Annotated in this window: 90 protein-coding genes (2 of these 90 only partly in view); 31 read left to right on the top strand and 59 right to left on the bottom strand. The window is 71.1% G+C overall.

What is annotated here, in order from left to right:
• A protein-coding gene (gene hemG / locus ACFY01_RS11585) for a protoporphyrinogen oxidase (RefSeq protein ID WP_390735494.1) crosses the window boundary here: on the bottom strand, positions 1-1435 show its 5' portion. The gene continues 20 nt to the left of window position 1, outside the view; 1435 of the gene's 1455 nt are visible here — the first part of the coding sequence; its start codon is at positions 1433-1435; its stop codon lies beyond the left edge, outside the window.
• A 162-nt stretch (positions 1436-1597) separates the two neighbouring features.
• Between hemG and ACFY01_RS11580 the strand changes: the two genes are divergently transcribed.
• From ACFY01_RS11580 to ACFY01_RS11570, 3 genes are read left to right on the top strand one after another with little or no spacing between them, the layout of a single operon-like run.
• A complete protein-coding gene (locus ACFY01_RS11580) occupies positions 1598-2590 on the top strand; it encodes a DUF4349 domain-containing protein (RefSeq protein WP_390735493.1) in 993 nt (330 codons plus the stop codon).
• Between the two features lie 18 nt (positions 2591-2608).
• Positions 2609-2791 (top strand): hypothetical protein, encoded by a 183-nt coding sequence (locus ACFY01_RS11575; protein WP_390735492.1) that lies wholly within the window; start codon positions 2609-2611, stop codon positions 2789-2791.
• Positions 2792-2828: 37 nt separating this feature from the next.
• Entirely contained in the window at positions 2829-4229 is a 1401-nt protein-coding gene (locus ACFY01_RS11570) for an FAD-dependent oxidoreductase (protein WP_390735491.1), read from the top strand.
• On the opposite strand, the gene ACFY01_RS11565 is transcribed toward ACFY01_RS11570, so the two are convergent.
• Entirely contained in the window at positions 4226-4510 is a 285-nt protein-coding gene (locus tag ACFY01_RS11565; protein WP_390735490.1) for a hypothetical protein, read from the bottom strand. The two genes, ACFY01_RS11570 and ACFY01_RS11565, sit on opposite strands and share 4 nt — an antisense overlap.
• Positions 4511-4602: 92 nt before the next feature.
• On the opposite strand from ACFY01_RS11565, the gene ACFY01_RS11560 reads away from it, so the two are divergent.
• Positions 4603-5436 (top strand): rhomboid family intramembrane serine protease, encoded by an 834-nt coding sequence (locus tag ACFY01_RS11560; RefSeq protein ID WP_390735489.1) that lies wholly within the window; start codon positions 4603-4605, stop codon positions 5434-5436.
• A gap of 1 nt (position 5437) precedes the next feature.
• On the opposite strand, the gene hemE is transcribed toward ACFY01_RS11560, so the two are convergent.
• Positions 5438-6526: a uroporphyrinogen decarboxylase gene (hemE, locus tag ACFY01_RS11555; protein WP_390735488.1), complete on the bottom strand. Its 1089-nt coding sequence runs from the start codon at positions 6524-6526 to the stop codon at positions 5438-5440.
• Positions 6527-6633: 107 nt separating this feature from the next.
• Here hemE and ACFY01_RS11550 point away from each other — a divergent pair, with 107 nt between their 5' ends.
• The 3 genes from ACFY01_RS11550 (at position 6634) to ACFY01_RS11540 (ending at position 9732) form a co-directional block, all read left to right on the top strand.
• Positions 6634-7311, top strand: coding sequence for a DUF3000 domain-containing protein (locus ACFY01_RS11550; RefSeq protein ID WP_390735487.1), 678 nt, complete (start codon positions 6634-6636; stop codon positions 7309-7311).
• 322 nt (positions 7312-7633) lie between these two features.
• Positions 7634-8293: a LuxR C-terminal-related transcriptional regulator gene (locus ACFY01_RS11545; RefSeq protein ID WP_390735486.1), complete on the top strand. Its 660-nt coding sequence runs from the start codon at positions 7634-7636 to the stop codon at positions 8291-8293.
• A 149-nt stretch (positions 8294-8442) separates the two neighbouring features.
• Entirely contained in the window at positions 8443-9732 is a 1290-nt protein-coding gene (locus ACFY01_RS11540; RefSeq protein ID WP_390735485.1) for a ribonuclease D, read from the top strand.
• Between the two features lie 82 nt (positions 9733-9814).
• On the opposite strand, the gene ACFY01_RS11535 is transcribed toward ACFY01_RS11540, so the two are convergent.
• The 3 genes from ACFY01_RS11535 to ACFY01_RS11525 are packed head-to-tail and all read right to left on the bottom strand — an operon-like array spanning position 9815 to position 12926.
• A complete protein-coding gene (locus ACFY01_RS11535) occupies positions 9815-10645 on the bottom strand; it encodes a carbohydrate ABC transporter permease (RefSeq protein WP_390735484.1) in 831 nt (276 codons plus the stop codon).
• Positions 10642-11595: a carbohydrate ABC transporter permease gene (locus tag ACFY01_RS11530; RefSeq protein WP_390735483.1), complete on the bottom strand. Its 954-nt coding sequence runs from the start codon at positions 11593-11595 to the stop codon at positions 10642-10644. Before ACFY01_RS11530 ends, ACFY01_RS11535 begins: the two co-directional genes overlap by 4 nt.
• The gene (locus ACFY01_RS11525) at positions 11595-12926 is read right to left on the bottom strand and encodes an extracellular solute-binding protein (protein ID WP_390735482.1); all 1332 of its coding nucleotides are present in this window, start codon (positions 12924-12926) and stop codon (positions 11595-11597) included. Before ACFY01_RS11525 ends, ACFY01_RS11530 begins: the two co-directional genes overlap by 1 nt.
• A 152-nt stretch (positions 12927-13078) precedes the next feature.
• Here ACFY01_RS11525 and ACFY01_RS11520 point away from each other — a divergent pair, with 152 nt between their 5' ends.
• From ACFY01_RS11520 to ACFY01_RS11505, 4 genes are all read left to right on the top strand, one after another.
• Positions 13079-15445, top strand: coding sequence for a glycoside hydrolase family 2 protein (locus ACFY01_RS11520; protein ID WP_390735481.1), 2367 nt, complete (start codon positions 13079-13081; stop codon positions 15443-15445).
• Positions 15445-16506 (top strand): LacI family DNA-binding transcriptional regulator, encoded by a 1062-nt coding sequence (locus ACFY01_RS11515; protein WP_390735480.1) that lies wholly within the window; start codon positions 15445-15447, stop codon positions 16504-16506. Before ACFY01_RS11520 ends, ACFY01_RS11515 begins: the two co-directional genes overlap by 1 nt.
• A 118-nt stretch (positions 16507-16624) precedes the next feature.
• Positions 16625-17845, top strand: coding sequence for a thiolase family protein (locus ACFY01_RS11510; RefSeq protein WP_390735479.1), 1221 nt, complete (start codon positions 16625-16627; stop codon positions 17843-17845).
• Positions 17842-19971, top strand: a complete 2130-nt coding sequence (locus tag ACFY01_RS11505) for a 3-hydroxyacyl-CoA dehydrogenase NAD-binding domain-containing protein (RefSeq protein WP_390735478.1) — start codon at positions 17842-17844, stop codon at positions 19969-19971. The genes ACFY01_RS11510 and ACFY01_RS11505 overlap by 4 nt, the downstream gene beginning before the upstream one ends.
• Positions 19972-20037: 66 nt before the next feature.
• Here ACFY01_RS11505 and ACFY01_RS11500 read toward each other — a convergent pair whose 3' ends face one another.
• From ACFY01_RS11500 to ACFY01_RS11480, 5 genes are all read right to left on the bottom strand, one after another.
• The gene (locus ACFY01_RS11500) at positions 20038-21093 is read right to left on the bottom strand and encodes an NlpC/P60 family protein (RefSeq protein WP_390735477.1); all 1056 of its coding nucleotides are present in this window, start codon (positions 21091-21093) and stop codon (positions 20038-20040) included.
• A 37-nt stretch (positions 21094-21130) separates the two neighbouring features.
• Positions 21131-21613 (bottom strand): poly-gamma-glutamate biosynthesis protein PgsC/CapC, encoded by a 483-nt coding sequence (locus tag ACFY01_RS11495; RefSeq protein ID WP_361440002.1) that lies wholly within the window; start codon positions 21611-21613, stop codon positions 21131-21133.
• Complete coding sequence (gene pgsB, locus ACFY01_RS11490; protein ID WP_390735476.1) at positions 21610-23217, bottom strand: poly-gamma-glutamate synthase PgsB; 1608 nt, start codon at positions 23215-23217, stop codon at positions 21610-21612. The genes ACFY01_RS11495 and pgsB overlap by 4 nt, the downstream gene beginning before the upstream one ends.
• Before the next feature lie 6 nt (positions 23218-23223).
• Complete coding sequence (locus tag ACFY01_RS11485; protein WP_390735475.1) at positions 23224-25482, bottom strand: HAMP domain-containing protein; 2259 nt, start codon at positions 25480-25482, stop codon at positions 23224-23226.
• 296 nt (positions 25483-25778) lie between these two features.
• Positions 25779-27005: a CapA family protein gene (locus ACFY01_RS11480; RefSeq protein ID WP_390735474.1), complete on the bottom strand. Its 1227-nt coding sequence runs from the start codon at positions 27003-27005 to the stop codon at positions 25779-25781.
• Between the two features lie 20 nt (positions 27006-27025).
• Here ACFY01_RS11480 and ACFY01_RS11475 point away from each other — a divergent pair, with 20 nt between their 5' ends.
• Positions 27026-27991 carry a hypothetical protein gene (locus ACFY01_RS11475; protein WP_390735473.1) on the top strand — a complete coding sequence of 322 codons (966 nt, stop codon included), beginning with the start codon at positions 27026-27028 and terminating at the stop codon, positions 27989-27991.
• 114 nt (positions 27992-28105) lie between these two features.
• Here the strand turns inward: ACFY01_RS11475 and ACFY01_RS11470 are convergent, their stop codons facing one another.
• The 6 genes from ACFY01_RS11470 to ACFY01_RS11445 form a co-directional block, all read right to left on the bottom strand.
• A complete protein-coding gene (locus ACFY01_RS11470) occupies positions 28106-28384 on the bottom strand; it encodes a hypothetical protein (protein ID WP_390735472.1) in 279 nt (92 codons plus the stop codon).
• Between the two features lie 102 nt (positions 28385-28486).
• Positions 28487-28876, bottom strand: a complete 390-nt coding sequence (locus tag ACFY01_RS11465; RefSeq protein ID WP_390735471.1) for a hypothetical protein — start codon at positions 28874-28876, stop codon at positions 28487-28489.
• 65 nt (positions 28877-28941) lie between these two features.
• Complete coding sequence (locus ACFY01_RS11460) at positions 28942-30993, bottom strand: PIG-L family deacetylase (RefSeq protein ID WP_390735470.1); 2052 nt, start codon at positions 30991-30993, stop codon at positions 28942-28944.
• Positions 30981-33851: a stealth conserved region 3 domain-containing protein gene (locus tag ACFY01_RS11455; protein ID WP_390735469.1), complete on the bottom strand. Its 2871-nt coding sequence runs from the start codon at positions 33849-33851 to the stop codon at positions 30981-30983. The genes ACFY01_RS11460 and ACFY01_RS11455 overlap by 13 nt, the downstream gene beginning before the upstream one ends.
• Before the next feature lie 10 nt (positions 33852-33861).
• On the bottom strand, positions 33862-34815 hold the full coding sequence (locus ACFY01_RS11450) for a hypothetical protein (RefSeq protein ID WP_390735468.1): 954 nt from the start codon (positions 34813-34815) through the stop codon (positions 33862-33864).
• Complete coding sequence (locus ACFY01_RS11445; protein WP_390735749.1) at positions 34812-36503, bottom strand: stealth family protein; 1692 nt, start codon at positions 36501-36503, stop codon at positions 34812-34814. Before ACFY01_RS11445 ends, ACFY01_RS11450 begins: the two co-directional genes overlap by 4 nt.
• 542 nt (positions 36504-37045) lie before the next feature.
• On the opposite strand from ACFY01_RS11445, the gene ACFY01_RS11440 reads away from it, so the two are divergent.
• Positions 37046-38158 (top strand): LCP family protein, encoded by a 1113-nt coding sequence (locus tag ACFY01_RS11440; protein WP_390735467.1) that lies wholly within the window; start codon positions 37046-37048, stop codon positions 38156-38158.
• 139 nt (positions 38159-38297) lie between these two features.
• Here the strand turns inward: ACFY01_RS11440 and ACFY01_RS11435 are convergent, their stop codons facing one another.
• Positions 38298-39314, bottom strand: a complete 1017-nt coding sequence (locus ACFY01_RS11435; RefSeq protein ID WP_390735466.1) for a hypothetical protein — start codon at positions 39312-39314, stop codon at positions 38298-38300.
• Positions 39315-39391: 77 nt separating this feature from the next.
• On the opposite strand from ACFY01_RS11435, the gene ACFY01_RS11430 reads away from it, so the two are divergent.
• Entirely contained in the window at positions 39392-39772 is a 381-nt protein-coding gene (locus ACFY01_RS11430) for an NTP pyrophosphohydrolase (protein ID WP_390735465.1), read from the top strand.
• A gap of 340 nt (positions 39773-40112) precedes the next feature.
• Here ACFY01_RS11430 and ACFY01_RS11425 read toward each other — a convergent pair whose 3' ends face one another.
• The 10 genes from ACFY01_RS11425 to ngcE all read right to left on the bottom strand — a co-directional run bounded on the left by ACFY01_RS11425 (position 40113) and on the right by ngcE (position 54536).
• Positions 40113-41561 (bottom strand): ArnT family glycosyltransferase, encoded by a 1449-nt coding sequence (locus ACFY01_RS11425; RefSeq protein ID WP_390735464.1) that lies wholly within the window; start codon positions 41559-41561, stop codon positions 40113-40115.
• An 82-nt stretch (positions 41562-41643) separates the two neighbouring features.
• Positions 41644-43164: an amino acid permease gene (locus ACFY01_RS11420; RefSeq protein WP_390735463.1), complete on the bottom strand. Its 1521-nt coding sequence runs from the start codon at positions 43162-43164 to the stop codon at positions 41644-41646.
• Between the two features lie 150 nt (positions 43165-43314).
• Positions 43315-45243, bottom strand: coding sequence for a 1-deoxy-D-xylulose-5-phosphate synthase (dxs, locus tag ACFY01_RS11415; protein ID WP_390735462.1), 1929 nt, complete (start codon positions 45241-45243; stop codon positions 43315-43317).
• Positions 45244-45560: 317 nt separating this feature from the next.
• On the bottom strand, positions 45561-46886 hold the full coding sequence (locus ACFY01_RS11410) for a sugar ABC transporter permease (protein WP_390735461.1): 1326 nt from the start codon (positions 46884-46886) through the stop codon (positions 45561-45563).
• Positions 46883-47674, bottom strand: a complete 792-nt coding sequence (locus tag ACFY01_RS11405; RefSeq protein ID WP_390735748.1) for an ATP-binding cassette domain-containing protein — start codon at positions 47672-47674, stop codon at positions 46883-46885. Before ACFY01_RS11405 ends, ACFY01_RS11410 begins: the two co-directional genes overlap by 4 nt.
• Positions 47675-47927: 253 nt before the next feature.
• A complete protein-coding gene (locus tag ACFY01_RS11400; RefSeq protein ID WP_390735460.1) occupies positions 47928-49028 on the bottom strand; it encodes a sugar ABC transporter substrate-binding protein in 1101 nt (366 codons plus the stop codon).
• A 122-nt stretch (positions 49029-49150) separates the two neighbouring features.
• Entirely contained in the window at positions 49151-50350 is a 1200-nt protein-coding gene (locus ACFY01_RS11395) for an ROK family transcriptional regulator (RefSeq protein WP_390735459.1), read from the bottom strand.
• Positions 50351-51172: 822 nt separating this feature from the next.
• Entirely contained in the window at positions 51173-52114 is a 942-nt protein-coding gene (locus ACFY01_RS11390; RefSeq protein ID WP_390735458.1) for a carbohydrate ABC transporter permease, read from the bottom strand.
• Between the two features lie 4 nt (positions 52115-52118).
• Positions 52119-53045, bottom strand: coding sequence for a carbohydrate ABC transporter permease (locus tag ACFY01_RS11385; protein WP_390735457.1), 927 nt, complete (start codon positions 53043-53045; stop codon positions 52119-52121).
• Positions 53046-53084: 39 nt separating this feature from the next.
• Positions 53085-54536, bottom strand: coding sequence for an N-acetylglucosamine/diacetylchitobiose ABC transporter substrate-binding protein (gene ngcE, locus ACFY01_RS11380; RefSeq protein WP_390735456.1), 1452 nt, complete (start codon positions 54534-54536; stop codon positions 53085-53087).
• A gap of 360 nt (positions 54537-54896) precedes the next feature.
• On the opposite strand from ngcE, the gene ACFY01_RS11375 reads away from it, so the two are divergent.
• Entirely contained in the window at positions 54897-58700 is a 3804-nt protein-coding gene (locus tag ACFY01_RS11375; protein WP_390735455.1) for a GH92 family glycosyl hydrolase, read from the top strand.
• A 69-nt stretch (positions 58701-58769) separates the two neighbouring features.
• Here ACFY01_RS11375 and ACFY01_RS11370 read toward each other — a convergent pair whose 3' ends face one another.
• From ACFY01_RS11370 to ACFY01_RS11350, 5 genes are all read right to left on the bottom strand, one after another.
• Positions 58770-61451 (bottom strand): tetratricopeptide repeat protein, encoded by a 2682-nt coding sequence (locus tag ACFY01_RS11370; protein WP_390735454.1) that lies wholly within the window; start codon positions 61449-61451, stop codon positions 58770-58772.
• A 22-nt stretch (positions 61452-61473) separates the two neighbouring features.
• Positions 61474-61776 (bottom strand): trypco2 family protein, encoded by a 303-nt coding sequence (locus ACFY01_RS11365; protein WP_390735453.1) that lies wholly within the window; start codon positions 61774-61776, stop codon positions 61474-61476.
• Positions 61777-61938: 162 nt separating this feature from the next.
• Positions 61939-65205, bottom strand: a complete 3267-nt coding sequence (locus ACFY01_RS11360; RefSeq protein ID WP_390735452.1) for a GH92 family glycosyl hydrolase — start codon at positions 65203-65205, stop codon at positions 61939-61941.
• Between the two features lie 325 nt (positions 65206-65530).
• The gene (locus ACFY01_RS11355) at positions 65531-66622 is read right to left on the bottom strand and encodes a lytic polysaccharide monooxygenase (protein ID WP_390735747.1); all 1092 of its coding nucleotides are present in this window, start codon (positions 66620-66622) and stop codon (positions 65531-65533) included.
• Between the two features lie 198 nt (positions 66623-66820).
• Positions 66821-67309, bottom strand: a complete 489-nt coding sequence (locus ACFY01_RS11350) for a GNAT family N-acetyltransferase (protein ID WP_390735451.1) — start codon at positions 67307-67309, stop codon at positions 66821-66823.
• Between the two features lie 59 nt (positions 67310-67368).
• On the opposite strand from ACFY01_RS11350, the gene ACFY01_RS11345 reads away from it, so the two are divergent.
• Positions 67369-67596: a hypothetical protein gene (locus ACFY01_RS11345; protein ID WP_390735450.1), complete on the top strand. Its 228-nt coding sequence runs from the start codon at positions 67369-67371 to the stop codon at positions 67594-67596.
• A 28-nt stretch (positions 67597-67624) separates the two neighbouring features.
• On the opposite strand, the gene ACFY01_RS11340 is transcribed toward ACFY01_RS11345, so the two are convergent.
• The 5 genes from ACFY01_RS11340 to ACFY01_RS11320 form a co-directional block, all read right to left on the bottom strand.
• A complete protein-coding gene (locus tag ACFY01_RS11340; RefSeq protein ID WP_390735449.1) occupies positions 67625-68899 on the bottom strand; it encodes a serine hydrolase domain-containing protein in 1275 nt (424 codons plus the stop codon).
• Positions 68900-69066: 167 nt separating this feature from the next.
• On the bottom strand, positions 69067-69843 hold the full coding sequence (locus tag ACFY01_RS11335; protein ID WP_390735448.1) for a DUF2182 domain-containing protein: 777 nt from the start codon (positions 69841-69843) through the stop codon (positions 69067-69069).
• Positions 69840-70454, bottom strand: a complete 615-nt coding sequence (locus ACFY01_RS11330) for a DUF1326 domain-containing protein (RefSeq protein ID WP_390735447.1) — start codon at positions 70452-70454, stop codon at positions 69840-69842. Before ACFY01_RS11330 ends, ACFY01_RS11335 begins: the two co-directional genes overlap by 4 nt.
• Positions 70455-70673: 219 nt before the next feature.
• Positions 70674-72182, bottom strand: coding sequence for an ATP-binding protein (locus ACFY01_RS11325; protein WP_390735446.1), 1509 nt, complete (start codon positions 72180-72182; stop codon positions 70674-70676).
• The gene (locus ACFY01_RS11320) at positions 72179-72508 is read right to left on the bottom strand and encodes a hypothetical protein (protein ID WP_390735445.1); all 330 of its coding nucleotides are present in this window, start codon (positions 72506-72508) and stop codon (positions 72179-72181) included. Before ACFY01_RS11320 ends, ACFY01_RS11325 begins: the two co-directional genes overlap by 4 nt.
• A 246-nt stretch (positions 72509-72754) precedes the next feature.
• Here ACFY01_RS11320 and ACFY01_RS11315 point away from each other — a divergent pair, with 246 nt between their 5' ends.
• Both ACFY01_RS11315 and ACFY01_RS11310 read left to right on the top strand, forming a co-directional pair.
• Complete coding sequence (locus ACFY01_RS11315; RefSeq protein ID WP_390735444.1) at positions 72755-76435, top strand: S8 family serine peptidase; 3681 nt, start codon at positions 72755-72757, stop codon at positions 76433-76435.
• A 90-nt stretch (positions 76436-76525) separates the two neighbouring features.
• Positions 76526-77527, top strand: a complete 1002-nt coding sequence (locus ACFY01_RS11310; protein WP_390735443.1) for a response regulator transcription factor — start codon at positions 76526-76528, stop codon at positions 77525-77527.
• 67 nt (positions 77528-77594) lie between these two features.
• Here ACFY01_RS11310 and acnA read toward each other — a convergent pair whose 3' ends face one another.
• The gene (gene acnA, locus ACFY01_RS11305; RefSeq protein ID WP_390735442.1) at positions 77595-80312 is read right to left on the bottom strand and encodes an aconitate hydratase AcnA; all 2718 of its coding nucleotides are present in this window, start codon (positions 80310-80312) and stop codon (positions 77595-77597) included.
• A gap of 244 nt (positions 80313-80556) precedes the next feature.
• On the opposite strand from acnA, the gene ACFY01_RS11300 reads away from it, so the two are divergent.
• Both ACFY01_RS11300 and ACFY01_RS11295 read left to right on the top strand, forming a co-directional pair.
• Positions 80557-80754, top strand: coding sequence for a DUF4236 domain-containing protein (locus ACFY01_RS11300; RefSeq protein ID WP_390735441.1), 198 nt, complete (start codon positions 80557-80559; stop codon positions 80752-80754).
• 64 nt (positions 80755-80818) lie between these two features.
• On the top strand, positions 80819-82348 hold the full coding sequence (locus ACFY01_RS11295; RefSeq protein ID WP_390735440.1) for a helix-turn-helix domain-containing protein: 1530 nt from the start codon (positions 80819-80821) through the stop codon (positions 82346-82348).
• A gap of 52 nt (positions 82349-82400) precedes the next feature.
• Here ACFY01_RS11295 and ACFY01_RS11290 read toward each other — a convergent pair whose 3' ends face one another.
• Both ACFY01_RS11290 and ACFY01_RS11285 read right to left on the bottom strand, forming a co-directional pair.
• Positions 82401-82592, bottom strand: a complete 192-nt coding sequence (locus ACFY01_RS11290) for a DUF397 domain-containing protein (protein WP_390735439.1) — start codon at positions 82590-82592, stop codon at positions 82401-82403.
• Complete coding sequence (locus tag ACFY01_RS11285) at positions 82589-83470, bottom strand: Scr1 family TA system antitoxin-like transcriptional regulator (protein WP_390735438.1); 882 nt, start codon at positions 83468-83470, stop codon at positions 82589-82591. The genes ACFY01_RS11290 and ACFY01_RS11285 overlap by 4 nt, the downstream gene beginning before the upstream one ends.
• 174 nt (positions 83471-83644) lie before the next feature.
• On the opposite strand from ACFY01_RS11285, the gene ACFY01_RS11280 reads away from it, so the two are divergent.
• Positions 83645-84085 (top strand): ATP-binding protein, encoded by a 441-nt coding sequence (locus ACFY01_RS11280; protein WP_390735437.1) that lies wholly within the window; start codon positions 83645-83647, stop codon positions 84083-84085.
• Between the two features lie 461 nt (positions 84086-84546).
• Positions 84547-84783 (top strand): VOC family protein, encoded by a 237-nt coding sequence (locus tag ACFY01_RS11275; RefSeq protein ID WP_390735436.1) that lies wholly within the window; start codon positions 84547-84549, stop codon positions 84781-84783.
• Between the two features lie 151 nt (positions 84784-84934).
• Here ACFY01_RS11275 and ACFY01_RS11270 read toward each other — a convergent pair whose 3' ends face one another.
• Together ACFY01_RS11270 and ACFY01_RS11265 are read right to left on the bottom strand one after the other, a co-directional pair.
• Positions 84935-86275, bottom strand: a complete 1341-nt coding sequence (locus tag ACFY01_RS11270) for a hypothetical protein (protein ID WP_390735435.1) — start codon at positions 86273-86275, stop codon at positions 84935-84937.
• A gap of 165 nt (positions 86276-86440) precedes the next feature.
• Positions 86441-87031, bottom strand: a complete 591-nt coding sequence (locus tag ACFY01_RS11265) for a TetR/AcrR family transcriptional regulator (RefSeq protein WP_390735434.1) — start codon at positions 87029-87031, stop codon at positions 86441-86443.
• A gap of 226 nt (positions 87032-87257) precedes the next feature.
• Here ACFY01_RS11265 and ACFY01_RS11260 point away from each other — a divergent pair, with 226 nt between their 5' ends.
• Both ACFY01_RS11260 and ACFY01_RS11255 read left to right on the top strand, forming a co-directional pair.
• The gene (locus tag ACFY01_RS11260) at positions 87258-88592 is read left to right on the top strand and encodes a PP2C family protein-serine/threonine phosphatase (protein WP_390735433.1); all 1335 of its coding nucleotides are present in this window, start codon (positions 87258-87260) and stop codon (positions 88590-88592) included.
• Between the two features lie 102 nt (positions 88593-88694).
• On the top strand, positions 88695-89756 hold the full coding sequence (locus ACFY01_RS11255) for an MASE1 domain-containing protein (RefSeq protein ID WP_390735432.1): 1062 nt from the start codon (positions 88695-88697) through the stop codon (positions 89754-89756).
• Positions 89757-89763: 7 nt separating this feature from the next.
• On the opposite strand, the gene ACFY01_RS11250 is transcribed toward ACFY01_RS11255, so the two are convergent.
• A complete protein-coding gene (locus ACFY01_RS11250) occupies positions 89764-90258 on the bottom strand; it encodes a DUF6299 family protein (RefSeq protein ID WP_390735431.1) in 495 nt (164 codons plus the stop codon).
• Positions 90259-90501: 243 nt separating this feature from the next.
• On the opposite strand from ACFY01_RS11250, the gene ACFY01_RS11245 reads away from it, so the two are divergent.
• On the top strand, positions 90502-90690 hold the full coding sequence (locus ACFY01_RS11245) for a DUF5999 family protein (RefSeq protein WP_390735430.1): 189 nt from the start codon (positions 90502-90504) through the stop codon (positions 90688-90690).
• A 14-nt stretch (positions 90691-90704) separates the two neighbouring features.
• Here the strand turns inward: ACFY01_RS11245 and ACFY01_RS11240 are convergent, their stop codons facing one another.
• The gene (locus ACFY01_RS11240; protein ID WP_390735429.1) at positions 90705-91103 is read right to left on the bottom strand and encodes a RidA family protein; all 399 of its coding nucleotides are present in this window, start codon (positions 91101-91103) and stop codon (positions 90705-90707) included.
• A complete protein-coding gene (locus tag ACFY01_RS11235) occupies positions 91100-92227 on the bottom strand; it encodes an acyl-CoA dehydrogenase family protein (protein ID WP_390735428.1) in 1128 nt (375 codons plus the stop codon). The genes ACFY01_RS11240 and ACFY01_RS11235 overlap by 4 nt, the downstream gene beginning before the upstream one ends.
• 161 nt (positions 92228-92388) lie before the next feature.
• Between ACFY01_RS11235 and ACFY01_RS11230 the strand changes: the two genes are divergently transcribed.
• Positions 92389-93981, top strand: a complete 1593-nt coding sequence (locus ACFY01_RS11230; RefSeq protein ID WP_390735427.1) for an AMP-binding protein — start codon at positions 92389-92391, stop codon at positions 93979-93981.
• A 15-nt stretch (positions 93982-93996) separates the two neighbouring features.
• Positions 93997-94809: a PaaX family transcriptional regulator C-terminal domain-containing protein gene (locus ACFY01_RS11225; RefSeq protein ID WP_390735426.1), complete on the top strand. Its 813-nt coding sequence runs from the start codon at positions 93997-93999 to the stop codon at positions 94807-94809.
• 21 nt (positions 94810-94830) lie between these two features.
• On the opposite strand, the gene ACFY01_RS11220 is transcribed toward ACFY01_RS11225, so the two are convergent.
• A complete protein-coding gene (locus ACFY01_RS11220; RefSeq protein WP_390735425.1) occupies positions 94831-97152 on the bottom strand; it encodes a bifunctional salicylyl-CoA 5-hydroxylase/oxidoreductase in 2322 nt (773 codons plus the stop codon).
• Between the two features lies 1 nt (position 97153).
• The gene (locus tag ACFY01_RS11215; protein WP_390735424.1) at positions 97154-97981 is read right to left on the bottom strand and encodes an enoyl-CoA hydratase family protein; all 828 of its coding nucleotides are present in this window, start codon (positions 97979-97981) and stop codon (positions 97154-97156) included.
• Between the two features lie 329 nt (positions 97982-98310).
• Here ACFY01_RS11215 and ACFY01_RS11210 point away from each other — a divergent pair, with 329 nt between their 5' ends.
• Positions 98311-98763 (top strand): ATP-binding protein, encoded by a 453-nt coding sequence (locus ACFY01_RS11210; protein ID WP_390735423.1) that lies wholly within the window; start codon positions 98311-98313, stop codon positions 98761-98763.
• Here ACFY01_RS11210 and ACFY01_RS11205 read toward each other — a convergent pair.
• From ACFY01_RS11205 to ACFY01_RS11195, 3 genes are all read right to left on the bottom strand, one after another.
• The gene (locus tag ACFY01_RS11205; protein WP_390735422.1) at positions 98723-100174 is read right to left on the bottom strand and encodes an amino acid permease; all 1452 of its coding nucleotides are present in this window, start codon (positions 100172-100174) and stop codon (positions 98723-98725) included. The two genes, ACFY01_RS11210 and ACFY01_RS11205, sit on opposite strands and share 41 nt — an antisense overlap.
• Before the next feature lie 134 nt (positions 100175-100308).
• Positions 100309-101316 carry an ornithine carbamoyltransferase gene (gene argF / locus ACFY01_RS11200; protein ID WP_390735421.1) on the bottom strand — a complete coding sequence of 336 codons (1008 nt, stop codon included), beginning with the start codon at positions 101314-101316 and terminating at the stop codon, positions 100309-100311.
• 96 nt (positions 101317-101412) lie between these two features.
• Entirely contained in the window at positions 101413-102636 is a 1224-nt protein-coding gene (locus ACFY01_RS11195) for an arginine deiminase (protein WP_390735420.1), read from the bottom strand.
• A gap of 124 nt (positions 102637-102760) precedes the next feature.
• Here ACFY01_RS11195 and ACFY01_RS11190 point away from each other — a divergent pair, with 124 nt between their 5' ends.
• Together ACFY01_RS11190 and ACFY01_RS11185 are read left to right on the top strand one after the other, a co-directional pair.
• Positions 102761-103798: an SPFH domain-containing protein gene (locus ACFY01_RS11190; protein WP_390735419.1), complete on the top strand. Its 1038-nt coding sequence runs from the start codon at positions 102761-102763 to the stop codon at positions 103796-103798.
• Positions 103795-104694: a hypothetical protein gene (locus ACFY01_RS11185; protein WP_390735418.1), complete on the top strand. Its 900-nt coding sequence runs from the start codon at positions 103795-103797 to the stop codon at positions 104692-104694. The genes ACFY01_RS11190 and ACFY01_RS11185 overlap by 4 nt, the downstream gene beginning before the upstream one ends.
• 9 nt (positions 104695-104703) lie before the next feature.
• Here ACFY01_RS11185 and ACFY01_RS11180 read toward each other — a convergent pair whose 3' ends face one another.
• The 5 genes from ACFY01_RS11180 to ACFY01_RS11160 all read right to left on the bottom strand — a co-directional run bounded on the left by ACFY01_RS11180 (position 104704) and on the right by ACFY01_RS11160 (position 112358).
• The gene (locus tag ACFY01_RS11180; RefSeq protein ID WP_390735417.1) at positions 104704-105246 is read right to left on the bottom strand and encodes a DUF5825 family protein; all 543 of its coding nucleotides are present in this window, start codon (positions 105244-105246) and stop codon (positions 104704-104706) included.
• Entirely contained in the window at positions 105243-107108 is a 1866-nt protein-coding gene (locus ACFY01_RS11175; RefSeq protein WP_390735416.1) for a RiPP maturation radical SAM C-methyltransferase, read from the bottom strand. The genes ACFY01_RS11180 and ACFY01_RS11175 overlap by 4 nt, the downstream gene beginning before the upstream one ends.
• A gap of 216 nt (positions 107109-107324) precedes the next feature.
• Positions 107325-109889 carry a polynucleotide kinase-phosphatase gene (locus ACFY01_RS11170; protein ID WP_390735415.1) on the bottom strand — a complete coding sequence of 855 codons (2565 nt, stop codon included), beginning with the start codon at positions 109887-109889 and terminating at the stop codon, positions 107325-107327.
• Positions 109886-111352, bottom strand: coding sequence for a 3' terminal RNA ribose 2'-O-methyltransferase Hen1 (locus tag ACFY01_RS11165; protein WP_390735414.1), 1467 nt, complete (start codon positions 111350-111352; stop codon positions 109886-109888). The genes ACFY01_RS11170 and ACFY01_RS11165 overlap by 4 nt, the downstream gene beginning before the upstream one ends.
• Before the next feature lie 61 nt (positions 111353-111413).
• Positions 111414-112358, bottom strand: coding sequence for a hypothetical protein (locus ACFY01_RS11160; RefSeq protein WP_390735413.1), 945 nt, complete (start codon positions 112356-112358; stop codon positions 111414-111416).
• A 161-nt stretch (positions 112359-112519) separates the two neighbouring features.
• Here ACFY01_RS11160 and ACFY01_RS11155 point away from each other — a divergent pair, with 161 nt between their 5' ends.
• On the top strand, positions 112520-113473 hold the full coding sequence (locus ACFY01_RS11155) for a D-alanyl-D-alanine carboxypeptidase family protein (protein ID WP_390735412.1): 954 nt from the start codon (positions 112520-112522) through the stop codon (positions 113471-113473).
• A gap of 38 nt (positions 113474-113511) precedes the next feature.
• Here the strand turns inward: ACFY01_RS11155 and ACFY01_RS11150 are convergent, their stop codons facing one another.
• From ACFY01_RS11150 to ACFY01_RS11140, 3 genes are all read right to left on the bottom strand, one after another.
• The gene (locus tag ACFY01_RS11150) at positions 113512-114039 is read right to left on the bottom strand and encodes a hypothetical protein (protein WP_390735411.1); all 528 of its coding nucleotides are present in this window, start codon (positions 114037-114039) and stop codon (positions 113512-113514) included.
• A gap of 132 nt (positions 114040-114171) precedes the next feature.
• The gene (locus tag ACFY01_RS11145) at positions 114172-115095 is read right to left on the bottom strand and encodes an LLM class F420-dependent oxidoreductase (RefSeq protein WP_390735410.1); all 924 of its coding nucleotides are present in this window, start codon (positions 115093-115095) and stop codon (positions 114172-114174) included.
• Positions 115096-115158: 63 nt separating this feature from the next.
• Positions 115159-115343: the end of a DUF6099 family protein gene (locus ACFY01_RS11140; RefSeq protein ID WP_390735409.1), read on the bottom strand. The gene runs 286 nt beyond the window's last position; the window shows 185 of its 471 coding nt (coding positions 287-471); its start codon lies off the right edge, out of view — the gene reads right to left on this strand; it ends in the stop codon at positions 115159-115161.

Below are 115343 nucleotides of genomic sequence, written 5' to 3'. Positions count from 1 at the left end.
GCAGGCTCTGCACCGGGTTGGCGGTGAGCTCCTGCACACCGCCGAGGTCCCCGCCCAGCTGGTCCACGGCCGCGTACGCGCTGGCGATGCACGCCGGGATGCCGACACCGTCGTACTGCGCGCCGCACACGGCGAGGCCCGGCAGCTTGGCGACGTGCTCGCGGACGCGGGCCACGCGCGCGTGGTGGCCGACGGGGTACTGGGGCAGGCCGTCGGTCCAGCGGATGACCCGGGTTTCCAGGGGAGTGGCGTCCAGGCCGGTGGCCTCGCGCAGGTCGCGGCGGGAGACCTCCACCAGGTCGGTGTCCTCGCGGCGGAGGATCTCCGTCTCGCCGTACCGCCCGACGGAGGTGCGCAGCACGATCACGTCCGGGTCCTCGTCGGCGATCCAGCCCCACTTCCGGGAGGCGAAGGTGGAGGCCTTGATGGTGCGCCCGTCGACGGGCGGGACGAGGAAGCCGCTGCCGTCCGGCAGGGCGGCCTCGGCGCGGCGGTAGGCGAGGGTGACCAGGGCCATGGAGGCGTACTCGACGGTGCGCAGCTCGGCGGCGGCCTCCGGGGACTCGGCGGCCAGCAGCCCGGCGGCGGCCGGGGCGGGGACGGCGACGACCACGGCGTCGGCGCGCAGCACACGGTCGCCGGCCGCCACCCGCCAGCCGCCGCCGGGTTCCCGGCGCAGTTCGCCCACCGGGGCCCCCGTGACGATCTCACCGCCCCGCCGGCGCACCGACTCCGCGACCGCGAGCGGCAGTTGGCCCACGCCGCCCTCGATGCCCATGAACACCGGGCCCGTCTGCCGACCGGCGACGGCCTTCGCCTGGATCTCGCGGACCGCCTCCGTCAGGGAGGTGTGGGTGCGGGCGGCCTGGAAGAGCTGGGGGACGGCCGAGCGGAGCGAGATGCGGTACGCGTCGCCCGCGTAGACCCCGCCCAGGAGCGGCTCGACCAGGCGGTCGACGACCTCTCGGCCCAGCCGCGCCGCCACGTACTCCCCCACGGCCACGTCCTCGCCGACCTCCGTGCGGGGCAGGTCGGCGTCGCGCTCGATGCGGGCGAGGCCCTCGTCGGACAGGACGCCGGTCAGGGCGGCGGCGGTGCCGGGGACGCCCATGACGTGGCCCTTGGGCATGGGGCGCAGGGCGCCCCGGGTCCAGATCGAGGCCGTCGCGGTGGCCGGCGGCTGGAGGCGGTCGGCCAGTCCGACCTCGCGCGCGAGGTCCACCGCCTCGGGGCGGCGCGCGAGCATCGACTCGGCGCCCAGGTCGACGCGCACGCCCGCGATCTCGCCGGGCAGCAGCTTGCCGCCGACCCGGTCGGAGGCCTCCAGCACGGTCACCCGGGTCCCGCGCTGAAGCAGCCGGTGCGCGGCGGCCAGCCCGGCGACGCCCGCTCCGATGACGACGACGTGACCTGGGCCCGTACGTGATCCGCTCATGGCTCCACCTTCTCAGACGCCACTGACAGCGGCGCCAGGGCCTTGTGGCCCCGGCGCGATGTGACCGTGACCTCATCGGAACCGTCCACCCCCCAACGCGCAGCGCCGTCCGGGCGTCGAAGGAACGTCAGTCGTCACGAACCCTCGGGGGGTACCGCCAGCATGCGCACACCACGATCCCTACGGCCCGTCCAGGCCCTGGCCGCCGTCCTGCTCGCCGCGTCCCTCGCCCTCGCCGGATGCAGCGGCGCGGACGACTCCGGCGGCGGCTCCGCCGGGGACAAGGCCGACTCCGGCAGCGTCGCCCAGGGCGGCGCCTCCGGCGGCAAGGCGCGCGACGCGGAGGCCACCACCAAGGCGCCCAGGCTCACCGCGAGCAGCATCATCCGCACCGCGTCCCTCACCGTGCAGGTCAAGGACGTGCCCGAGGCGCTGGACGAGGCCCGCGCCACCGCCGAGAACGCGGGCGGCTACGTCGGCGACGAGACCACCAGCCGGGACTCCGCGGGCCACGAGCGGACCCGGGTCGTACTGCGCGTGCCCACGGACAGGTACGACGCGGTCCTCACCGACCTGGAGGGCTCGGGCAGGCTGATCCACCGCACAGCCAAGGCACGGGACGTCACCGACCAGGTGGTGGACGTCGACAGCCGGATCAAGTCGCAGCGGGCCAGCGTGGCCCGGATCCGGGAGCTGATGGGCCGGGCCACCAAGCTCGGTGACGTGGTGACCCTCGAAGGGGAGTTGAGCAGCCGCGAGGCGGACCTGGAGGCGCTGCTCGCCCGGCAGGCGTCCCTGAAGGACCGCACGAGCCTGGCCACCATCACCCTGTCGCTGTCGCGGACACCGGCGAAGCAGGCCGCCGGGGACGACTCCCCCGGTTTCACGGACGCCCTGGCGGGCGGCTGGCACGCGTTCGTCACGCTGCTGCGCTGGTTCGCCCTGGCCATCGGCGCGGCGCTGCCGTTCGCGGCCCTGGCCGCGCTGCTGACGCTGCTGTGGCTGCGGGTGGTACGCCCCCGGCTGCCGCGCACCGCCGCCGCGCCGGCGACGACCGCCCTGGGCCCGCTGCCGACCGCCCGCCCGGCACCGCAGCCCGCGGCACCACAGCCGACAGCGCCCCACCCCACGGCCGAGCCGGACGACAAGGACTGAGCGAACCCGAAATCCGGCGTGCCCGTAGCGTGGCTGACGCTGCTGTGGCTGCGGGTCGTACGCCCCCGGCTGCCCCGCGCCGCCGCCGCGCCGGCGACGACCGCCCTGGGCCCGCTGCCGACAGCCCGCCCGGCACCGCAGCCCGCGGCACCACAGCCGACAGCGCCCCAGCCCACGGCCGAGCCCAACAACAAGGGCTGAGCGGGCCCGAAATCCGGCGTGCCCGTAGCGTGTTCGCATGAGCATGAACGGTGTGCGGGGCGGGACGGAACGACTGGTCGTGATCGGCGGCGACGCCGCGGGGATGTCCGCGGCGTCGCAGGCACGCCGGCTGCGGGGCCCGGAGGAGCTGGAGATCGTGGCCTTCGAGCGCGGCCACTTCACGTCCTACTCGGCGTGCGGGATCCCGTACTGGGTGGGTGGTGCCGTGCCCGAACGCGACCAGCTGATCGCCCGCACTCCCGAGGAGCACCGCGCGCGCGGGATCGACCTGCGCATGCGCACCGAGGTCGTGGAGGTCGACGTGGCCGGGCAGCGGGTACGCGCGCGTGACGTCGATTCCGGCGCCGAGTCCTGGACGTCGTACGACAAGCTCGTCATAGCCACGGGGGCCCGCCCGGTCCGCCCCGACATGCCGGGCGTGGACGCCCCCGGTGTGCACGGCGTGCAGACCCTGGACGACGGTCAGGCCCTCCTCGACACGCTGGCGGGCACGCGTGGCCGCCGTGCGGTGGTGGTGGGTGCCGGTTACATCGGTGTGGAGATGGCCGAGGCGATGATCGACCGCGGCTTCGAGGTGACGGTCGTCAACCGCGGCACGGAGCCCATGTCGACCCTGGACCCGGACATGGGCCGCCTGGTGCACCGGGCGATGGAGGGCCTCGGCATCACCATGGTCAACGACGCCGCGGTGACGAAGCTGCTCACCGGTGCGGACGGCCGGGTCCGCGCGGTGGCCACGGAGCAGGCCGAACACCCCGCCGACATCGTGGTCCTGGGCATCGGCGTCCGCCCGGAGACCACGCTCGCCGCCGCGGCGGGGCTCCCCCTCGGCGCCCGTGGCGGCCTGCTCACCGACCTCGCCATGCGCGTGCGCGGCCACGAGAACATCTGGGCCGGCGGTGACTGCGTCGAGGTGCTGAACCTGGTCTCCGGCCGGGAGCAGTACGTCCCGCTCGGCACCCACGCCAACAAGCACGGCCAGGTCATCGGCACCAACGCGGGCGGCGGCTACGCCACCTTCCCGGGCGTGGTCGGCACGGCCGTCAGCAAGGTCTGCGATCTGGAGATCGCCCGCACCGGTCTGCGTGAGAAGGACGCCCGCCGGGTCGGCCTGCGGTTCGAGACGGTCACCATCGAGTCGACCAGCCGCGCGGGCTACTACCCCGGTGCCTCCCCCATGACGGTCAAGATGCTCGCCGAGCACCGCACGGGGCGGCTGCTCGGCGTGCAGATCGTCGGCAGGGAGGGCGCGGGCAAGCGGGTCGACATCGCCGCGGTGGCCCTCACGGCGGGCATGACGGTGGAGCAGATGACGGCCCTGGACCTGGGCTACGCCCCGCCGTTCTCACCGGTGTGGGACCCGGTACTGGTGGCGGCGAGAAAGGCGGCGGCGAAGGTGCGCGCGAGCGCGGACTAGGCAGTGCCGCTGATCCTCGGGAGCGAGGTCACCGAGGTGTTGGACGTCACGGCCGCGGGCTGCTCGCCCGCCGGCTTGGCATGGGCCGCGGACGCCCTCGTGGACCGCAGCCGATGGCTGACCGCCTCGTCCAGCGTCACCGGCCGCTGCAACTGCGAGGCCAGCCGGCCCGCCTCCTGGCCGAGCCGTGCGACGTCCTCCCAGGGGAGCCGCACCACGAGGGAGATCTCCGCCTCGCCGTCGGGCGTGGCGTGCATCGGAGGGGTGATTCGGTCGTTCATCGCCTGATCCTCACGTCGGTTGAGGAGAGATACGCACACCCGCGGGGCGGCGTTCACCGATTCGTCCGGCGCATCGCGGGCAGTACTTTTGTGTGGTCATCCCCGTGCATGACGTGAACCCGGTGCGCCGTACCCCCTGGGTGACATACGCGCTCATCGCCGCGAACGTCCTCGTGTTCCTGTCCACGCCCGGCATAGCCGGCTCCGTGGCCGGGGGCAGCGATCTGGCCCAGCTGTGCCACCTCCAGGCCTTCACGGAGCACTACGCGGCCGTCCCCAGGGAGCTGATCCACCATCAGCTGCCGAGCATGGTCCCGACGGGGCGCGTGGGCGTGGGCCCGCACGGCCCGGGCTGCGTGGTGGGGGCGCCGGGTTACGACAAGTCGCCGCCGCTGTCGGTGTTCACCGCGATGTTCCTGCACGGCAGCTGGCTGCACCTGCTGGGCAACATGCTGTTCCTGCTGATCTTCGGCAACAACGTCGAGGACCGGATGGGCCACGTCCGGTACTTCCTCTTCTACGTCGTCTGCGGCTACGCGGCCGGGTACGGCTTCGCGCTGCTCAACGCCGACAGCGGCGACCCGCTGATCGGCGCGTCCGGGGCGATCGCCGGGGTGCTGGGCGCCTATCTGGTGCTGTACCCGAAGGCCCGGGTGTGGGTGCTGGTGCCGTTCCTGATCTTCCTGCCGCTGCGGCTGCCCGCCTGGCTGGTGCTGGGCTTCTGGTTCGGGCTACAGGCGGTGTACTCCTCCGGGCACGGCGTGTCCGGCGCCGGCACGGTGGCCTACTCGGCGCACGTCGTCGGCTTCCTCGCGGGCATGCTGCTCGCCTGGCCGCTCAAGCCCGGCACCCCGCCCCCGCCGGAGCCGGGCGGCCTGCTGTTCGGCAGGCGGGCCCGGCCCCGGCAGGCCTGGCAGACCTGGTAGGTCAGCGGGCGGTCCGCGTGTGCACGTACTCCACGAGCCGGGTCAGCGCGTCCGGGTCGGTGGACGGCATGACTCCGTGGCCGAGGTTGAAGACGTGGCCCTCCAGCTTCGCGGCCGTGTCGAGGACCTCGCGGGTCTTGGCCTCGACGGCCTCGGTGCCGGCGAACAGGACGGTCGGGTCGAGGTTGCCCTGGAGCGCCTTGCCGGGGCCGACCCGGCGGGCGGCCTCGTCCAGCGGGACGCGCCAGTCGACGCCGACGACGTCCGCGCCGGCCTCGCCCATGAGCCCCAGCAGCTCGCCGGTGCCGACGCCGAAGTGGATGCGCGGGACGCCGTACCCGGCGACGGCCTCGAAAACCTTCGCGGAGGCGGGCATCGCCGAGTGGCGGTAGTCGGCGGGGGCCAGCGCTCCGGCCCAGGAGTCGAACAGCTGCACCGCGGAGGCGCCCGCCTCGATCTGCACCTTCAGGAACGCGGCGGTGATGTCCGCGAGGCGGTCCAGCAGGTCGGCCCACAGCTCCGGGTCGCCGTACATCATCGCCTTGGCGTTCTCGAACGTACGGGACGGGCCGCCCTCGACGAGATAGCTGGCGAGGGTGAAGGGAGCGCCCGCGAAGCCGATGAGGGGCGTGCTGCCGAGCTCGCGGGTGAGCAGGCCGATCGCCTCGGTGACGTAGGAGACGTCCTCGGGGGTGAGGTCGCGCAGCCGGGCGAGGTCGGCGCGGGTGCGGATCGGCTGCTCGACGACCGGGCCGACGCCGGGCTTGATGTCGAGGTCGAGACCGATGGCCTTCAGCGGTACGACGATGTCGCTGAAGTAGATCGCCGCGTCCACGCCGTGCCGGCGCACCGGCTGGAGCGTGATCTCCGCGACCAGCTCGGGTCGCGTGCAGGACTCCAGCATCCCGATGCCCTCACGCACCTTGTGGTACTCCGGCAGGGAGCGCCCGGCCTGCCGCATGAACCACACGGGCGTGTGCGGCACGGGTTCGCGCCTGCACGCCTTGAGGAAGGCGGAGTCGTACGTCGCGGACGGCCGCGTCGGCTGCTGGCCCGCGGAAGTCCCGTGGGCGGTGTCGTTGGCACTCACGGGGAAAGTCTCGCACGGCGGTGACGGGAGCCCTGCCGGGGTCTGGCGACCGGCGGCGCGGGGTGTCTGCCCGGCACGACGGCCCGCTTCCCCTTACTCTTCCCCGCATGGCTGCGGCTCAGGGACGACTGTCGGACGGCGCTGGCGGGATGGACGACGAGAAGGAGACGGGGGAGGCGGACCGGCATGCCGGCAGTGCGGCTCCGCCGGTGTTCCGGGCCGCGGTGGAGGCGCTGCGGGCCGCCCGGCTGCGGCCGCAGATCGAGGTGGAGCCGACGCCCGCCCCACAGCGGCTGGCCCCCTTCGCGTACGCCGTGGAGGCCGCGGTCGTCGACGGCGACCAGGACCTCGCCGACGGCCGTCTGGTGCTGCTGCACGACCCGGCCGGGCACGACGCCTGGCGGGGTACCTTCCGGCTGGTGACGCTGGTGCGGGCCGAGCTGGAGCCGGAGATGGCCGCCGATCCGCTGCTGCCCGAGGTGTGCTGGTCGTGGCTGACCGGGGCACTCCAGGCGCGCGGGCTCGCGTACGGCGACCCGAGCGGCACCGTCACGCGGGCGAGCTCGCACTACTTCGGCGGGCTGTCCGAGCGGCCCGCCGCCTCGCAGATCGAGATCCGCGCCTCCTGGACGCCCCGCGAGGGTCTGGGCGGGGTCCCGGACACCGCCGCCCATCTGGCCTCCTGGTGCGATCTGCTGGCCCAGGTCGCGGGCCTGCCGCCGGCCGCCCCCGGTGACGCCTCCGTGGTGACCCTGCCGCAGCGCAGGGGGCCGCAGTCCCGCTGACCCCCGCAGCCCGCTTCCTCCGCCCCGCCGGCATCGCCGGCGGGGCGTTCTCGTCCACCGGCAGTCGCGCGACTCACCCTTCATTGACCATCTCTTTGTCGATACGGCCACTTCTGGAACCCGAATCGCACCCGCTCGAACCCACCCGATCTCCGAATGATCGACCGCGTGTCCGAATTGCACGGATTGTTACTCACCGGATCGTGATCATTCCCTAAAGGCGGACGGGTTTGGTGCCGAAGACGACTGTGACCTTGAAATCACGGTTCGTCCCGGCTTCATCCCCAGGAGCCGGCCCCGTCCCCGCACCCCAGGAGGCCTGGTGTCCGTTCTCCTCGAGCAGCCCGCAAGCCTGGTCGCCTACCGCCCGAACAAGCCGACCGCCATGGTGGTCGTGGCCGACCCGCGCGTCCGCTCCACCGTCACCCGCCACCTGTGGGCGCTCGGTGTGCGCGACGTCATCGAGGCCTCGTCCATCGCGGAGGCTCGTCCCCGCATCGGCAACCCCCGCGACATCTGCGTCGCCGACGTCCACCTTCCCGACGGCTCCGGCCTGACCCTGCTGTCCGAGACCCGCGCCGCGGGCTGGCCCAACGGCCTGGCGCTGTCCGCCGCCGACGACATCGGCGCCGTACGCAACGCCCTGGCCGGCGGGGTCAAGGGCTACGTCGTCACCGGCACCCGGACCAACATCGGGCTCCCCGCCCGACCGGGCGCCGCCCCCATCGGCGCCGCCTCCCGTATGCACCGCCGCCCCCCGGGTGCCCCGAGCCACCCGGGCGGCTACCGTGAGCTGTCCGGCCGCGAGGTCGAGGTGCTGCGCCTGGTCGCCGAGGGCCAGTCCAACAAGGCGATCGGCGTCTCGATGGGCCTGTCCGCCCTCACCGTCAAGAGCCACCTCGCCCGCATCGCCCGCAAGCTCGGCACCGGCGACCGGGCCGGAATGGTGGCGGTGGCCCTGCGCACCGGGATCATCCACTGACCGTCATCCACTGACCTCATAACGGTTCGCCCATGTGAACCAGGCATTTCACCCGCCTGACCGATTCCTGACTGGTTTACGACCCTCCGACGCCCGTCGACGGAACGTTCCGTCGACGGGCTCTGTCCACACACAGATACCCTTGACAGGTGACCGACGCCCAAGAGACCGCAGCAGACATGCCACTGCGCACCACCGGAGGAACCCCTCCGGATGACGGCGGATCTTCCGAGACGGCGGCGCCGGTCCCCTTGCTCGAGCCCCGCGAGGGCATTCCCCCGGTGATCGCCGACGAGGCCGCGCTCGCCGAGGTGGTCGTCGCCTTCGCCGCGGGCCGCGGCCCCGTCGCCGTCGACGCCGAGCGCGCCTCCGGCTACCGGTACGGACAGCGCGCCTACCTGGTGCAGCTGCGCCGCGAGGGGGCCGGGACCGCGCTGATCGACCCCGTCGCCTGCCCCGACCTGTCGGGCCTCGGTGAGGCGCTGTCCGGCACCGAGTGGGTGCTCCACGCGGCCACCCAGGACCTGCCCTGCCTGCGTGAGATAGGCATGGTCCCCAGCCGCCTGTTCGACACCGAGCTGGCCGGCCGGCTCGCCGGGTTCCCGCGGGTCGGCCTCGGCGCGATGGTCGAGGGCGTCCTGGGCTTCGTACTGGAGAAGGGCCACTCCGCCGTCGACTGGTCGACCCGGCCGCTGCCCGAGCCGTGGCTGAGGTACGCCGCGCTGGACGTCGAGCTGCTCGTCGACCTGCGCGACTCGCTGGAGAAGGAGCTCGACCGGCAGGGCAAGCTGGAGTGGGCCCGGCAGGAGTTCGACGCCATCGCGTCGGCGCCGCCCGCCGAGCCGCGCAAGGACCCCTGGCGCCGTACGTCGGGCATGCACAAGGTGCGGCGGCGCCGGCAGCTCGCCGTCGTGCGCGAGCTGTGGCAGACACGGGACCGCATCGCCCAGCGGCGGGACGTCTCGCCGGGCAAGGTGCTCAGCGACTCCGCCATCGTGGAGGCGGCGCTCTCCGTGCCGGCCAATGTGCACGCCCTGGCCGGGCTGAACGGTTTCGGTCACCGGATGGGGCGGCGGCAGCTGGAGCAGTGGCAGGCCGCGGTGGACCGCGCCAAGGCGCTCACCGAGGCGCAGCTGCCGCAGCCGGGGCAGCCGGTCGCGGGGCCGCCGCCGCCTCGGGCCTGGGCGGACAAGGACCCGTCCGCCGCGGCGCGCCTCTCGGCGGCTCGGGCGGGCGTCTCCTCGCTGGCCGAACGGCTCAACATGCCTCAGGAGAACCTGATCACGCCCGACACGGTACGGCGGCTCTGCTGGGAGCCGCCGAAGAGTGTGGACGAGGAGTCCGTGGGAGCCGCGCTGGCCGGGTACGGGGCGCGGGCTTGGCAGGTGGAGCTGGTGACGCCGGTGCTTGTCGCTGCGCTGGCTTCGGCGGGGAGCTAGTCGCCGTTGGCGGGGCTGTTGTGCGGTGGCTGCGGGTTATTCGTGGTTGCTCGCGCAGTTCCCCGCGCCCCTTCAGGGCGCGTCAGCGTGTCGCCCCTTTCATGAAGCCGTTGTAGATGAACCCTTGCAGGCACAGGAAGACGATCAGGGTCGGCAGGATCACCAGGACCGCTCCGGCCGAGATCGTCTCCCAGTGGGCGCCGAAGGGGCCGCGGAAGCGGAAGAGGGACGTCGAGATCACGCCAAGATCCTGGGACGGCATGTAGAGGAAGGGGATGTAGAAGTCGTTGTAGACGGTGATCCCCTTCACGATCACCACGGTCGCCGTCGCGGGTTTCAGCAGCGGGAAGATGATCTTGCGGTAGATCGTGAAGGCGTTGGCGCCGTCCAGGCGGGCGGCCTCGTCGAGGGAGACCGGGATCGACCGCACGAACTGCAGGAAGACGTAGATCGACACGATGTCCGTGCCCATGTAGAGCAGGATCGGGGCCCAGCGGGTGTCGAAGAGGCCGAAGCTGTTGACGATCTGGAAGGTGGCCACCTGGGTGGTCACGCCGGGGACCAGCGCGGCCAGCAGGAACAGCGCCACCACCGCCTTCTTGAAGCGGAAGGTGAAGCGGTCGATGGCGTACGCCGTCATCGAGCCGATCAGGACGGTGCCGCCGATGGCGAAGAGCAGGATGAAGGCCGTGTTGCCGAAGGCCTGGAGCATCCGGCCGTCCTGGAACGCGGTCACGTAGTTGTGGACGTTGAGCGGGTCGTGGGGTGCGGTGAGGGCGCCGCTGTCGTCCGCCATCTCGTCCGGGGTCTTCAGGGACGTCAGGAGGACGGCGCCCAGCGGGAGCAGGACGACCACCGTCGCGGTGATCAGCGACAGGTACACCAGGGTGCGGGCGACGATACGGCGTGTCATACGAGGTCCACCTTGTCGTCGGGCACGAGTCGCCGTTGCAGCCAGGTCACCGCCAGCACGATCAGCAGCAGGACGACCGCGGCCGCCGAGGCGAGCCCGGTCTTGTTGAACTGGAAGGCCAGCTTCACGGTCTGGATCACGAAGGTCTCGGTGCCGGTCGCGCCGCCGGTCATGATGTACGGGATGTCGAAGGCGGACAGCGAGCCGGACACCGAGAGGATCACGGTCAGGGTCACCACCGGCTTGATGCCGGGCGCGATGATGTGGCGGAACTGCTGCCAGCGGTTCGCGCCGTCCAGCTCGGCCGCCTCGTACAGCTCCCCCGGGACGGACTGGATCGCGCCGAGGAAGAGGACGAAGTTCAGGCCGAGGTAGCGCCAGACGGAGACGCCCGCGAGGGAGAGGTTCGCCGAGACGGGCGTGCCCAGCCAGGCGTGGTGGGAGTGCACGCCGAACAGGCGCAGCACCGAGTCCAGGGTGCCGCCGTCCTGGAAGAAGTAGAGGAACACGAAGCCGATGGCCACCCCGTTGATCAGGTACGGGAAGAAGAGCACGCCCTTGAAGAAGTTCCGGAAGCGGACGTCGAAGCTCAGGACGGTCGCGAAGTAGAGGGCGGCGACGATCTGCACGGCGGAGGCGGCCAGGTAGTAGCCGCTGACGAAGAAGACCTCGAAGAGGTCCGGGCGGGTGAAGAGTTCGGTGTAGTTCCCGGTGCCCGTGTAGTGCAGTTCGGGACTGACGCCGTCCCAGTCGGTGAAGCTGTACGCGACCATGTTGGCGATCGGCGCGTAGGTGAAGGTGATCAGGAGGCCGAGCGGGGCGAGCAGGAACAGCCAGGGGGTCGCCACCCGTGTGAGCCGTACCCGGCGCGGTGCGGGTTCCGGGGCGGGGGCCGGGCCGGCCGCGGCGGTGGTCTCCCGGTGGGCCGCCTTCCGCGTGGTGTCCGTCATCAGGACCCCGACCCCACGGTCTTCTGTGCGTCGGTCCACTTCTTGGCGAGGCCGTCCAGGAAGTCGTCGAGGTTGCCGCTCTTCGCGCCGCGGGCGAGGTCGACCAGGTCCTGGCGGTAGTCGGGTTTGTTGATGCCGACCTCGGACTGGTCGTCGATCAGCTTGACCTTGGCGCCCGCGGAGTCGTCCAGTTCGATCAGCTTCACGCCCGCGTCCTCGTACGGCTTCAGGACGGTGGGCAGGGGCGCGTCCTTCAGCGGGGAGATGGCCAGGTTGTCCTTGTCGTAGCCGGACTTGTCGGTGAACCAGTCGATCCAGGCGCGGGCCGCCTCCTTGTGCGCGGAGTGCACGTTGACGGCCTGGTTGTAGTCGGGGCCGACGACCGCGCAGAACTTGCCGCCCACCTGGGCGGGGAAGGGCATGAAGCCGATGTCGTCGGGGTTCACCCGGGCTTTGCGGGCCGCGTCCTGGAACTGGATGACCGCCCAGGTGCCGAGCCACTGCGTGGCGATCTTTCCCTTGGCCAACTGGGCTTTGGAGGCCTCCCAGTTGGTGGTGGTCGGGTCCTTCTCGGCGAGCCCGTCGTGCACGATGTCGTACAGGAGCTGGTCGCCGACGCGCAGGTCGGCGCCCTCGGCCCAGGGGTTGCCCTCGGCGATCTTGGTGGTCGCCCCGGTGTCGCAGTGCACCGAGCCGTTGACGAACGTCCAGGAGGTCAGCGGCCATTGGGCGGCGAAGTTGGTGTAGTACGGGGTCGCGCCGGTCTTCGACTTGATGGCCTTCAGGTCGTCGAGGAACTCGGCCGGGGTGGTGGGCCACCGGGTGACGCCGGCCTCCTTCCAGATCCGCTTGTTGTAGACGAAGCCGGGGGTCACGCCGATCGGGCTCTGGCCGTAGACCTTGCCGTCGACGGTGGTGAAGTCGGTGAACCGGTACTTCTTGGCACGCTCCGCCCGGGTGCCGAGCGAGGCGAAGAACTTCGGGTAGTCGCTCTTCTTGATCACCCCGGGGATCATCAGGACGTCGCCGTAGTTCTCCGTGTTCATACGGATCTTGACTTCGGACTCGTAGTCGGTGAGGGCCTGGAACTTGACGTTCACCTTCGGATACGTCCTGTTGAACTCGGCGGCGTACTTCTTCATCGTGCCGTCCTGCACGAGGTCGGTCCGCTGGGTGAGGACCGTGATGGTCCCGCTCACCTTCGACGGGTCGTCGGGCGCCTTGGCGTCGGCGCCCTTGGTCGAGCCTCCCGTGCCGGTGCAGCCCGCGAGCAGCAGGGCGGCTCCCGCGGCCGCGGCGAGGATGGGGCTTCGGTGCGTACGGCGGTTCATGTGCGTCAACTCCGTTCTCGGGACGGAAGAGCACGTGCGAGTTGGCTGATTCGGCACTCTGACAGCGCTTTCCTCAACCGGTAAAGTCCCAATCCCGCCAAGGATGCAGAAGTACGTCCAATCCCGCGTGTAGACCGGTTTAGGGAGTGCGCATGCTGGAGGCCACACCGCTCACCGAGGGCTGGATCCTGCGGCACGGAGGGGAGGCGCTGCCGGCCCGGGTGCCGGGGTGCGTGCACTCCGATCTGCTCGCGGCAGGGGTGATCCCGGACCCGTTCCTCGGGCGGAACGAGGTGGAGGTGGCCTGGGTCGGGCGGCGGGAGTGGACGTACGAGAGGGAGCTGCGGGAGGCGTCCGCGCACGAGCAGACCGATCTCGTCTTCGACGGCCTCGACACCGCCGCCGAGATCACCCTCGCCGGACAACTCCTCGGTCGAATAAGGAACATGCACCGCTCCTACCGCTTCGACGTCACGGGGGCGGCGGGTTTGCTGGTGGTGCGTTTCGCCTCCGCCCACACCGAGGCCGAGGCCGTCCGCGAGCGGCTGGGCGAGCGGCCCGCCGCCTATGCCGAGCCGTACCAGTACATCCGCAAGATGGCCTGCTCCTTCGGCTGGGACTGGGGGCCCACCCTGGTCACGGCGGGCATCTGGCGGCCGGTCCGGCTGGAGCGCTGGTCGACCGCGCGGATCAGCCGGGTGCGGCCCCTGGTGACCGTCGAACAGGGCACGGGCGTCGTCGAGTTGCGGGTGGACGTCGAGCGCACCCGGGTGGAGGCACGGCTCGCCGTTCAGGCCCGCGTGGACGGACGGACGGAGCGCGCCGAGGTCGACGGGGCGAGCGGGGTCGTACGGCTCCGGGTGCCGGGGGCGCGGCTGTGGTGGCCTCGGGGGTACGGGGAACAGCCGCTGTACGACCTGGAGTTGACGCTGACGCACAATGACGAGGTGCTCGACGCCTGGCACCGCCGGATCGGCTTCCGCACGGTCGGGCTGGACCGCCGGCCCGACGCCCACGGCACCGGCTTCACCCTCGTCGTCAACGGGGAGCGGCTGTTCGCACGCGGCGTGAACTGGATCCCGGACGACGCCCTCCCCTCCCGCGTCACCCGCGAGCGCTACCGGGAGCGGCTCGGGCAGGCCGCCGCGGCGGGCGTGGACCTGGTGCGGGTGTGGGGCGGCGGGATCTACGAGAGCGAGGACTTCTACGACGCCTGCGACGAGCTGGGCCTCATGGTCTGGCAGGACTTCCCGTTCGCCTGCGCGGCCTATCCGGAGGAGCAGCCGCTGCGCGGGGAGGTGGAGGCGGAGGCCCGGGAGAACGTCGTACGGCTGATGCCGCACCCCTCGCTGCTGCTGTGGAACGGCAACAACGAGAACCTGTGGGGCTTCCGGGACTGGGGCTGGGAGCGGCGGCTGGCCGGGGACTCCTGGGGCGAGGGGTACTACCTGGGGCTGCTGCCGCGCGTGGTGGCGGAGCTGGATCCGACGCGGCCGTACACGGCGGGCAGCCCGTGGTCGGGGTCCTGGGCGCACCACCCGAACGACCCGGCCCACGGCACGCACCACTCGTGGGAGGTGTGGAACCGGGAGGACTACGCGGACTACGGGCTGAGCGTGCCGCGGTTCGTGGCCGAGTTCGGCTGGCAGGCACCGCCCGCGTACGCGACGCTGCGACGCGCGCTGCCCGGTGAGGACCTCGCTCCGGACTCCCCCGGCGTGCTGCACCACCAGAAGGCGGACGACGGCAACGGGAAACTGGCGCGGGGGCTGGCCCGGCACTTCCGTGTGCCCGAGGGGGACTTCGACCGCTGGCACTACCTCACCCAGGTCAACCAGGCGCGTGCGGTGGCCGCCGGGATCGAGCACTGGCGGTCGCACTGGCCGGTGTGCGCGGGCACGGTGGTCTGGCAGCTCAACGACTGCTGGCCGGTGACCTCCTGGGCGGCCGTCGACGGCGACGGGCGGGAGAAGCCGCTCTACCACGAGCTGCGGAGGCTGTACGCCGACCGGCTGCTGACGCTGCGGCCGAGGGCGGACGGGCTGGTGCTGGCCGCCGTCAACCAGGCCGCCGAGGAGTGGACGGGGGCGGTGACGCTGCGCCGGATGACCGTCGACGGCGTGGTGGTCGGCGGGGCGAGCATGGCGCTGACGGCCGGGGCGCGGGCGGTGGCGGAGATCGGGGTGCCGAGGGAGCTCAGGCCGGCCGGCCCCAAGGAGTTCCTCGTCGCCGACGCGGCCGGGCTGCGGGCCCTGCACTTCCCGGCACCCGACCGCGAAATCCCGTACCCCCAACCGGAGTTCGAGGTGTCCGTGGCGCCGGGCGAGGTGACGGTGACGGCCCGTACCCTCGTACGGGACCTGCTGCTCCAGGCCGACCGGCTGGACCCGGGAGCGCGGGCGGACCGCGGGCTGGTCACGCTGCTTCCCGGGGAACGGGTCACGATCGGCGTGCGGGGCTGGAAGACTCCTGACGCGGCCGTCGCCCGGGCCGCCCTGTACTGCGTGGAGCCCGCCTGATGACAGCGACGCCGACCCCCCGCGTCACCATCAAGGACGTCGCCGCGCGCGCCGGGGTGTCCAAGGGCGCGGTGTCCCTGGCCTTCAACCACAAGCCGGGGCTGTCGGAGGCGACCCGGGACCGCATCTTCGCGGCCGCCCGGGAACTGGGCTGGGCGCCGAACCTCACCGCCCGGTCGCTCGCCGGGGCCCGGGTGGACGTGGTGGGGCTGGCGATCTGCCGGCCGGCGCAGATGCTGGGCCTCGAGCCCTTCTACATGGAGTTCATCTCGGGCGTGGAGAGCGTGCTGACCGAGCGGTCCTGCTCGCTGCTGCTGAGGCTCGTGCGGAACGTACGGGAGGAGGCCGGACTGCTGGAGTCCTGGTGGAAGGGACGGCAGATCGGCGGGTCGATCCTGGTGGACTTCGGGGCGGACGACCCCAGACCGGCGGTGGCCCAGCGGCTCGGCCTGCCGGTGGTGGCGGTCGGGCACCCGTCGCTGACCGGGGGGCTCACCTCCGTGTGGACGGACGACGCCACCGCCGTCACGGAGGCCGTGCGCTATCTGGCCGCGCTCGGGCACCGGCGGATCGCCCGGGTCGGCGGCGCGGCGGCCCTCGGGCACACGACGATGCGCACGGCCGCCTTCGACGAGGCGGCCCGGTCCCTGGACCTCGCCGGTGCCTGGCAGGTCACCACCGACTACTCGGGCGAGGCCGGTGCCCGGGCGACCCGCTCCCTGCTGACCGCCGCGCCGCCGGACCGGCCGACCGCGATCGTCTACGACAACGACATCATGGCGGTGGCCGGTCTTTCGGTGGCCGCCGAGATGGGCCTGAAGGTACCCGCCGACGTGTCCCTGCTGGCCTGGGACGACTCCCAGCTGTGCCGGCTGACCCACCCCACCCTCTCCGCGATGAGCCATGACGTGCACGGCTTCGGCGCGGAGGCGGCCCGTACGCTGTTCGGGGTGATCACAGGCGAGGGCCCGGAGTCGCATCCGGTCCCCACACCCGTGCTGACGCCGAGGGGGTCGACGGCACCGCCGCGGGCCCTCTTGGGCACCGCGCCGCCGGTGTGACGTTCACCGCTCCCCCCGGCAGGACTGGGCAGCTACGTTACCCATAAGTAGCATGGGTCCTGAGCGCGCGCTCAGCGCAACGCAGCAGTGCCATCCCGCACCCTGGAGGAGAGCCATCGTGCCTCGTACCGTCAGGGACGTCGTCTTCGTAGACGGCGTCCGCACCCCGTTCGGCAAGGCGGGCCCGAAGGGCATCTACCACGAGACCCGCGCCGACGACCTCGTCGTGAAGGCGATCCGGGAGCTGCTGCGCCGCAACCCCGGGCTCGACCCGAAGAAGATCGACGAGGTCGCGATCGCCGCGACCACCCAGATCGGCGACCAGGGCCTGACCCTGGGCCGCACGGCCGGCATCCTCGCCGGTCTGCCCCAGTCGGTCCCCGGCTACTCCATCGACCGCATGTGCGCCGGCGCCCTGACCGCCGTGACCACCACGGCCGGTTCGATCGCGTTCGGCGCGTACGACGCCGTCATCGCCGGTGGTGTCGAGCACATGGGCCGCCACCCGATGGGCGAGGGCGTCGACCCCAACCCGCGCTTCGTGTCGGAGAAGCTGGTCGACGAGTCCGCCCTGTTCATGGGCATGACCGCGGAGAACCTGCACGACCGGTACCCGCAGATCACCAAGCTGCGCGCCGACGAGTACGCCGTGCGCTCCCAGGAGAAGGCCGCCAAGGCGTACGCCAACGGCAAGATCCAGGCCGACCTGGTGCCGATCTCGGTGCGCCGCACCAACCCGGAGGGCGGCGAGACGGGCTGGGGCCTGGTCACCGCCGACGAGCCGATGCGCCCGGGCACGACCCTGGAGAACCTCTCCGGTCTCAAGACCCCGTTCCGCGTCCACGGCCGGGTCACCGCCGGCAACGCGGCCGGCCTGAACGACGGCGCCACCGCCTCGATCATCGCGTCCGAGGACTTCGCCCGCGAGAACGGCCTGCCGGTCAAGATGCGCCTGGTCTCCTACGCCTTCGCGGGCGTGGAGCCGGAGGTCATGGGCTACGGCCCGATCCCCGCCACGGAGAAGGCCCTCGCCAAGGCGGGCCTGTCGATCTCCGACATCGGTCTGTTCGAGATCAACGAGGCCTTCGCCGTCCAGGTCCTGGCCCTCCTCGACCACTACGGCATCGCCGACGACGACTCGCGCGTCAACCAGTACGGCGGCGCCATCGCCTACGGCCACCCGCTGGCCTCCTCCGGCGTCCGCCTGATGACGCAGCTGGCCCGCCAGTTCGAGGAGCAGCCGCACGTCCGCTACGGCCTGACCACCATGTGCGTCGGCTTCGGCATGGGCGCGACGGTCATCTGGGAGAACCCGCACTTCGACGGAGGCGACAAGTGAGCACCACCGCTGAACTCCTGAAGGGCGCGGCCGAGCTGTTCCCGGACGAGGTCGTCACGCAGGCGCACGTACGCCACTTCGACCTCCCCCTGGGCGCCGGGCGCTTCGCCCTCATCACGCTGGACAACGGCTTCGACCACACCAAGCCGACCACCTTCGGCCCGGCCTCGCTCGCGAACCTGGGCACCGCGATCGACCAGGTGGAGAAGGAGGCCGCGGACGGCGAGATCGTCGGCGTCGGCATCACCGGCAAGCCGTTCATCTTCGCCGTCGGCGCCGACCTCAAGGGCGTCGAGCTGCTGAAGGAGCACAAGGACGCGCTGGCCATCGGCAAGGGCGGCCACGAGGTCTTCAAGCGCCTGTCGGGCCTCGCGGTCCCCACCTTCGCCTACTACAACGGCGCGGCGATGGGCGGCGGCGTCGAGGTCGGCCTGCACTGCACCTACCGCACGGTGTCCGCGGCCCTCCCCGCCTTCTCCCTCCCCGAGGTCTTCCTCGGCCTGGTCCCCGGCTGGGGCGGCTGCGCGCTGCTGCCGAACCTGATCGGCGCCGAGAAGGCCGTCTCGGTCATCATCGAGAACAGCCTCAACCAGAACAAGCAGCTCAAGGGCAAGCAGGTCTACGAGCTGGGCATCGCGGACGCGATCTTCGAGGGCGCCGACTTCCTCGAGCAGTCCCTCATCTGGACGGCGACCGTCCTCAAGGGCGAGATCGTCGTCGAGCGCCCGGCGATCGACCGCGGTGAGGCCTGGGACCAGGCCGTCGCCAAGGGCCGCTTCATCGCGGACTCCAAGGTGCACGGCGCGGCCCCGGCCGCCTACCGCGCCCTCGACATCATCGCCGCCGCCAAGAACGGCGACCTCCAGCAGGGCTTCGACGCCGAGGACGTCGCGCTGGCCGACCTCATCATGGGCGGCGAACTGCGCGCGGGCATCTACGCGTTCAACCTCGTGCAGAAGCGCGGCAAGCGCCCGGCGGGCGCCCCGGACAAGAACCTGGCCCGCCCGGTGACGAAGGTCGGCGTGGTCGGCGCGGGCCTGATGGCCTCGCAGCTCGCCCTGCTGTTCCTGCGCCGCCTGGAGGTCCCGGTCGTCCTCACGGACATCGACCAGGAGCGCGTCGACAAGGGTGTGGGCTACGTCCACGCCGAGATCGACAAGCTGCTCGGCAAGGGCCGCGTCAACCAGGACAAGGCCAACCGCCTCAAGGCCCTGGTCACCGGTGTCCTGGACAAGGCCGAGGGCTTCGCCGACGCCGACTTCATCATTGAGGCGGTCTTCGAGGAGATCGGCGTCAAGCAGCAGGTGTTCGCGGAGGTCGAGGCGGTGGCCCCGGCGCACGCGATCTTCGCCACCAACACCTCCTCCCTCTCCGTGACGGAGATGGCGTCGAAGCTGAAGCACCCCGAGCGGGTCGTCGGCTTCCACTTCTTCAACCCGGTGGCCGTCCTCCCGCTCCTGGAGATCGTCCGCGGCGAGAAGACGGACGACGCCTCGCTCGCGACCGCCTTCGCGGTGGCCAAGAAGCTGAAGAAGACCGCGGTACTGGTCAAGGACGCCCCGGCGTTCGTCGTGAACCGCATCCTGACCCGCTTCATGGGCGAGATCCAGAACGTCATCGACGAGGGCACGCCGGTCGAGATCGCGGAGAAGGCGGTGGAGCCCCTCGGCCTGCCGATGTCTCCCCTCGTCCTCCTCGAGCTGGTCGGCCCGGCGATCGGCCTGCACGTCTCGGAGACCCTCAACCGGGCCTTCCCGGACCGCTTCACGGTCTCCGCGAACCTCGCCGCCGTCGTCAAGGCCGGCAAGCGCGGCTTCTACGTCTACGACAGCGGCAAGCCCGAGCTGGACCCGGAGGTCGCCGCGCTGCTCAAGCAGGGCGACACCGTCCTGACCGAGGAGCAGGTCCGCGCCCGCGTCCTCGACGCCGTGGCCCAGGAGATCGGCCTCATGCTCGACGAGGGTGTCGTCGCCGAGGCCCAGGACATCGACCTCTGCCTCATCACCGGCGCCGGCTGGCCCTTCCACCTGGGCGGCATCACGCCGTACCTGGACCGCGAGGGCGTCTCGGAGCGCGTGAACGGCAAGAAGTTCCTGGCGACGGGCGTGGCGAGCGTTCCGGCCTGACCGCCTCCGCGCAAACCCGATGCCCGGCACACCGACTGGTGTGCCGGGCATCGGCGTGTCGCCTGGTCAGAGGCGCTTGGCGCTGCGGAACAGCTGGGCGTAGAAGCCGTTGCCGTCGATGCGGGAGACGCCGCCCGTGTCCCCCATCGTGGGGCCGTTCTGCTCCTTGCGGCTGGAGATGAAGACCTTGTGGCCCTCGGTGTCCAGCCCCAGGTAGAGGGCCACGTGGTCGATGTGGTTGCCGGTGCGGTGGTCCATCTTGAAGAACAGCAGGTCGCCCGGCTGGAGCATGTCCGTGTTCTTCGGCCGGGTGTACCAGGGCGAGGGACCCTGGAGCTTGATGATGTCCACGCCGGCCTTGGAGCGGGCCATACCGTCGGCCGAGCGGGGCAGGCCGTCGCCCGAGGTGTTCGTGGCCATCAGCGGGTAGCGGGCGCGGTAGCCCCACACCATCCGCATGAAGCCGGAGCAGTCCAGCGCGCGGTAGCGCTCCTTGCGCGGATACATCGTGGTGCCGTTGCGGAAGGTGTACGAGATGCCGAGGTAGTCGTAGAAGTCGTTCTGCTCCAGACGGTCCACGCCGTCCGCCTTGTACGGGCCGAACACCGCGTCACCGGCGTACGGCACGCCCGCGGAGTCCTTCTTCACCGGCACGCCCTGCACGTACTGGAAGGCGATCGCGAAGATGTCGTCCTCCTGACTGCCCGAGTACTTCTTGAACCAGTCCTTGAACCACTGCTGGTTCTGGGCGCCCTTGACCCAGGGCTCCGGCATGAGGCGGACCCAGTCGTCGGTGACCACCTTGGTGCTGGTGTTGGCCGGTTCGCCGAAGGTCCGCGAAGGGCCCTTGAGCGTGGCCGTGCGGGCGCCGTCGGTGAAGGTGGCGATGACCGCGCCCTTGCCGTCGCGCAGTACCGAACGCGCCGGGTCGTTCAGCCGCTCCCAGGTCTGCTTGCCGGTCGCCTTGCCGGAGTTCTGCAGGGCGTTGTCGGTGACCGTCTGGGCGGCCGGGACCTTCGCCTGTTCGTCCTTGCGCAGTTCGTAGGTGAAGTACGCGCTGCCCGCGAGCAGCGACAGCACCGTCACCGTGTGGAGGACGGGCCGGCCTTTGCTTTTCGGCATGGTGAGGGCTCCAGGATTACGTCGGTAACGTGCGGGCTCAGGCGGACGGCAGAGCGCCCAGCAGGATGCCGGCGGTCAGCACCACATAGGTGGCGAGGGTGACCGATCCGACGGACAGCAGCGTCGCGCCCTTGGGCTGGCGGACCAGCTGGTAGCCGATCAGGCCCGGGACGATGAACCCGAGCGTCTGGTTGGCGTACAGCAGCGGGAACTCCATCTGCAGCACGATGATCACGGTGGCCTGGATGAGCACACCGCTGAGCACGACGGCCGCGAACAGCCGCTTGCCGTACAGGATCACGAACTTCTGCATCAGCAGCGTGACGAGGTACGTCAGCACGGTCACGCCGACCACCAGGGCGGCCCGCTGGAGGTCCTCGATGAGGGTGAGCGCGAGCCAGCCCGGGGTGATCATGCCGCCCGGCGACAGGTTGGTCGTCAGGTAGCACATCAGGGAGAACATCAGGCCCAGGCCGATGCCGATCGCGGCGATCTCGGGGGTGAGGACGGAGGGGATCAACGCTGTTCTCCTGGGCTGTGCCACTGCTGGCTGTCGTCGGCGGAGGGCTGGGGAGGAATGCGGGGCTCGAACAGCCCGCGCTGCGGGGCCTGACCGCGGTACTGCTGGGTCTGCGTCCAGTCGTCGTCCGGGTACGGCCGGTCGTATCCCGCCTGGCCCGCGGGCTGCTGCTCCGCGTACATGTTCGCGGCGTCCTGGTGCACGGTGTCCTGGTGCACGGGGGGCTGCTGGACGTACGGCTGCTGGACATAGGGTTGCTGAACGTACGGCTGCTGCGCGTAGCGCGACTCGTACGCCTCCGAATACCCCTGGTAGGGGTCGATGCGGGGCGCGTACAGCTGCACGGTCTCGACGTGCTCGACCACGGCGGACTCCGCTCCGGCCCGGCCGGCCGGGGCCACGGCCACCGGCTCGTCGGCGCTTTCGTCCGGGGGGAGTTCGGCCAGGTGCTCCAGCAGGATCTCGCCCTGACCGTGGATGTTGCCGATCGCCACCAGCGAGGAGTCCGGGGGGAGTGTCTCCAGCATCCGGGCCATGAACTCCGCCGGGTCACGTTTGTCGCCGCCGAGGTCGACGGCGCGCGAGCGGAACTCGGTCGGGATGGCGTCGATGGCGGACTTGGCCGGGTGGCCGATGACGAAGACGTGCTCGGGGTCGAGGTCGGGGATGATCTCGCCCATCTGACCGTTGCGTTCGACGCGGTCGGGGCGGCAGTTGATGACCACGTTGAGCGGGCGGTGGATGGCGCCGAGGTCGAGCAGCTGGTTGATGTTCATCAGCGTCGACTCGGGGTCGTTGGCCGCGAAGACGTTGGCGAAACGCAGCTTCTTCCCCTCGGGCGTCAGGTAGCGCTCGACGGAGAGGACACCCGGGTCCGGCGGAGCCTCGTACATGCCCTTCAGAGCCGTCGCCCGGTCGACGCCGAGGAGTTCGGCCACCGTCAGCGCGATGGCGACGTTCTCCTTGAAGGTGAACCAGCTGAAGCCGCGCAGTTCCTCGTCGGTGACCGTCTCCGGGTCGGCGTAGACGAGTCGGCAGTTCCGGGCGTCGGCCTCCTCCTGGAGGATGTGGAAGCGCTCCTTCTCCGCGGTGACGCAGATGCCGTCCTCGGGCATCGAGCGGCACAGCGACCGCGCCACGTCGTCCAGGGTGGGGCCCATCTCGGCGAGGTGGTCCTCGCGCACGTTGCACAGCACGCCGATCGTGGAGCGGATCAGCTTGGACTGGTTGATCTCCTGCAGGGCCGGCATGACGGCCATGCACTCGATGACGAGCGCGTCCGGCTGGTACGCGGCGGCGCGCCGCACGATGCCGATCTGTTCGACGACGTTGGCTATGCCGAACTTGCGGTAGACGGGCTCCTCGGTGGCGTCCGGGTGGATGAACCGGGCCGCGGTGCCGGTCGTCTTGGCTACGGTGGTCAGGCCACCGCCGCGCAGCGCGCCCGCGCACAGCCGGGTGATGGACGACTTGCCGCGAATGCCGTTGATCAGGACCCGGGTGGGTATGTGGTCCAGGTTGGTGAAGTGCCGGCGTTGCTCGACGACGCCCGCGACGACCATGAACGCGCAGCCCACCAGCAGCACGGTGTAGAGGAAGAGCACGAGTGATCAGTTCCTTGTGTACTGCTGCGGCGCGGAGGCCTGGGGCGGGATGCGGCGGGGCGCCTGCCGGCGCTGGTCGTGCAGCTGCTGCCGGATGAGTTCCAGGGAGCGGGTGACGGCGCCGACCTCGTCGTGGTGCTGCGGGAACAGCACGGTCTTGCGGTCGCCGCCGGCCAGCGCCTCGGAACGGCCGGCCAGCGAGCGCAGCGGCCGGGCCACGACGATGTGCAGCCAGCCCAGGCAGGCGACGGCCGCGGCGGTGCCGAGCAGTCCGGCGAGCACGGTGCGGTTCTGGGCGTCGTACTCGGGGATGGCGAGCCGGCTGGCGGGCTGCCAGCTGACCACGCTCCAGCCGAGGGCCTCGGCGGGGCCGCTGCCGGCGAACGGGGCGGCGGCGGCGATCCGTACGCCGTTCTCGCGGTAGAGCACCCCGTTCGCGCGGGCCTTCTTGCCCAGCCGCTGGGCGCTGGCGGCGACCAGGTCCTTCAGGTGGTCGTCGGGCAGCGACTGGAAGGCGAGGAAGCCGGTGTTGCCCGCGACGACCTTGCCGTGGTCGTCGACGAGGCGGACCACGCCCATACCCGGCCGGGTCAGCAGCGCGTTGAAGAACTCGACGCGGAACTCCCCGACGAGCTGGGCGCCGTCGCGTCCGGGGATCTCGGCGTTGGCGACGACGACGGGCTGCTTGCCGCCGCGGCCCAGCAGCCGGATCGCGGTGTCGGAGACCCGGTGGGAGCGGATCACCTTGGGTTCCTTGCCCTCGCGGGCCAGGATCTCGCCGGAGGAGTCGACAACGTAGAGGGAGCGGTAGCGCTGGTTCTCGTCGAGGGTGCGTTGCAGCACCTTCTCCATGGCCTCGGGTTCGGTGCGGTTGCCGATGAGGGAGCCGACCGAGTCCAGGTCCGCGCTGCCCTCGTTGAGCGCGCGGCGTACCCGGTCGCTGAGCGTGTCGGTGCGTTCGCGCTGGTCGCTGACGAGCTGCTGCGGTACGACGGCGGTGCCGTCGGCGCGGTTGATCAGCAGCATCAGCGGCACCGACCAGGCCAGCAGCAGTACCGCGCACACGAGAAGCAGGGCGCGGGTGCCCACCTTGCGCAGTCCGCGCGGGCGCGCGGCCGGGCCGGTGTCTTCGGCGCTCTCGCCGAGCAGCTGGCGGCGCAGCCGTTCCAGGGCGTGGCCGACGCGGTGCGCCTCGCCGTAGCCGGGGACGGTGACGGGCCGGGTCAGGTCGCCGCGGGTGAGCCGGCGGGACTCCAGGAACAGCCGGATCAGCGGGCGCTGCACGGTGCCGAGGAGCACGGCCACGGCGATGGAGCCGACGACGAGGAGCGCGGCGCCCGCCAGCAGGCCGAACACCGGGGAGTGGGCGCGGGCGGGGTCCTCTTGCACCTTGACCATGGCCACCACGGACAGGCCGAGCCCGGAGGCGGTGGTGGTCTCCCCCGGGGAGGGCGAGGCCAGCGTGGCGTATCCGGCGACGGACCGGTCGCTGAGCACCCGGCCGCCGACGGCGCTCCCGCTGACGCCCTGGTAGCCGCCCATCCCGGGTTCCTTGCTGCTGCGCGGGTCCTGCCGGGCCTTGCGGGCGGCGAGCCCGGCGAAGGCCTCCAGCTGCTTGCGGGAGAGCTTGATCTCCTCGCGATCGGTGCTGGTGCGCACCTGCTCGGGCTCGGGGATGCCGTCGCTGCTGAGGATCGTGCCGTCCCGGTCGGCCACGGCGATGGACCGGAACTGGCCGATGCTGATGCCGGGGAACGTCAGATTGCTGGACGCCACGAGCAGCAGCTGCGGTTTGCCCGGCCAGGACAGCAGCGCGAGGGACAGCAGCCGCGTCTCCCCGTTCTTCAGCCGGACCATGCGCGGCGCGAGGCCGCCCTCGTCGCCGAGGGTGGAGGTGTTCACCGAGGTCAGCGGCACGGTCTCACCGCGAGCCGCGACCAGCTTGCCGGTGCGGATCTCGACGACCGCGGTACCCGTCCACTTCTGGTAGGTGCTGCCGAGCTTGTCGAGGACGGCGTCGCCGGTGACCGGCTGGCCGGCGCTGAACAGCGCGGCGGACCGGGTGAGGTCGGTGACGGACTCGTCGATGGAGGCGCGCAGCGCGATGGCGCCGTCCTCCGCGAAGTGCTGCTGCGAGATCAGCACCGCCTTCGGCACCCCGGCGTTGTCGACCCGGCCCAGCACGAGTGCCGTGATGCCGGCGAGCGACAGCAGCAGCACCGAGAGAACCGCGATCGGCGGGCGGATGCCTCCGATCAGCGACATGTCGGCTCGTCGGCGGGCTCGGTGCTGCCGCGACGGGGGCGGTGACGCCAAGGGAGGGTCCTCTCGGGGCGTGCGGCGGTCGGTCCGCACGGAAGCAGTGACGATATTTCGGATGTACGTGCGCGTTTCAGGCACAGCTGTCTCTCAGGTGCACCCGCAGCACTCAGACGGGTAAGAGCCTTACTAAGTTGCACTCTTACTTATGTGAGCTGCACAACATCTGTGCCTATATGATCAAGAATGGGGAAGTACGCACGTCACGCCGCTGGCGGCCACCGGCCGACAGCCGCCGCCCGTCACGGCAGCGGGGTCAGCGGCTTCAGACCGTCCTCGGCCGCGCCGCGGTTGTAGAGAGTGCCCTCGGTGCGTTCGAAAGCGAGCCGCAGCCGTGACTTCTGCCGGTCCGTGAGGCCGTCGTCGTCGCGAAGCGCGGCCGGCACGTCCAGCAGGCGGTAGTCCCGGGCGTCGTCGTCGGTGTAGGTCGCCTTGCCGCCGTCCGTGGCGTTCACCGCGTCCGGCGGGATCTGCAGCATCGTCGGCTCGAAGCTCGGCTGGACGTCCCAGTGGCCCTTGCCTCGCTCGGTGAACTTGAACCAACCGATCACGCCCTCCTCGGTCAGACCCGTCGGCTGCGCGTGCCGGGCGATCTGGTTGCCCATGCCGTACGCGACCCAGAGGCCGTCGACCTTCTCCATCGGTTGCACGACGTGCGCGTGGTGGCCGATGACGAGGTTGATGCCGGTGTGCCGGGCGAGCTGCCGGGCGAAGGAGATCTGCGCGGCGGTGGGGGCCGGCTGGTGCTCGTGACCCCAGTGGATGGAGAGGATCACCACCTCGGCGCCGGCCTTGCGGGCGCGCTGCTCGGCGGCCTTGATCCCGGCGAGACTCTGCTGGCCTGCGACCCAGGGCTTGCCCTTCGGCACCGTGTGCGGCTCGTTGAAGCCGTACGCGAACGAAATCTGCGCGACCTTCACGCCCTTGACGTTCATGATCAGCGGAGTGAGCGATTCCTTCTTGGTACGGAAGGAGCCCGTGTGCTTCACGCCGGCGGCGTCCAGCGCGTCCAGGGTTCGCTTCACGCCCGCGTACCCGTGGTCGAGCGTGTGGTTGGAGGCGGTGGAGCAGGTGTCGTAGCCGAGGTCCTTGATCGTGTTCGCCGTCTGCGGCGGCACCTCGAAGTCCGGGAAGCCCTCGAACGGACCCTCCGCGGTGCCCATCACCGGCTCCTGGTGGCAGATCGCCAGGTCGGCCTTGCTGATCAGCGGCTTGACCCCGGCCATCATCGGCCCGAAGTCCAGCCCGTCCACACCCTTGCCCGTGCGCTTGGCGTCCTTGCGGGACTGGTCGACCAGTTCGGGGTGCATCAGGATGTCCCCGGCCGCCGCGACGGTGAAGGAACGTCCGCCGCCCTGGTCGGCCGCGTCGTCTCCGTCGTCCGAGACGATGCCGCAGCCGGTGACGGCGGCGACGAGGAGGAGCGGGCTCAGCAGGGCCAGCAGGGTGCGGCTACGGCATATTTTCACCGGTATATCTTGATACAACCATGAGAGCCACTCGCTCGCGAAGCATAACGATCGCAACAATTCTGCTGGTCATCGCTGGTCTCGCCGGTGCGCTGACCGCCGTGCTGCACGCCACCCGCGACGGCGGCGGGGATGCCGGCCCCCGCCCCGGCACGGGCGCCCAGCAGGTCGACCTGGCGCGCGAGGTGGCGGACTACACCAGCCGGTTCGGCCCGGACCACGGCTACCGGCAACCCGGCCGGGCGGACCGCACCGCCATCACCCAAGGCGTCGGCCTGCTCCTGGACGGCCACCGGGAACAAGCGGAACACTTGCTTTCCCAACGTGACTTCACGGTACGCACGGTCTTCGACCGGGTCTCCGGACACCGCTACGCCGAAGTGGCCGACCGCACCGACGCCGCCGTGGCACCGCGCGGCTGGGGCCGGGTCTACGTCGATCTGGACCACCCCGCACGCTGGTCGGTCCAGGTCCCGCACCCGGTCGCCGACCTTGGCACCGAGCAGCTGGGCGTGCGGGTCCTACGCGACTCGCCCGGCGGTGTCATGGTGCTCGCAGGCGCACATCGCAAAGCCGGGAGCGGGAATGCCGCGGACGTGGCGCACCGCCGGGACACCGTCTTCTACGCCATCTGCGCCGAGCTGGTCCGCCGTGGGATGCCCGGGGCCCAGCTGCACGGCATGGCCGCCTCCTCGGCCCCGGGCTACGACGTGGTCGCCTCCACCGGTGCCGGATCGGCGGGCCGCGCGGACGGCCGCAGACTGGCCGACGCCCTGGGCACCCACGGCTTCCACGTGTGCCGATCCTGGGTGCGGGACTGCCCGCTGGAGGGCCGGGAGAACATGGAGGGCCGCGCCGCCGACGCCGCGAACGTGCCTTTCCTGCACGTCGAGTTCGCCCCCGAGGCGCGCACCGACGGGGCGCCCGCCGACCGTGCGGCCACCGCGGTCAGCGAGGTCACACGCCGCTGGGCGCGCTCAGGCTGAAGCGGACGGCACGATCACGGTGAGCATCAGCGATGATGCCACGCCGGTGAACCGGGCTGCATGAGACGGAAACTGAGACGGGTGTGCCGTCCAGACGGGCCGGGTGTCGTCGGGCTACAGGCCGCGAAGTGCTTCGTAGAGGTTGCCGTAGACGCTCCAGCAGGTGACGCTGCCGTCGTCGTTCAGGCTGCCCATGTACCAGTCGTCGTCGTTGACGGCTTTCACCAGACAGAGTCCGCGGAAGCCCAGGACGATCTCGGGGTGGAGCCGCTCGCCTTGGGGCGGCCAGCCCGTCACGACGCGGTCGGTACCCAGAGGGGTGGCCTGACGGTCGCCGGAGACCTCACGGATCTCTTCCAGAGTCCAACCTGCCGGTAGCTGCCTGCCTGCCATTCCAAGATGATGACAGCCACCACGCACGCCGAGTGCGCCACCGCTTCTCAAGGCAACCGCTTCAGGAGTCGACGTGCTGGATTCGGCCCAGCGGCACCCGCCTCAGGCGGGCGGAGCGGCCTCCACATGGACGACCCGGAGTTCCGTGCCGTCGCTGTCGCGGCGGGAGCGGCCCAGCATGCCGACGGCCAGGTGCGAGGGGTCCTCCGGGTCGTCCCGCGGGACGAAGGTGACGACGTCCGGGTGGTGGCTCGTCACCAACCAGCCCTCGCCGGTGTTGAGTTCGAGCACACGGAAGTCACCGGCCGAGGTGGCGACCTGTACGGGGCCGAACTCGCGGAGGATGCCGGTGGCCTGCTCGGCGAGGTCACCGCTGGGGTGTTCGAGCACCACGCAGGTGCCGTGCTCGAACAGCACCCATGATTTTCCGGAGCCGGTGAGCAGACGCCGCCAGGCGTCGATGAGTGTCTCGGTGTCCACGATGGTCATCATGGCGCACCGACACCTGTCGCGACGCCCGAGGGCAGCGGTTTCCCTTCCACCCCGGCTCCCCCTTCTCAGCCCACCACCTGCCAGGGGCCGAAGCCGACCGACCCGCGGCCGGCCTGCCGGGCGATCGCCAGCCGGCCGTCCGGGCCGAGTACCGCGATCACGGCGTGGCCGAGAGAGTCGAAGGCCGCGGCGGGGGCGTGGGCCGGGGGGCCGCCGAGGTCGTCGGTGGGGAGTTCCTGCCAGGGGTGGTCGCCGGGGAGGAAGCGGTAGGCGATGCCGCCCGGGTCGCTGAGGGTGGCCACCAGGGTTCCGGTCTCCGGGTCGGGTCCCGGGGCGCAGGCGATGGCGCCGAAGCCGCCGCGGCCGCCGATGGGTACGGCCGGCTTGTTCCACTGACCGCCGGGCGCGTCCTCCTGGGCCATGAGCAGCCGTCCCGTCTCGGGCTGCCGGTAGACCGTCATGACCCGGCCGTTGGGCTGCACGGCGGCCGCGGGGGGTGAGGCGGGGACCGTGAGGCGGAAGCGGGGGCCGCGCCGCGGTGGCCGGTCGTACGAGGCCTGGGACCAGTGGAAGACCCCCTCCCGGCTGGCGGCGAAGACCTCCACCCGGCCGTTCGGTGCGGTCACCGCCGCGAGGCCCTCCTGGAGTTCGTGGCCGCGCAGGTCCGTCCACGCGCCCCAGACACCGTCCGTCTCCTGGACCCGGGTGTGCAGACCCTGCCCCCCGTTGCGCACGAAGAGGTGCGCTCGGCCCAGCGCGTCACGGGCGACGGCCGGCGTGCCCAGATGCCGGTCGCGCCCGGGGTTGCCGGCCGAGGGGTTGCCCAGGATGGTCCACCCGGTGAACCTGCCGTCCCGCTCGGCCTGTTCGAGCACCACGATCTCCCGCCGCTGGGAGTGGTCCGGCCCCAGGTGCGACATGCGCCGGGCGAAGACCTGCCAGCGGCCGTCCGGGGTCAGGCTCGCCGAGAGTCCCGGGGAGAGCGGGCCGCCGCCCAGGAAGAACGGTCCGCGCCACTGGCCGTTTCCGGGCTGGGTCTCCAGCCACACCGCGGCCTGCTGGTTGACCACGGCGAACGCCGTGAGGCGGCCGCGCGCGTCACGGCCCAGCCAGGCCCCGTGCGGATGGCGCGGGGTGGTGCTCTGCACCCAGCCCGTGGTGCGCGCGCTCCAGCCGACCGCGTAGTCGCCGCTGCCGGCGGGGTCCCCGCAGTCGTACCCGTCGGCCGCGCCGTAGACGTTGAGGAAGTACTCCTTGAGCGAGATGGCCCGTGGGCCGAGGATGTGCGGCCACCGCTCGTTGGAGTAGCCGCGGAAGGCCTCGACCACGAAGGTGCGGCCCTCGTCTGGGCCCTGGTAGCGGTCCAGCGCCAGCCACGAGAAGAGAGCGGTCGCGGTGTGGTCGCAGTGGTCCGCCAGATCGCCGAAGTCGTGGTGCTGCGGGAACCGTTCGTCGTGGACCAGGCGGTCCGGGTCCGGGTCCATGGTGCGTACGAGGGTCGGCCCGACGAGGTCGAGGACCTGGACCAGCGTGTCCACCAGTCCGGCGCGCGTGTACCAGTACCGCTCGTTCACCAGGCCGCCGCTCACCGCGAGCGTGGGGACCCGTTCGACCTCCTCCTGCCAGAGCACGTGCAGGCTGCGCGGCGCGCCGTCGGGCGTGCCGTGCTGGCAGATGTTGAGGAAGACCAGCTTCACCCAGGGCGCGTCGGTCAGGGTGTAGACCTCGGCGACGGCACCGCCCGCCGTGGACAGGGTGGACGGGGTCCAGGGCGCGGCGCGGTCACCGAGGGCCATCGCGCCGTACGCGGCCCTGATCCCGTTCTGCCGTGCCTTCGCGTAGGCCTCCCGGTCCTCGGCCGGGGGCGCGATCTGCCAGGGGCGGGGGTTGCGGCCGTCGGCGTCTCCGCTGGTCAGGTAGACCGTCGTGGTGGGCGTTCCCGCCTTGATCGCCTGGAAGGTCGCGGGGTTCATGAAGTACAGGTCGTCGTCCGGGTGGGCGACGATCTGCACGACGGAGGCGGGGCTGGACACGGTGGATCGTCTTTCGTCGCTCTGGTCGGGTTCTTCGGTCCGGTCGGGTTCCTCGGCCCGGTGGAAGTGGGTCACAGCGGCCATCCCGGCAGATAGCCGGCGTGAGCGCGCCGGTTGCGTACGGAGCCCGTCTCGAACTGGCTCGCCACCGGGAAGTAGCTCGGCAGGAAGGCCGCGAGGATGGCGTCCTGCTCCTCCTCCGACACGTCACCGTCGTGGTAGTCGTTGAGGCAGAACACGTCGTGGGGGCGTGCGGTCAGAATCCGGTTCAGCCGCGGACCGTGCTCGGCGAGCCCGACGTTGACGAAGCCGCAGGAGATGCTGCCGGGCACGCTGCGCTGGGTGAAGTAGCCGTAGTAGTGGTGCAGTGACGAGGCGACCGACACGTCGGTGCGACTGCGCAACTGGGCGCGCGACGTGGCCGCCATCTCCTCGGCGTAGTCGCGCTCGATGTCGGCGAGCACGCTGCGGCGCAGTGGGTACGGGGCATGCAGGAACGCGTGTGTCAGCGTGTGTCCGAAGGACCGCTCGATGAGGGCCCGGTTGTTCTTCGCCGCGGTGATGTTGAACTCGTCCTCTTGCGAGATCGGGGACATCGGCACGGCCGTGGGCGACAGGAAGTGTTTGGCCTGCCCGTTGCCCAGGAAGAACATGCCGGGCTGCACGGTCCGCCCGAGGATCATGTCGTCGTTGAAGTAGAGGAAGTGCTCGGCCAGCCCGTCGATGTAGTGCAACTGGCTCTCGATGGCGTGCGAGTTGTACGTGGGCAGCGCTCCGCGGTCGCCGAAGATCTCGGTGTGGTCGACGACGCGCACCCGGGGGTGGGAGACGTCCAGCCAGTGCGGGGTCTGCCGGTCGGTGACGATGTAGATGTTCCGGATCCACGGGGCGTACATGTCGATGGACCGCAGGGAGTAGCGCAGTTCGTCGCGGTCGCGGAAGCGGGCGGCGCTGGTGGCCGAGTCCTGGGTGTCCATGCCCTTGGCGGCCAGGACGGCGTTCTTCCGCTCCAGCCAGTCGATGTCGGCGCCGTTCACCCAGGTGTAGACGGCGTCCACGGGGAAGTCGACGTCGCCGACGATCGTCTGGTTGAAGGACACGAGGGTGGGGTAGCGACGGCCTCCCAGGGTCGTCGTGCTGCGCCGCATGGCGCTGTGCGGGACGCGGTCGCCGATCAGGGTCCGGGTGGGGGACTTGAGGTGGCCCTCGTCCTCCGGCTCGTCCTCCCAGAAGGTGATCGTGCAGCCGTAGACCGCGCCGAGGCGCAGCGTGCGGGACGGGGAGACGAGGCTCTGGTACACGCGGATGCCCGAGCAGGGGGTGCCGGAGTAGTCGCCCAGCAGGGCCACGAGGCCGGTCGCGATGGTCTTCTGGCCCTCGCTGAGCACGGAGGCGTAGACGGGCTCGTCCGCGTAGCGGTCGGCGAGCGTCTTGAAGACGGCCTCGCGGTGGTCCGCGTGCACGGCGACCGTGTGCCGCACCATGCGGTCGCGTACGACCATGTACGGGATGCCCGCGCCTTCAAGGGCGTTCGCGGCCAGTGCGAGGTTCGCCTGGACCACGTCCCACGGGGACTCCCACTCCAGCTGCCGGCACACCTGGCCGCCGTCGTGCACCAGGCCCCGTCGCTCCAGCAGGCGCTGCTCCAGCGCGCGCTGGCCGCCGTTGCGGACCGATCCGGGGGGTGCGGGCGCGGCTTTCGGCAGGGCGCCGTCCGGGCCGCTGAGGTAGACGTGGACCGCCTGGCGTTCCGCCTTCGCCAGGTCGCGCCGCCCGCTCTCCCGCTCCGCCACGAGCTCGTGGAAGAGCCGCTCCCAGTGGGAGGTGACCACGGCGGGCGAGAACCTGCTCGCGGAGGCGAGGGCCGCCGCGCCCATCCGGTGGCGCAGCTCGGAGTCCTCGATCAGCGATACGAGCGCGGAGGCCAGCGCGTCGGTGTCGCCGGCGGGGACCAGGAGGCCGGTGTGGCCGTCGATCACCACTTCCCGCGGGCCGTTGGGCGCGTCGTAGGAGACGACCGGGACGCCCGCCGCCTGCGCCTCCGCGAGCACCAGCCCGAACGCCTCGGTGCGCGAGGTGAGCAGGGCGATGCTGGCCTTGGCCCACTCCTCCGTCAGATAGCGCGAGTTGCTGTTGAGCTGCACGCAGTCGTGCAGGCCGAGCATGTCCATCTGCCGGCGCAGGGCGCCGCTGAGCGGCCCGTCCCCGAAGATGCGCAGCTGCCAGTCGGGGTGCAGCGCAGCCACCTTCGCCCAGGCGGTGAGGGCGTGGTCGATCTGCTTCTCCGCGACGAGCCGGCCGGCGATGACGACGGTGCGGGTCTGAAGGGTCGACCGGGGCCGGAATCCACTGGGCAGGGCGTTGGGTACCACCTCCAGGCGGGGAGCGGTCGCGCCGAGGGTCTCGGCGAACCACTCGCGGGTCCGCTCGCTCAGCACGGCCAGCGCGTCCAGCCGGGCGGCGTACCGCAGCAGCGGTTCACCGGTCGGGCCGCGCAGCTCGGAGACCCGGTGCTCCTGGTGCACGGTGATCACCCGGGCGGGGGTGAGCCGGACCGCCAGCGCCATCAGCGCGGGCGTCGTGGTGATCAGCACGTCGGTGTCGGTCTGCTGGAGGGCGTATTCGAGTTCGCCGTCGCTGAGCCGGCTGAAGACGGGCTCCCAGGACCGGTCGACGATGTCGCTGGGCAGGGCGGCCAGGGCGGACCACACCGTGTCGTCCACGGTGCTGGGCCGCAGCGGCCGGGGCGTGTCCCCGGTGAGGTCGACCAGGTAGTCGACCCGTACCCGTTCGTCCGGCTGGAAGAACTGCTCGGGCTTGCTCTTGAAGACGCTGAGGACGCGGACGTCGTGCCGGGCGGCGAGTTCGGACGCCTGGTTGAACACGGCCCGTTCGGTGCCGCCGACGGCATCGGCCGTGGTCAGCAGGAATGTGATTTTCACTTCTCGGGGTTCAGTCTGCCTCGGGCATGCGCGTGCAGGTGACCCGGAGGTTGCCTGCGGGGGTGTAGCGCGGTTGGACGATCATCGGGGTGCGGCCGGCCGGGGTCATCGCCATGCTGGGCATGGCGAAGACGCGCCGCGGGTTGCGGACGTCGTGGAGCCGTCTGCCGAACCGCAGTGACGGCCCGGTCTCCTGGCACAGCACGACGTCCCAGTGCTCCGGTCTGGAGGAGCGCGGCTCCATCCGGTCCAGCGGCACCTCGGCCCGGTAGGTGTCCGGCCCCAGCGGGTGGACGGGCTGGCGGATCCGGCGCCCGGCGGCGACGAACTCGGCCCACGGGGTGTCCACCCGGGTGCCCAGCACCCGGCAGTCGACGGTGGCCCCGGCGTGCGACATGTGCACCTTGACCACCTCGACGGCCGGCCTCGGTGCCGAGCTGACGATCCGGGCCGCGCCGGTGGCCGTGCGCCCGACGCGGTGGCGTGCGCCGGTGACCGGGGAGGCGTCCATGGGCTTGGTGGGGCCCTCGTACGGCACCGGCGGCTCGAGGAGCAGCAGGGCCACGGACCGCTTGCGTGACCCGGTGTAGGTGCGCAGCCGGAGCTTCCACCGTCCGGGGCCGGCGGGTACGCCGCCGAGTTCCGCCCCCATGAGGATCGCGGCGTCCATGAGGAGTTCGCCGTCCGGGCCCTGGTAGACGTGTGCTTCGACGAGATGCCGTGTGCGGCCGCGGCGCAGTACGACGTCGGCGCGGTCGGGCGGTCGGACGGAGCGGGGCAGCACGGCGTGCAGGTTGACCGTCTGGCCGTCGAGGACGGCCGCGTACCGCAGGCGCGCGGTGCGGCCCTGGCGCAGCGGCACGAACAGGCGCAGCATCAGCCACAGGCGCAGGGCCGCGAGCCGGTTGCGCGGACCGTGCGGCTCGGTGGCAAGGGTGGCGGGGGTCGCCGTGGAGGTGGTCATACCCGGGCACCGTCCAGCTCCGCGGCCGGGGCCACCCGCGGTGCGGGTATTCCGGTGGCGCGCTCGTAGGGGCTCGGTACGGGGAAGTAGGCGTTCAGGAAGTCCGCGACCATGCGGTCCTGGGCCGCCGGGTCGGCGGCCGTCACGGTGTCGTTCATGCAGAAGGTGTCGTAGTTGCGCCTGGCCAGCAGGGTGTTGAGGCGGCGCTGGGCGAGGTCGTCCGCGAGGTCGATGTACTGGTACCGGATGTCCCCGGCCGTCGCGCGTGCCGAGTGGTACGCGTAGTAGTGGTAGAGCGAGGAGACGACGGGTACGTCGCCCGGTGACCGGAAGCGGGAGTGCTGGGTGATCCGGTGCGCCTGGGCGTAGACCTGCTCGATCTCCGTCAGGACGCTGCGGCGCAGGGCGTGCGGGGTGTGCTTCATCTTCTGGGAGATGACGGTGCCGAACTGCTGGGCGATGAGTCCCCGGCTGTTCTTGCCGGCGGCGTTGACCGGCAGGTCCGTGGAGTCGGCGCGGCCCGACGGGATCAGCGCGTTCGACCGGAAGGACTTGGACAGGCCGTTGGGGTGGAAGAACTTGCCGGGCTGTACGGGCCGGCCGAGGAAGACGTCGTCGTTCAGGTAGAGGAAGTGCTCGGAGAGCTCTGGGATGTGGTGCAACTGACTCTCGATGGCGTGGGAGTTGAACGTCGGCAGCGCGGCCGGGTCCGAGAAGATCTCGCTGTGGTCGACGACCCTGATCCCGGGAAAGGCGGTGTCGAGCCAGGAGGGCACCTGCCCCGCGGTGACGAGGAAGATGGTCCGCACCCAGGGTGCGTACTGGTGGATCGACCGCAGCGAGTACCGCAGTTCGTCACGGCTGGTGTAGCGCGAGTCGTTCGCCGCCTGCTCGTGCAGGGTGTCGTCGCCGGTGCCCCGTTCGAGCACCCGCCGGGTCGCCTCCTTGCGGGCGCGCCAGACGGGGTCGGAGTCGTCGACCCAGGTGTAGACGACGTCGATCGGGAAGAGATGGTCGTCGGGCAGGGCGGCGGCGAACTCCGGCAGGGTGCGGGCCTGCCCGGTGGTGTACATGGCCGGCACTGCGCTGAATCGTTTCTGCTCGACCCGGCAGCGCCCCGCGTCCACCGGGACCTCGGCCACCACGCGGTTCGGGCGGGGTGCCACGAGCCGGCCCTCCTGCTCGGCCCAGAACTCGATGTCACAGCCGTACTCACGGCCGAAGACCAGGTTCCCGGTGGGGTCGCAGACGTTCCACGCCATGCGCAGCACGGGCTGCGCGCGCAGGGCACGCCAGCTCGCCGCCGAGGCGCCCGGCCGCACCGGGCCCGGGGAGACGCCACCGACGTAGCCGGGGTGGTGCCCGCAGGCGGTCCGCAGCATGTCCTCCACGTCGGACCGCAGGCGCTCGGGCACCGCCACGCAGGGGCTGGCCGACGCGGTGCCACGCACACAGAAGTAGTCGATCCCGGCCTCTTCCAGCAGGGTGACCAGGATGTGCAGGTTCCGCGCCCGAGCGGCCCAGGCGGTGATCCCGGGGACCTCGACGGCCCAGCGGTGCCTGCCGTCGACGGGTAGGACCCGCTGCGGACCGGCGGGAGTGTGCCGGACGCCGGCGCGGCGCCCGTTGCCGAGCGCCCCTGCCACCAGGGCGGAGCGCGCGGCGTCGGCGGCGGTCAGCGAGCGCATCACCGCGGCGCGCAACGGGCGCGGCACCCGCCGGACGATCTGACGCCGGGCTCCCACCGGCACGAGCGACCGATATGTCGACACGAGCGCGCTCGCCTCGGGATTGTTCCCACTCAACTGACTTCCGCACCATCCACGTCCACGCGGCAGCAGGCTGCCGGACACGGCTGTCGAGCCGCCGCCCGAGGCGCACACGACCACAGCCACCCCCCTTGCTCCTCACCCGTCGAGGACGGGTGAGCCCCCTCGGTCACGCACCCCCCTCGTCCCCAGACCCGGGTTCGCGACCGTCGGAACACTCCGGACGAATCCGGTAGGTTCCGTGCGGCAATAGTTTAATGTTCAAAGCCGCGCATATCTTCACCGTACATTCACTTGGCTGTCAACCGAGCGTCCACATGGCGAAAAACAGACGTTCCGTGGGTCTATAGTTCGGGCACGCCACGGCGTCAGAGCCGCGCAGGCCCGGTCCCTCCCCCACTCGTGCCCTGCCCACGTGCGAACCACGGCATCGAACAGGTGAGTTGAGGAAGGAACCGGTCATGACGCATGCCCCGACGGAGCCGGGCACCAGCAGCGGATCGAGACATGAGCCGGCGGATGCGCCGGCCGGCCCCCCGCCGCCTCGTCGCCGGCGGCGGCGCGTCGCGCGCTGGATCGCGGGCTGTGCCGTGGTACTGATCACAGCCGCGGGCGCGACGGGCTACTGGCTCTACCGCGACCTCGACTCCAACATCAAGGGTGTCGACCTCGACAAGGCCATCGGTGACGACCGGCCGCCGAGGCTGCCGACGTCCGGTCAGAACCTGCTGGTCCTCGGCTCGGACTCGCGGGCCGGCGCCAACGCCGCGCTCGGCACCGGCCATGTCTCCGGGGCGCGTTCGGACACCGCGCTGGTCGTCCACATACCCGAGGGCCGCGAGCGGGCCGTCGCGGTCAGCATTCCCCGCGACACCCTGGTGACCCGGCCCGAGTGCACCGGACGGGACGGGACGAAGCTGGCCGGGGCGAAGCGCGTGATGTTCAACTCCGTCTACTCGCTGGCCGGTCCGGCCTGTGTCGTCAAGACGGTGGAGCAGATGTCCGGGGTGCGGATGGACCACTTCATGGAGATCGACTTCGCGGGCTTCAAGGACCTCGTGGACGCGATAGGCGGCGTGACCGTCACCGTCGGCCAGGACATCCACGACACCTCCAGCGGTCTGGACATCACCGCCGGCACCCACCGGCTGAACGGCACTCAGGCCCTCCAGTTCGTCCGCACCCGGCACGGCATCGGAGACGGCAGCGACCTCGGACGCATCGGGCTCCAGCAGAAGTTCCTCATGGCCCTGCTCACCGAGATCAAGCACCAGGACCTGCTGGGCAGCCCCGCCAAGGCCTACACGATCGCCGACGAACTCACCGCGTCGCTGACCACCGACTCCGGGCTCGCCTCCCTCACCAAACTCGCCGAGTTCGGCCGCAGCGTGAACGGCATCGACCCGGCCGGCATGGAGACGATCATGCTCCCGGTGCGCTACGACACCCAGGACCCCAACCGGGTCGTGGCCGCCCAGCCCCGGGCGGACCAGCTGTGGCGGGCGCTGCGGAAGGACGAGACCATCCCGGCGTCGGCGCGGAAGTCCCCGGCGCGGGGCGGGCGTACGCCCTGAGGGGCGGCGGGCGTGGGGGGCACGCGGACGCGGGTCGTGCGGGCGCTGGCTGTGTCGGCGGCGCGCCGTACGGGCGACGGCCGTGTCAGCGACGCGGGCGCTGGCCGTGCCCACGGCGCGCCGGGCGGGCGGCGGCCGCTCAGATCTCCCGCCACGCCTCCAGCGCCAGCCCCGGCTCGTCCTTGCGGCGGGTGAGGAGGAGTTGGCCGGTGGAGGGGGACAACGTTGCCGCGACCACCCGGTCGTCGGCGTCGACCGCGAGGGACACCAGCGCGTCGACCGGGAGCCGCGGGCCGGACTCCGTCCACCAGGCGCCCGCCGACTCCTCCTGCGTGGGATACGCGGCGAACGCCACCCGACCGCTCGCCGAACGCTGGGCCAGCAGGGTGCAGTCGTGCCCGTCGAGGTCGCAGCGGACCGCGGTGACCGGCCCGGACCCGGCCGACGGCAGCAGGGCGACGGGCTCGCCGCCGGGGCGCCAGGCGCACAGGTCGCCCGCGTCGTCGGTGTAGAAGACCGTGGTGCTCTCGGGGGAGGTGGCCAGCGCGTGGAGGGTGCCGGGCCGGACGGCGGCCTTCACCGTCTCCTCCAGCACCGGCTGTCTCCCGGGCTCCTCCTGGTGCCAGCGCAGGATGCCGCCCGGGACGGCCGCGTACGCCTCCACCCGCCCGGACTCCCCCGTCACCGCCACCGGTCCGCCCTGGACGTCCCGGCCCTCGATGTCGCGCCAGGGCTCCCAGCCGCCCTTCTCCTTCTGGGCGAGCATGCTCACCCCGCCGCCTTTGTTGCGTACGAAGACATGGGCGCGGCCCTGCGCGTCGACGGCGACGGCGGGGGTGCCGGTGCGCTCGCCCTTCTTGTCGGGATGGCCGACGGGGTTCCAGTCCAGGGCGGCCAGGAGCGGGCGGAAGTGCGTGGAGTGCACGAGACCCGACTCGCCGTTGGTGGTGGGCCGCCAGGAGACCAGGTGGGCGTAGCCGTCGGCGCCCTGCCCCACGGCGAGGACGGGGTGCAGCTTCTGGTCGCCGCCCACTTTGCGCGGGGTGCCCCAGGGGCCACCGGGTGCGCGCTCCGCCCGGCACAGGACGGCGTCGCCGGACGGGAGGTAGACGCTGAGGCGGCCGTCCGAGCCGCGTAGGAGCCAGTCGCCGTTCACCGGTTCACTTTAAGCCGGGGCGGTCGGCCGTCGTGGACCGGCCCCTCGCCGGGCGGTGGCCGTGGGACCCTGGTCGCATGGAAGCGGAAGCCCCCGTGCTGGTGATCGTCGACGCCGCGAATGTCGTCGGGTCGGTGCCCGACGGCTGGTGGCGGGACCGGAAGGGGGCCGCCGAACGGCTGCGTGACCGGCTGGCCGAGCAGGGGCTGCCCGGCCGTCCGAGCCCGGTGGAGATCCTGCTGGTGGTCGAGGGGGCGGCCCGTGGTGTGGAGTCCGTGCCCGGTGTACGGGTGGACTCGGCGCCCGGCAGCGGCGACGACCGGATCGTCGAGCTGGTCGCCCAGGACCCGCACCGCCCCAGGCTGGTCGTCACGGCCGACCGGGAACTGAGGGCCCGGGTCACCGAGTTGGGGGCGGAGGTCACGGGCCCGCGGACGGTGCTCGGCGGGCCCGTCTGACGGTCGGGCCCGGCCGGGCCCCGCGCCCCCTGACCCGGGCGTACAGACCGGCTGCGGACAGTTCTCGTGCAGGGCCGCGGTCTGGCGGTTTCCGTCCCCCGCCCGGAGGACGCCCCCGGCGCCCGCCGAGCAGCAGCCCCGCTGCCCCGGGCGTACGAACCGGCCGCGGACGGTGCTCGGCCAGGGCCCCTCTGGCAGTTTCCGTCCTCCGCCCGGAGGACGGCCCCGGCGCCCGCCGAACAGCAGCCCCGCTGCCGCGGGCGTCGCCGGGCCGGTGCGCATCCCGGTCGAAGGCCGGCGGGCTTCGGGCTTGCGCGGCAGACCGCGGCCGGGCCCCGCGCTACTCCCCCGTCACCCTGGCGTACAGCACCGCCCCGTCCACCTTCTGCACCGGCTCGTAGCGGGCCGCGAGCAGTCGTTCGAGGGCCGGTACGCGGTGGGGGGCGTACGGCTTGCCGCGGGAGTCGTCGACCACCAGGGCCGGGGCGTGGGCGGCCAGCTCCGCGCGGAAGACGGGCCAGGCACCCGCGACGGCGTACTTCTCGCCGACCTGGGGGCCGTCCCGGCCGCCGCTGTAGTTGGTGAGGAGGCCCGCGGTGAGGTAGCGGCTGGCGGGGGCGCGGTCGGCGAGCCAGTACGTCTCCGGGTGTATGCCCCACAGCAGGACACGGTCGGCGGGCCCGGTGCGCCGGTCGACGGCGGCGGCGAGACGCTGGGCATGGGCGAGCTCGGGCCGGGGCGCGAGCAGGCCCCAGGTGAGGAACAGGGCGCAGCAGCCGGCCGAGGTGAGGACGGCGGCGGTCAGCCGGGCAGGGGGCAGGTGCCGCAGCGCGGCCGTCGCCGACAGGACGAGCGGCGGGATGAGTTGCAGGTAGTAGTGGCCGAAGAAGTGGAAGCCGAGTACCACCGCCGCCGCCGAGGAGGCCGCCCACAGCCACAGGTCCGCCGGTCCCGTGCGGGCCATGCGCCTCGCCCGCACCACCGGCGGGACCAGGCCCGCGCAGGCGATGCCCAGGATCGCCGTGTTGGTCAGGCCCCGGACGAGGACGTGGAGTTCGGAGCCGGTGAAGGAGGCGTACGCCCCCGAGCCGGTGACCGTCCAGAACAGGAAGCCCGCCGGGTCGGTGACCAGGGCGGCGCCCAGCACCGGCAGGGTCAGCCCGGCGGCGAGTCGTGGCAGCGCGGTGCGCGGGGTGCCGTACCGGTGCAGCAGCCAGGCCACCGGCACCAGCACCGCCCCGCCGGTCTGCTTGGCGAGGAAGGCACAGGCCACGGCCAGCCCGGCGGCGCCCCAGCGGCGGCGGTCCGCGCACCACATGGCGGCGGCCGTGCAGGGCAGCATGAACACCTCGAAGCCGGCGGCCTGCGCGTCCTCGGGGTTGAGCCCGACGGAGACCAGCAGGTACAGCACCCCGGCCGTACGGCCCGCCCGGTCGCCCCAGCGCCGCCGGGCCAGCGAGGCCAGCAGTGCCGCGGTGAGCAGCTGCGCGAGGACCGCGAGCACCCGGACCGGGGTGAGCGTCGCAGAGCCGTGGACCGCGAAGGCGGCCTCGTACAGCCACGGCACGAGCGGCGGCTTGCGGTCCACGACCGTCTCGTACAGCCGGCCGCCGTGCGCCAGTATCCGGGCCTGCACGGCGAGATAGCCCTCGTCCGGGTTCCACAGCGGCCGGGCGAAGGAGGGGACCCTGGTGACGCAGGCCAGCGCGGCCAGCAGGGGCAGCAGCCGCGTCCAGTACCCCGGGCGGGCGACTGCGGACCGTGGCGGGGCGAACGGCGCGGCGACCATGCACGGCACGCTATCCGGAGCCGCGGCCTCCGACAGGGCAGGACATACGGTACGGATCAGGACGAGAGCGGCGAGGTGTCGGTCAGGGCGTGTTCCCGTTCGGGTGCGCCACCTCGTCGGCGGTGGTCTCCGCGCGCCGGCCGAGGCGGCTGTGCGAGCGGCTGTACAGGAAGTACACGACGAAGCCGACCGCCATCCAGATGGCGAACCGGAGCCAGGTCTCGGCCGGCAGGTTCACCATCAGCCACAGCGACGCGCACACCGACAGGATCGGGATGAGGGGCACCAGCGGGGTCCGGAAGGACCTCGGCAGGTCGGGGCGGGTCCGGCGCAGGATGACCACGCTGATCGCGACGACGACGAAGGCGAAGAGCGTGCCGATGTTCACCAGTTCGGCGAGCTGGCTGAGGCTGGTGAACCCTGCGACGACGGCGATGACCACGCCGAGCAGGATGGTCGGCCGGTACGGGGTGCGGAACCTCGGATGGGTGTGGGAGAAGAACCGGGGCAGCAGTCCGTCACGGCTCATCGCGAAGAAGATCCGGGACTGGCCGAGCAGCAGGATCATGCAGACGGTGGTCAGCCCGATGGCGGCACCGAAGCTGATCAGGCCCGCGTACCACGGGTGCCCGGTGGCCTTGAAGGCGTCGGCGAGCGGCGCGTCCACGGAGAGCGCGCTGTACTTCTGCATGCCGGTCACGACGATCGACACGGCGACGTACAGCGCGGTGCAGATGATCAGGGAGCCGAGGATGCCGCGCGGGACGTCGCGCTGCGGGTTGCGGGTCTCCTCGGCGGCGGTGGCCACGACGTCGAAGCCGATGAACGCGAAGAACACGACCGAGGCCGCGGTGAAGATGCCCATGACGCCGAAGTTGGAGGGCGCCCAGCCGAACATCAGCTGGATCAGCGGTGCCTGGAGGTTGCCGCCCGCCGCCACGGGCTGCGACTTCGGGATGAACGGGTGGTAGTTGGAGCTGTTGACGAAGAAGGCACCCGCGATGATGACGACGAGGACGACGGCCACCTTGATGGCGACGACGACCGAGGTGACCCGCGCGGAGAGCTTCATGCCGAGGACGAGGATGGCGGTGAGCACCAGCACGAGGGCGGCGGCGAGGATGTCGAAGCCGAAACCGGGGTTGGTGTCCCTGCCGCTGAGCACCGCGGGCAGATGCCAGCCGGCGTTGTCCAGCAGCGAGTGGATGTAGCCGGACCATCCGACGGCCACCACCGCCGTACCGAGCGCCAGCTCCAGCACCAGGTCCCAGCCGATGATCCAGGCGGGGAGCTCGCCGAGCGAGGCGTAGGAGAAGGTGTAGGCGGAGCCCGCGACCGGCACCGTGGAGGCGAACTCGGCGTAGCACAGGGCGGCGAGCGCGCAGACGACGCCGGCCGCGACGAAGGCCAGGGAGACGGCGGGGCCCGCGGTGTTCTTGGCCGCGGCTCCGGTCAGGACGAAGATGCCGGTGCCGATGATGACGCCGACACCGAAGACGGTGAGGTCGAGCGCGGACAGGGACTTTCTGAGCGCGTGTTCGGGTTCCTCCGTGTCGAGGATCGACTGTTCGACCTTCTTCGTACGGAAGAGGGTGCTGCTCACGGGCCTACCTCCCACACGCTCGTCGTCCTCGACATGATCGAGAGGGCTGGGGATGCGTATGCCCCGACAAAGGCAGGTTCACGCAAAAGAGCCGGTTCCGCCACCGGGAAGGCGGGGAACCGGCCCTCGGCCGTGACTGGTCCGTGCTGCCTAGTCGCGCGCGGGCTCCACCGAGTCGACCTCGGCGGCGGGGCGGTCGAACCTGCCGTCCAGCTTCGAGACCAGGCCGGTGACCTGACGGGCGATGTCGGGGGCGGTCAGCCCGATCTCGGTCATCACCTCGGCACGGGAGGCGTGGTCGAGGAAGCGCGGCGGGATGCCGAAGTCGCGCAGCGGCACGTCGACGCCGGCGTCCCGCAGGGCCTGGGCGATCGCCGAGCCGACACCGCCCGCGCGGCTGTTGTCCTCGACGGTGACGACCACGCGGTGGCGCTCGGCGAGCGGGGCCATGGCCTCGTCGACGGGCTTGACCCAGCGCGGGTCGACGACGGTGGTGGTGATGCCCTGCCGGTCGAGCAGGCCGGCGATCTCCAGGCACATGGGGGCCAGGGCGCCGACGGAGACGAGCAGCACGTCGGGCCGGTCGGTGCCGGGCTCGCGCAGCACGTCCATGCCGCCGACGCGGCCGACGGCCGGGACGGCGGGGCCGACTGCGCCTTTGGAGAAGCGGACCACGGTCGGCGCGTCCGTGACCTCGACGGCCTCGCGCAGCTGGGCGCGCACCTGGTCGGCGTCGCGCGGCGCGGCCAGCCGGAGCCCCGGCACGACCTGGAGGATCGACATGTCCCACATGCCGTTGTGCGAGGCGCCGTCGGTACCGGTGACACCGGCCCGGTCCAGTACGAACGTCACACCGCACTTGTGCAGGGCGACGTCCATCAGCACCTGGTCGAAGGCACGGTTGAGGAAGGTGGCGTACACCGCGAAGACCGGGTGCAGACCGCCGGTGGCGAGGCCGGCCGCGGACACCGCGCCGTGCTGCTCGGCGATGCCGACGTCGAACACCCGCTCGGGGAAGGCCTTGGCGAACTTGTCGAGGCCGACCGGCTGGAGCATCGCGGCCGTGATGGCGACGATGTCCCCCCGCTCCTCGCCCAGCCTGACCATCTCGTCGCCGAAGACCGAGGTCCAGTCGGCGCCGGAGCTGGCGATGGGCAGACCGGTGTCCGGGTGGATCTTGCCGACGGCGTGGAAGCGGTCGGCCTCGTCCTGGAGGGCGGGCTGGTAGCCGCGGCCCTTCTCGGTGAGGCAGTGCACGATCACCGGGCCGCCGAAGCGCTTGGCCCGGGCCAGCGCGGACTCCAGTGCCTCGATGTCGTGGCCGTCGATGGGGCCGACGTACTTCAGTCCGAGGTCCTCGAACATGCCCTGTGGGGCAATGAAGTCCTTGAGCCCCTTCTTGGCGCCGTGCAGCGTCTCGTACAGCGGCTTTCCGACGACCGGGGTCCGGTCGAGGATCTCCTTGGTCCGCGCGAGGAAGCGCTCGTACCCGTCGGTCGTCCGCAGCGTGGCCAGGTGGTTGGCGAGACCGCCGATGGTCGGCGCGTACGACCGCTCGTTGTCGTTGACGACGATGACGAGCGGGCGGTCCTTGGCCTCGGCGATGTTGTTGAGCGCCTCCCAGGCCATGCCGCCGGTCAGCGCGCCGTCACCGATGACCGCGACGACGTGGCTGTCGCGTTCGAGGATCTGGTTGGCCTTCGCGAGGCCGTCGGCCCAGCCGAGGACCGTCGAGGCGTGGCTGTTCTCGATGACGTCGTGCTCGGACTCGGCCTGCGAGGGGTAGCCCGACAGGCCGCCCTTCATCTTCAGCCTGGAGAAGTCCTGCCGACCGGTGAGCAGCTTGTGCACGTAGGACTGGTGCCCGGTGTCCCACAGCACCTTGTCCTTCGGGGATTCGAAGACACGGTGCAGGGCGATGGTGAGCTCCACCACGCCCAGGTTGGGGCCGAGGTGGCCGCCGGTCTTGGAGACGGCGTCGACGAGGAAGGTCCGGATCTCCTCTGCCAGCTGGTCCAGCTCCTCCAGGCTGAGCCGGTCCAGATCGCGCGGTCCCCTGATGCGGGTCAGCAGCGGCACCCGTGCCTCCTTGCAGTAAAAGCTGATCGAGCTGTTGCCGGGCTCGTCGAGTCTAATGTTCCGATGTTGCGCACGGCGTCCGGGCGGTGCGTGATGCGTCACGCGAAGGGCGGTACCCATCTGACACGCCCCCAAGACACGACAGTGCCCGGCACCTTGAGGGCACCGGGCAACTGGAGCGCCCGAAAAGGACGCGGGGATACTTCGCAAGGGGCGGGACCGCAACGCCGCCAGGGGCGCGGGGAACTGCGCGACCAGCCACAACGGATCCGGCACCCGCAGAACCACCGCACCCCTACGGCGACTAGGCGAACCGTTTACGCACGGCCGGCGGCCTTCTGGCTGCGACGCGACACCGAGTCGATGACCACCGCACCCAGCAGCACCGCACCGGTGATCATGTACTGGATCGACGTGTTCATGTTCAGCAGGTCCAGACCCGTCTGGATCGACTGGATCACCAGCATGCCCAGCAGCGCGGACCACACCGACCCACGGCCACCGAAGAGGCTCGTACCGCCGATGACGGCCGCCGCGATGGCGAGCATCAGGGTGTTGCCGCCACCCGCGTTCAGCGTCGCGCTCGCGGTCTGGCCCGCGAAGAACATGCCGCCGATCGCGGCGAACCCGCCGGAGATGGCGAACACGGTGATACGGACCATCGGCACGCTGATACCGGCACGGCGGGCCGCCTCGATGCCGCCACCGACCGCGAAGACCTTGCGGCCGTAGGTCGTGCGGCGCAGCACGAAGTCGACGACGACCAGCGCCGCGAGGAAGATCACCAGCGCGTTGGAGACACCCTCGGCGTTGTTCAGCACGGCCGCGGCGACGAAGGACGCGACAGCGAGCAGACCGACGCGGATGAGGATCTCGCTGGTGGGCCGGAAGGGCACACCGGCCGCGCGGCGGCGGCGCTGCTCGTTGAACGAGCCCACGGCCGTCAGCACTACGCCGAGGCCGGCCAGCAGGTAGGCGCCGATGATGGCCTGGTCCATGAAGAAGGAGCTCTGGCCGAGGAGGTGCACCGGGCCGGAGTCGGCCGGGATGTTGATCGTGCCGCTGTCGCCCAGCAGCCACAACATCAGACCGTTCCAGCCGAGGAAGCCGGCCAGTGTCACGACGAACGCGGGTACGCCTATCTTGGCGAAGAACCAGCCGTGCAGCGCGCCGATGCCGATGCCGGTGACGATCGTGAGGACGAGCGCCAGCCATTCGTTCATGCCGTGGTTGACGACGAACACGGCGAACACCGTGGACGCCAGACCGCTGACCGAGCCGACGGAGAGGTCGATCTCGCCGAGCAGCAGCACGAACACCAGGCCGATGGCGAGCATGCCGGTGGCCGAGAGGAAGTAGCTGATGCTGGAGAGGTTGTCGGCGCTGAGGAAGCGGTCGTTCTTCGCCTGGAAGATGGTCCAGATGATGATCAGGCCGATGACGACCGGCAGCGAGCCCAGCTCGCCGCCCTTGATCTTCCGCTTGAACTCGGTGATGTAGCCCTTGAAGCCCTCCTCGCGGACCAGCAGGCGCGGGTCGACGACGGGGACGGCAGCGGACGTGGGGTCCTCGACGGAGGCGACGGTGTCCTTGGACACGACGGGCTCCGGGTCCTTCTTCACGGTGTTCGACGTCTCGCTCACTTGGCCGCCTCCGCGGTGCGACGCCCCGCACGACGGGTCACGGCGTTGTCCGTGGCACCGGTGATCGCGGCGATGATCTCTTCGTGGCTGGTGTCCTTCACGGAGAAGGAGCCGTTGTTCTTGCCCAGGCGCAGCACGGCGACGGTGTCCGCGACGGCCTTGACGTCCGCCATGTTGTGGCTGATGAGGATGACGCCGAGGTTGCGCTCGCGCAGCCGCTCGACCAGGTCGAGGACCTGCGCGGTCTGCTCGACACCGAGGGCGGCGGTGGGCTCGTCGAGGATGACCACCTTCGGGTCACCGATCAGGGCGCGCGCGATGGCCACGACCTGGCGCTGACCGCCGGAGAGGCTGGCGATCGGGATGCGGACGCTCGGGATGCGGATCGAGAGCGTGCTCAGCAGCTCACGGGCCTGCTTCTCCATCGACACCTCGTCGATGACGCCCCGGTGCAGCAGCTCGCGCCCGAGGAAGAGGTTGCCCACCACGTCGAGGTTGTCGCACAGCGCGAGGTCCTGGTAGACCGTCGCGACGCCGAGCCCCTGGGCGTCGTGCGGCTTGCTGATGCTGACCGGGTTGCCCTCCCATTCGATGACGCCCTCATCGATGGGGTGGACACCCGCGATCGTCTTGACCAGGGTGGACTTACCTGCGCCGTTGTCGCCCACCAGGGCGACCACTTCTCCGGCGTGGACCTCCAGCTCGACGTCGGTGAGGGCCTGGACCGCACCGAATCGCTTGGAGACTCCGCGCAACGCCAGCACGGGCGTAGCGGACACGTGAACCATCTCCTTCGCCGCCTGACCGGCGGGGATGCCGCGCTTGGGGGACAGGCGCGGAGGGACGTGCGAATGCACGTGGTCAACAAGATGAACATGCGCGAATCCGCTGCCCTTGGCAACGGGTCCGTCCGACGCCCGCCCGGCAGCGGGGTATGTAGGCCGGGGCGGGCGCCGGAGGAGTTTCGCGGTTTCGCCGGGCTGTCACCGGCCGCCCGGGGGCGGCCGGTACCGGCGGTGGGTCACTCCTGCGAGCGGGTGACTACTGGAGGCCGGCGGCCTTGCAGGCCTTGGCGAACTCGGCGGTGCAGATGTCCTGGACGGTGTAGACCTTGTCCTTGAGGACCGTGTCCTTGATGTTGGCCTTGGTGACCGACACCGGGGTCAGCAGCTGCGAGGGCACCTTGTCGCCGGACTTGCTGGTCTGCGTGGTGGTGGCCAGGGACTTGATGTCCTTGCCCTCGAGCAGGTTGACCGCGAGCTGGGCGGCGGCGTCGGCCTCGGGCTTGAACGCCTTGTAGACCGTGCTGGACTGGGTGCCCGCGATGATGCGCTGGATACCCGCGAGCTCCGCGTCCTGACCGGTCAGCGGGATGCCGCTGATGCCGGCGCCCTTGAGGGTGGTGGCGATACCACCGGCCATGCCGTCGTTGGCGGAGTAGACGCCCGCGATCTTCTTGGCGCCCAGCTGCGTGATGGCGGCCTTCATCTTCTGCGCGGCGACGGAGTCCTTCCACAGGCCGGACTGCTCGTAGGCGATGTCGACCTTGCCGTCGAGGGCCTTGTGCGCGCCCTCCTTGAACTGACCGGCGTTCGGGTCGGCGTCGTCACCGTTGATCATGACGATCTTCGACTTCTTGGCCTTGGAGCCGAGCGCGTCGACCAGCGCCTGGCCCTGGAGCTCGCCCACCTTGACGTTGTCGAAGGAGACGTACGCGGAGACCGGGCCCTGGGCGAGGCGGTCGTACGCGACGACCTTGATGCCCTTGTTGACGGCGGTCTGGATGGAGGACTTGATGGCGGCCGAGTCCTGGGCGCTGATCACGATGACCTTGACACCCTTGGTGATCATGCTGCTCACCTGCTGGGCCTGCTTGGCGGCGTCACCGGCGGCGTTCGCGTACTCGACCTTGCAGTCGGCGCAGAGCTCCTTGACCTTCGCGTCGAAGAGCGGGTGGTCGAACTTCTCGTAACGCGCGGTGACGCTGTCGGGAAGCAGCAGACCGATGGTCTTGCTGCCGCCGCCGGAGGAGCTGCTGCCGGAGTCGTCCTTCTTGTCGCCGGCCTTGCCACAGGCGGCCATCGACAGGGCCATCGAGACCGCCGCGGTCCCGATCACGACTCGACGCATGGTTGCGTTCATTTGGGGGTGCCTCCCTGACAGGGCCGCAACGCTGCGGCCGAGGTGGCTCGAAGTCAACTCGGCCGCAAGTTCGACGTCAAGAAGTAAATACTTAACGAGATGGCAACGGCGTCATGCGTTCTCTAAGTGAAGGCGGGTGTTGCGACCGCCAAAGTGCTGTCCAAAAGGGTTGAATCGCCCATTTCGCTGAGGGCGAGAGCGAGCGCCCCGAGCACCTCCGCGCGGCCCCCGAGGGCCCCCGGGAGCACCGACAGCTGCCGGGCGGCGCTGGGGATGGCGTAGCGGCCCACGGACTCCCTGATCGGCCCCAGGACCAGCTCTCCGGCCTCGGCCAGGTCGCCGCCGAGGACCACCCGGCTCGGGTTCAGCAGATTGCAGAGGTTGGCCACGCCGCTGCCGATGTGGCGGCCGACGTCCGCGATCACCCGGCGGCAGCCCGGGTCCCCGTCCCTGGCCAGCCGTACGACGCCTTCCATGGTCAGGTCGGTGCCGTGGCTGGACTGGAGGAGCGGGAGCACGTAGCGGGCGGCCGCGAAGGTCTCCAGGCAGCCGCGGTTGCCGCAGCGGCAGACCGGTCCGGCCTCGTCGAGCGTGATGTGTCCGATCTCGCCCGCCGTGCCACCTGGGCCGCGGTAGATCATCCCGTTGATCACCAGGCCGGCGCCGACACCGCTGGCGACCTTGATGTAAGCGAGATCACGCACGCCGCGCCCGCTGCCCCAGACCAGTTCACCGAGGGCGCCGAGGTTGGCGTCGTTGTCCACGTGCACGGGCACGCCGAGCCGGGCCCTGAGCTCCTCGGCCGGGCGGGCGCCGGTCCAGCCCGGCAGGATCGCGGTCGAGCCCAGCGTCCCGGACTCGACGTCGATCGGACCGGGCACGCCGACACCGACGCCGGCGATCTTGGAACGGTCCACGCCGGTCGCCTCGACCAGGCGGTTGACCAGTTCCTCCGCCCGGTCGAAGCCCTGGGTCGCGGAGGAGTCCACGTCCAGCGGCTCGGACTCCTCGGCGAGCACCTGGTGCGCGAGGTTCCCGATCGCGACGCGCAGGTGGGTGTGCCCGAAGTCGACCCCGATGACGATCCCCGCGTCACCGCTGAGGGAGACGCTGCGGGCCCGTCGGCCGCCGGCCGAGGTGGGGGTGACCTCGACGGTTCCGCCGTCCTTCAGTTCCCGCACGATGTTGGAGACCGTCGCGGCGGACAGCCCGGTCGTCCTCGCGATCTCGGCCTGCGTGAGCGACCCGGCCAGCCGCACCGCCCGTACGACCCGTTCCAGGTTGGCTCGGTGCAGCGACGACTGCGACCCCGGAGTCTCCATCGACCCATCCACTCCCGCCATCGGCCGGGCGGCCCCTGCGCCGCCCGTGGCCCAGGTCACATCTACGGAACCGGGCCACTTACAAGTTATGAACTCCAAGCTCTGCTGAACGGCTTGCCGCAGTCAAGTCCTTGACGGAAATCGCTCTCGCTTGTTCTGTTCCGTCCGGGACACCCCCCGGACACGCGGAGGCCACCCCCGAGCAGGGCGGAGCCGTCCGCAGCGGGGGATCCCGGCGAGCCGGCGGCGGGGCCGGCGGGGCGCTCCAGGGGTGGCTCGGGGGGTGCGCGGAGTCGTTCAGGCGTGGAATGCTCAGGGGCGCCGAGCGGTGGCCCCCGGGGCCGGGATAGCGAATCGCGAACGCGAATTCGAGAAGGTTGCCCGCAGGTGCGCGCCGCAAGGAGCGAGCGCGAGCACCCAAGGGGCAGGCGGTACCCGGTGCCTTCCCGTCCGGGCGCACCCCGCCGCGCCCGCACCCCGGCGGGTCGGCGCCGCGCCGGACGGCACGACCGGACCGCCGCCCCGGGCCAGAGCCGCCACGGTCCCCTGCCCGCGGCGTTCCGAACCGGAACACCGGCCCGGCCCGCCGGCCCGCTCCGGGCGGGCACACGGACCCATGGGCGGAGACGCGACACGGACCCGTCACCGACGGCCCCGTCAGGCCGGCCCACCGAGCCGGCAGCCCACCGAGCCGGCAGCCCACCGTGCCGCCGAGACCGCTGCCTCACCGGCCCGGCCCCGCACCGACCGCCCCCCGACGGCCCCGCTGGAGCGCAGGCGGCGGCCGTCGGGCGGGGAAAGCCCTTTCCCCGCAGCTCGCGGCTACTTCAGCGCGCCCGCGGTGAGCCCCTGCACCACCTGCCGCTGGAAGACGATGTACGCGGCGAGCACCGGCAGCATCGCCATCACCAGGCCCGCGAACAGGCCCGACCAGTCACCCTTGTAGCCCTGGCTGGCGGCGAGCTGGACCAGGCCCTGGGTGAGGACGCGTTTGTCGGGGTCGGTGTTGAGGACCGTGGGGAGCATGTACTGGTTCCACTGGCCCAGGAAGTTGAAGATGCCGACGCTGATCAGGCCGGGCTTGGCCATCGGCAGCATGATCTGGAAGAACGTGCGGGAGTGGGAGGCCCCGTCGACGAAGGCCGCCTCCGCCACCGAGGTCGGCAGCGTGCGGAAGAACGCGGTCAGGAAGAACACCGTGAACGGCAGCGAGTACGCGATGTAGACCAGGATCAGGCCGTGGATGGTGTTCAGCAGGCCCATGTTGTTCACGACGTAGAACAACGGGACCAGCGCCAGCATGATCGGGAAGCTCATGCCGCCGATGAACAGGTAGTAGATGAACCGGTTGCCCGGGAAGTCGAAGCGGGCCAGGACGTACGCCGCCATGGAGCCGAGCACCAGCGTGCCGATGAGCGAACCGCCGACCACCAGGATGGTGTTGAGGAAGTAGTCGCTCATGTTGGCGTCGGTCCAGGCCCGCGCCCAGTTGTCGAAGTGCAGCTTGTCCGGGAGCGACCAGGGCGAGCCGAAGATGGAGCTGTCGTCCTTGAAGGACGTCATCACCGCCCACAGCAGCGGCATGACCACCATGATCGCCCAGATGACCAGGATGCCGTGCGAGAAGGCGTTGAGGACGCCGCCGTCCGTCTTCCGCTCGGGCCCCGCTGCGGCCGGCACGTCCACCTTCACCACGGGGACACCGGACCGGGCCGTGGCGGAGTCGGGGGTCCCCGGGGTGTCGGGAGATTCCGTCGTCTTCATGTGCTCAGAACTCCAGCCGCTCGCGACGGCCCAGCCGCATCACGACCGCGGCGAAGGCCAGCGTGACGACGAGCAGGGCGACGCCGATGGTGGTGGCGTAGGCGGCCTGACCGTCCCGGAACGCCTTCTGGTACACGTACAGGACCATCACGGTGGTCGAGTAGTCGGGGCCGCCCGGCCCGGTCGTCATGATCTGCACGACCGCGAACGACTCGGCGCCCAGGGCGAGGATGCCCATGTAGACCCAGCCGGACTGCACGGTGTCCCACAGCAGCGGCAGGGTGATGCGGAAGAAGGTGCTGGCGCGGCCGGCGCCGTCCAGCAGCGCCGCCTCGTACAGGTCCGCCGGGATGGAGGCCATGCCCGCCGAGAACAGGACCACGAAGAAGCCGACCGTGGACCAGACGAGCACCGCCATCACGCACCACAGGGCCAGATTCGGGTCGCCCAGCCACAGCGGCTGGAGGTGGTCGAGGCCGATCCCGCGCAGCAGCGAGTTGATCGCGCCGCTGTCGGGGTTGTACGCGAAGGCGAACAGGAGCGAGACGATCGCGATCGACAGCACCTGGGGGAAGAAGTAGACGATCTTGTAGAAGGAGGAGCCCCGGACCCCGGAGACCACCGGGCCGCCCCTCCTTCCGCGTCCGCCCACATTGATCATGAAGGCGAAGAACAGCGCCAGACTGATCGTCACCAGCGGCAGCACGACCGCGAACATCAAGCTGTGCCGCAAGGACTTCCAGAAGATCTCGTCGTCCAGCATCCTCCGGTAATTGTCCAGGCCGACCATCTTGAAATCGGGGCTCAGGCCGGTCCAGTCCGTGAACGAGTAGTAGATGGACTGGATGAACGGCCAGACCACGAAGAGCGCGTACAGTCCCAGGGGGAGCGCCAGGAACCCCACGATGAACCGGTACTTGCCGTGCTGCATCGCCACTCCGGTGCCGATATGGAATACGGGCTGTACGGACTACTGGTGCTTGTAGTGCTTGATCGACGAGTCCTTCGCGGCCGCGTCGGCGAAACCCTGGATCTTCTTGATGGTCTCCGCCGGGGTGGCCCGTCCGGCCATCATCTCGCCGAGACCGGCCACACCGATCTGCTCCTTCTGCAGCTGGACGTACCAGTCCTGGAGCCGCGGATTGACCACATTGTCGCCCGCCTTCTCCAGCGCGGCCACGCCCGACTTCAGGCCGGGGGTGAGGGGGATGCCGGAGGTGCCGCCGTTGTAGGCGGTCAGGGACTTCACCTTGGTGGTGAAGTTCTTCGAGGACGCCTCGCTGAGCATGATGCGCAGCTGCTCCATGCCGCCCTCGGGGTTGGCGGCCTTGGCCGGGACGACGAAGGGCTCGCCGCCGGAGGCCCAGATGGTGCCGAAGGGCATCTTGTCGGAGGCGTCGATGCCGGTCGGCGCGGAGACGGCCAGGTTGAAGTCCTTGGGGATGACGTTCGCCGACTCGTTCTCCACCCAGGAGCCGTTCGGGATGAACAGCGCCTTGCCCTTGGCCCACGCGGTCTGTGACTGGATGTGGTCAAGGCCCGGGGTCCCCTGAAGGATGTAACCCTTCTTGAAGAGCTCGTAGTACGCCTCGAAACAGGCCTTGACGGCCGGGTGCTTCCAGGCGTTCGGCTCGAGGTTGTCGATGGCGTCGAGCACCTCACGGCCGCCGACCTTGCCGATCATCGGGTAGAGCGAGAAGGGGATGTAGTACGGGTACTTGCCGGCGTACGTCCAGCCCGCCATGCCCTTCTTCTTCGCCTTGGCGCACACGGCGAGCATCTGGTCCCAGGTCTCGGGGTACTTCTCGTCCAGCGAGTCCAGGGCCTTCTGGGAGTACCAGACGCCGTACACCGTGTAGGCGTAGTACATGATCCAGACCGGTTTGCCGTCGAACTGGCCCATCTCGACGATGCCGGGGCGCAGCGTGTCGCGGACCTTCTTGTTCGGGTCGTCGTACGACGGGGCGTCCAGCAGCGGGGTGAGGTCGGCCAGCTGCTTCTTGCCGACCAGGACGCCCATGTCCATCTGCTCGGCGCCGGAGTTGTCGATGAGGTCGGGCGGGTTGCCCTGGTTGAAGCGGGGCTGGAGCGTGGACTGGATCTTCTGGGTGGCGGAGAACTTCACCTTCGCCTTGGGGAAGTCCTTCTCGTAGATCTTCACGGCGTCCTGGGCGTACTCCTTGCCGAAGCCGCCGTCGAACAGGACGAATTCCATCTGCGCGCCGTCGTTGACGCCGAGCGGGTTCTTCGTGGTCTTCTTGCCCGTCTTGGCCTTGTCCTGGCCGCCGCCGCCACTGCTGGCGCACGCGGACAGGAAACCCGCCGCGGGCACGCTCAGCAGACCGAGGGCCGCGGATCGCTTGATCAGATCCCGGCGGCCGACGCCGTCGGTACCGTGGTTCGCTGCGGAAGTGGATCCCATGCTCAAGTCCTCGCCTTCTCCAGGACTCAGGCGGTGAACCGGATCCTCCCGGCACCGCGGTCGGGTAGCGCTGGGTCGTGCAGGAAACGCCGAGTCGTGCAGGAAACGCCGACAGGTATAGTCCACTTCTCGGCGGCGAAGCAAGATCGAATGCAAGCTTGGTCATCGGTCTTTTCCGAGTTGAGACCTCGCGGAAATATGAGCCTCCTGTGCGTTCCACACCGGAGAAATCCGCGCCATTAGGCCTGAATGCCACGCCCAACACCCTTGACATCACGGGCCACTTGACTCCCTACTGGTTCTTGCGTTCCGCAGTTGACAACGTTGTCCGGTGATCGGGCGCAGGGAGGGTTTCCGTAGATGCAGCGGAGAACTCGGCACAGATGGGGTCCGGCGGTCGTGCTTACGGCCGCCTTCGTCATGACGGTCGGATCGCAGGGGGCCGCGGTCGCTCTGCCCGCCAAGGCAGCGGCCGTCGACCGGGAGTTCGCATCCTCGTTCGAACCGGGTGATCCGGCTCCGGACTGGCTGAACACCGTCGACACCGCACCGGACGGCACCAAGCGCGCCTCGGGTGTGGACGGCGGGTACAGCACCGGCATTCCGGGCAATGTGACCGACCATGTCACCGAGGTGCGGGCCAGCGGCGAGAACACGGGCGCGGGCGAGGTGAAGGAGAACCTGGTCGACGGCGAGCCCGGCACCAAATGGCTGACCTTCGAGCCCACCGGCTGGGCCGAGTTCGACCTCGACAAACCCATCAAGCTGGTGACATACGCGCTCACCTCCGCCAATGACTTCGCCGAACGCGACCCGCAGGACTGGACCCTGAAGGGTTCCACCGACGGCAAGGACTGGAAGACCGTCGACACCCGATCGGGCGAGTCCTTCTCCGAGCGGTTCCAGACCAAGTCCTACGACCTCGCCGAACCGGCCGAGTACCAGCACTTCCGCCTCGAGATCACGAGGAACAGCGGCGCCCCGGACATCGTGCAACTCGCCGACGTGCAGTTCTCCACGGGCGGCGGGGGCGGCCCGGTGCCGCAGGACATGCTCTCGCTGGTCGACCGCGGCCCGAGCGGCTCGCCGACCGCGAAGGCCCGGGCCGGGTTCACCGGAAAGCGGGCACTGCGCTACGCCGGACGGCATACGGCGGCCGGCCGGGCGTACTCGTACAACAAGATCTTCGACGTGAACGTGAAGGTGAGCCGCGACACCCAGTTGTCGTACCGCCTCTTCCCCTCCATGGCCGACGGCGACCGCGACTACGACGCCACCAACGTCTCCGTGGACCTGGCCTTCACCGACGGCACCTGTCTGAGCGACCTGGGCGCGAACGACCAGCACGGCTTCCCGCTGTCGCCGCGGGGGCAGGGCGCGGCCAAGGTGCTCTACGCGAACCAGTGGAACGACGTGGTCTCCCGGATCGGCTCGGTGGCCGCCGGTAAGACGGTCGACCGGATCCTGCTGGCGTACGACTCCCCGGGCGGCCCGGCGAAGTTCCGCGGCTGGCTCGACGACGTGGCGATAAAGCCCGTCGCCCCGGAGAAACCCAAGGCACACCTGTCCGACTACGCGCTGACGACCCGCGGCACCAACTCAACCGGCAGCTTCTCGCGCGGCAACGACTTCCCGGCGACGGCACTGCCGCACGGCTTCAACTTCTGGACGCCGGTGACCAACGCGTCGTCGATGAGCTGGCTGTACGAGTACGCGCGGGCGAACAACGACGACAACCTGCCGACGATCCAGGCGTTCAGCGCGAGCCACGAGCCCAGTCCCTGGATGGGTGACCGGCAGACCTTCCAGCTGATGCCGTCCGCCGCGGCGGGCACCCCGGACACCGGCCGCGAGGCGCGGGCACTGGCCTTCCGGCACGAGAACGAGACCGCGCGGCCGTACTACTACGGGGTGCGGTTCGAGGACGGGCTCGAGGCGGAGATGACGCCGACCGACCACGCGGCGGCACTGCGCTTCACCTACCCGGGCGCGGACGCGAGCGTGCTCTTCGACAACGTCACCGAGCAGGCGGGCCTCACCCTCGACAGGGAGCACGGTGTCGTCACCGGCTACTCCGACGTGAAGTCGGGCCTGTCGACCGGGGCGACCCGGCTGTTCGTGTACGGCGAGTTCGACAAGCCGGTGACGGGCGGCGACACGAGCGGGGTCAAGGGCTGGCTCCGCTTCGACGCGGGCGCCGACCACACGGTCACCCTGCGCCTGGCCACCTCCCTGATCAGCGTCGACCAGGCGAAGGACAACCTGCGCCAGGAGATCCCGGACGGCACCTCCTTCGGCACGATCGAGGCGCGCGCCCAGCGGACCTGGGACGAGCTGCTCGGCCGGGTCGAGGTCGAGGGCGCGACCCCCGACCAGCTGACCACCCTCTACTCGGGCCTGTACCGGCTGTACCTGTACCCCAACTCGGGCTTCGAGAAAGTCGGCGGCAAGGACCAGTACGCCTCCCCCTTCTCCCCCATGCCGGGCCCGGACACGCCGACGCACACCAGCGCGAAGATCGTGGACGGCAAGGTGTACGTCAACAACGGCTTCTGGGACACCTACCGCACGACGTGGCCGGCGTACTCCCTGCTGACTCCCTCTCAGGCGGGCGAGATGGTGGACGGGTTCGTCCAGCAGTACAAGGACGGCGGCTGGACGTCGCGCTGGTCCTCCCCCGGCTACGCCGACCTGATGACCGGCACCTCCTCGGACGTGGCCTTCGCCGACGCGTACGTCAAGGGCATCGGCTTCGACGCGAAGGCGGCGTACGACGCGGCCCTGAAGAACGCGACCGTCGTGCCGCCGATGTCGGGCGTGGGCCGCAAGGGCATGAGCACCTCGCCCTTCCTCGGCTACACCAGCACCGACACCCACGAGGGCCTGTCGTGGGCGATGGAGGGCTACGTCAACGACTACGGCATCGCGAGGATGGGCGAGGCCCTGTACCGGAAGACGGGCGAGAAGCACTACAAGGAGGAGTCGGAGTACTTCCTCAACCGCGCCCAGGACTACGTCGGCCTCTTCGACTCCAAGGCGGGCTTCTTCCAGGGCCGCGACGAGAGGGGCGCCTGGCGGGTCGACTCCTCGACGTACGACCCGCGCGTGTGGGGCTACGACTACACCGAGACCAACGGCTGGGGCTACGCCTTCAGCGTCCCGCAGGACAGCAGGGGCCTGGCCAACCTGTACGGCGGCCGTGACGCCCTCGCCGACAAGCTCGACAAGTACTTCGCCACCCCCGAGACGGCCTCCCCCGACTTCGTCGGCTCCTACGGCGGTGTCATCCACGAGATGACCGAGGCGCGGGACGTCCGGATGGGCATGTACGGCCACTCCAACCAGGTCGCGCACCACGTGATCTACATGTACGACGCGGCCGGCCAGCCCTGGAAGGCGCAGGCCGCCGTCCGTGAGGCGCTGTCCCGCCTCTACACCGGCAGCGAGATCGGGCAGGGCTACCACGGCGACGAGGACAACGGCGAGCAGTCCGCCTGGTACCTGTTCTCCTCGCTCGGCCTCTACCCGCTGGTCATGGGCAGCGGCGAGTACGCCATCGGGTCCCCGCTGTTCAAGAAGGCGACCGTCCACCTGGAGAACGGCCGGGACCTGGTGATACGGGCGCCGCGCAACAGCGCGAAGAACGTCTACGTCCAGGGCCTGACCGTCAACGGCCGCCCCTGGACCTCCACCTCGCTCCCCCACTCCCTGCTCGCCAAGGGCGCGGTCCTGGACTTCCACATGGGTCCCAAGCCCTCCACCTGGGGCTCGGGCCGGAACGCGGGCCCGGTCTCCATCACCCGGGACGACGAGGTCCCGACGCCCCGCGCGGACGTCCTCAAGGGCGACGGCCCGCTGTTCGACAACACCTCGGCGACGGACGCGACGGTCACCTCGGTGGACCTGCCGGTCAGCGGCCCGGCCAGGCCCGTCCAGTACACGCTGACGTCGTCGGCCGACCGCACGAAGGCCCCGACCGCCTGGACCCTCCAGGGCTCCGACGACGGCGTGACCTGGCGGACCGTGGACCGCCGCTCGGGCGAGTCCTTCCGGTGGGACCACCAGACCCGGGCGTTCAGCATCCCGAAGCCGGTCGGCCACGCGCGATACCGGCTGGTGCTCGACGGGGAGTCGACGTTGGCGGAGGTGGAGCTGCTGGCCTGACCCGCCCGAATCATCACGCTGGCCGGCCCCCGGGGAATCCCTCCGGGGGCCGGCCATGTTCGGAGGTCCTCAGCCCGGCACGCGTTCCAGCGCCGCCTCCAGCTCCGCCACACGGCGCGGGGCGTCGATGGAACGAACCAGTTCCAGCGCCTCTGCGTAGGCCTCGCGGGCGAGGGCCGGCCGCTCGGCGTGGAGGTGGATGTCACCGAGGATGGTTAGCATGGTCGCGAGACCCGCCTGATCACCCCGGTCCCGGTGGAACCCGACCGCGGGCCCGAGGACCTCCTCGGCGTCGGCGTAGCGGCCCATCTGGTCGTACGCCAGGGCAAGGTGCCAACGGCACCAGACGGTCTCCGCTTCGTCCCCGCGTCGGCGGCTCTCCGCCAGCGCGTCCGCCATCACGCGGACCGCGTCCTGCGGGCGGTCCAGCTGCCGGTACGCGTCCGCTATGTGCGCCGCGAGCCAGATCTCGGCACCCTTGTCGCCGCGTTGCCGCTGGATCGCCTGGGCCTCGGCGTACCGTCGCAAGGCGTCCCCGGGACGGTTCAGATCGCACTGGAGGTCGCCGAAGTGCGTCAGGATCCAGCCTTCCTTTTCCTTGTCGCCCGCGCCGCGTGCGATCTCCAGGGCCCGCTCGTACAGCCCGGTGGTCTCCTGCCGCCGCCCCAGGGCGCGCCGTGCCTCGGCGAGGTGGATGAGGGAGCCGAGTTCGGCGGGCTGGTCGTCCAGTCGCCGTGCCGCTTCCACGGCCATGGCCTTGACCGCCTCCATCTCCTCCCAGTGGCTCCGGTGGAAGAGCAGCCCGTACAGCGAGCCCACCAGCCGTACGACCAGGTCCCACTCCTGGGCGTCGTACGCCTGGCGCACGGCTGCCTGCACGTTCAGGTGTTCCTCGGAGAACCAGCCGATCGCGGCCTCGGGCGGCAGTTCGTGTGCCCCCGGCACACTCATCCACCGTTCGAGCCGGTCCGCGTACCACCCGAGGCAGCGCCGGACGGCCGCGCGCCTCTCGGCCTCCGGTTCCGTGCTCTCGGCGTGCTCCCTCGCGTACAGGCGCAGCAAGTCGTGCAGCCGGTAGCGTCCGCCGGTGATGTCGACGACCTCGACCAGTTGCCGGTCGGCGAGTTCGCCGAGCAGCCGTTCGGCCTCCTCCGGCCCGGTGTCCGAGCAGCTCGCGGCCAGCTCGGGCACGAAGTCCGCTCCGGGGAGCAGGCCGAGGTGCCGGAACAAGCGGCGGGTGTCCGCCCGCAGGGCCCGGTAGCTGATCTCGAAGGTGCTCCGTACCCCTATGTCCTCGCCGTCCAGTTGCCCCTCCAACTGCGAGATGCGCTGTCGCTCGTCGGCCAACAACGTAGCGTGCGCGCTCAGCGGCTTGCGCTGTGCGAGGACGTTCCCTCCGGTGATGCGGATGGCGAGGGGCAGGCCGCCCAGGAGGGTGACGATGGCGTTCGCCGCATCCGGCTCGTGGGCGATGCGTTCGGCACCGACGATCCGTTCGAAGAGCCGCAGCGCCTCCACGGCGGGCAGCGGCTCGACCGGCAGCCGGTTCACGCCCGTGACGGAGGGCAGCTCGGAGCGGCTGGTGAGGAGGGCGGCACTGCCCGGTGCCACGGGGAGCAGCGGTACGATCCGGGCCACTTCGGCGACGTTGTCCAGTACGAGCAGGCTGGGTCCTTCTTCGAGCCGTTTCTGCAGTTCCGCGCGCCGGGACGGAGCATCGGGCGGCAGCCTGTCAGCGGCCAGCCCGAAAGCCTGCAGTACCTGGATCATCGCGGCGTCGGTGGACACGTCGAAGTGCCCTCCGCCGAGGTCGACCTGAATGCGCGCGTGCCGGAACGTGGGCGCCAGCCGGTGGGCGATCTGTGTGGCCAGCTGTGTCTTTCCGACGCCGGCCATACCGTGCAGGACCACGACGGGGGCGCTGTCCGCCAGCCGGTCGGTGAGCAGCACGGCCGCCTTCGCGATCAACCGCTCCCGGTCGGTGAAGTCCGACACGGCGCGGCCCAGATGCGTGTGCCGGGTCGGCCGACGTCCGGTGCCCGTGCCGACTCGTGGCAGGGTGACCCAGTTGCCGAGTTTCAGTTCCCGCCACCACGGTGCGCCCTCTCCGAGTGCCGTCAGTCCTGTCACCGGAGCAACGGTGAGGGCCGACGCCCCTTCCGGAAGGTGGTGCTGGACGATGACGCCCAAGGCCAGCGCACCGAATTCCGGATCCTCGCTGAACACCACTGCCCCGGACATTCCGCGCCACTGTGAGCCGTGTCCCGTGCGGGGGCGCAGCGGCTCGGGGGTCGACGTCGTCCGCAGTTCCAGCAGTCCGCGCCGCACATGGGAGCCCGGCGGGACGACGCCCTGGATCTGGGCACTGTCCCGCAGGGGGATGTCGGCCCGTTCCTCCGCATGTTCGTTCCACCCCGGGTAGCCGATCGCCCAGCAGTTCTCCACCAGCCTGGTCTGACGGCGGTCGACACGGGCGAACCGGACGGCCGGCAGGTCGTCCAGGGACGGATCGGCGGGCAGCCGCAGCAAGGCGATGTCCTGGCTCCCGTCCGCGGCGACCAGGTCCGCGGGCAGTTCGGAGCCGTCCGCGCGCCGCGCGATGACCAGGTCGTCGGTACGGCCGTCCGTCAGGACGTTGTGCGCGGCGGTGAGGACCAGCCTGCCGCCCACGAGATAGCCGGAACCGACGCTCCATGCGCCGGACACCCGTCTGCACAGCACTTCGACCGCGCGATCGACCGGATTGATCATCGGTGCCGTCCGGGGCGGCCGGTCAGGGCTTGACGAAGGAGTCACGCGTCACCCGGACGGCCCGCCCGGTGCGGTCGGTCGGTGCCTCCAGGACGACCGTGATCCGCTGGACCTCCTCCCTGCGGTACGCGCCGTCGCCGCCCAGCTCCAGCACCCAGAACTTGGCGCGCCCGGTGCCGGACGCCTCACGCGTGATGCCGACACTGAACTCCAGCTGCACTTGGCCGAGGCCGAACTGGAAGTCGGCGTCCGAGCCGGCCGCGACGGCCTCGGTGAGCTCCTCTCGCAGCGCCGCGATGGTCTCGGCCAGCCCAAGGTTCCCCACAGTGATTCCCCCCCGTGTCCGTCTGGGACGCGCGCCCCCGGCGTGCGGGACGATTCTTCCCGGCATCCCGGACAGCCACGCGGGAATCCGTGGAACGCCCCGGCACACGAAGTACCGTGGCATCCTGACAGATTCACCCGGGAAACCCTGGGCGGTCGCCGCTCAGCCGGTGGCGAGGGTGAAGACGTGCAGGTCCGCGTCGTCCGGGAGGCGGACGCTCCTGATGCTCCTGCCGGACGGGGCCTGGAACGGCTTGGTGGCGAAGACGTAGGTGGCCACCGGGTCCTTGTCCGCTCCCGCGACGTTGCGGTACGCGGTCCTCGCGACGGTCTCGTTGCCGTACTGGACGGTGCCGGCGCCGCCGCCGACAGTCCAGTCGGTGAAGGAGAGGTCGACGGTGTCGGTGCTGCCGTCGGTGTAGGTGACGGTCGCCTCGGTCTGCTGGTTGCCGTTGACCGCGCTGCCGATGAAGGACAGCTCGGTGGCCGGGGCGGTCAGTTCGATCGTCTGGCCGGCCGCGGAGGCGTTGTCGGGGCGGCCGGGCGGTGAGTCGGGCCAGGTGAAGGTGAGGCCGTCGACCGTGCTCCGGTGGCCGGGGGTCAGGCCGGCCGCGGCGAGGGCCTGGCGGGAGTAGCTCCAGCCGCCGCCGTCGTAGTCGGCCTCGTCGTGGTCGCCGGTGTCGTCCGAGACACCGGTGTTGTCGTAGGCGGCGAGGAGGGTGCCGGGGGCGGCCACGGTGAGGGAGACCGGCTGCTCGTACGAGGTGTCGCCGGAGGTCACCGTGATCTTCACGTCGTAGAAGCCCTGCCGGATGCCGTCGGCCGCGGTGAGCGTGATCTCCTGGGCGCCGTCGGTCACCGTGCCCTCGGCGGGCGTGGCCCGGATGCCGTCCGGGGTCTCGACGCGGAAGCGGACCTCGGGGCCGGTGCCGCCGTTCAGGGACAGGGCACGGATGTCGGCCTGTGCACTGCCGCCCGGGGCGAGGGTGACCGCGGTGGGGCCGACGCCGATCTGGTACGGCTGCTCGCCCGCCCGGAAGGACGGCGGGGCGTCGGTCGTGCCCCAGGCGCGGTTCGGGGTGCCGGAGAGGGTGTAGTCGAGCCGGCCGCCGTCCCGGACGAAGGAGGCGGGCAGCCAGGGCCGGTCACTGCCACGGCCGTCGACCTTCAGGGACTGGACGTACGGCGCGTCGGCGGCCGCCCCCCGTGCCCGGATGGAGATGTCGTTGCCGTGCGGCCGGTCGATCTCGATGCGCTCGAACAGCGGTGAGGCGAGGACCAGTTCGGCCCGGGAGGGCACCTGGGGGTACATGCCGAGCGCGGAGAAGACGTACCAGGACGACATGGCGCCCAGGTCGTCGTTGCCGGGGATGCCGCCCGGCTCCGTCGACCACAGCCGCCGCATCGCCGCGCGGACGGTCTCCTGTGTCTTGTAGGGGGCGCCCGCGTAGTCGTACAGGTAGGGGACGTTGATCGACGGCTCGTTGTCCAGTTCGGACTTGGTGCCGCCGCTGCCGCTGAAGGCCCAGCCGCCGTCGGCGTCGTGGAAGAAGTCGTCCAGCCGGGTCAGCGCCTTGTCCGTGCCGCCCATCGCCGCGAACAGGCCCGCCGGGTCGTGCTGGACCATCCAGGTGTACTGGGCCGCCGTGCCCTCCACGAAGCCGTTGCCGGTGTCCGGGGTGAAGCCGGTGACCCAGCTGCCGTCGGCCTTGCGGTTGGCGACGTAGCCGCCACCGGGGTCGGCCGCGATGTTGAAGTTGTTCTGCCACCACTGGGCACGGCGCGCGAAGGTGTTGGCGGTCTCCTTCTCCCCGGCCGCGGCGGCCAGTTGGGAGAGGGAGAAGTCGGCGGTGGACATCTCCAGCGTCTCGGCGGCGCCGCCCCAGGCGTTGGAGACGCTGGGCGTGTAGTGCAGCTTCAGGTACTTGTCGAGGGAGGGGCGCTGGCCCACCGACAGCACCGGCTTGCCCGCCGCCGACAGGTCCTGTGCGGTGGGTACGGTGGCCGCCTTCACCAGGGAGTCGAGGGCGCCGCGCAGATCGAAGCGGGTGCCGCCGAAGGCGCGGATGCCGGCCAGCGCGGTGGGCGAGGGGTCGCCGTTCATCACGTGCGTGCCGCTCGCGCCGTGCAGCCAGCGGTCCCAGACACCGCCGTTCTGCCGGGCCAGTTCGTACAGCGACTGGGCGATGTCGGAACCGGTGCGCGGGTCGAGGAGGGTGAGCAGCTGCACCTGGTCGCGGTAGACGTCCCAGCCGGAGAAGGTGCCGTACTGGGCCCGGTGGCCGTGGCCGACCTCGTGCACCTCGCCGTCGCCGCCCCGGTAGCGGCGGTCGGCGTCGCTGATGACGTTGGGGTGCAGCAGGGAGTGGTACAGGGCGGTGTAGAAAGTGGTGCGGTCGGTGTCCGTACCGCCGCCGGTCCGGATCGCGCCGAGCCGGTCGCGCCAGGCGGTGCGGGCCGCGTCCCGCACCGCCTCGAAGGAACGTCGTGGTGGGTTCTCGGCCGCGAGGTTGGCCTCGGCGCCCGCCTGGCTGACGTAGGAGATGCCGACCTTCATGTTCACCGGACCGGTGCCGGGCGCGAACTCGACGTATCCGCCCGCCCCCTTGCCCGCGACGGGCCGGCCGCCGTGCGAGAAGCCGCCCGTGCCGCCGGAGGCACTCGTCGCGCCGGGGTTCAGGACATCGTCCTGCCAGGTGCCGGTGGCCTTGAAGGCATGGTCGAAGCGGGCGGTGAAGTAGAGGGTGTAGTAGGCGCGTTGACCCTCGGGGTCGAGGTAGCCGCAGAAGTCGCCGGAGGTCACCGAGCCGGAGATCGTACGGGCCTGTGGGTCGATGGTCACCCTGGAATCGGCCGAGCCGACCTCGGAGTTGGCGGTGCGCACCAGCAGCGAGGCCGGCTTGTCGGCCGGGAAGGCGAAGCGGGCCGAGCCGGTGCGTGCGGTCGCTGTGAGGTCGGCGGTGACGCCGGAGGCGAGACCGACCTCGTAGTGGCCGGGTTCGGCTCTCTCGTCGGTGTGGCTGAGGTCGGAGGCGTAGACGGCGTCCTTGGTGTCGCTCGCCGGGGAGGAGGTGACCTCGCCGGCGTAGGGGAAGAACGGGATGTCGCCGCTGCCGCCCGCGCAGCCCGTACCGGACATGTGGGTGAGGCTGAAGCCGCGGATGCGGGTGGCGTCGTACTGGTAGCCGCCGGGCGCGGCCGTTCTGGTGGCGTCGCCGCGGGTGTTCTCCGGGCTGAAGGAGAGCATGCCGAACGGCACGACGGCGCCCGGGAAGACGTTGCCGCCGTTCTTGGTGCCGATCAGCGGATCGACGTATGCCGTGGGGTCCTTGACGAGATCCGGCGGGGCGGCGGTCGCCGCGAGGGCAGGGGTGGCTCCGCCGGCCGCGAGCGCGGCGGCCAGCAGCAGGGACATGGGACGGAAACGCATGACGCGGCCCTTCCTCCTGACGGACGGGTCGCGCACTACAGGTCGCACAAGCCGCAGGGACAGTAACGTGCGCCACCGGTACCACGGAAGACCGCGTGCACCTGGCAGACGTGCACCGGCATCACCCCTCCGGACGATTCCAAGTGGACTGACATCGTTGTCCGTTGAGCAGCCGAGCGGGTAGAGTCATGTACAGACCAGAAAAGACAACGTTGTCGCGCTCTGCTTCGCCGCCACAAGCCATCCGGAATCGCCTGGAATCGTCTGGAACCAACACACTTCCGGGCGGGCCCCTCCCCCTTCGGGGCCCGCCCGGAGCGGTCGTTCAGCCGACCCGACAGGGCAGGGTCGTCGTACTGTCACCGCCGGAGCCCTGGACGACGTATCCGAACGTCGTGCTCTGCCCCGGACTCAGCGAGCCGTTCCAGTCGACGTTGTGGACCATCACGTCCTGCCCGCTGTAGGTCGCGTTGCCGCTCCACAGGCTGGCCACCGACTGCCCGCTCGGCAGCGTCCAGTCGACCATCCAGCCGAGCATCGGCACGTCACCGCTGTTGGTGACGGTCACCTCGGACTGGTAGCCACCGGGCCAGCTGTTGGTGGTCTTCCGGGTGGCCGTGCAGGTTCCGGGCGGCGGCTCGGTGGGGTTGCCCGGGTCGTGGATGCCGGTGACCTCGCCGTTGCCGCCGTCGAAGACGACGTCGGAGCAGGAGTAGAAGGTCTCCGTGCTGTCCGAGCGCTGCCACACCATGTAGATGATGTGCCGCCCCGACTTGTCGGCCGGCAGCTTGCCGGACCAGGAGTAGTTGGCCTCGACCGTACCCGGGGTGCCGTTGAGCGGCGGGTGGTCGACGGTGAGGAAGGGCTGGTCCTCCATCTCGTCCCAGGTGAGCGGCTTGGTCGGGTCGTAGCCGTCCTTGGTGACGTAGACGTGGAACCAACCGGGGTGCGCCGCCCACGCGTTGTACGAGAAGTCGACGGTCGCGCCGGAGGTCAGGTGGGTGACCGGCCAGTCGGCGCGGGCGGCGTTGAAGCCGGTGAAGTTGGGGTTGCCGCCGCTGCACAGTTCACCGTCGGGCACGAAGCCGCGGGTGCGGCCGGCGCCGTCCGAGCGCAGCACGGAGAACCAGTTGTAGAAGGGTGTGGTGCCGCTGACCTGCTGGGCCGCCTTGCAGGCGGGGTTGACGGGCTTGATCTCACCGGTGCTGGTGAGCGCGTCCTGCCAGCACAGGAAGGTACGGCTGCCCGGCTTCATCGGGGTCCCGTGCGCCTCCGCGCGGCCGCCGGCGGCGAGGATGAGGCCGAGGGCGGGGACGGTGGCGAGGAGGGCCAGGAGGACGAGGAAGAGGGCGTTGCGACGAGTGGGGTGGGGTAAGCGGGGGTGCTCCGCTCCGAGCGTTGTCGGCCTTTTTGGCATATGCATGACACATACCTCTGGGTTGACGGTCGTGCGGGGGCTGTGGGTGCGTGCGGGATCCGAGGCACCGGGGGTACCCGCGGGTGCCGGAGGTGCCGGACGTCCTGGGGCGAGGTGGGAGCGAACCCAGCGGCGGGTTCCGGTCCATCGATGGGAGCGCTCCCACCTCACTTACTCCGGAAGCTAGCTCGCGACGCGTCAGATGTAAACGGTGTGCGTCGGGTTCGTGGACATTCTGATCTTGATGTCTCGTTCGCCGTGCCGAGTGACTTCGTGCAGGCCCAGTCGGCGATAGAGGGCCTGGGCCCGCCGGTTGACGGCGAGGACGTCCAGGGTGAGGTCCCGGCCTTGCCGCTGGGCCTGGTCCAGGAGGCCGCGGACGAGCTCGCTGCCGATGCCGCGGCCCTGGTGGTCGGGGTGGAGCTCGATCCGCGCGAGGTAGATCTCCGTCGGCCGGTGTTCGACGTGGAGCATGCCGGCGTCCGTTCCGTCGGCGGTGACGATCTGCCAGCTGCCCGGGGCGAACGCGCGGGCGTGGAAGCCGCGTTGCTCCTGATCGTCCCAGCCCCAGACGGCCGCGACGTAGCAACCCATGGCGGCTTTGTGCAGCTGGAAGCAGTACTCGCCGTCCGCCGAGGTGGCCGGCCGCAGGCCGATGTCGGTCACCCGGGCTGGTACGTCCTTCACGTGCGCCTCCTGCGACAATGCCGCGGTGCGACGCGCGTCGCGGGTTGGAGAACGAAGCGGTGTCGGTCTTTCTCGGGGTGCTCGCACTGCTGGCGAGCGGCACGTTCATGGTGGTGGCAGCAGGCTACCGCGGTGTCGACGTGTGGGTCTGGGACTGGGCGGACGTGGTGGTCACACGGCGCACCCGGTACGGAGCGCCTTTCAGGAGCCTCACCGTCATGCGGATCCAGTTCGGGATCATGGGAGCCCTCGCCCTGGCGGCCGCCCTGCGCTTCCTGGCGCGCTGACCGCGGTCCCCTGCGAGACCCCCGCCGGTCAGTTACCCGCTGGGACCACGGGGCCGAAGGAGGCCGCGGCTATCCGCTGGACGTAGCGGATCTCGGTGCCGTCGAGGTTGGTGGGGTTGAGGGAGTAGACGATCTTGCGGGAGAGGTCGCGGGTGGCGAACACACCGCTGGTGTAGCCGGGGCGGGAGCCGGTCTTGCCCCAGACCACGACGCCGTTGGAGGACTCGACCCGCATCAGGCCCATGGTCATACAGGCCCGCCCGGCGTCCGCCTCGGTGCGGCACTGGCTGCTGTGGAAGCTGGGGACGTCGGGAACCTCGAAGAGCTCGGCCTGCTGGGCCGGCGGGAGGAAACGGCCGCGGAAGAGCCCGGTCACGAAGCGGTCGAGATCGGCGGGGGTGGAAATCATGCCGCCCTCGGCCCACGGCCAAGGGCTCTGCTCGGTGACGTCCACCGGGTGCGACGTGCCGTCCGGGGACTTGACCGTCAGGTAGCCGTGCGAGTGCGGGCCGGGCAGGCGCGGGTCGTCGGCGTCGGGCACGTAGGTGTCGTGCAGGCCGAGGGGCCGCGTGATCCGGGACCGCACCTCATGGGCGAAGGTGTGCCCGGTGACCTTCTCGACGAGCAGTCCGGCGACGTAGTAGTTCATCCCGTTGTACTGCTGGGCCGTGCCCGGCGCGAACTGCATCGGCTGGCCCGCCATCAGGTCGATCACCTGCTGCGGGGTGAAGCTCTTCATACGGTTGGCGGCGAACCATTCGGGGCTGCCGTCACCGAAGTCCGGGGTCTGGGCGCCGCGCGGCAGGCCGCTGGTGTGGTTCAGCAGTTGGCCGACCGTGACCGGCGGCAGACCGGCGGGCAGGACGCCCGGCAGGTAGCGCTGGACGGGTGTGTCCAGGTCTATCCGGTGCTCGGCGACGAGTTGGAGAACGACGGTGGCGGTGAAGACCTTGGAGATGCTGCCGATCCGGATGTGCCCGTCGCTCGAGACGCCCTGACCGGTCTGGAGGTCGCCCACGCCCGAGGTGCCCGCCCAGTGGCCGGCGCTGCCGGTGATCCGAAGCAGCGCGCCGGTGACGTCCGCGTCGGGCAGGCCGCCGATGGCCGCCCTGAGCGTCGCCGGGTCGAGCCCGGGCAGCGGCGCGTCCGTCGCGGTGGCGGCGGGCGGCGAGGCGGTGGCAGGGGCCGGGGTGGCGGATGGGGCCGCGGAGGCCGGAGCCGCCGCACCCGCGGCCAGAGCGGCGAATAAGGCGCCGGAGACGGCGAGGGCGGACCAACGGGTTCGGCGCGCAAGGTGGTTCACGGTGGGGCTCTCCAAGCGGTGGCGGTCGGACCGGTGGTCGACCGGCCCGATCACGAGTCTCGTGCACACCGGCGGCACCCCTCATCAGGGAAGGCCCCTGAGCGGACCCTGAACGCACCCTGACGTCCGGCCCCGAGATGAGGCCGGCCGGTGTCGTCCGAAGCGCGTCACCAGCCCCGCCCGGTGAGGCCCCGCATCTCCGTCATGCCGCTGCCTGTGAGGTTGGGGGCCAGCATGGGCACCCAGAGGACGGTGATCGCGAGCGCGAGCGAGACGAGGCCGACGACGCGGGCGACGAGCGGCCCCCGCGGCATGCGCTTCTCGGCGGCGACGACGGCGGCCAGGCCCGCCATGGCCCAGAGGTTCATCACGCCGAACGCGGTGAGCAGCAGCATCAGGGACCAGCAGCATCCCAGGCAGAACGCGCCGTGATGGGCTCCGGCCCGTACGTGGCGAGTGGGGCCGCGGTACGACGCGTAGCGCAGCAGCAGGCCGATCGGTGAGCGGCACCTGGTGAGGCAGAAGTCCTTGAACGGGGTGAGCTGGTAGAGACCGTTTACCGCGAAGACGGCGGCGGCCACCGCTGTCCCCGCGGTGGGGTGGGTGGTCGCGACCTGATGCGCACCGACGGCCAGGGCGTATGCGGGCAGTCCGGCGGCGGCCCAGACCAGCACGTAGCCGGCGGTGAACGCGATCATGCGCGGCGCCTGGTGGACGGGAGCCGTCCGCGCGTACAGCGAGGCCACGGGTGCCGTGGCAGGCAGCATCATCGCGGCCATCATGATCGTCCAGGCCACCATGAAGGGCAGCAGGTCCCCCGCCATGGCTCCTGGCCCCATGTCGCCCGACCGAAGGGCCACCCACGCCCAGGCAGCGGCCGCCGTGAGCAGGAGGAGCCCGGTGTGACGCGCCCTGTGGCGGACGGTGATCGTCGTTCTGGTCACGCCGACCATGAGAAGGGCGCGGAGTGCGCGTTGCTGCCGGTGAAGTCCCAGGAGCGGCCGTGGACGCCGTCGCCGACGGCCCGCGTCGACCGGGCGATGGTCAGCGTGCTGTTCGCCGGGTGGAACATGCCGGTGAGCCCCATCACGGGACCGTCCTCACCGAACTGCGGGGCCACCTGGTCCTCGATCGCGATGTCGATGGCGTCCGCCACCCGCACCGTGTGGCGGCGGCCGTCGTCGTGGTAGTCGATGGGGGCGCGTTCGACGCCGAGGACCTTGCCGATGAGGGGGACGAGCGCCGCCATCGGTCCGCCCGCCTGCCCGGAGAAGACCTTGCCCAGCGCGTCCGCCTGGCTGTCGTCGGCGGAGGCGTCGATGTACAGCGCCACCTGCCAGTCGCCGTCGGTCATCACGCGGGGTGCGTCCACGAAGACGACGACGCTGTGGTCCGAGACGTCCACGTCGTCGACCTCTCCCCGTGCGACGTGGAACGCGAAGGTCACCTGGCAGCGCTCGTTGTCGGCGGGGGCCGTGAGGCCCGAGGTGGTGCACGGGCAGACGCTGTCGCAGTTGCAGCTCTCGAAGTACGTACCGTTCACGTTCCAAGCCATGGTTGTTCTCCTGCCTGGTTCACATGCCTGTCAGCGCTGCGGAGCGGCGCCCGGCCGGCAGAACGAGAGGCCTGGTGCGGGCGCCGGCCTGATGCGGCGCCTCGGTGACACGGGGTAAGGGGGCCGCGGACGCGTGACGCGCGCCCGCTCGGCCACGGGATCGACAGCGGGGAAGTTCCTCGGCACGGAAGGCCGCCCCGGTACCTCCCAGGCTAGTCCTCAGGCCGACGCCGTGCCCCGGCAGGCCAGAGGGGTGGGGAGGCCTGCGGTTTCCGGTGCCGCCGGGAGCCGGATGGTGAACTCCGTGCGGCCGGGGGCGCTGGTGGCGTCGATGCGGCCGTCGTGGGCCGTGGTGATCGCCGCCGCGACGGCCAGGCCGAGTCCGGAGCCGCCCTCGGCGCCCGAGGAACGGGCGCGGGAGGTGTCCGCGCGGGTGAAGCGTTCGAAGACGGCGGGGAGGAGGCCGGGCGGGATGCCGGGGCCGTTGTCGCGGACGCGGATGACGTGGTGGGTGTCCGTGGACTCGACGGAGGCCACCACCGCCGTGCCCACCGGAGTGTGCACCCGGGCGTTGATCAGCACGTTGGCCACCACCTGGTGCAGACGGGCCTCGTCGCCGACGACCAGGGCCGGAGCGTCCAGCCGGAGCTCGAGCTGCCAGACGTGTTCGCCGCCCGCCGCCCGCGCGTCCCACACGGCCTCGGCGACGAGCCTGGCGAGGTCCACCTCCGCGGAGTGCAGCGGGCGTCCCTCGTCGAGGCGGGCGAGCAGGAGGAGGTCCTCCACGAGTCCCGTCATCCGCGCCGACTCGGCCGACACCCGGCGCCAGGCCAGCACGGGCTCGATCCGGCCCGCGCCGCGGTTCATCAGCTCGGCGTATCCGGCGATGGAGGCGAGCGGGGTGCGCAGCTCGTGGCTGGCGTCGGCCAAGAAGCGCCGCGTGCGCTCCTCGCTGCGCCGGCGTTCGGCGAGGGAGGCCTCGACATGGTCGATCATGCGGTTGAGGGCGGCGCCCACCTGGCCGGCCTCGGTGCCGGGGTCGGTGTCCTGTTCGGGCACCCTGGTCAGGCCGGTGACCTCGCCGCGGCCGAGCGGTGCGCGGGAGACCTCCACGGCGGTGGCGGCGACCCGGCCGAGCGGGCGCAGCTGGCGCCGGATGACGACCGCGCAGACGCAGCCGGCCAGCGTCAGGCCGACGGCCGCGACGGCGGCCTCGACCTCCACCAGCCCGCCGATCGTGTCCAGTACGTCGTCCATGGGCAGGCCGGTGAGGACCCGGATGCCGCTGGCGTTCAGGGCGGTGACCCGGTAGGTGCCGAGGCCGGGCACGGTGCGGGTGTACGCCGAACCGTCGACGGCGACACCCGCCAGGGACGTGCGCTGGGCCGAGGTGAGGGCGCGGGGGGCGGCGTCCCGGCTGACGACCGCCGCGTCAAGGATCCTGCCGTCGGTGTCGAGACGGGCGGCAAGCATTCCGGCGGGGTGGCCGCGCTCGTTGAGGAAGGTCAGGTCGTCGGGGTCGGCCGGACGGAGCGCGGCACCGCCCACACTGTGTTCGGCCGCGTCGTTCAGCTGGTCGTCCAGGTTGCCCAGCAGGTAGGCGCGTTGGGCGAACACAGTGGTGAGGGCCATTACGGCGCACACGGCTACCAGGACGGCGGTGATGAGGACCAGCAGGCGGGCGCGGAGCGTGCGTCCCCGCGGCCGGGCCGGGATCCGGGCGGTCATCTCCCGTCCACCACCGGCCGGGTGACGCGGCCCTCGACGAGGCCGCCGCCGTCGAGGGAGCGGGCCTCCTCCACGGAGAGGACCGTCGGCGTCCCGCACGGCGGCGTCCCCTGCAGCGGCGTCCCGTTCGACGGCACTTCGTCCGGCACCACGGCGTACGGCGCGCGGCCGCGAGCGCATCGCGGCGCGCGCCGCCCGTCCGCGGCCGGGCAGGGCCGCCGGCCCGCCACGGTGACCGCCACGGACAGCGGCTCGGCGGGTCCGGGCTCGACGTCGACGATCAGTGCGCGGACTCGGCCGGTTCGGGACCCCAGGGTGCCAGTCATGTCCCGATCCTGTCCCGGCCCGCTGAGAGAACCCTGTGTTCCGACTGAGCCGCAGCCGTGCGACCTGGCGCGCACCACCGCCCCCGACCCCGGACAGCCCGCCAACCGCCGTGGCCGAAGGGGGCATTGGCACTCCCCGGCCACAGCGTTCCCTTGAGTCGCCTCCCCCACGGCACTCACTCTGATCTCTGGCTTCCGCTCACCGGGCGTGAAGCTTCTTCAGTGTTCAGGGGAGGAAGTCCACACATGCGAAGACTCCACGCCCTCTGGGCCGTGGCGGGAACGGCCGGACTGCTCGCGGGGGTCGTCACGCCCGCGACGGCCGGCCCCGGTTCCCCGGCCACCGAGTCGCGCGCCACGAGCACGCAGGCCTCCGTCGGTTCAGGTGCCACCCGTACGCAGACCGTCACTCTCATCACCGGCGACACCGTGTCGCTCACCACCGGACCGGACGGCAGGTACGCCGTCGACGTCCGGCACGGCAAGGGCCGAGAGGCCGCCACCTTCGTGTCCAGCGAGCGCGACGGCGAGGTCAGCGTCCTGCCGACGGACGCGATCCCCCTGGTGAAGGCGGGGCGTCTGGACCCGGCGCTGTTCAACGTCACCCAGTTGGTCAAGCAGGGCTACTCGGACGCGAAGACCGGCGCCGTCCCCCTGATCGCCAGGTACGAGAAGGGCGCCGAGATCCCCGACGGCGCGCGCCGGACCCTGGCGCTGCCCGGGATCGGCGGCGCCGCGCTCAGCGCGAAGAAGTCGACCGCCTTCTGGTCGGACATCGCCCCGGCGCTGGGCACCGAGCCCACCTCGAAAGCGGCGAAGAAGCTCGGCGACGGCATCGACAAGATCTGGCTCGACGCCAAGGTACAGGTGTCGCTCGACGTGAGCGTGCCCCAGATCGGCGCGCCCGAGGTGTGGAAGTCGGGTTACGACGGCAAGGGCGTCGAGGTCGCGGTCCTGGACACGGGCGTGGACGCCGGGCACCCGGACCTCGCGGGGAAGATCGCGGACTCGAAGAGTTTCGTGCCGGACGGGACGGTGCGGGACGGGTTCGGCCACGGCACCCATGTGGCGTCCACGATCGTCGGGTCGGGCGCGGCCTCGGACGGCAGGCGCAAGGGCGTGGCGCCGGGCGCGAAGCTGGTCGTCGGCAAGGTGCTGGACGACACCGGCCACGGCCAGGACTCCTGGATCCTCGCGGGCATGGACTGGGCGGCGCACTCCGGCGCGAAGATCGTGTCGATGTCGCTGGGCGGTACGGCGTCGGGCTCCTCCGACGTGCTCAGCGAGACCGTCGACGAACTCTCCGCGGCCACGGGCACCCTCTTCGTGATCGCGGCCGGCAACACCGGCCCCTCCGACCAGACCGTCGGCACCCCGGGCATCGCCGACTCGGCGCTGACGGTGGGCGCCGTGGACAAGTCCGACAAGCTGGCCTCCTTCTCCAGCCGCGGCCCGCGGCTCGGTGACTCCGCGGTCAAGCCGGAGATCACCGCGCCGGGCGTGAACATCACAGCGGCGCGCGCCGCCGGTACCACGATGGGCACTCCCGTCGACGACTACTACACGACGTCGAGCGGGACCTCGATGGCGACCCCGCACGTCGCGGGCGCGGCGGCACTGGTCGCTCAGGCTCACCCCGACTGGACGGGGCAGCAGATCAAGGCGGATCTGGCGAGCACCGCGAAGACCATGCCGGACGCCACCGTCTTCGAGCAGGGCGACGGCCGGGTCGACGCCGTACGGGCGGTCCAGCAGGGCGTCTTCGCCACGCCGACGCTGAGCTTCGGCACATACGAGGACAGCGACACCCAGGCCGACAGCAAGGACATCACCTACACCAACACCACCGACAAGCAGGTGGAGTTGAAGCTGTCGTCGACCCTCGGCGCGGCCGTCCCCGGCGCGGACACCGTGACCGTCCCGGCACGGGGCAGCGCCGCCGTCGCGGTCAAGGTGGACCCGGCCGCTCAGGCGAAGGGCCGGTACACCGGACACATCGTCGCGAGCGCCGACGGCCTCCAGGTCACCACGGGCGTCGGCTTCGAGAAGCGACCGAAGACGTACAACCTGAAGGTCTCGCTGGTGGGCCGCGACGGCAACCCGTCCACCTCTGCCTCGCTCTTCATGCTGCAGGAGCTGAACGGCGCCTACCCGGACACCTACGGGTACATCGGCAGCGGCTACACCTTCCAGGTGCCGGCCGGCACGTACAACACGGCGTCCTGGATCGCCGAGCGGGACGGGGCCGGGCTGGAGAGGAGCACCTCGGTCGTCGGCGACCCCGAGATCAAGGTCGACAAGGACACGGAGGTGGTCCTCGACGCCCGCAAGGCCGTCGAGATCAAGCCGAAGACCAAGCAGGACTCCGAGTTCAACGGGTTCACCACCAGCTGGCACCGCGAAGGGCCGGGCAGCGGCTGGGGGCTGACGTACAGCGAGGGTTTCTGGACCGACCACGTCTACGTCGCGCCGACCGAGAAGGTCACCGAGGGCACCTTCGAGTTCTCCGCCAAGTTCCGGCTCTACGCCAAGGAGCTCACGGCGAGCGTCACCAGCCCGGAGAAGTACGCGCTGCCCCTCGACTACGCGCAGACCTACACCGGGTTCCCGGTCAGGATCAGCGGCAGGCACACGGTGCGGGCGGTGGACGCGGGCGGCGGCACCGCGGCCGACTTCGCCGGGCTCGACGTCAGGGGCAAGGTCGCGGTCGTCGGACTGGACGCCAAGGAGACGCCGGACGCGGCACTTGCCAACGCGACTGCGGCGGGCGCCGGTTACGTCATCGCGTACCACAAGTCGCCCGGGTACTGGATCGCCGGCGTGAAGAGCACGACGATTCCGCTGATGATCGCCACGGGCGAGGACGGCGCCAGGCTCGCCGGCCTGCTGGGCACCGGCAGGAAGGTGAAGCTGAAGCTGGACGGGACTCCGGTCAGCCCGTACGTCTACAACGTGATGTTCCCGCAGTCCGGCTCCGTCTCGCCGAACCAGACGTATCTCCTGGACAGTGCCGACACGGTGCGGCAGACGGTCCAGTACTACGGGAACAGCGCCGGTGAGATGGCCAAGGACTCCGTGTACCGGTACCGCCCCGCGCAGCTCGCCGACATCGAGACCACCAACGACCTCCACCTCGGCACGACACGCACCGAGTACTACAACGTCGCCGCAGACACCCGTATCTGGCACGCCGTCTATCCGGACTGGCAGTCGAACAGGCCGCAGTGGAATTCGCTGCGGACCTTCGACGCGGCGGGCAGGGTCGCCCCCGAGGACTGGCTGCGCCAGGTCGTCCGCCCGGCCACCGCCACGCAGTACGGCCTCTCCGCCCGCACCGGCGACAAATTGACCTTCCGCATACCGGAGATGAGCGACTCGACGCCGGGGCATTACGCCTCCGTGGACAACGTCCAGGACACCGCGAAGGGCACGCTGTACGCGAACGGACAGCCCGTCGGCGACACCACGCTCGGTGGCTACGGCACCTTCGACGTCCCGGCTGCCGAGGGCGCGTACCGCTTCGTGCTCGACGCGCGGCGCACGGCCGGCTGGGCGGCGTACTCCACCAGCAGCCACACCGAGTGGACGTTCGCCTCGGCGCACACGGACCAGGCGACCACGCTGCCCGTGCTCTCCGTCGACTACGGTCTGCCCGGGCTCGACCTCCTCGACCGGTCCGGCGCCGGGCGTACCTCGAAGCTCTCCCTCTCCGTCCGGAACCAGGAAGGCGGCGTCACGGCCGGTGCCCTGAAGGCCTGGGTCTCCTACGACGACGGCACGTCCTGGAAGGAGGTGAAGGTCCGGCACGGCAAGGCCGAGATCAGGCATCCGAAGGGCGCTCGGTTCGTGTCGCTGCGCGTGCGGGCCGCCGACCGGGACGGCAACACGGTGGACCAGACCGTGCTGCGGGCGTTCGGTCTGAAGTAGCCATTCGGTCTGAAACAGCCGACGGCCGGGGCCGGTCCGCCGACGCCGGCCGTCGCGCAGCCTTAACAGAGATCCCTTACGGTGCCGGGCATGGCGAACTCGGCATATGACATGGCAAGACAGACCCCTTCCGCGAGCCCGTGGGCCGCGGTGGGGGTCTCCGCCTTCGACGAGGTGCTGTACCAGGCGATCCTGCACCAGCCGGACGCCGGTGCGGGGGGCTGGGCCCGGCTGACAGGAGCCTCGCCGGCGCAGGTGCGTGAGTCCTGCAACCGGCTGCTCGAGTTCGGGCTGCTCCAGCCACCGGACTCCATGGGCGGGTTACGGGCAGTCGACCCGCGGGTGGCGATCCGCGCGTTGATCAGGCGACGCGAGACCGAGTCGGAACTCCTCGCGGCCACCGCCGAGGAGATGGCCACCGCGTACGAGGCCGGGCTGCTGCGCGAGGAGCCGTCCCGGCTGGTCGAGGTCGCCTCCGGCGAGGGTGCCATCGCGGCCCGGCTGGGAGAGCTGTACGCGCGCGCCGAGCACGAGGTGTGCCTCTTCGACACACCGCCGTATCTCGCGCCGCCGACCCCGCAGGTGGATCTCCAGGCCGGTCTGCTGCGCCGTGGGATCATCTCCCGCGGGATCTACGCGGCGACCGCCCTGGAGGATCCGGCCACCCTGTCCCGGGCCTGGAAGATGATGGAACTCGGTGAGCAGGCACGGGTGTTGCCGTCCGTGCCGCTCAAGCTGCTGGTGGTCGACGGACGTCGGGCGATGCTCCCGCTGACCGCGTCCGAGGCGGGCGGATACTGCGCCGTCGTGGTGTGGCACTCGGCGGTGACCGAGGCCCTGCAGAAGCTGTTCGAGCTGGCCTGGCAGCAGGCCACGCCCCTCGGCCAGGCGGCCGGCGACGGTGAACTCTCCGAGGGCGAAAGCACGTTGACACGGCTGCTGGCGTCCGGGATGAAGGACGAGGCGGTGGCCCGCCATCTCGGCGTGAGCCTCAGGACGCTGCGGCGGCGGGTGAGCGAACTGCAGGACCGGCTGGGGGCGGCGAGCCGGTTCCAGCTGGGGGTACGGGCCTCACAGCGCGGCTGGGTCTAGGGCCGGGACGGCGAAGGGCCGCGCCCCCCTGACGAGGAACGCGGCCCTGACCGCCGTACCGGATCCGCTACTTGCGGATCAGGCTGCGCAGCACGTACTGCATGATGCCGCCGTTGCGGTAGTAGTCGGCCTCACCGGGGGTGTCGATGCGGACGACCGCGTCGAAGTCGACACCGGTGTCGGTGGTGACCTTCACCGTGCGCGGCGTGGTGCCGTTGTTGAGCTCCTCGACGCCGGTGAAGGAGAAGGTCTCCTCGCCGGTCAGACCGAGGGACTCGGCGGAGGCGCCCTCCGGGAACTGCAGCGGGAGGACACCCATGCCGATGAGGTTCGAGCGGTGGATGCGCTCGTACGACTCGGCGATGACGGCCTTGACGCCGAGCAGCGCGGTGCCCTTGGCCGCCCAGTCACGGGACGAGCCGGAGCCGTACTCCTTGCCGGCCAGGACGACCAGCGGGATGCCCTGCTCGATGTAGTTGCGCGAGGCGTCGTAGATGAAGGAGACGGGGGCGTCGGCCTGGGTGAAGTCGCGGGTGTAGCCGCCCTCGGTGCCCGGCGCGATCTGGTTGCGCAGGCGGATGTTGGCGAACGTGCCGCGGATCATGACCTCGTGGTTGCCGCGGCGGGAGCCGTAGCTGTTGAAGTCGCGGCGCTCGACGCCGTGCTCCGTGAGGTACTTGCCGGCCGGGGTGTCGGCCTTGATGGCGCCGGCCGGGGAGATGTGGTCGGTGGTGACCGAGTCGCCCAGCTTGGCCAGGACGCGGGCGCCGGAGATGTCGGAGACCGGCTCCGGGTCCATGCCCATGCCCTCGAAGTACGGGGGCTTGCGGACGTACGTCGACTCGGCGTCCCACTCGAAGGTGTTGCCGGTCGGGATGGGCAGCGCCTGCCACTGGGCGTCGCCCGCGAAGACGTCCTGGTAGGACTTGTTGAACATGTCCTCGCCGATGGCGTTCGCCACGACGTCGTTGACCTCGGCCTCGGAGGGCCAGATGTCCTTCAGGTAGACCGGGTTGCCGTCCTGGTCGGTGCCCAGGGCGTCACGCGTGATGTCCACCTTCATGGAGCCCGCGATGGCGTACGCGACGACCAGCGGCGGGGAGGCCAGGTAGTTCATCTTGACGTCGGGGTTGATACGGCCCTCGAAGTTCCGGTTGCCGGAGAGGACCGAGGTGACCGCGAGGTCGTGGTCGTTGACGGCCTTGGAGACCTCCTCCGGCAGCGGGCCGGAGTTGCCGATGCAGGTGGTGCAGCCGTAGCCGACCAGGTTGAAGCCGACCTTGTCGAGGTACGGGGTCAGGCCCGCCTTGTCGAAGTAGTCGGTGACGACCTTGGAACCCGGGGCGAGGGTGGTCTTGACCCACGGCTTGCGGGTCAGGCCCTTCTCCACGGCCTTCTTCGCGACGAGCGCGGCGGCGACCATGACGTACGGGTTGGACGTGTTGGTGCAGGAGGTGATGGCCGCGACCGTCACCGCGCCGTGGTCGATCTCGTACGACGAGCCGTCGGGGGCGGTCACGGTGACCGGGTTGGACGGGGCGCCGTTCGGGGCGACGGCCGGGGCGTCGGAGGCCGGGAAGGACTCCTGGCCCGCCTCGTCCACGGCGTCGACGTAGTTGCGTACGTCCGTCTTGAACTGCTCGGCGGCGTTGGCGAGGACGATGCGGTCCTGCGGGCGCTTGGGGCCGGCGATGGACGGGACGACCGTGGAGAGGTCCAGCTCGAGCTTCTCGGAGAAGTCCGGCTCGGCCTTCGGGTCCAGCCAGAGGCCCTGCTCCTTGGCGTAGGCCTCGACGAGCGCGACCTGCTGCTCGGAGCGGCCGGTGAGCTTGAGGTACTTCAGGGTCTCGTCGTCGATCGGGAAGATCGCGGCGGTGGAGCCGAACTCCGGCGACATGTTGCCGATGGTGGCGCGGTTGGCCAGGGAGGTGGCGGCGACGCCCTCGCCGTAGAACTCGACGAACTTGCCGACGACGCCGTGCTTGCGCAGCATCTCGGTGATGGTGAGCACGAGGTCGGTGGCGGTGGTGCCGGTGGGCAGCTCGCCGGTCAGCTTGAAGCCGACGACGCGCGGGATGAGCATGGAGACCGGCTGGCCGAGCATGGCGGCCTCGGCCTCGATGCCGCCGACGCCCCAGCCGAGGACACCGAGGCCGTTGACCATGGTGGTGTGCGAGTCGGTGCCGACCAGGGTGTCGGGGTACGCCTGGCCGCCCCGGACCATGACGGTACGGGCCAGGTGCTCGATGTTCACCTGGTGGACGATGCCGGTGCCGGGCGGGACGACCTTGAACTCGTCGAAGGCGGTCTGGCCCCAGCGCAGGAACTGGTAGCGCTCCTTGTTGCGGCCGTACTCGAGCTCGACGTTCTGCTTGAAGGCGTCGTTGGTGCCGAACTTGTCGGCGATCACGGAGTGGTCGATGACCAGCTCGGCCGGGGCGAGCGGGTTGATCTTCGCCGGGTCGCCGCCGAGCTCCTTGACGGCCTCGCGCATGGTGGCCAGGTCCACGACGCAGGGCACGCCGGTGAAGTCCTGCATGATCACGCGGGCCGGCGTGAACTGGATCTCCTGGCTGGGCTGCGCCTGGGAGTCCCAGCTGCCGAGGGCGCGGATGTGGTCGGCGGTGATGTTCGCGCCGTCCTCCGTGCGGAGCAGGTTCTCCAGCAGGACCTTGAGGCTGTACGGCAGCCGGGCCGAGCCCTCCACCTTGTCCAGCCGGAAGATCTCGTACGACTCGTCGCCCACCTGCAGCGTGCTGCGGGCGTCGAAGCTGTTCGCCGACACGACAGTCTCCTTCATTGATGTGCGCGTACCACCGTCAATCCTGCCGCCACGCCGGCTGGGCCGATCCAATAAGGTAAGGCTAAGTTAGGTATCCCTTACCGGAGTGGCGGCTACGGTGCGCCTCGGCAGTTATCTCGATGTCGAGATAACTCTAGTACATGGGGGCGGGATGGTCATGCCCGGACCACCCAGGGGTATCCGAGTGGAGCGGCACCCAGTCCGGCGATCGTCGAAGGAGGCAGACATGCCGCTCACGTTCCGCAAGAGTTTCCGGATCCTGCCCGGCGTACGACTGAACATCAACCGGCACTCCTGGTCCATCACGACGGGCAGCAGGAACGGCCCGCACCACACACACAGCAGTACCGGACGTAGTACGACATCAATGGACTTGCCGGGACCTTTCGGGTGGCGTCGCACCCGTTCGCACAGGGACCATTGACGGGGTGTCACCCGAACGGACCCCCCAAGAGGCGCCATCTCATATCTGAGATAACCTCAACCCCATGGCAGACGACTACCTCGTACGCATCGGCAAGCTCATCCGTGACGCCCGGCAACACCGAGGCTGGACACAGGCGCAGCTCGCGGAGGCGCTCGGCACCAGCCAGAGCGCTGTCAATCGCATCGAGCGCGGCAATCAAAACATCAGCCTTGAGATGATCGCCCGAATCGGTGAAGCCCTGGACAGCGAGATCGTGTCGCTGGGCTACGCGGGTCCGATGCATCTGCGCGTGGTCGGCGGCCGCCGGCTCTCCGGCGCCATCGACGTGAAGACCAGCAAGAACGCCTGCGTGGCCCTGCTGTGCGCCTCACTGCTCAACAAGGGGCGCACGGTGCTGCGCCGGGTGGCGCGGATCGAGGAGGTGTACCGCCTTCTGGAGGTGCTCAACTCCATCGGGGTGCGCAGCCGCTGGATCAACGACGGCGTCGACCTGGAGCTGGTCCCGCCGGCCGAGCTGGACATCGCGGCGATCGACGCCGAGGCCGCCGTCCGCACGCGGTCCATCATCATGTTCTTCGGCCCCCTGCTGCACCGCATGGACCGCTTCAAGCTGCCCTACGCCGGCGGCTGCGACCTGGGCACCCGGACCATCGAGCCGCACATGATCGCGCTGCGCCGGTTCGGTCTTGACATCGCGGCCACCGAGGGCCAGTACCACGCGCAGGTCGACCGCGCGATCCGCCCGGACCGGCCGATCGTGCTGACCGAACGCGGGGACACCGTCACCGAGAACGCGCTGCTGGCCGCCGCCCGGCACGACGGCGTCACGGTCATCCGCAACGCGTCCTCCAACTACATGGTCCAGGACCTCTGCTTCTTCCTTGAGGCCCTGGGCGTCAAGGTCGAGGGCATCGGCACCACCACGCTCACCGTGCACGGCGTTCCGGACATCGACGTCGACGTGGACTACTCCCCCTCCGAGGACCCGGTCGAGGCGATGAGCCTGCTGGCCGCCGCCGTGGTCACCGAGTCGGAGCTGACGGTGCGCCGGGTGCCGATCGAGTTCCTGGAGATCGAGCTGGCCGTGCTGGAGGAGATGGGCCTCGACCACGACCGCAGCCCGGAGTACGTCGCCGACAACGGCCGCACCCGCCTGGTGGACCTGACCGTGCGGCCCTCCAAGCTGGAGGCGCCCATCGACAAGATCCACCCGATGCCGTTCCCCGGCCTGAACATCGACAACGTCCCGTTCTTCGCGGCCATCGCGGCGGTCGCCCAGGGCAAGACGCTGATCCACGACTGGGTCTACGACAACCGCGCGATCTACCTGACCGACCTCAACCGCCTCGGCGGCCGGCTCCAACTCCTCGACCCGCACCGCGTCCTGGTCGAGGGCCCCACCCGCTGGCGCGCCGCCGAGATGATGTGCCCGCCCGCACTGCGCCCCGCCGTGGTCGTACTGCTGGCGATGATGGCCGCCGAGGGTACGTCGGTGCTGCGCAACGTGTACGTCATCAACCGGGGTTACGAGGACCTCGCGGAGCGGCTGAACTCGATCGGGGCGCAGATCGAGATCTTCCGGGACATCTGACCCCTGCTGGAGGCGTGCCGCCCGTGACATGGCGGGCGGCACACCAAGCCACTCAGCGGTCCGAGGTGAACCGCACGAACCGCCCCCAGCCTTCGCGGCCGATCGCGAAGGCCGGCCGAGTTACGTCCTTGGAGTCCCTTACGTGGACGGCCTGTTCGGCGACCGCGACCTCAACGCAGTCATCGCCCTGGGTGCCGCTGTAGCTGGACTTGAACCAGGCGAGTTCCGTCGTACCGCTGCTCATAGCTCTCCTCGGAGTCGCTCCAGCAGGTCCCGGGTTTCTCTCGGGTTGAGGGCCTGCGAGCGCAGTGTGTCATAGCGTCGGCAGAGCAGAATCATCTCTTTCGGGTCGGAGATCAGCCGCCCGTTCTGCTGCCCCTCGGAGTACCCGAGCCGTCGCCCCTCCGGGGTCTCCAAGATCCGCACAGGCCCATCCAGACACCCGTGGAACTCCAGCTCCAGAGGCACCACTTGCAGCGTCACGTTGCGCGGCGCAGTGAGTTCAAGGACATGGTCCAGCATGCTCACCTGCACCTGCGCCCCGCCCAACCCGCGCCGGAAAACGGACTCCTCCACGATGAAACTGAACGGCACCGTGGGCCGCTCCCACATCATCGTCTGTCGCTCAAGCCGCGCAGCGAGCTGAGCCTCCGTCTGCTCATCGGTCAGCAACGGAATGCTGTTGTCGAACACCGCCCGCGCATACGCCTCCGACTGCAACAGCCCCGGCACCAACCGGCACTCGTACGTGCACAGGCTCACCGCCTCCCGCTCCAGCCGAGCCCACCGCCGAAACCAAGCCGCGAGACCCGCCTCGCCCCGACTCAGATGCCGGGCGGCCTTCCGGAGTGCACCCGTGTTGCCGAGGGCTTCCTCCGCGCGCTCCACGAAGGCCTGGTCCGGCATGCGGCGACCCAACTCCACCGATTCCACGGTGTGTTTGGAGTACTGGACGCGAGCGCTGAGGTCGACCCGGCTGAGCCCCGCGTGTTCACGTAACGCCTGGACGACCGCGCCGAACGTGCGCAGACTGTCCGACGGGTGGGGCTCCCGCTCCCACTCCCCCGCAGGGACCGCCCGCGCACCGACGTCCCCGGCCACGTCCGCTTCGACGATGTCCATTCGCCGCCCCTCGTTCCGTACCGCGCCGCGACAGACCCTCGCGCCTCCGCGCCACCTGCATCGCTCAGCGTGACGGAACACCTCACGTACCGTCCACCCAATGTGCCCGTACGCTCACTGCGCGTACGGGGTCACATACTCGCTCACGCCCTCCCCGACGGCCACGCTGGCGTCATGAACCACCCCTCCCCCCAACTCGACGCCCCCACCCGCACCTTTACGCAACTGCTGTCCTCCACGCGGCGCGGCGCCCGGCTCGCCCGGCTTCTCGCCGTCACGGAGTTGCGTTCCTGGGGCACCTCGCAGGACCTCACGGAGCGTGCCGAAGTCGTCGTCGCGGAGCTGGCCGCCAACGCCCTCTTCCACGGCCGCGTGCCTGGCCGCTGCTTCCGACTGACGCTCGTCTTCGAATCGTCGACCGGCCGCCTGCGGGTGGAGGTCAGCGACGCCCGAGGGGACCTCTACCCGCAGAGGGTGACAGGCGCCGCCGAACCCGAGGCACTCCACCTCGGCGGGCGCGGCCTCGCGCTCGTCACCGCCCTCGCCGACCGCTGGGACTGCGTCCCCTACCCACCCAGCGGCAAGACCGTCCGGGCCGTGCTCCGGACACCGTGAGGGCAGCTACCCCTGCGCAGTGAGCTTGGAGATCGGCCTCTTCCGCAAACCGCCAGGAACTCGCCGACGGGTCCGAACGCACGCTTTCGGGTTGTCAGCCGTGAGGGACCCCTACTCACCTGGGCCCGCCGCGCGCCCCTCTCGGACCTGCCGACGCTGGCGTCTCGGCTGCACGGTCTGGCCGTCAGGGCCGGGCAGTCAGCGGCCGCAGACCGTCTGACCCTTCTGTTCGGCCGCACGGCGTGCCCGGACTGTGCTGCAGACTTCTCGGTGCCGGACCATGTCGTGTCCTTCCAGGCGTAGCAGGAACCTGACGCTCGCGCGCTTCGGCCGGTCACCCGGTTGAGGCGCGCGTGTCTCGATTCAAGGAGAAACCGCGTCCATCGAGCAGTACCTGTCGGCCCTTCTGAAAGTGAGACAGCAGCATGCACGTTCATTTTGACGCAGTAGACCCAGAGAAAATGATCAGGTTCTGGGGCGGCATCCCGGGTTCGGGCGGGTACAGCGTCGGCGAAGCGGACTCTCCGGCTGTGCTACCGGTCGTCACCGTCCTTGTCGGAACGATCGCCGAACAGGTTCGGACGCTGATCGCCAAGGGCGCCTCTCTCGTGCAACCTCACGATGGCGTGCACGCCTTGATGACGGATCCGGAAGGCAACAGGTTCATGGTGGTGCTCGACCCCGATCACGAAGCATGACGTTCTCAGTACCTCGAGAACTGACGGGCACTCACCAAGCTCCGCAGCGACCTCGCCCGCGCCACCCGCCTCCTGCGAGCCTTGCTCGTTCTGACGACTTCAAGTTGGCGGGGGCCCAGTGAACCGTGGAACCGGAGGGGTGTTGCACAGGTTACTGGCGCGACTGGAGCCCGGTGAACGGGTCGAGCTGCAGCGCGGGGAACACCACCACCGAGCCGTCCTTGTCGCGGGCGATCTCGATCGCCACGTCTGTCGGGCGGCTGTTGAACGCGACGCCGTCGCCCAGCTGGTGAATCCGGTGGGCCGCGCTCATGAGGCGATCGACTTCACCGGTCGTGAAGACGGGTAGCAAACCGTTCGGGCGTGCCAGCTCAAGCACCGACAGGCGTACCAGGACACCGGCGATGCCCGATTCCAGTTCGTCGAGGCGCTGCTGATCGCGCTTGAGTGCGCGGGTGAAGTTCTCGAACGGGTTGCCGGGGTCGCTCTGGGCGTGGTCGACGGCCTGGAGGACGACCACCCGCCGCTTCAGCGCGACAGCCAGGGAAGCGAGTTCGAGGTGGGTGCGGAACGTGCCGCCATGGTCGTCGACGCCGGGGAACGACTTGGTCAACGTGCCAAGCTCGACGGCCTCGCCCTCGGGCAGTCTGTCGAGCGCGCTCTGCCATCGGGCAAGGCGGCGGTCGGCTTTGCCCAGCGCCGTGTTGATGGCATGCACCGCCGAGTCGAGTCCCAGCGAGACACCGAGCTTTCCCTGGTCAAGCAGGATGGCAGTGGCCTTGTCGATGGCGTCGCGGCAGCCGTCGAGTTCGCCGTGCTCGTCGTCGAGCTTCTCCTCGTGAAGCTGCTCCAGCAGTTCCGTGATGTGTTCGATGGCCTGCCGGCGCTTGTGGTCGGCGTGCGCACTCACCCCCACTGCCACGGCCATGAGCACGAGCGGAGCGGCCACGGTGAGCGCCGTGCCGCCGGCGGCCGCGGCACCGGCGGTCGCACCGGCCCCGCCGACCGTGCCCGCCGCTGCCGCTCCTCCGACCGGCACGAACCTCGCACCGGCGGCGATTTTACCCGTTGTGTCCACGAGCGGACCTCGGATGCCACCGACCGCGCCCTTCGCCACCATCGGGCGAACGATGCCCTGCCCGAACTGGGCGGCGACCTTCGCCGGGACCACCATGCGATACAGGTTCTCGCCGGAGGCGGTCGCTCTCGCCGCCGTGAGGGAACTTCGCGTCGATTGCGTGATGAACCGCGCCAGTTGCTGCGCCAGGGGGCTCGCGGCGTCGAGCGGGATGCCACGGCCGCGGTCGATCTTCTCGGGCAGCGGATGTACCTCGAGTGTGACGATCGGCTCGTCGGCCAGGACGGCCAGCACTCCGCGCATTTCAGCCAGGCGCTCAGCCGTCATCGACTCGCCCGCGGTCAACCCTGGCACCCGGACGTCAGCGGTCGCCAGCGTCCACACGGGCACGGTCGTCTTGCGGTCGTCAGTCATCGTCTCCCTTAGTTCTCCCGCAACAGCCTATGGCTGACGTTCCACATGAACGGTGGCTTTCCTCGGGTTCACGCGGGGGCGACCCTGAGCGCCCGGTCCGCGACTGCGACGGGGAGTGCTGCAGGGCTACCGGGAAGTGGAGGCGTGTAGGTGCCACGGCTCCCGTCAGCCCGTCCGGCGCAACCCGGCGATGAGGAGGGCGACCAGTCGGCGTGCGTCGTAGCGGGGGTCGGTGTCCGCGCCGATGCAGAGGTTCCCCACGCCGCGCATGAGTTCGAGGGCCGTCACCTCGCAGCGGATCTCGCCGGAGGCGGTCGCGGCTTCGAGCAGTTGGGTGCAGACGGGCACGAGGCGGTCGAGGAAATAGGCGTGCAGCGTGTCGAAACCGGCGTCGCCGGACTGGAGCACGGCGGCGAGGCCGTGCTTGGTGACCAGGAAGTCGACGAAGAGGTCGATCCACTGCCCCAGTGCGGTGTAAGGAGTCGCGCCGGTCGCCAGCAGGGCCGGGCCGGCCTCGGCGCAGGCCTCGACCTGGTGCCGGTAGACGGCGATGATGAGCTCCGCCCGGGTCGGGAAGTGGCGGTATATCGTGCCCGTGCCGACACCGGCCTCGGCGGCGATGTCACGTACCGGCGCGTTCACGCCCGACCTGACGAAGACCGCGGCGGCCGCGTCGAGCAGCGTCTTCTCGTTGCGCCGGGCGTCCGCCCGCTTGGACCGGGCCGCCCGCCCCGCGCCCTCGCCGCCGTCGTTCACCGCACCGCTCCCTTCGCCACCACGCCTGCCAAGGAGCAGTGTTCCTCATCGCCCTGCCGACTCTTTCGGAACATCGTTCCGTTTTGCCCCATGATGCCAGAACCCGGATGGTCGGCCAAGCCGGCCAAGTCGGTCAAGCCCCGAGGCGCGCCGCCCCCCTCTGTGGCGATGACGACCGTTTTGCTGGCATATGCCATCCTGTTTTTCTAGTGAGGAGGCCGGACGGATGGCAGGAATCGGGGAAGGGGGACCAGTCAAGCAGCCTCAGCTTCCCGACCTGCACCAGCGCCTGCGCGCCGAGCTGGGCCGGATCGACGACCAGCTGCGCGCCCTCCTGGACGCCATGGACCGGTTGCAGGGCCTGCTGGACGCGGTGGTGGCCATCAGCCGGGAGGTCGAGCTGCCCGCGGTGCTGCACCGCATCGTGACCACCGCCATGGAGCTGGTCGGCGCCCGCTACGGAGCCCTGGGCGTGCTCGACACGTCCGGAGACCGCCTGCAGCAGTTCATCCCCGCCGGGCTGTCAGAGCAGGAGCACACCGCTCTCGCCAACACCGCCTTCCCGCGCGGCCTGGGAGTCCTCGGACACCTGATCCACCACCCCGGGCCGCTGCGGTTGGAGAACATCCCGGCCCATGCGGCGTCCGCCGGGTTCCCGCCCGGCCACCCGCTCCTGCGCACCCTGCTCGGCGTCGCCATCACCGTCCGGGGCGAGATCTACGGCGACCTCTATCTCTCCGAGCGGCGCGACGGCCGGCCCTTCGACGCCCACGACGAGAACGTGGTCGTCGCCCTGGCGGGGGCCGCCGGCATCGCGATCGAGAACGTACGCCTGTTCGAGCAGGTGCGGGTCGGAGCCGAGCAGTTCCAGCGGCTCCTGCTGCCGACGCTGCCCGACCTGCGGCCTTTCACCGCCGCCGCCATCTACCGGCCCGCCGCCGAGCCCAGCAGGCTCGGCGGGGACTGGTACGACGCCATTCCACTGCCCGAGGGCGTCGTGGCGGTCGTCATCGGTGACGTGGTCGGTCACGATCTGAAGGCCGCGGCCGCCATGGCCTCCACCCGCAACATGCTGCGCGCTCTGCTGTTCGAACGCGGCGGTCCCCCCGGCGCGGTCCTCACCCAGCTCGACCGCACGGTGCAGACCATCACGAACCACCCGGTCACCACCACGACCCTGGCACGCATGGAACCGGCCGGACCGGGCTGGCGCCTCCACTGGAGCAGCGCCGGCCACGTGCCCCCGCTCTTGATCGTTCCCGGGCGGCAGGCGGAGTACCTGTTCGCCGAACCCGGGCTGCCGCTCGGGGTCGACGCCGAACAGCCCCGCCCCGACCACTCCCGCTTCGTGCCCCCGGGCGCCACCGTGGTCTTCTTCACGGACGGGCTGATCGAACATCCCGAGCGGCCCATCGACGAGAGCCTCGACGAGCTCACCGGCCTCGCCACCGAACACGCGGCCCTGCCACTCCAGGAGTTCGTTCAGGCACTGGCCGATCACCACCCCAGCGACGGTCACGACGACATGGCCGTACTGGCCCTGCGCGCCCCGCCCGTCTGACCTCGTGTCCCCCTCGGACGTCCGGCTCGGCCGAGCCCTGGAGGATGGGGCGGATCCGGCGGAAGATGGATTCCGGGGCGATGTCGATGCGGAGGTCGCCCGATGACTGGCGCACAGCGTGAACGGCTCCGGCGCGCTGGTGTGGCCGCCCTGGACATCTGCGTCGTCGCCGCGCTGTACTACGGCTCGGCCGAGATGGGCCTGATCCAACAGCTGGTGCGCGGCCAGGTCACCCCGCTGTGGCCGCCGACCGGTATCGCCCTGGCGAGCCTGCTCGTGCGCGGCATCCGGGTCTGGCCCGGGATCGCCCTCGGCGCGCTCCTGGCCAACGTCTCCCTCGGGCCGTCGGTCCTGGGCGTGCTCGTGATCATGGCGGGGAACACCCTCGCGCCCGTCTGCTCCTACGCCCTGCTGCGCCGTACCGGGTTCCGGGTCGAACTGGACCGGTTGCGGGACGCGCTCGCACTGATCTTCCTCGGTGCGTTCGCCGGGATGCTGGTCAGCTCGACGACGGGCAGCGTGACCCTGGCCCTCTCCGGCGCGCTGAACGCGGGCAAGTTCTGGTCCACCTGGTCGGTCTGGTGGACCGGGGACGCGATGGGCGTCCTGGTGGTGACGCCGGTCCTGCTCGTCATCCTCGCGGCGCGCCGGCCGAAGGGGGCTCCGCTGTCCCGTTGGGTGGAGGGGCTGCTGCTCGTCGCGGCCACCGTCTGCGTCGGCTTCGTCGAGACCGGCGGCACACCCCTGCTGTTCCTCGGCTTCCCGCTGCTGACCTGGGCGGCCTTCCGCTTCCAGCTGGCCGGGGCCGCGCCCTGCGCCCTGGTCGTGTCGACCTTCGCGATCGTCGCCGCGGTCCGGGGGACGGGCCCGTTCGCCGGTCACGACCTGCTCAGCAACATGATCACCCTTCAGGCGTTCAACGGTTCCGCGGCGCTGACCGCCCTGCTCCTCGCGGCGGCCGTCAGCGAACGCAACCAGTCGCAGAAGGAGATCGCGCGAGCCTGCGGGCAGCTCGCCGAGATGGTGGCCAAGGTCGCCACGGGCGCCCACCTGGCCCCGCTCCCCGACGGTGCCGGCCACGAGGACGGGATCGGTCACGAGGAGGGGGCCGGTCACAAGCAGGGCGAGGAGGAGCGCGGGGGACGGACCAGAGGACCGAGGTGAGTCACGGTCAGCGCCGGACCAGGGTCACGTCCCGCTGCCGGACGGCATGGAAGTGCGGCAGCGGGAGGCCGCCGTGGGGGCGCAGCTCCAGGACGGTGGCCTCCACGTGGGCCACACCGGGCCGGACCGTGTCCCCCAGGATCCGGCCGGAGTTCTTCCAGCGGTGATCGGCGCCGTCGCAGCGGGCGACGGTCCTGCCGATGCCGTGGGTGACGGACAGCGCGCTCTGGCTGCCGGATGAGCTGACGGAGGAGACGACGGAGGAGCTGACGGACGAGCTGACGAAGACCGGGCCCGTGCCGGCGGTGCAGCGGTAGGTGCCGGAGAGGCTGACGGTGCCGTCCGCGGCGACGCGGCCCGTCGGGTCGACCGTGACGGTCTCGTACGGGCGGGCGGCCGCGGGGGCGACGGCCTCGGCGAACAGCAGGGCCGGGGCGGCGGCCGCGGTGAGCAGCAGCACGGCGGCACCGGCGGCCGCGCCGAGGACAGGGCGTACGGGCATGGGCTGACTCCCGGATCGTGCGGTGGGGCTTCCACTGGTACCGGCACCGGGTGGGCCCGGGCGTGACCGTCACCCCATCGGTGGCGCGTCACGACGGTCGTGGAACGGTCCCGGAGTCGTCCGCGTGTCGACACACTTCGCGGCGGGCCGTTCCGGCCGGGCCCGGTAAGGGCGCATGGTCTCTCGTACCGGGAGGTGGATGTGCCGCCCCGGCACCCGTTCCGTCCGATGCGGAGGCGCGCCATGTGTTCCCACCAGTGCCCGTCCCACGACAGCGGTGTCCCCCATGTGGTGGCCGCACACCCGGAGCAGGGCTGGACTCTGCTGTGCGACGGCAAGATCGTCTTCGACGACACCGGTGAGCTGCTGCCCGACGGCCGGATCGTAGCGCCCCACCGGGTGCCGGCCGAGCGGCTCGCCGCGGCGGCCTGACCGGCTCGGTCCCGTCATGGGAGCACGGCGAACCCGTCGAGTTCCACCGTCGCCCGTTCGTCCCACAGTCGTACGACCTCCACGACGGCCATCGCGGGGTAGTCGCGGCCGGCCAGCCTCCGCCAGACGCGTCCCAGTTCGGGCGCGTGGCGGCGGTAGGCGGCGACGTCGGTGGTGTAGACGGTGACGCGGGCGAGGCGGTCGGGGGTGCCGCCGGCCGCGCGCAGGGCGGTGAACAGGTTGCCGAGGGCCTGCTCGAACTGTTCGGGGAGGGTGTCGCCGAGGACCTTGCCGTCGGGGTCGAGCGCGGTCTGGCCCGCGAGGAAGACGATCCGGCTCCCGGTGGCGACGACCGCGTGGGAGAAGCCGGTGGGCGGGGAGAGCTCGGGCGGGTTGACGCGCTCGACGGTCATCGGGCCTCCACGTGGGCGTACAGCTCCTTGGCGATGATCCCGCGTTGCACCTCGCTGGCGCCCTCGTAGACGCGCGGGGCGCGCACCTCGCGGTAGAGGTGTTCGAGGAGGTGGCCGCGGCGCAGGGCGCGGGCGCCGTGCAGCTGGACGGCCGCGTCGACGACGTACTGCGCGGTCTCGGTGGCGAGCAGTTTCGCCATCGCCGAGCGCTTGGGGACGTCAGGGTCGCCGGCGTCGTACGCGGTCGCCGCCGCGTACACCATCAGGCGTGCCGCGTCCGTGCGCAGCGCCATCTCCGCGACCCGGTGGGCGACCGTCTGGAGGTCGCCGAGTCTGCCGCCGAAGGCCTCGCGGCGCGCGGTATGGGCGAGGGCGGCGTCCAGCGCCGCCTGTGCCATGCCGACCGCGAAGGCGCCCACGCTGGGCCGGAAGAGGTTGAGGGTGCCCATGGCCACCCGGAAGCCGCGGTCCGGCTCGCCGAGGACGTCGTCCGCGGTGACGGGTACGGCGTCGAAGTCCAGGCTGCCGATGGGGTGCGGGGAGAGCATCTCCAGCGCGGCGCCGGTCAGTCCGGGGCGGTCGGCGGGCACCAGGAAGGCGGTCACGCCGCGGGCGCCCGCTCCGGGGGTGGTGCGCGCGAACACGGTGTAGAGGTCGGCCTCGGGTGCGTTGGAGATCCAGCACTTCTCGCCGGTGAGCCGCCAGCGCCCGGGCCCGTCGGGCCGGGCCGTGAGCGACAGGGCCGCCGCGTCCGACCCCGCCCCGGGCTCGCTCAGGGCGAAGGCGGCCACCGCGCCGCCGTCGGCCACCCGGGGCAGCCAGTGCTCCCGCTGGGCCGGGGTGCCGTGGGCGTGGACCGGGTGGGCGCCCAGGCCCTGGAGGGCCAGGGCGGTCTCGGCCTCGGTGCAGGTCTGGGCGAGCGACTCGCGCATCAGGCACAGGTCGAGCGCGCCGGAGGTGAACAGGCGGGCCAGGAGACCGAGGCGGCCGAGTTCGGCGACGAGCGGGCGGTTGACGCGGCCCGGCTCGCCCTTCTCGGCGAGCGGGCGCAGCCGTTCGGCGGCCAGGGTGCGCAGTTCGGCACACCAGGCCGTCTGCTCCGGTTCGAGTGAGAATGCGGGCATTCGCCGGTCCCCTCTCCCGTGTCACTCCTCGGGTCTTGCTTCGTGTCTCTCCTCGCCTCTCCCCCGACGGTATCGCGTCAGGTTGACTGTCGTCACCAACGCGATACGCTCGCTTGCGCGAGCCCACCGTCAAGGCCTGTCCGGCAAGGGGGCGAACCGCCATGCATGTCTCGGCCCACGTCGACACCTTCGCGCGCGACCACCTCCCGCCGCCCGGCGAATGGCCCGAACTGCGCTTCGACCTGCCTGAGCTGCGTTACCCCGACCGGGTGAACTGCGCGGCCGAGCTGCTGGACCACGCCGACCCCGGCCGTCCGGTGTTCCACACCGCCGAGGGCCCGTCGTGGACGTACGGCGACCTGCGCGCCCGCGTCGACCATGTGGCCCACGTCCTCACCCGCGACCTCGGGGTGGTCCCGGGCAACCGCGTCCTGCTGCGCGGCCCGACCACGCCGTGGCTCGCCGCCTGCTGGCTGGCGGTGCTGAAGGCGGGCGCGGTCGCGGTCACCGTGCTGGCCCAGCAGCGGCCGCACGAGCTGGCGACGATGTGTGAGATCGCCCGGGTGGGGCACGCCCTGTGCGACATCCGGGCCGTGGACGACCTGGCGAAGGCCGAGATACCGGGCCTCAGGATCACGACGTACGGCGGGGACGCGCCGGACGACCTCCTCAACCGTGCGACGCCCGCGGCGCCGTACCGGGCCGTGGACACCGCCTGCGACGACGTGGCGCTGATCGCGTTCACCTCCGGCACCACCGGTCGGCCCAAGGGATGCATGCACTTCCACCGCGACGTGCTCGCGATCGCCGACACCTTCTCCCGGCATGTGCTCAGACCCCGGGCGGACGACGTCTTCACCGGCAGTCCCCCGCTGGGCTTCACCTTCGGCCTCGGCGGGCTGGTCGTCTTCCCGATGCGGGCCGGGGCCAGCTCCCTGCTCCTCGAACAGGCCGGACCCAGGCAGTTGCTGCCCGCGATCGCCGCGCACCGCGTGTCGGTGCTGTTCACCGCGCCGACCGCGTACCGGGCGATGCTCCAGGAGCCCGCCGGCCACGACCTGTCGTCCCTGCGGCGCTGTGTCTCCGCCGGCGAGAACCTGCCCGCCGCCACCTGGCAGGCCTGGCACGAGCGCACCGGCCTGCGCGTCATCAACGGCATCGGCGCCACCGAGCTGCTGCACATCTTCGTCTCGGCCGCCGACGAACACATCCGGCCCGGGACGACCGGACTGCCGGTACCGGGCTGGCAGGCCCGCGTGCAGGACGGGCACGGCAACCCGCTGCCCGACGGTGAGCCCGGTCTGCTGGCGGTACGCGGACCGATCGGCTGCCGCTATCTCGCCGACCCGCGGCAACGGGAGTACGTCCGCGACGGCTGGAACCTCACCGGTGACACGTACGTCCGGGACGGCGACGGGTACTTCCGCTACGTGGCCCGCGCCGACGACATGATCATCTCCGCGGGTTACAACATCGCCGGCCCGGAGGTGGAGGACGCGCTGCTGCGCCACCCGGACGTGGTGGAGGCGGCGGTCGTGGGACGGCCGGACGAGGCGCGCGGACAGATCGTGGTGGCGTACGCCGTGGTGCGGGAGGGCGCGGCGCGGGACGCGGAGGCGCTGCGCGCCTTCGTCAGGTCCGAGCTGGCGCCGTACAAGTGCCCGCGCGAGTTCGTCTTCCTGGACGCGCTGCCACGCACCGCCACCGGCAAGCTCCAGCGATTCCGGCTGCGCACCAAAAGTGACCAGCAGTGATGCCGAAGACCTAAAATGATCAACGTGTCCGAGCAGCACGCCCCCCGGTCCCTCATCGTCACGCTCTACGGCGCGTACGGCCGCTTCATGCCCGGCCCGGTGCCCGTCGCCGAGCTGATCAGACTGCTGGCCGCGGTCGGCGTGGACGCGCCCTCCGTGCGCTCGTCGGTGTCGCGTCTGAAACGGCGCGGGCTGCTGCTGCCGGCCCGCACCGCCCAGGGCGCGGCCGGGTACGCGCTCTCACCCGAGGCCGTGCAGCTGCTGGACGACGGCGACCGGCGCATCTACGCCACGGCGGCCCCGCAGGACGAGGGCTGGGTGCTCGCGGTGTTCTCGGTGCCGGAGTCGGAGCGGCAGAAGCGGCACGTGCTGCGTTCCCGGCTGGCCGGCCTGGGCTTCGGCACGGCGGCCCCGGGGGTGTGGATCGCACCGGCCCGGCTGCACGAGGAGACCCGGCACACCCTCCAGCGCCTCGGGCTCGATCCGTACGTCGACTTCTTCCGCGGCGACCACCTGGGCTTCGCGCCCACCGTCGAGGCGGTCGCCCGCTGGTGGGACCTGGCGGCGATCGCCAAGGCGCACGAGGCGTTCCTCGATGTGCACGCCCCCGTGCTGCACGCCTGGGAGCGCCGCTCGGACACCCCGCCCGAGGAGGCCTACCGCGACTACCTCCTCGCCCTCGACTCCTGGCGCCACCTGCCCTACACCGACCCCGGCCTGCCCGCCCGGCTGCTGCCCGCCGACTGGCCGGGGGCGCGCTCCGCGGCGGTGTTCCAGGGGCTGCACGAGCGGCTCAGGGAGGCCGGGGCGGCCTTCGCCGAAGTGTGACCGTCGCGGCCGGGGCAGGGGTCAGCGGCCCAGGGTGAGCCGGGGTCTGGGGGCGTCCGTGCGTCCGGTCTGCGGGCGCCGGCTGCCCGCCCGGTAGGGCGCGGGCCAGACCACGCCCGGGCCCTCGTAGCCCTGCTCGGCCGCCGCGTGCAGCGTCCAGTGCGGGTCGTACAGGTGCGGGCGGGCCAGCGCGCACAGGTCCGTGCGGCCCGCCAGGATCAGGGAGTTGACGTCGTCCCAGGAGGAGATCGCGCCGACCGCGATCACCGGGACGCCCGCCGAGTTCCGGATGCGGTCCGCGAACGGTGTCTGGTACGAGCGCCCGTACTCCGGCCGCTCCTCGGCGACCACCTGTCCGGTCGAGACGTCGATCGCGTCGGCGCCGTGCGCGGCGAAGGCGCGGGCGATCCGGACGGCGTCCTCGGCGGTGACGCCGCCCTCGGCCCAGTCGGTGGCGGAGATCCGCACGGTCATGGGCTTCTCCGCCGGCCACACCCCGCGGACCGCGTCGAAGACCTCCAGCGGGAAACGGAGCCGTTTCTCCGGTGAGCCGCCGTAGGCGTCCGTGCGCAGGTTGGTCAGCGGGGAGAGGAAACCGGAGAGCAGATAGCCGTGCGCGCAGTGCAGTTCGAGCAGGTCGAAACCGGCGCGGGCGGCCCGCCAGGCGGCGGCCGCGAACTGCTCGCGGATGTCGGTCAGTTGCGCGCGGGAGAGCTGGCGCGGGATCTGGCTGCCCGCCTTGTACGGCAGCGGGGAGGCGGCCACGACCGGCCAGTTGCCGTCGGGCAGCGGTTCGTCGATGCCCTCCCACATCAGCCGGGTCGAGCCCTTGCGGCCGGAGTGGCCGAGCTGCACGCCGACCGCGGTACCCGGGGCCTGCGCGTGCACGAAGTCGGTGATCCGCCGCCAGGCCTCGGCCTGCCTGCCGGTGTACAGGCCGGTGCAGCCGGGGGTGATCCTGCCCTCCTCGCTCACGCACACCATCTCGGTCATCACCAGCCCGGCGCCGCCGAGGGCCCGGGAGCCGAGGTGGACGAGGTGGAAGTCACCGGGGACGCCGTCCTTCGCCGAGTACATGTCCATGGGTGAGACGACGACCCGGTTGCGCAGGGTCAGGCCGCGCAGCCGGAACGGGGTGAACATGGGGGGCGTGCCGGGCGGGCAGCCGAACTCGTGCTCCACGGCCCCGGTGAAGCGGGCGTCGCGCAGCCGGAGGTTGTCGTGGGTGACCCGGCGGCTGCGGGTGAGCAGGTTGAAGGCGAACTGGCGGGGCGGCTGGCCGAGGTACAGCCGGAGGTTCTCGAACCATTCGAGGCTGGCGCGGGCGGCGCGCTGGGTCGAGGCGACGACGGGCCTGCGCTCCGCCTCGTACGCGGTCAGCGCCTCGGCCAGGGTGGGCTGTTCCGTCAGGCAGGCGGCGAGCGCGAGGGCGTCCTCGACGGCGAGCTTGGTGCCGGAGCCGATGGAGAAGTGGGCGGTGTGGGCGGCGTCGCCGAGGAGGACGACGTTGCCGCAGGACCAGCGGTCGTTGACGACCGTGCGGAAGGTGGTCCAGGCGGAGTTGTTGGAGCGCAGCGGGCGCCCGCCGAGTGCGTCGGCGAAGAGCTTGGCGCAGCGCTCGACGGACTGCTGCTCGTCCATCTCCTCGAAACCGGCGGCCCGCCACACCTCCTCGCGCATCTCGACGATCACGGTGGAGGCGCCGAATTGATTCTGCGGCCCGGAGGGCCTCGTTGAGGGGTGGTGGTCGGGAGACGGGTGGGCATAGGGGTAGCCGTGCAGCTGCATCACGCCGTGCTCGGTCTCGGCGATCTCGAAGCGGAAGGCGTCGAACGCGAAGTCGGCGGCGAGCCAGATGTAACGGCAGCGGTGCGTGGCCACATGGGGCCGGAACACATGGGCGTAGGCCTCGCGGGTGGTGCTGTGCACACCGTCGGCGGCGATGACGAGGTCGTACGCCTCGGAGAGCCAGGCCGGGTAGGGGGCCTCGCTGCGGAAGCGCAGTTCCACGCCGAGGTCTCGGCACCGCTGGTGCAGGATCTCCAGGAGGCGCTTCCTGCCGAGGGCGGCGAAGCCGTGTCCTGAGGAGGTCTGGCGGGTGGTGCGGTGGACGATGTCTATGTCGTCCCAGCGGACGAAGTCCCTCTGGAGGGCCTCGTAGACCACGGGGTCGGCGTGTTCTATGCCGCCGAGGGTCTCGTCGGAGAGGACCACTCCGAAGCCGAAGGTGTCGTCGGGGGCGTTGCGTTCCCAGAGGGTGATCTCGCGGGTGGGGTCGAGGCGCTTGAGCAACGCGGCGGCGTACAGGCCGCCGGGGCCACCACCGATCACGGCGACCTTCATGTCACCTCCCGCGCCACTTCGGGGAGCGCTTCTCGGTGAACGCCGCGTGGAACTCCGCATAGTCCTCGCCGTTCATCAGCAGCGCCTGTGTCGAGGCGTCCAGCTCGACCGCTGCCGCGAGGGGCATGTCCAGTTCGGCCGTGAGGAGGGCCTTGGTCTGGGCGTGTGCCAGGGCGGGGCCGTCGGCGAGGCGGCGGGCCAGGGCCTGCGCCGCTTCGTCCGCGCGGCCCTCCTCGGTCATCTGGCTGACCAGGCCGATCCGCTCGGCCTCGGGTGCCCGTACGGGCTCGCCCAGCATCAGCAGGCGGGTGGCGTGGCCGAGGCCGACCACGCGGGGCAGCAGGTAGGCCGCCCCCATGTCGCCGCCGGACAGGCCGACCCGGGTGAAGAGGAACGCGAACCGGGCGCTCGGGTCGGCCACCCGGAAGTCCGCCGCCAGGGCCAGGACCGCTCCCGCCCCCGCCGCGACCCCGTGCACGGCCGCGATCACCGGGAAGGGGCACTCCCGTACGGCCCGCACGACCTGCCCGGTCATCCGGTTGAAGTCGAGCAGCTGGGCGGTGTCCATGGCGAGGGTGGCGCCGATGATCTCGTCGACGTCGCCGCCGGAGCAGAACCCGCGGCCCTCGCCGGCCAGCACCAGGGCCCGGACCGACCGTTCGCGGGACAGCTCGGCGAGCAGGTCGCGCAGGTCGGCGTAGGCGCCGAAGGTGAGGGCGTTGAGCTTGTCGGGACGGGCCAGGGTGACGGTGGCGACCCCGTCCGCGAGCGCGACGCTCAGGTGCTCCCAGTGGGCGGTGCGGGCGGCGGAGCCGGTGAAGGGACTCATGACGTGCGGCCTCCCTGGGCAGCGGTGCCACGTGACTCATGCTGGCTCTACCCCACGAAGCTATCACCTGTTTGTGACTGTCGTCATGAGTACGCGACAGAGCGGGTGGGCACGACACGGACAGGGGTGGGCATGAGCCCGGTCACATCGGTCACATCGGTCACAGGAAGTCGACACTCCGGTAACAGCGGGACCTCGTGCGAGAGGCGGGGCGTTGGCCTGGGTAAGCCGCCGGTACCGGGGGCCGAAGCTCCCTGCGGTGCCCGTCGAGGGACTCTGTGGTCGGGCCCCGTACCATGCATACGGTTGAAAGCAGGATTGCCTGCTCCATGAACGGATCCGCCTTGTACGAACGCCCCTCAGCCCCCGCCTCCTGGCGCGTCGCGCTGCCGCACACCGCCGCCGCGGTGCCGGTGGCCCGTGCGCTGGTCCGCACGGCGCTGGCCGAGCAGGAGCACGCGGCCGACTGCGACACCGCGGAGCTGCTCACGGCGGAGCTGGTGGCCAACGCGGTGGAGCACACCGCGGGCACCGGCCCGATCGAGCTGGTGGTGGAGCTCGCGCCCACCGGTTGCCGGGTCGAGGTGCACGACCCGGACCCCGCGCCGCCCGGCCATCTCACCCGTGCCGTCGTCGAGCCCCCCGACCCCTGGCAGGAGGGCGGGCGCGGTCTGCTGCTGATCCGCGCCCTCAGCTCGGCCTGCGGGCACCGGCCCACCGAGGCGGGCAAGGCGGTGTGGTTCAGACTGCCTGTGGTGCCCGCTCAGCGGCGTCCCGTGTGACCCCGGCCGGGGCCTCGCCGACGGCCAGCCGGGACTTCCGGCGCCCGTAGCCGGCGTACACACCGAAGCCCACCGCCAGGAACACCGCGAACTGGATCCAGGTCGTCCAGCCCGTCTCGTACATCAGGTACAGGCAGAAGCCGACGCCGAGCAGCGGGACGACCGGGTACAGCGGCACCCGGAAGCTGCGGGCGAGGCCGGGCTCACGGCGGCGCAGGGCGATCACCGAGACGTTGACGACGGCCATGATGGCGAGCGTGCCGATGGTGCACAGGTTCATCACGGCGTCCAGCGAGGCGAAGGCCGCCGGGACCGCGAAGACGCCTGCGACGATCAGCGTGCCGGCGACCGGGGTGGCGGTCTTCGGCGACACCTTCTCGAAGACGCCCGGGATCAGCCCGTCCCGGGACATCGACATCAGGATGCGGGTCTGGCCGTACATCACGGCGAGCACCACGGAGGCGATGGCGACGACCGCGCCGAAGGCGATCACCCCGCCGCCGACGGCCGAACCCGTGACCTCGCCCACGACGTACGACAGCGCGGCGGGCCGGCCGGCGACCTGGTCGCCGCCGATGGCGCCGGTCGCGGCGAGCGCGACCGCGCAGTACAGCAGGGTGACCACGCCCATGCAGACGAGGATCGCCACCGGGATGTCCCGGCGGGGGTTCTTCGCCTCCTCGCCGGCGGTGGTGATCGCGTCGAAGCCGATGTACGAGAAGAACGCGGCCGTGGTGCCCGCGCCGATGCCGCCGAGGCCGGCGGGCGCGAACGGCGTGAGGTTGCCGTCCTTGAAGGCGCTGAAGCCGATGGCGCAGAAGGCGACGAGGATGGCGATCTTGACGGCGGCCATGACGGCGGTGGCCCCGGCGCTCTCCCTGACGCCGCGCACCAGCAGCACACAGCCCATGGCGATGACGATCACGGCGGGCAGGTTGACCACTCCGCCGTCGCCCGGTCCGGCGCTGAGGGCGACGGGCAGCTGGAGGCCGGTGAGGCTGTGCAGGAGTTCGTTGACGTACTGGCTCCAGCCGACGGCGACCGCCGAGATGGAGATGCCGTACTCCAGCAGCAGGCACCAGCCGACCAGGAAGGCGGTCGACTCGCCGAGCCCGGCGTAGGCGAAGGAGTACGACGAACCGGAGACCGGGATGGCCCCGCCCAGCTCGGCGAAGGAGAAGGCGGTGAAGACGCAGGTGATCGCCGCGAGGACGAAGGAGACGACGACGGCCGGACCGGCCTGGGCGACCGAGTCGGACAGGCCGACGAAGATTCCGGTGCCGACGATCGCGCCGACGCCGAAGCAGATCAGCTGGAAGAGGCCCATGGTGCGCTTGAGGCCGTGGCCTTGGCGGTCGGCGCCGGATTCGGCGACGAGGAGCGCGGGGGGCTTGATACGGGGAGCGGGCATGCGGGTGGTGCTCGTTTCTGGTGGTGCGGGGTGCGACCGGGTTCGTCGCGACGGTGGCCCTGGAAGGGGTGGCTCCGGGCCGCCGGTCAGGATAAGGCCTGGTGGGACGGGTGGGAAAAGCCTGGCGAAGTGGATCAGGCCAGGGTGGCGACGAGGACCGCCTTGATGGTGTGCAGCCGGTTCTCGGCCTCGTCGAAGACGACCGAGTGCTTCGACTCGAAGACCTCGTCCGTCACCTCCAGCGAGGTCAGGCCGTAGGTCTCGTGGATCTCGCGCCCGACCTTGGTGCCGAGGTCGTGGAAGGCCGGCAGGCAGTGCAGGAACTTCACGTCCGGGTTGCCGGTGGCGCGCAGCACGTCCATGGTCACCGCGTACGGCTTCAGTGCGGCGATGCGCTCGGCCCAGACCTCCTTGGGCTCGCCCATGGAGACCCAGACGTCGGTGGCGACGAAGTCCGCGCCGGCGACGCCCTCGGTGACCTGCTCGGTGAGGGTGATGCGGGCGCCGCTGCCCTCGGCGAGCTTGCGGGCGTGGCCGACGACGTCCTCGGCGGGCCAGTACTCCCTGGGCGCCACGATCCGCACGTCCATGCCGAGCAGGGCACCGGTGACCAGGTAGGAGTTGCCCATGTTGAAGCGGGCGTCACCGAGGTAGGCGAAGGCGGTCCCGCCGAGCGGCCCCGCGCAGTGCTCGGTCATGGTGAGCACGTCGGCGAGCATCTGGGTGGGGTGCCAGTCGTCGGTGAGCCCGTTGTAGACGGGGACGCCGGCGTACGCGGCCAGCTCCTCGACATTGGCCTGGCTGTCGCCCCGGTACTCGATGGCGTCGAACATGCGGCCGAGGACGCGCGCGGTGTCCTTCACGGACTCCTTGTGCCCGATCTGCGAGCCGGAGGGGTCGAGGTACGTCGTGGCGGCGCCCTGGTCGGCGGCGGCGACCTCGAAGGCGCAGCGGGTGCGCGTCGAGGTCTTCTCGAAGATCAGCGCGATGTTCCTGCCCCGCAGGTACCGCGGCTCACTCCCCGCCTTCTTGGCGGCCTTCAGCTCGGCGGCCAGCTCGACCAGGCCGCGGAACTCCTCGTCGGTGAAGTCCAGCTCCTTGAGGAAGTGGCGGCCGGCGAGGGCGGTCGGGACTGTCGCCATGGGGGCGCTCCGGGGGGACGGGAACAGGAACCCTGGAAGTCTATACGATGTTACACATTTCTATACACCCATCCATGTCTTTACAGCCACCCATGTCTATACGGCCGCCCGTTCGACGGGGCAGCTCATGCAGCGCGGCCCGCCCCTGCCCCGCCCCAGCTCGCTGCCTGGGATCTCTATCACCTCGATGCCTTGTTTGCGCAGATGGGTGTTGGTGGTGGAGTTGCGCTCGTAGGCGACGACGACCCCGGGCTCGACCGCCAGCACGTTGCAGCCGTCGTCCCACTGCTCGCGCTCGGCCGCGTGCACGTCCTGGGTGGCGGTGAGCACCCGGATCTCGCTCAGCCCCAGCGCGGCGGCGATCGCGCGGTGCATGTGTTCGGCAGGGTGGTCGGTGACCTTGAGCTCCTTGTCCCCGGCGCCCGGTTCGATCGTGTACGAGCGGAGCATGCCGAGCCCGGCGTACTGGGTGAACGTGTCGCCGTCCACCATGGTCATCACGGTGTCCAGGTGCATGAAGGCGCGCCGCTTGGGCATGTCCAGGGCCACGATCGTGCTCGCCGAGCCGGCGGCGAACAGCTTGTGCGCGAGCATCTCCACGGCCTGCGGGGTGGTGCGCTCGCTCATGCCGATGAGGACCGCGCCGTTGCCGATCACCAGGACGTCGCCGCCCTCGATGGTGGACGGGTAGTCGGCCTGTCCCCGGGACCAGACGCGGAACGCCTCGTCGCGGAACAGCGGGTGGTGCCGGTAGATCGCCTCGAAGTGCACGGTCTCGCGCTGCCGGGCGGGCAGCCGCATGGCGTTGATGGCGACCCCGTCGTAGATCCAGGCGGAGGTGTCCCGGGTGAACAGGTGGTTGGGCAGGGGCTCCAGGAGGAAGTCGTCGAGGTCCATCACATGGAAGCGGACGGAGGTGGGCTCCGCGTGCGCCTCCAGGAACTCCCGCTTGGTCATGCCGCCGATCAGCGCCTCGGCCAGCTCGGGCGTGGGCAGGGTCTCGAACGCGGCACGGAGGTGGTCGGTGGCGAGGGGGCCGTACTCCTTCTCGTCGAAGACCCGGTCCAGGACGAGCGACCTGGCCTCGGGGACGTCCAGGGCCTCGGCCAGCAGATCGCCGAAGAGGTGGACGGTGACCCCGCGGTCGCGCAGCACGTCCGCGAACCCGTCGTGTTCGGCGCGCGCCCGGCGGACCCAGAGCACGTCGTCGAAGAGGAGGGCGTCCTTGTTGCTGGGGGTGAGCCTTTTGAGCTCCAGATCCGGCCGGTGCAGGATGACGCGGCGCAGCCGCCCGGCCTCGGAGTCGACGTGGAATCCCATGCCTCCATCCTGACCATCACCTTCTCGTTTCACCCTCGCATTGCGGTTTCTCGTTCTCGTCCCATTGACGACAAGTGGCACCAACGGTTATCGTCCTCATGACGAAAAGGAACGAGGGGATCCGATGGCCGACATCACCCGGCGCCTGGGCTGGCGCCACCTGCGCGGCGCTCCGACGGCGCACATCCGGCACCACCGGTCGGGCACGCTGGCGCACGACGGCCCGGGGCTCAGCTTCTGGTACCGCTCGCTGACCGCCGCGCTGTCCGAGGTTCCGGTGGACGACCGGGAGCTGGCGATGACCTTCCACGCCCGCACGGCCGACTTCCAGGACGTGGCGGTGCAGGCGACGGTGACCTACCGGATCAGCGACCCGGCCGTGGCCGCCGCCCGGATGGACTTCTCCATAGACCCGGACACCGGTGTGTGGCGGGGCACCCCGCTGGAGCAGCTGGGCACACTGCTGACCGAGACGGCCCAGCAGCACGCCCTGGACGTGCTGGCCCGTACTCCCCTGGCGGCCGCTCTGGTGGACGGCGTGACGGCGGTGCGCGAGCGGATCGCGGCGGGACTGGGCGCGGAGCCGCGGCTCCCCGCGACCGGCATCGAGGTCGTCGCCGTCCGGGTGGTGGCGCTGCGGCCCGAACCGGAGGTGGAGCGGGCCCTGCGGACGCCGGCGCGCGAGCAGATCCAGCAGGAGGCCGACCGGGCGACCTACGAGCGGCGGGCGGTGGCCGTCGAGCGGGAGCGGGCGATCGCCGAGAACGAACTCGCCAGCCAGATCGAACTCGCCCGCCGCGAGGAGCAGTTGGTCGAGCAGCGCGGCACCAACACCCGCCGCGAGGCCGAGGAGCACGCGGCGGCGGACGCGGTACGGGCCCAGGCGGAGGCGGCGCGCACCGTCAAGCTCGCGGAGGCGGAGGCCACGCGGTCGGTACGGCTGGCCCGTGCCGAGGCCGAGGGTGCGCGGGAGGTCGGCGCGGCGCGGGCCGAGACGCAGGCGGCCTGGCTGCGGGTGCACGCGGAGGTCGACGTCGAGACGCTGCACGCCCTCACGGGGACCCGGCTGGCCGAGAACCTGCCGCGGATCGACAGCCTGACGGTGTCGCCGGACGTGCTGACGGGGCTGCTCGCGAAGCTGGGCACCGGGGAGCCGGCGTGAGCCTCGCCCCGCGTGCCGTGCTGGTCCACCGGAGAACGGAGTACGAGGAGTTGCTGGCCCGGCACGGCACGCACGGGCAGGCCGCCTTCTTCCTCGCCTCCCGGGGCCGGGCCGTGGAGGAGGTGGCCGGCCGCCACCACCGCACCCGGCGGGCGCTCGCCGAGGTCGCCTCGGCGGTGCCGCTGACCTGGCGGCAGACCACGGTCGAGCGGGGCGATCTGGACCGTTTCCTGTTCGGACCGGAGGACGTGGTCGTGGTGGTCGGCCAGGACGGGCTGGTGGCGAACGTGGCCAAGTACCTCACGGGCCAGCCGGTGGTGGGCATCGACACCGACCCCGGCCGCAATCCGGGCGTGCTGGTGCGGCACCGGCCCGAGGACGCCGCGGCCCTGCTGCCGGCCGTCCCGGCCCGGGGCACCGGTGCCGAGGAGCTCACGATGGTCGAGGCCGTCGCCGACGACACCCAGCGGCTGGTCGCGCTCAACGAGATCTACCTCGGCGCGGCCGGCCACCAGACGGCCCGCTACCGCCTGGGCCTCGACGGCGACGGGGGTGTCGTCGAGGCCCAGGCCTCCTCCGGGGTGCTGGTGGGCACGGGGACGGGGGCGACGGGGTGGCTGCGGTCGGTGTGGCAGGAGCGGGGCAGCCGCCTCGCCCTGCCCGGGCCGGCCGAGGACCGCCTGGTGTGGTTCGTCCGCGAGGCCTGGCCGTCACCCGCCACGGGGACCTCCCTGGTCGCCGGGGAACTGGGGGCCTCGGCCGTTCTGTCGGTCACCGTCGAGTCCGACCGCCTCATCGCGTTCGGCGACGGCATCGAGAGCGACGCGCTGGAGCTCACCTGGGGGCAGACGGTCCGGGTGGGCGTCTGCGGGCGGCGGCTGCGGCTGGTGGGCTGACGGCGGTCCTCAGATGGCGGTGCAGGGGACGGGCCAGCGCCGGATGCGGGGCGGCAGGGTCACCGCCCAGCCGTCGGTGACCAGGGCCAGCCGCTCGGCGGCCAGGAGGTCGGCGGCCGTCCGCCGGCCGGGGGGCAGCGCGTCGAGGGGGGCGGGTTCCAGGAGCGCGTGGAAGGCGGCGACCAGTTCGGGGTGGTCCAGGGTGAGCCGGGCCGCGCCGCCGGGCTCCCTGCGGTCCAGCACGGTGACGAAGTCCGGGCCGCGCCGGTGGTAGAGCAGCCCGAGGGAGTGACGCGCCCGCCAGTCGGTCAATTCGGGCCGCTCGTAGGGGTGTTCGACCGGAGGGGGCAGGTGGCGCAGGCTCCGGACGTCGTACGGGATCTCCGGGCCGGCCGCCTCCCAGGTGACGGTGAGCCCCAGCCCCAGGCAGTCGCGCAGGAACCGCACCGCCTCCGCGGTCTCGCGGCCGTCCGCGCCCAGCCGCAGCGGCTCGGTCACCTGGACCCGGCGGCCGGTGACGCGGTGCGGGACGGTGGTGGGCGGCCCGGTCATCCGGTCACCCCCGCGCCGTCGGGCAGCCGGACCGGCGCGTCCCAGGTGGGCAGCGAGACGTACGTCCGGCCGTCGCGGAACAGCAGGCCCAGGGCGAAGGCCTGCCGGAGCCAGGCGGTGAGCGCGTCGGCGGGGACCTCGTGGCCGTCCGCCGTCAGCAGCCGGTGCAGGGCGGGTTCGGTGCGGCCGTCCTCCAGCAGGCGCAGGGCGGTCGCGGCCCAGCCGGTGTAGCGGTGGGTGGTGTGCGGGCGGCCGTGCCGGCGGTCGTGGACCAGGAGGACCCCCTCCTCGTCGCCGGCCTCCTCGTACTCCAGGCGGGAGTGCGGGTGCCCGGCCCGCCACGCGGCGACCGCCTCCTTCAGACGCCGCTCGACCGGGCCGCCGATGCCCGCGTCCTCGGTGTCGAACAGGTAGACGAGATCGGTGAGTTCTTCCTCGGGCAGGTCGTAGACGTGCTGGTACATCTGCGCCGGGCGCCGCTTGCCGAAGCCCAGCTCCGGGTCGGTGAAGTGCGGGCTGAACCGCTCCAGCTGGATCCGGTGGGCGCCGCTGGGCGGCTGGAGGTGGACGAGGTTCGGGAGCTGGTCGATCACCGGGTCGTAGTCCTCGGCGGTCTCGCCCGGGAAGCCGTACAGGAGGTTCCAGGAGCAGGTGAGCGAGTGGTTCTCGCACTCCCTGAGGGTGCGGACGTTGCGGGCGCCGGTGACGCCCTTGTCCATGAGGTCGAGGACCCTGCTGCCCAGGCTCTCGATGCCGGGCTGGATGTGCACCGTGCCGGAGCGGCCGAGGAGGCCGAGCTGGTCGCGGGTGAGGTTGGACTTGACCTCGTAGTGCAGCCGCAGGTCCCAGCCGCTGTCGACGACACGGGGCAGGAAGTCCCGGAAGTACGCCATGTCGATGATGTTGTCGACCGTGACGACGTCGAGGAGGCGGTGGCGCCGGACCAGGTGGTCGATCTCGCCCCACAGCCGCTCCCCCGGTTTGGCACGGAAGGCCATGGAGGTGCCGTTGAGCCCGCAGAAGGTGCAGTGGTGCTTCTCGCCCCACCAGCAGCCCCGCGCCCCCTCGACGACCAGCTTCGGGTGGACGTACTCCACGACCGGGGAGGCATCCAGGGCGGCCTGCCACTGGTCGTAGTCCGGCGAGGGGATGTCGGCCGGGGCCACCGTCCGCCGGGTCTCCGGGTTGGCGCGCGACGTGTGGCCGTCCCACCAGCACAGGCCGGGGACGTCCACGGGCTGTGTGCCGTCGTCCAGGTGACGTAAGAGGGCGGGGAAGGCGTACTCGCCCTCCCCGCGTACCACCTGGTCCACGAACGGGTGATTGCGGTGCAGCGCGTGCCCCATGGGGCCGTCGCAGTTGCTGCCGCCGAAGACCACGACGAGCCCGGGGCGGCGGCGCTTGAGCTCACGCGCGAGGGCCAGCGAGGCCACGTTCTGCATGAAGGTGCTGGTGAACCCGACGACGTCGGGCTCCGCCGCCAGCACCTCGGCCGCGGCCTCGGCGATGAACTCCGCCGCGTACGGACGCATGGCGAGGGCGGTGTCGATGAAGACACCCCGCGCGGCCGCGTAGTCCCGCAGCCGTGCCGTCCCCCAGCCGGGGTCGTCGTACAGGACGCCCGAGAAGACGAAGTCGCCGAGGCCGTGGAAGATCGAGTCGCTGCCGACCTCCACGTAGTCGCCGGGCCGCAGCCGGCCGCCGGAGCGCTCCAGCAGGAACTCCGCCCAGCGCAGCGAGCCGTGGAACTCCGTCACCTCGTCACGCGGCCGGGCCTGCCGCACCAGCTGGTGCAGCAGGCCCAGTTGCAGTGATGGGAGGTCGATCGGATGCCACGGCATCGTCACCAAGTGAACACGCATGCCGTTCGCCGCCGTTTCCTACCGTCTTCCGGTCAGCGGGTCGGCCGTTTCTCCAGGATGGCCGGCCGGCGGCTGGTGCTCCGGTCCTCGCGCACGACGACCTTCTTGATCTCCATGTCCACTCCCCAGAGACGCGTCACATCGAACACCCTTGCGCCTTACGGAAGTCCACCATATGGACGGATACCTGTGTGACACAAGGGTGTTCCGGGACACTCACAGCCGGGGGTCCACCGGCTCCGACTCCAGCGCGAGCACGCCGAACACGGCCTCGTGCACCCGCCACAGCGGCTCACCGTCCCCGAGCCGGTCCAGCGCCTCCAGGCCCAGCGCGTACTCGCGGATCGCCAGCGACCGCTTGTGGTTCAGGAAGCGGGTGCGCAGTCGGGCGAGGACGTCGGGGCGCGTGTAGTCCGGACCGTAGATGATCCGCAGGTACTCACGGCCCCGGCACTTGATCCCGGGCTGGACGAGCCGGCCCTCTGCGTTCCTGACCAGCGCACCGACCGGCTTGACGACCATGCCCTCGCCGCCGCGACCGGTCATCTCCAGCCACCAGTCGATGCCCGCCCGGACCGACTCCGGGTCCCCGGTGTCGACGTGGAGCCGCCGGGTGGTCTGGAGCAGGCCGCTGCCGTCGTGTTCCACCAGCCGGTCCAGCAGGGCGAGCTGCTCGTCGTGCGGCAGGGCGGCGAGGCTGCGGCCCTGGACCGCCAGGATCTGGAAGGGCGCCAGGCGTACGCCGTCCAGGCCCTCGGTGGTCCAGCAGTAGCGCCGGTACGCGTCGGTGAACGCGCCCGCGTTCGAGGCCCGTTCGCGCTGGCGGGCCAGCAGGTCGGTCACCTCGACGCCCCGCGCGGCGGCACCCTCCAGCGCGGCGAGCACACCCGGGAACACCGCGCCCGAGGCGGCGCCGACCGCCGCGTACTGCGACCGCAGCAGCCCGGACGCCTTCAGCGACCACGGCATCAGCTCGGCGTCGAGCAGCAGCCAGTCGGTGGCGAGTTCCTCCCACAGACCGGCCGCGTCGGCGGCCGACCGCAGGCGTCCGAGGATCTCCTCGGTCACCTCCTGGTCGTCGAAGAACGGACGGCCGGTACGGGTGTAGAGCGAGCCCGTGGGGCCGTCCACGCCGAACCTCTTGCGCGCCGCGTCCGCGTCCCGGCACACCAGCGCCACCGCCCGCGAGCCCATGTGCTTCTCCTCGCACACGACCCGGGCGACCCCGTCGGCCGCGTACTGCGCGAAGGCCTCGGCCGGGTGCTCCAAGTAGCCGTCCACGTTCGAGGTCGCCGTCGGTGCCATGGTCGGCGGCAGGTACGGCAGCAGGCGCGGGTCGACCGCGAAGCGGCTCATGACCTCCAGGGCCGCGGCCGCGTTCTCCTCGCGGACGGACACCCGGCCCGAGTGCCGGGTCTCCACCACCCGGCGGCCGTGCACGTCGTTGAGGTCGAGGGGCCGGCCGTCGTGCCCGCCGGGGGCCTCGGTCCGCAGCGGCCTCGCCGGCTCGTACCAGACCCGCTCGGCCGGTACGTCGACCAGCTCGCGCTCCGGCCAGCGCAGCGCGGTGAGCTTGCCGCCGAAGACGGCGCCGGTGTCCAGGCAGATGGTGTTGTTCAGCCATGTGGCCTCGGGTACCGGGGTGTGACCGTAGACGACCGCCGCCCGGCCCCGGTAGTCCTCCGCCCACGGGTAGCGCACCGGCAGCCCGAACTCGTCGGTCTCGCCGGTCGTGTCCCCGTACAGGGCGTGCGAGCGGACCCGGCCGGAGGTGCGGCCGTGGTACTTCTCGGGCAGACCCGCGTGGCAGACGACCAGCCGGCCGCCGTCGAGGACGTAGTGGCTGACGAGACCGTCGATGAACTCGCGTACCTCCCGCGTGAACTCCTCGCTCTCGCCCTCCATCTGCTCGATGGTCTCGGCGAGTCCGTGGGTGTGCTGGACCTTGCGGCCCTTGAGGTGGCGGCCGTACTTGTTCTCGTGGTTGCCGGGCACGCACAGCGCGTTGCCCGACTTCACCATCGACATCACGCGGCGCAGTACCCCCGGGCTGTCCGGGCCGCGGTCGACGAGGTCACCGACGAAGACGGCCGTACGGCCCTCCGGGTGGACGCCGTCGGTGTAGCCCAGCTTGCCCAGCAGCGACTCCAGCTCCGAGGCGCAGCCGTGGATGTCGCCGATGATGTCGAAGGGACCGGTGAGGTGGGTGAGGTCGTTGAAGCGCTTCTCGGTGACGACGGTGGCGTGCTCGACGTCCTCCACGCCACGCAGGATGTGCACCTTGCGGAAGCCCTCGCGCTCCAGGTGGCGTATCGACCGGCGCAGTTCGCGGATGTGCCGCTGGATGACCCGGCGCGGCATGTCGGCCCGGTCGGTGCGGGCCGCGTTGCGCGCGGCGCAGACGTCCTCCGGGACGTCCAGCACGATGGCGATGGGCAGCACGTCGTACCGCTTGGCCAGGTCGATCAGCTGCCGCCGGGCGTCCTGCTGCACGCTGGTCGCGTCGACGACCGTGCGGCGGCCCGCGGCGAGGCGCTTGCCCGCGATGTAGTGCAGGACGTCGAAGGCGTCCCCGGTCGCGCTCTGGTCGTTCTCGTCGTCGGAGACCAGGCCCCGGCAGAAGTCGGAGGAGATCACCTCGGTCGGCCTGAAGTGCCGGCGGGCGAAGGTCGACTTGCCGGAGCCGGAGGCGCCGACGAGCACGACGAGGGAGAGGTCGGTGACGGGGAGGACCCGCCCCTTGTGCTCCGTCGCCCCGCTTGCCCCACTTGCCTCACTCATGCTGCCTTCGCCTCCTTCTTCTCCGTCGTCAGGCGGAACACGGCCATCTGCGTGGGCGGCCCGACCTCGGGGTCGTCCGGCCCGACGGGTACGAACTCCACGCCGTAGCCGTGCCGTTCGGCCACCGCGTGCGCCCACGCCCGGAACTCCTCCCGCGTCCACTCGAAGCGGTGGTCACCGTGCCGGACGTGGCCGGCCGGGAGGCTCTCCCAGCGGACGTTGTACTCGACGTTCGGGGTGGTCACGAGGACCGTGCGCGGGCGGGCCGCGCCGAACACCGCGTACTCCAGGGCGGGCAGCCGGGGCAGGTCGAGGTGCTCGACGACCTCGCTGAGCACGGCGGCGTCGTAGCCCTTGAGGCGGTTGTCGGTGTACGCGAGCGAGCTCTGGAAGAGCTTGACGCGCGAGGCCTGCCGCTCCCCCATGCGGTCCAGCTTGAGACGCCGGGAGGCGATGGTCAGCGCGCGCATCGACACGTCGACGCCGACGATCTCGGTGAACCGCGCGTCCTTCAGCAGCGCCTGCACCAGCTGGCCCTGGCCGCAGCCGAGGTCGAGGACGCGGGCGGCGCCGGACTCCTTCAGCGCGGCGATGATCGCGTCCCGGCGCTGCACGGCGAGGGGGGTCGGCTTCTCCTCCGTCTCGGTCTCGGCCTCGACGGCGTTGTCGATGTCCTCGACCTCGCTGTCGTCGGCCTCCGCGAGCCGCACCAGCTCCAGCCGCTCCATCGCCTGCCGGGTCAGCGACCAGCGGCGCGACAGATAGCGGCTGGTGATCAGCTTCTGCTCCGGGTGCTCCGGCAGCCAGCCCTCACCGGCGCGCAGCAGCTTGTCGACCTCGTCGGAGGAGACCCAGTAGTGCTTGGCGTCGTCGAGGACGGGGAGCAGGACGTAGAGGTGACGCAGGGCCTCGGCGAGGGTGAGCCGTGAGGACTCCAGCACGAGCCGCACGTAACGCGAGTCGCCCCACTCGGGGAATTCGGCGTCCAGGGCGACCGGCTCGGCGGTCACCGCCCAGCCCAGCGGCTCGAAGAGGGCGCGCACGAGGTCGGGGCCGCCGCGGGCGGGCAGCGCGGGGACCTCGATGCGCAGCGGCAGCGGCTCGGCGGCCCGCTCGGGCCGGGCGTTGCACACCCCGCGCATCGCGCTGGAGAAGACGCTGCTCAGCGCCACCGCGAGCAGTGAGGATGCGGCGTACGGCCGGTCGTTGACGTACTGCGCGAGCGCCGCGTCGGGAGCCCCGCCGCGCCCCTTGCCCTTCCCGCGCCGCACCAGCGCCACCGCGTCCACCTCCAGCAGCAGCGCCGCCGTGCAGCGCTCGGCGTCCGCCTCGGGGTAGAGGACGTGCGCCCTGCCGTAGGAGGTGGAGAACGCCTGCGCCTTCTCGGGATGCTTGTGCAGCAGGAAGCCGAGGTCGGTGGCGGGGCGTTCCGAGGTGCCGGTTGTGCCGATGGTCAGGAACATGCCCCGAGTCTCCCCGCCCGGAGCCGCGCTGACCACATGTTTTACGCCCTCGGCTGCTCGCTCAGGACGCGTCGTCGATGATCTTCCGGGCGTTGGCCATGGCCCGCTCGACGGCGGCGCGCCGGTCGTCCAGCGCCTTCTTGTTCCTGGCGATGGCGGTCTTCTGCGCGCGGGTCTCGACGGCGTGCGCGGCCTGGATGTAGCCGGTGTCGAGTTTGCACCGGGCGTCGGCGGCCGCGGTCTTCTTCTCCTTGCCCGACGGCTCGTCCGTGCCGTACCAGTCGGTGTCGGTGGACGCCGCGTCCGGGTCGGGGTAGTGCAGGCCCTTGTGCTTCATGCAGTCCGACCAGGCCCGGTCGGCCTTCTTCCAGGCGGGGTCCTTCGCCGCTTGCTTGTGCGCCTCGTACCAGAGCTCCATGGCGATCGAGTAGTAGCCGCTGAGCTTCACGGCGCCGACCTTCACCGGCTTCGGATCGGGGCCGAAGATCTTCCGGGTCGCCTCCCCCGTGCAGCCTCCCTTGGGGATGGGGTTGCCGTGCGCCTGGTGACTGTCGCCGGCCTCGAAGACGCCGGTCAGGGCCGTGTACTGGTCGGCGGCCCACTCCCTGGGCTGATCGCCGGACCCCTGCTGCCGGTTGTGGTAGCCGTGCTCGGCCGCCAGGTCGGGATCGTCCACGCCGTACGGGCTGTCGTCGCCGACCTTGATGCTGCTCGTGACGGTGCCCTCGCGGACCGGGTACGTCGACTCCACCGTCCTGATGTCGAGCGACTTGAAGCCGCTGAACCCGAGTCGGACCATGCACTGCTTGGCCAGGATCCACTGCGCCTCGCCGACGGCCTTTGCGTCCCGGGACGTCGGGTCCGGAATGTAGGCCTGTAGCGGGAGCGCCTTCATGGTGTTGAGGCGGTGGGCCCCGCCGTCGGCGTCGTCGGCGTCGTCGCCGGCGAACTGGCATGCCGACACGGCGAGCAGGCCGGTGAGAGCGAGCGGGAGGAGTTTACGCACCGGCTCATACGACCAGCCCTGGATCATGCGCGCCGTGATGGAGCCCACAGTTCCGGCACAAGCCGTTCACAGAAGGGTCATGTGATCTCCGTTATGGCCGTCCGGGCCCGGTTCTGATGAACTGACTGCTCGTCAACTGACCACTGACAGAAGGGGGAACCATGACCATCGGCCAGGGAGCCCGGGTACGCAGGAGAGCCGCCGTCGCGGTGGCGGCCGGTGCCGTCCTGGGCGCGGGGGTCCTCGCGACCGCTCCCGCCCAGGCGGCCACGGCGCCGTCCGTCGCCACCGCGCGGACCGCCACGGCGGCGCCGCAGGTGTCGGCCCAGGGCGCGTACGCCATGAACTCGGCCACCGGCAGGCAGCTCTTCGGCAAGGCGCCGGACGGACGGCTGCGGACCGGCTCCACCACGAAGATCATGACGGCGCTCGTGGTGCTGTCGCAGCGGAACGTGGACCTCGACAAGAAGATCAAGATCAAGAAGGAGTACACCGACTACGTCATCGACCCGGCGACGGGCGCCCAGCGCTACTCCAGTGCGCACCTGATCCTCGGCGACTCGATGAAGACGCGCGACCTGCTGTACGGCCTGCTGCTCCCGTCGGGCTGCGACGCGGCCTACGCGCTGGCGGACACGTACGGCACGGGTTCGACGACGGCCCAGCGGACCAAGTCGTTCATCGGCAAGATGAACAGCAAGGCACGCGAACTGGGCCTGACGAACACCCACTTCGACGGCTTCGACGGGGTGTCCAACGGGAACAACTACTCTTCGCCGCGTGATCTGGCCAGGCTGGCCGGGGTCGCTCTGAAGAACAAGACGTTCAAGAAGGTCGTCGGTACCAAGGTCAAGGACGACATGCAGTCGTACCGGCCCGGCGGCGGAACGCACGCCATGGCACCGTGGACGAACTCCAACACGCTCCTGAGCACCTACCGGGGCGCGTTCGGAGTGAAGACCGGCTCCGGACCGGAGGCGAAGTTCTGCCTGGTGTTCGCGGCCACCCGCGGCTCCAAGACGGTCGTGGGCGCCATCCTCGCGGACACCTCCGCGGACCAGCGGTTCAAGGACGCGACGAAGATCCTCGACTACGGCTTCGCACAGCGCGGCTGACGTCCGGGACACCGGCGCCGCCCGGGACCTGACCGTCGTCACCCGGGGCGGGGAACGTCTCCCGCCCCGGGCTCCACGACCGGCGCGTCCGGCTCCGGTCCGCGGCCGGACGTCCTCGCGGCCGACACCGCGAGGACCACGGCGGCGAGACCCAGGCCGACGACGAAGGCGTTGATCCAGAAGTAGGCAGGGCTGCTCGGGTGGGTGCTGCCGTCGGCGAGGACGCAGTCGAAGCGGAGCGGCACCCAGGAGGCCGTCTGGCCCACGAGCACGCCGGGCGGGAAGTCGTCGCGGCACTCGAGGGCCGGTGTGGAGTCAGCTCCGGAGGAGGACTCGTGCACGGAGAACGCGACCGCTCCGGCGCCCAGCAGATACAGGATGACGGCGGCCCAGCCCGCCATCCACGCCGACCAGCGCAGCAGGCCCGGCCGCCGGTCCGGGCGCCTGCCGGGGAGCACCACGGACACGAGCTTGACGATGACGGCGATCACCCAGAGGGGGACCGCGAGCCAGACCGCGATGCTCAGCAGGCCGAAGAAGACGCTGAGAAGGGAATCGTCGTCCATCGGGCGATCTCAGCAGGGCAGAGGGGGCGAGGCGGTGACGGAAGCCATAGTTCCGGTCACAGGCTCGTCACGGCTGCGGCCGGCGGGTCCCGGGGCTCGTGAGCCGGGCACCGGCACCCGCCGGCCGGGGCGCTACGACAGCTGGGACTGGACCTGGCCGGCGATCAGCTCCAGGTGGTCCAGGTCGGTGAGGTCGAGGATCTGGAGGTAGATGCGCCGGGAGCCGATCGCGGCGTACCGGCCGATCTTGTCGACGACCTCGGCGGGGGTGCCCGCCAGACCGTTGGCCTTCAGCTCGTCCACCTCACGGCCGATCGCGGCGGCCCGGCGGGCGACCTCCTGGTCGTCCTTGCCGACGCAGACGACGAGCGCGTTGGAGTACGTCAGCTCGTCGGGGCCGCGGCCGGCCGCCTCGGCGGCGGCGCGCACCCGGCCGAACTGCCGCTCGCTGTCCTCGACCGAGGAGAAGGGCATGTTGAACTCGTCGCCGTACTGAGCGGCCAGCCTCGGGGTGCGGGTCGCACCCTGTCCGCCGATCAGCACCGGGATCCTCTGCTGGGCGGGCTTGGGCAGCGCGGGTGAGTCGGTGAGGTCGTAGTACGTGCCGTGGAAGTCGAAGGTGTCGCCGAGCTTGGTCTGCCACAGCCCGGTGACGATCGCCAGCTGCTCCTCCAGGCGGGCGAACTTCTCCTTCGGGAACGGGATGCCGTACGCCTTGTGCTCCTCCTCGAACCAGCCCGCGCCGAGGCCGAGTTCGACCCGGCCGCCGGACATCTGGTCCACCTGGGCGACCTGGATGGCGAGCACACCGGGCAGCCGGAAGGTGCCGGCGGTCATCAGTGTGCCGAGGCGGATCCGCTTGGTCTCGCGGGCCAGACCGGCCAGGGTGATCCAGGCGTCCGTGGGGCCGGGGAGGCCGTCCACGTCGCCCATGCTGAGGTAGTGGTCGGAGCGGAAGAAGGCGTCGAAGCCGAGGTCCTCGGTGGCCTTCGCCACGGTGAGCAGGGTGTCGTAGGAGGCGCCCTGCTGGGGCTCGGTGAAGATTCGAAGGTCCATGCGTCCATCCTGCACGCCGGTGGTCCCGCCGGCCGCACCGGTACCCGGACCTTCAGCCGGCGGTCACCCGGCCTCTCTCTCCGGCAGCGCCGCCTCCCTCGCCGCCAGCTTCCGGAGCATCTCCAGGACGCGGTCCCGGGACTCGTCCGCCGCGTCGATCGCCTCCATGCACTGCCAGTACGTCGCCTCGTCGGCCGCGGCACTGGCGATGCCGACGAGGGCGATACCGACCTCGCCCAGCAGGCCGC

It is taken from the genome of Streptomyces sp. NPDC001480, from assembly GCF_042894725.1.
Classification (GTDB): Bacteria; Actinomycetota; Actinomycetes; order Streptomycetales; family Streptomycetaceae; genus Streptomyces.
Note: the sequence above shows the minus strand (reverse complement) of the source record. Positions and strands in the feature narration are given on the sequence as shown.

Excerpts from the sequence above, each read along its gene's own strand:
- ACFY01_RS11580 (WP_390735493.1), top strand. The coding sequence starts at position 1,598 with ATGCGCACACCACGATCCCTACGGCCCGTCCAGGCCCTGGCCGCCGTC.
- ACFY01_RS11570 (WP_390735491.1), top strand. The coding sequence starts at position 2,829 with ATGAGCATGAACGGTGTGCGGGGCGGGACGGAACGACTGGTCGTGATC.
- ACFY01_RS11565 (WP_390735490.1), bottom strand. The coding sequence starts at position 4,510 with ATGAACGACCGAATCACCCCTCCGATGCACGCCACGCCCGACGGCGAG.
- ACFY01_RS11550 (WP_390735487.1), top strand. The coding sequence starts at position 6,634 with ATGGCTGCGGCTCAGGGACGACTGTCGGACGGCGCTGGCGGGATGGAC.
- ACFY01_RS11535 (WP_390735484.1), bottom strand. The coding sequence starts at position 10,645 with ATGACACGCCGTATCGTCGCCCGCACCCTGGTGTACCTGTCGCTGATC.
- ACFY01_RS11530 (WP_390735483.1), bottom strand. The coding sequence starts at position 11,595 with ATGACGGACACCACGCGGAAGGCGGCCCACCGGGAGACCACCGCCGCG.
- ACFY01_RS11525 (WP_390735482.1), bottom strand. The coding sequence starts at position 12,926 with ATGAACCGCCGTACGCACCGAAGCCCCATCCTCGCCGCGGCCGCGGGA.
- ACFY01_RS11520 (WP_390735481.1), top strand. The coding sequence starts at position 13,079 with ATGCTGGAGGCCACACCGCTCACCGAGGGCTGGATCCTGCGGCACGGA.
- ACFY01_RS11515 (WP_390735480.1), top strand. The coding sequence starts at position 15,445 with ATGACAGCGACGCCGACCCCCCGCGTCACCATCAAGGACGTCGCCGCG.
- ACFY01_RS11500 (WP_390735477.1), bottom strand. The coding sequence starts at position 21,093 with ATGCCGAAAAGCAAAGGCCGGCCCGTCCTCCACACGGTGACGGTGCTG.
- ACFY01_RS11485 (WP_390735475.1), bottom strand. The coding sequence starts at position 25,482 with ATGTCGCTGATCGGAGGCATCCGCCCGCCGATCGCGGTTCTCTCGGTG.
- ACFY01_RS11475 (WP_390735473.1), top strand. The coding sequence starts at position 27,026 with ATGAGAGCCACTCGCTCGCGAAGCATAACGATCGCAACAATTCTGCTG.
- ACFY01_RS11470 (WP_390735472.1), bottom strand. The coding sequence starts at position 28,384 with ATGGCAGGCAGGCAGCTACCGGCAGGTTGGACTCTGGAAGAGATCCGT.
- ACFY01_RS11465 (WP_390735471.1), bottom strand. The coding sequence starts at position 28,876 with ATGATGACCATCGTGGACACCGAGACACTCATCGACGCCTGGCGGCGT.
- ACFY01_RS11460 (WP_390735470.1), bottom strand. The coding sequence starts at position 30,993 with ATGGCCGCTGTGACCCACTTCCACCGGGCCGAGGAACCCGACCGGACC.
- ACFY01_RS11450 (WP_390735468.1), bottom strand. The coding sequence starts at position 34,815 with ATGACCACCTCCACGGCGACCCCCGCCACCCTTGCCACCGAGCCGCAC.
- ACFY01_RS11445 (WP_390735749.1), bottom strand. The coding sequence starts at position 36,503 with ATGCGCTCGCTGACCGCCGCCGACGCCGCGCGCTCCGCCCTGGTGGCA.
- ACFY01_RS11440 (WP_390735467.1), top strand. The coding sequence starts at position 37,046 with ATGACGCATGCCCCGACGGAGCCGGGCACCAGCAGCGGATCGAGACAT.
- ACFY01_RS11430 (WP_390735465.1), top strand. The coding sequence starts at position 39,392 with ATGGAAGCGGAAGCCCCCGTGCTGGTGATCGTCGACGCCGCGAATGTC.
- ACFY01_RS11425 (WP_390735464.1), bottom strand. The coding sequence starts at position 41,561 with ATGGTCGCCGCGCCGTTCGCCCCGCCACGGTCCGCAGTCGCCCGCCCG.
- ACFY01_RS11405 (WP_390735748.1), bottom strand. The coding sequence starts at position 47,674 with ATGGTTCACGTGTCCGCTACGCCCGTGCTGGCGTTGCGCGGAGTCTCC.
- ACFY01_RS11400 (WP_390735460.1), bottom strand. The coding sequence starts at position 49,028 with ATGAACGCAACCATGCGTCGAGTCGTGATCGGGACCGCGGCGGTCTCG.
- ACFY01_RS11395 (WP_390735459.1), bottom strand. The coding sequence starts at position 50,350 with ATGGAGACTCCGGGGTCGCAGTCGTCGCTGCACCGAGCCAACCTGGAA.
- ACFY01_RS11390 (WP_390735458.1), bottom strand. The coding sequence starts at position 52,114 with ATGAAGACGACGGAATCTCCCGACACCCCGGGGACCCCCGACTCCGCC.
- ACFY01_RS11385 (WP_390735457.1), bottom strand. The coding sequence starts at position 53,045 with ATGCAGCACGGCAAGTACCGGTTCATCGTGGGGTTCCTGGCGCTCCCC.
- ngcE (WP_390735456.1), bottom strand. The coding sequence starts at position 54,536 with ATGGGATCCACTTCCGCAGCGAACCACGGTACCGACGGCGTCGGCCGC.
- ACFY01_RS11375 (WP_390735455.1), top strand. The coding sequence starts at position 54,897 with ATGCAGCGGAGAACTCGGCACAGATGGGGTCCGGCGGTCGTGCTTACG.
- ACFY01_RS11370 (WP_390735454.1), bottom strand. The coding sequence starts at position 61,451 with ATGATCAATCCGGTCGATCGCGCGGTCGAAGTGCTGTGCAGACGGGTG.
- ACFY01_RS11360 (WP_390735452.1), bottom strand. The coding sequence starts at position 65,205 with ATGCGTTTCCGTCCCATGTCCCTGCTGCTGGCCGCCGCGCTCGCGGCC.
- ACFY01_RS11355 (WP_390735747.1), bottom strand. The coding sequence starts at position 66,622 with ATGCCAAAAAGGCCGACAACGCTCGGAGCGGAGCACCCCCGCTTACCC.
- ACFY01_RS11330 (WP_390735447.1), bottom strand. The coding sequence starts at position 70,454 with ATGGCTTGGAACGTGAACGGTACGTACTTCGAGAGCTGCAACTGCGAC.
- ACFY01_RS11325 (WP_390735446.1), bottom strand. The coding sequence starts at position 72,182 with ATGACCGCCCGGATCCCGGCCCGGCCGCGGGGACGCACGCTCCGCGCC.
- ACFY01_RS11320 (WP_390735445.1), bottom strand. The coding sequence starts at position 72,508 with ATGACTGGCACCCTGGGGTCCCGAACCGGCCGAGTCCGCGCACTGATC.
- ACFY01_RS11315 (WP_390735444.1), top strand. The coding sequence starts at position 72,755 with ATGCGAAGACTCCACGCCCTCTGGGCCGTGGCGGGAACGGCCGGACTG.
- ACFY01_RS11310 (WP_390735443.1), top strand. The coding sequence starts at position 76,526 with ATGGCGAACTCGGCATATGACATGGCAAGACAGACCCCTTCCGCGAGC.
- ACFY01_RS11300 (WP_390735441.1), top strand. The coding sequence starts at position 80,557 with ATGCCGCTCACGTTCCGCAAGAGTTTCCGGATCCTGCCCGGCGTACGA.
- ACFY01_RS11295 (WP_390735440.1), top strand. The coding sequence starts at position 80,819 with ATGGCAGACGACTACCTCGTACGCATCGGCAAGCTCATCCGTGACGCC.
- ACFY01_RS11290 (WP_390735439.1), bottom strand. The coding sequence starts at position 82,592 with ATGAGCAGCGGTACGACGGAACTCGCCTGGTTCAAGTCCAGCTACAGC.
- ACFY01_RS11285 (WP_390735438.1), bottom strand. The coding sequence starts at position 83,470 with ATGGACATCGTCGAAGCGGACGTGGCCGGGGACGTCGGTGCGCGGGCG.
- ACFY01_RS11280 (WP_390735437.1), top strand. The coding sequence starts at position 83,645 with ATGAACCACCCCTCCCCCCAACTCGACGCCCCCACCCGCACCTTTACG.
- ACFY01_RS11275 (WP_390735436.1), top strand. The coding sequence starts at position 84,547 with ATGATCAGGTTCTGGGGCGGCATCCCGGGTTCGGGCGGGTACAGCGTC.
- ACFY01_RS11270 (WP_390735435.1), bottom strand. The coding sequence starts at position 86,275 with ATGACTGACGACCGCAAGACGACCGTGCCCGTGTGGACGCTGGCGACC.
- ACFY01_RS11260 (WP_390735433.1), top strand. The coding sequence starts at position 87,258 with ATGGCAGGAATCGGGGAAGGGGGACCAGTCAAGCAGCCTCAGCTTCCC.
- ACFY01_RS11255 (WP_390735432.1), top strand. The coding sequence starts at position 88,695 with ATGACTGGCGCACAGCGTGAACGGCTCCGGCGCGCTGGTGTGGCCGCC.
- ACFY01_RS11250 (WP_390735431.1), bottom strand. The coding sequence starts at position 90,258 with ATGCCCGTACGCCCTGTCCTCGGCGCGGCCGCCGGTGCCGCCGTGCTG.
- ACFY01_RS11245 (WP_390735430.1), top strand. The coding sequence starts at position 90,502 with ATGTGTTCCCACCAGTGCCCGTCCCACGACAGCGGTGTCCCCCATGTG.
- ACFY01_RS11240 (WP_390735429.1), bottom strand. The coding sequence starts at position 91,103 with ATGACCGTCGAGCGCGTCAACCCGCCCGAGCTCTCCCCGCCCACCGGC.
- ACFY01_RS11235 (WP_390735428.1), bottom strand. The coding sequence starts at position 92,227 with ATGCCCGCATTCTCACTCGAACCGGAGCAGACGGCCTGGTGTGCCGAA.
- ACFY01_RS11230 (WP_390735427.1), top strand. The coding sequence starts at position 92,389 with ATGCATGTCTCGGCCCACGTCGACACCTTCGCGCGCGACCACCTCCCG.
- ACFY01_RS11225 (WP_390735426.1), top strand. The coding sequence starts at position 93,997 with ATGATCAACGTGTCCGAGCAGCACGCCCCCCGGTCCCTCATCGTCACG.
- ACFY01_RS11220 (WP_390735425.1), bottom strand. The coding sequence starts at position 97,152 with ATGAAGGTCGCCGTGATCGGTGGTGGCCCCGGCGGCCTGTACGCCGCC.
- ACFY01_RS11215 (WP_390735424.1), bottom strand. The coding sequence starts at position 97,981 with ATGAGTCCCTTCACCGGCTCCGCCGCCCGCACCGCCCACTGGGAGCAC.
- ACFY01_RS11210 (WP_390735423.1), top strand. The coding sequence starts at position 98,311 with ATGAACGGATCCGCCTTGTACGAACGCCCCTCAGCCCCCGCCTCCTGG.
- ACFY01_RS11205 (WP_390735422.1), bottom strand. The coding sequence starts at position 100,174 with ATGCCCGCTCCCCGTATCAAGCCCCCCGCGCTCCTCGTCGCCGAATCC.
- argF (WP_390735421.1), bottom strand. The coding sequence starts at position 101,316 with ATGGCGACAGTCCCGACCGCCCTCGCCGGCCGCCACTTCCTCAAGGAG.
- ACFY01_RS11195 (WP_390735420.1), bottom strand. The coding sequence starts at position 102,636 with ATGGGATTCCACGTCGACTCCGAGGCCGGGCGGCTGCGCCGCGTCATC.
- ACFY01_RS11190 (WP_390735419.1), top strand. The coding sequence starts at position 102,761 with ATGGCCGACATCACCCGGCGCCTGGGCTGGCGCCACCTGCGCGGCGCT.
- ACFY01_RS11180 (WP_390735417.1), bottom strand. The coding sequence starts at position 105,246 with ATGACCGGGCCGCCCACCACCGTCCCGCACCGCGTCACCGGCCGCCGG.
- ACFY01_RS11175 (WP_390735416.1), bottom strand. The coding sequence starts at position 107,108 with ATGCGTGTTCACTTGGTGACGATGCCGTGGCATCCGATCGACCTCCCA.
- ACFY01_RS11170 (WP_390735415.1), bottom strand. The coding sequence starts at position 109,889 with ATGAGTGAGGCAAGTGGGGCAAGCGGGGCGACGGAGCACAAGGGGCGG.
- ACFY01_RS11165 (WP_390735414.1), bottom strand. The coding sequence starts at position 111,352 with ATGTTCCTGACCATCGGCACAACCGGCACCTCGGAACGCCCCGCCACC.
- ACFY01_RS11155 (WP_390735412.1), top strand. The coding sequence starts at position 112,520 with ATGACCATCGGCCAGGGAGCCCGGGTACGCAGGAGAGCCGCCGTCGCG.
- ACFY01_RS11150 (WP_390735411.1), bottom strand. The coding sequence starts at position 114,039 with ATGGACGACGATTCCCTTCTCAGCGTCTTCTTCGGCCTGCTGAGCATC.
- ACFY01_RS11145 (WP_390735410.1), bottom strand. The coding sequence starts at position 115,095 with ATGGACCTTCGAATCTTCACCGAGCCCCAGCAGGGCGCCTCCTACGAC.